The organism is Pseudomonas mucoides, assembly GCF_015461845.1.
Classification (GTDB): domain Bacteria; phylum Pseudomonadota; class Gammaproteobacteria; order Pseudomonadales; family Pseudomonadaceae; genus Aquipseudomonas; species Aquipseudomonas mucoides.
The window spans coordinates 1140860-1253760 of record NZ_JACOPW010000002.1 but is presented as its reverse complement, the minus strand read 5'-3'; the positions used below and the strand labels follow the sequence as shown (position 1 = coordinate 1253760).

General features: G+C 58.6%; 111 protein-coding genes and 3 pseudogenes (2 of these 114 running past the window's edge). 43 read left to right on the top strand and 71 right to left on the bottom strand.

Going from position 1 to position 112901, the window contains the following annotated elements; all coding sequences use genetic code 11:
• The 27 genes from H8F22_RS14480 to H8F22_RS14355 all read right to left on the bottom strand — a co-directional run.
• Window positions 1-709, bottom strand: the 5' portion of a protein-coding gene (locus H8F22_RS14480) for an alpha/beta fold hydrolase (RefSeq protein ID WP_194940351.1). The gene continues 170 nt to the left of window position 1, outside the view; 709 of the gene's 879 nt are visible here — the first part of the coding sequence; its start codon is at window positions 707-709; the stop codon falls past the left edge of the window.
• A complete protein-coding gene (locus H8F22_RS14475; protein ID WP_194940350.1) occupies window positions 709-1653 on the bottom strand; it encodes a class I SAM-dependent methyltransferase in 945 nt (314 codons plus the stop codon). The genes H8F22_RS14480 and H8F22_RS14475 overlap by 1 nt, the downstream gene beginning before the upstream one ends.
• On the bottom strand, window positions 1650-2885 hold the full coding sequence (locus H8F22_RS14470; RefSeq protein ID WP_194940349.1) for a YcaO-like family protein: 1236 nt from the start codon (window positions 2883-2885) through the stop codon (window positions 1650-1652). The genes H8F22_RS14475 and H8F22_RS14470 overlap by 4 nt, the downstream gene beginning before the upstream one ends.
• A gap of 44 nt (window positions 2886-2929) precedes the next feature.
• The gene (locus H8F22_RS32900; RefSeq protein ID WP_256218451.1) at window positions 2930-3058 is read right to left on the bottom strand and encodes a hypothetical protein; all 129 of its coding nucleotides are present in this window, start codon (window positions 3056-3058) and stop codon (window positions 2930-2932) included.
• 490 nt (window positions 3059-3548) lie between these two features.
• Window positions 3549-5012 carry an NADH-quinone oxidoreductase subunit NuoN gene (nuoN, locus tag H8F22_RS14465; protein ID WP_027925104.1) on the bottom strand — a complete coding sequence of 488 codons (1464 nt, stop codon included), beginning with the start codon at window positions 5010-5012 and terminating at the stop codon, window positions 3549-3551.
• A 7-nt stretch (window positions 5013-5019) separates the two neighbouring features.
• A complete protein-coding gene (nuoM, locus tag H8F22_RS14460) occupies window positions 5020-6552 on the bottom strand; it encodes an NADH-quinone oxidoreductase subunit M (RefSeq protein ID WP_027925105.1) in 1533 nt (510 codons plus the stop codon).
• 40 nt (window positions 6553-6592) lie between these two features.
• Window positions 6593-8446, bottom strand: coding sequence for an NADH-quinone oxidoreductase subunit L (gene nuoL, locus H8F22_RS14455; protein WP_027925106.1), 1854 nt, complete (start codon window positions 8444-8446; stop codon window positions 6593-6595).
• Window positions 8443-8751: an NADH-quinone oxidoreductase subunit NuoK gene (gene nuoK, locus H8F22_RS14450; RefSeq protein WP_007946416.1), complete on the bottom strand. Its 309-nt coding sequence runs from the start codon at window positions 8749-8751 to the stop codon at window positions 8443-8445. The genes nuoL and nuoK overlap by 4 nt, the downstream gene beginning before the upstream one ends.
• A gap of 2 nt (window positions 8752-8753) precedes the next feature.
• On the bottom strand, window positions 8754-9257 hold the full coding sequence (gene nuoJ / locus H8F22_RS14445) for an NADH-quinone oxidoreductase subunit J (RefSeq protein WP_027925107.1): 504 nt from the start codon (window positions 9255-9257) through the stop codon (window positions 8754-8756).
• A gap of 9 nt (window positions 9258-9266) precedes the next feature.
• Complete coding sequence (gene nuoI / locus H8F22_RS14440; RefSeq protein WP_007946418.1) at window positions 9267-9812, bottom strand: NADH-quinone oxidoreductase subunit NuoI; 546 nt, start codon at window positions 9810-9812, stop codon at window positions 9267-9269.
• A gap of 12 nt (window positions 9813-9824) precedes the next feature.
• Complete coding sequence (gene nuoH, locus H8F22_RS14435; protein ID WP_027925109.1) at window positions 9825-10832, bottom strand: NADH-quinone oxidoreductase subunit NuoH; 1008 nt, start codon at window positions 10830-10832, stop codon at window positions 9825-9827.
• A complete protein-coding gene (nuoG, locus tag H8F22_RS14430) occupies window positions 10829-13543 on the bottom strand; it encodes an NADH-quinone oxidoreductase subunit NuoG (protein ID WP_059182580.1) in 2715 nt (904 codons plus the stop codon). Before nuoG ends, nuoH begins: the two co-directional genes overlap by 4 nt.
• Before the next feature lie 138 nt (window positions 13544-13681).
• On the bottom strand, window positions 13682-15037 hold the full coding sequence (gene nuoF, locus H8F22_RS14425) for an NADH-quinone oxidoreductase subunit NuoF (RefSeq protein WP_059182581.1): 1356 nt from the start codon (window positions 15035-15037) through the stop codon (window positions 13682-13684).
• Entirely contained in the window at window positions 15034-15531 is a 498-nt protein-coding gene (gene nuoE, locus H8F22_RS14420; RefSeq protein ID WP_008020715.1) for an NADH-quinone oxidoreductase subunit NuoE, read from the bottom strand. The genes nuoF and nuoE overlap by 4 nt, the downstream gene beginning before the upstream one ends.
• A gap of 2 nt (window positions 15532-15533) precedes the next feature.
• Complete coding sequence (gene nuoC, locus H8F22_RS14415) at window positions 15534-17318, bottom strand: NADH-quinone oxidoreductase subunit C/D (protein ID WP_027925112.1); 1785 nt, start codon at window positions 17316-17318, stop codon at window positions 15534-15536.
• Between the two features lie 72 nt (window positions 17319-17390).
• Window positions 17391-18065 (bottom strand): NuoB/complex I 20 kDa subunit family protein, encoded by a 675-nt coding sequence (locus H8F22_RS14410; protein ID WP_007946424.1) that lies wholly within the window; start codon window positions 18063-18065, stop codon window positions 17391-17393.
• A gap of 10 nt (window positions 18066-18075) precedes the next feature.
• The gene (locus tag H8F22_RS14405) at window positions 18076-18489 is read right to left on the bottom strand and encodes an NADH-quinone oxidoreductase subunit A (protein WP_003223812.1); all 414 of its coding nucleotides are present in this window, start codon (window positions 18487-18489) and stop codon (window positions 18076-18078) included.
• A 577-nt stretch (window positions 18490-19066) separates the two neighbouring features.
• Window positions 19067-20392, bottom strand: coding sequence for an isocitrate lyase (gene aceA, locus H8F22_RS14400; protein WP_027925113.1), 1326 nt, complete (start codon window positions 20390-20392; stop codon window positions 19067-19069).
• Window positions 20393-20866: 474 nt separating this feature from the next.
• Window positions 20867-21628, bottom strand: coding sequence for a secretin N-terminal domain-containing protein (locus H8F22_RS14395; RefSeq protein WP_027925114.1), 762 nt, complete (start codon window positions 21626-21628; stop codon window positions 20867-20869).
• A gap of 166 nt (window positions 21629-21794) precedes the next feature.
• The gene (locus H8F22_RS14390; RefSeq protein ID WP_027925115.1) at window positions 21795-22220 is read right to left on the bottom strand and encodes a GNAT family N-acetyltransferase; all 426 of its coding nucleotides are present in this window, start codon (window positions 22218-22220) and stop codon (window positions 21795-21797) included.
• On the bottom strand, window positions 22213-23382 hold the full coding sequence (locus H8F22_RS14385; RefSeq protein ID WP_027925116.1) for a ribosomal protein uL16 3-hydroxylase: 1170 nt from the start codon (window positions 23380-23382) through the stop codon (window positions 22213-22215). The genes H8F22_RS14390 and H8F22_RS14385 overlap by 8 nt, the downstream gene beginning before the upstream one ends.
• Before the next feature lie 86 nt (window positions 23383-23468).
• Window positions 23469-24839: an adenylosuccinate lyase gene (gene purB, locus H8F22_RS14380; protein ID WP_027925117.1), complete on the bottom strand. Its 1371-nt coding sequence runs from the start codon at window positions 24837-24839 to the stop codon at window positions 23469-23471.
• A gap of 123 nt (window positions 24840-24962) precedes the next feature.
• A complete protein-coding gene (hflD, locus tag H8F22_RS14375) occupies window positions 24963-25586 on the bottom strand; it encodes a high frequency lysogenization protein HflD (RefSeq protein ID WP_027925118.1) in 624 nt (207 codons plus the stop codon).
• On the bottom strand, window positions 25583-26716 hold the full coding sequence (mnmA, locus tag H8F22_RS14370) for a tRNA 2-thiouridine(34) synthase MnmA (protein ID WP_027925119.1): 1134 nt from the start codon (window positions 26714-26716) through the stop codon (window positions 25583-25585). Before mnmA ends, hflD begins: the two co-directional genes overlap by 4 nt.
• A 59-nt stretch (window positions 26717-26775) precedes the next feature.
• A complete protein-coding gene (locus H8F22_RS14365) occupies window positions 26776-27222 on the bottom strand; it encodes an NUDIX hydrolase (protein WP_059182583.1) in 447 nt (148 codons plus the stop codon).
• A gap of 105 nt (window positions 27223-27327) precedes the next feature.
• Window positions 27328-29553, bottom strand: a complete 2226-nt coding sequence (locus H8F22_RS14360) for an NADP-dependent isocitrate dehydrogenase (protein WP_027925121.1) — start codon at window positions 29551-29553, stop codon at window positions 27328-27330.
• A 267-nt stretch (window positions 29554-29820) separates the two neighbouring features.
• A complete protein-coding gene (locus H8F22_RS14355) occupies window positions 29821-30048 on the bottom strand; it encodes a hypothetical protein (protein ID WP_032833628.1) in 228 nt (75 codons plus the stop codon).
• Here H8F22_RS14355 and icd point away from each other — a divergent pair.
• Complete coding sequence (gene icd, locus H8F22_RS14350; protein ID WP_027925122.1) at window positions 30047-31303, top strand: NADP-dependent isocitrate dehydrogenase; 1257 nt, start codon at window positions 30047-30049, stop codon at window positions 31301-31303. The genes H8F22_RS14355 and icd overlap by 2 nt on opposite strands.
• A 60-nt stretch (window positions 31304-31363) precedes the next feature.
• Here the strand turns inward: icd and H8F22_RS14345 are convergent, their stop codons facing one another.
• Window positions 31364-31645, bottom strand: coding sequence for a cold shock domain-containing protein (locus tag H8F22_RS14345; protein WP_194940348.1), 282 nt, complete (start codon window positions 31643-31645; stop codon window positions 31364-31366).
• A 225-nt stretch (window positions 31646-31870) separates the two neighbouring features.
• On the opposite strand from H8F22_RS14345, the gene clpS reads away from it, so the two are divergent.
• Together clpS and clpA are read left to right on the top strand one after the other, a co-directional pair.
• Complete coding sequence (gene clpS, locus H8F22_RS14340) at window positions 31871-32233, top strand: ATP-dependent Clp protease adapter ClpS (RefSeq protein WP_027925124.1); 363 nt, start codon at window positions 31871-31873, stop codon at window positions 32231-32233.
• A 30-nt stretch (window positions 32234-32263) separates the two neighbouring features.
• Entirely contained in the window at window positions 32264-34534 is a 2271-nt protein-coding gene (clpA, locus tag H8F22_RS14335) for an ATP-dependent Clp protease ATP-binding subunit ClpA (protein ID WP_027925125.1), read from the top strand.
• Between the two features lie 804 nt (window positions 34535-35338).
• On the opposite strand, the gene infA is transcribed toward clpA, so the two are convergent.
• From infA to trxB, 4 genes are all read right to left on the bottom strand, one after another.
• Entirely contained in the window at window positions 35339-35557 is a 219-nt protein-coding gene (gene infA / locus H8F22_RS14330) for a translation initiation factor IF-1 (RefSeq protein WP_002553999.1), read from the bottom strand.
• 100 nt (window positions 35558-35657) lie between these two features.
• Window positions 35658-36365: an arginyltransferase gene (locus tag H8F22_RS14325; protein ID WP_123432247.1), complete on the bottom strand. Its 708-nt coding sequence runs from the start codon at window positions 36363-36365 to the stop codon at window positions 35658-35660.
• A 57-nt stretch (window positions 36366-36422) separates the two neighbouring features.
• A complete protein-coding gene (aat, locus tag H8F22_RS14320) occupies window positions 36423-37103 on the bottom strand; it encodes a leucyl/phenylalanyl-tRNA--protein transferase (RefSeq protein ID WP_027925129.1) in 681 nt (226 codons plus the stop codon).
• A gap of 64 nt (window positions 37104-37167) precedes the next feature.
• A complete protein-coding gene (trxB, locus tag H8F22_RS14315; protein WP_027925130.1) occupies window positions 37168-38127 on the bottom strand; it encodes a thioredoxin-disulfide reductase in 960 nt (319 codons plus the stop codon).
• A gap of 308 nt (window positions 38128-38435) precedes the next feature.
• Between trxB and H8F22_RS14310 the strand changes: the two genes are divergently transcribed.
• The 6 genes from H8F22_RS14310 to cysG all read left to right on the top strand — a co-directional run bounded on the left by H8F22_RS14310 (window position 38436) and on the right by cysG (window position 45982).
• The gene (locus tag H8F22_RS14310; RefSeq protein ID WP_027925131.1) at window positions 38436-40841 is read left to right on the top strand and encodes a DNA translocase FtsK; all 2406 of its coding nucleotides are present in this window, start codon (window positions 38436-38438) and stop codon (window positions 40839-40841) included.
• A gap of 68 nt (window positions 40842-40909) precedes the next feature.
• On the top strand, window positions 40910-41533 hold the full coding sequence (lolA, locus tag H8F22_RS14305) for an outer membrane lipoprotein chaperone LolA (protein WP_027925132.1): 624 nt from the start codon (window positions 40910-40912) through the stop codon (window positions 41531-41533).
• 60 nt (window positions 41534-41593) lie between these two features.
• Window positions 41594-42916 (top strand): replication-associated recombination protein A, encoded by a 1323-nt coding sequence (locus tag H8F22_RS14300; RefSeq protein WP_027925133.1) that lies wholly within the window; start codon window positions 41594-41596, stop codon window positions 42914-42916.
• Window positions 42916-43290 (top strand): fluoride efflux transporter CrcB, encoded by a 375-nt coding sequence (crcB, locus tag H8F22_RS14295; protein WP_027925134.1) that lies wholly within the window; start codon window positions 42916-42918, stop codon window positions 43288-43290. The genes H8F22_RS14300 and crcB overlap by 1 nt, the downstream gene beginning before the upstream one ends.
• 16 nt (window positions 43291-43306) lie before the next feature.
• Window positions 43307-44587, top strand: a complete 1281-nt coding sequence (serS, locus tag H8F22_RS14290) for a serine--tRNA ligase (protein ID WP_059182587.1) — start codon at window positions 43307-43309, stop codon at window positions 44585-44587.
• The gene (gene cysG, locus H8F22_RS14285) at window positions 44588-45982 is read left to right on the top strand and encodes a siroheme synthase CysG (protein WP_027925136.1); all 1395 of its coding nucleotides are present in this window, start codon (window positions 44588-44590) and stop codon (window positions 45980-45982) included.
• Between the two features lie 106 nt (window positions 45983-46088).
• On the opposite strand, the gene H8F22_RS14280 is transcribed toward cysG, so the two are convergent.
• From H8F22_RS14280 to H8F22_RS14240, 9 genes are all read right to left on the bottom strand, one after another.
• Window positions 46089-47090: a glutathione S-transferase family protein gene (locus tag H8F22_RS14280; protein ID WP_194940347.1), complete on the bottom strand. Its 1002-nt coding sequence runs from the start codon at window positions 47088-47090 to the stop codon at window positions 46089-46091.
• A 92-nt stretch (window positions 47091-47182) separates the two neighbouring features.
• Window positions 47183-48184, bottom strand: a complete 1002-nt coding sequence (locus H8F22_RS14275) for a glycosyl transferase family protein (RefSeq protein WP_194940346.1) — start codon at window positions 48182-48184, stop codon at window positions 47183-47185.
• Window positions 48181-48516, bottom strand: coding sequence for a TusE/DsrC/DsvC family sulfur relay protein (locus H8F22_RS14270; RefSeq protein ID WP_027925139.1), 336 nt, complete (start codon window positions 48514-48516; stop codon window positions 48181-48183). The genes H8F22_RS14275 and H8F22_RS14270 overlap by 4 nt, the downstream gene beginning before the upstream one ends.
• On the bottom strand, window positions 48513-48806 hold the full coding sequence (gene tusB / locus H8F22_RS14265) for a sulfurtransferase complex subunit TusB (protein WP_027925140.1): 294 nt from the start codon (window positions 48804-48806) through the stop codon (window positions 48513-48515). The genes H8F22_RS14270 and tusB overlap by 4 nt, the downstream gene beginning before the upstream one ends.
• The gene (tusC, locus tag H8F22_RS14260; RefSeq protein WP_059182591.1) at window positions 48806-49168 is read right to left on the bottom strand and encodes a sulfurtransferase complex subunit TusC; all 363 of its coding nucleotides are present in this window, start codon (window positions 49166-49168) and stop codon (window positions 48806-48808) included. Before tusC ends, tusB begins: the two co-directional genes overlap by 1 nt.
• Before the next feature lies 1 nt (window position 49169).
• The gene (gene tusD, locus H8F22_RS14255; RefSeq protein ID WP_027925142.1) at window positions 49170-49562 is read right to left on the bottom strand and encodes a sulfurtransferase complex subunit TusD; all 393 of its coding nucleotides are present in this window, start codon (window positions 49560-49562) and stop codon (window positions 49170-49172) included.
• 197 nt (window positions 49563-49759) lie between these two features.
• Entirely contained in the window at window positions 49760-50464 is a 705-nt protein-coding gene (locus H8F22_RS14250; RefSeq protein WP_059182592.1) for a YoaK family protein, read from the bottom strand.
• A gap of 25 nt (window positions 50465-50489) precedes the next feature.
• Window positions 50490-50819 (bottom strand): DUF6388 family protein, encoded by a 330-nt coding sequence (locus H8F22_RS14245; RefSeq protein WP_059182593.1) that lies wholly within the window; start codon window positions 50817-50819, stop codon window positions 50490-50492.
• Window positions 50820-50839: 20 nt separating this feature from the next.
• Window positions 50840-51088, bottom strand: coding sequence for a hypothetical protein (locus tag H8F22_RS14240; protein ID WP_027925145.1), 249 nt, complete (start codon window positions 51086-51088; stop codon window positions 50840-50842).
• A 141-nt stretch (window positions 51089-51229) separates the two neighbouring features.
• On the opposite strand from H8F22_RS14240, the gene H8F22_RS14235 reads away from it, so the two are divergent.
• Window positions 51230-51580 (top strand): hypothetical protein, encoded by a 351-nt coding sequence (locus H8F22_RS14235; RefSeq protein ID WP_027925146.1) that lies wholly within the window; start codon window positions 51230-51232, stop codon window positions 51578-51580.
• Between the two features lie 44 nt (window positions 51581-51624).
• Here the strand turns inward: H8F22_RS14235 and H8F22_RS14230 are convergent, their stop codons facing one another.
• Window positions 51625-52050, bottom strand: a complete 426-nt coding sequence (locus H8F22_RS14230) for a GNAT family N-acetyltransferase (protein ID WP_194940345.1) — start codon at window positions 52048-52050, stop codon at window positions 51625-51627.
• Between the two features lie 126 nt (window positions 52051-52176).
• On the opposite strand from H8F22_RS14230, the gene H8F22_RS14225 reads away from it, so the two are divergent.
• Together H8F22_RS14225 and H8F22_RS14220 are read left to right on the top strand one after the other, a co-directional pair.
• Window positions 52177-52614: a hemerythrin domain-containing protein gene (locus H8F22_RS14225; protein WP_027925148.1), complete on the top strand. Its 438-nt coding sequence runs from the start codon at window positions 52177-52179 to the stop codon at window positions 52612-52614.
• Window positions 52615-52756: 142 nt separating this feature from the next.
• On the top strand, window positions 52757-53344 hold the full coding sequence (locus tag H8F22_RS14220) for an NUDIX domain-containing protein (protein ID WP_027925149.1): 588 nt from the start codon (window positions 52757-52759) through the stop codon (window positions 53342-53344).
• 176 nt (window positions 53345-53520) lie between these two features.
• On the opposite strand, the gene H8F22_RS14215 is transcribed toward H8F22_RS14220, so the two are convergent.
• The gene (locus H8F22_RS14215; RefSeq protein WP_059182595.1) at window positions 53521-54036 is read right to left on the bottom strand and encodes a methylated-DNA--[protein]-cysteine S-methyltransferase; all 516 of its coding nucleotides are present in this window, start codon (window positions 54034-54036) and stop codon (window positions 53521-53523) included.
• Window positions 54037-54185: 149 nt separating this feature from the next.
• On the opposite strand from H8F22_RS14215, the gene ggt reads away from it, so the two are divergent.
• The gene (gene ggt / locus H8F22_RS14210; RefSeq protein ID WP_194940344.1) at window positions 54186-55913 is read left to right on the top strand and encodes a gamma-glutamyltransferase; all 1728 of its coding nucleotides are present in this window, start codon (window positions 54186-54188) and stop codon (window positions 55911-55913) included.
• 68 nt (window positions 55914-55981) lie between these two features.
• Complete coding sequence (locus tag H8F22_RS14205; RefSeq protein WP_194940343.1) at window positions 55982-56515, top strand: cysteine hydrolase family protein; 534 nt, start codon at window positions 55982-55984, stop codon at window positions 56513-56515.
• Between the two features lie 39 nt (window positions 56516-56554).
• On the opposite strand, the gene H8F22_RS14200 is transcribed toward H8F22_RS14205, so the two are convergent.
• The gene (locus H8F22_RS14200; protein ID WP_027925153.1) at window positions 56555-57196 is read right to left on the bottom strand and encodes a TetR/AcrR family transcriptional regulator; all 642 of its coding nucleotides are present in this window, start codon (window positions 57194-57196) and stop codon (window positions 56555-56557) included.
• 265 nt (window positions 57197-57461) lie between these two features.
• Between H8F22_RS14200 and H8F22_RS14195 the strand changes: the two genes are divergently transcribed.
• Window positions 57462-57644 carry a hypothetical protein gene (locus tag H8F22_RS14195; RefSeq protein ID WP_027925154.1) on the top strand — a complete coding sequence of 61 codons (183 nt, stop codon included), beginning with the start codon at window positions 57462-57464 and terminating at the stop codon, window positions 57642-57644.
• Window positions 57645-57686: 42 nt separating this feature from the next.
• On the opposite strand, the gene H8F22_RS14190 is transcribed toward H8F22_RS14195, so the two are convergent.
• Window positions 57687-58589 carry a LysR family transcriptional regulator gene (locus H8F22_RS14190; protein WP_027925155.1) on the bottom strand — a complete coding sequence of 301 codons (903 nt, stop codon included), beginning with the start codon at window positions 58587-58589 and terminating at the stop codon, window positions 57687-57689.
• 147 nt (window positions 58590-58736) lie between these two features.
• On the opposite strand from H8F22_RS14190, the gene H8F22_RS14185 reads away from it, so the two are divergent.
• Both H8F22_RS14185 and H8F22_RS14180 read left to right on the top strand, forming a co-directional pair.
• Window positions 58737-60236, top strand: a complete 1500-nt coding sequence (locus tag H8F22_RS14185) for a purine-cytosine permease family protein (RefSeq protein ID WP_059182598.1) — start codon at window positions 58737-58739, stop codon at window positions 60234-60236.
• Window positions 60233-61072: a nitrilase family protein gene (locus H8F22_RS14180; protein ID WP_059182599.1), complete on the top strand. Its 840-nt coding sequence runs from the start codon at window positions 60233-60235 to the stop codon at window positions 61070-61072. The genes H8F22_RS14185 and H8F22_RS14180 overlap by 4 nt, the downstream gene beginning before the upstream one ends.
• A gap of 310 nt (window positions 61073-61382) precedes the next feature.
• Here H8F22_RS14180 and H8F22_RS14175 read toward each other — a convergent pair whose 3' ends face one another.
• Window positions 61383-62093, bottom strand: a complete 711-nt coding sequence (locus tag H8F22_RS14175) for a CerR family C-terminal domain-containing protein (RefSeq protein WP_059182600.1) — start codon at window positions 62091-62093, stop codon at window positions 61383-61385.
• A gap of 187 nt (window positions 62094-62280) precedes the next feature.
• On the opposite strand from H8F22_RS14175, the gene H8F22_RS14170 reads away from it, so the two are divergent.
• Both H8F22_RS14170 and H8F22_RS14165 read left to right on the top strand, forming a co-directional pair.
• On the top strand, window positions 62281-63045 hold the full coding sequence (locus tag H8F22_RS14170) for a pentapeptide repeat-containing protein (RefSeq protein ID WP_194940342.1): 765 nt from the start codon (window positions 62281-62283) through the stop codon (window positions 63043-63045).
• A 99-nt stretch (window positions 63046-63144) separates the two neighbouring features.
• Window positions 63145-63840 (top strand): pentapeptide repeat-containing protein, encoded by a 696-nt coding sequence (locus H8F22_RS14165; RefSeq protein ID WP_059183075.1) that lies wholly within the window; start codon window positions 63145-63147, stop codon window positions 63838-63840.
• Window positions 63841-64520: 680 nt separating this feature from the next.
• Here the strand turns inward: H8F22_RS14165 and H8F22_RS14160 are convergent.
• Window positions 64521-64881 (bottom strand): annotated as a pseudogene (locus H8F22_RS14160) (DUF6124 family protein).
• Window positions 64882-65517: 636 nt separating this feature from the next.
• Between H8F22_RS14160 and H8F22_RS14155 the strand changes: the two are divergent.
• Window positions 65518-66348: a type 1 glutamine amidotransferase domain-containing protein gene (locus H8F22_RS14155; RefSeq protein WP_059182603.1), complete on the top strand. Its 831-nt coding sequence runs from the start codon at window positions 65518-65520 to the stop codon at window positions 66346-66348.
• 123 nt (window positions 66349-66471) lie between these two features.
• Here the strand turns inward: H8F22_RS14155 and ahr are convergent, their stop codons facing one another.
• The 3 genes from ahr to H8F22_RS14140 form a co-directional block, all read right to left on the bottom strand.
• A complete protein-coding gene (gene ahr, locus H8F22_RS14150; protein ID WP_027925160.1) occupies window positions 66472-67503 on the bottom strand; it encodes an NADPH-dependent aldehyde reductase Ahr in 1032 nt (343 codons plus the stop codon).
• Window positions 67504-67651: 148 nt separating this feature from the next.
• The gene (locus H8F22_RS14145) at window positions 67652-68074 is read right to left on the bottom strand and encodes an organic hydroperoxide resistance protein (protein WP_081743994.1); all 423 of its coding nucleotides are present in this window, start codon (window positions 68072-68074) and stop codon (window positions 67652-67654) included.
• 34 nt (window positions 68075-68108) lie between these two features.
• On the bottom strand, window positions 68109-69059 hold the full coding sequence (locus H8F22_RS14140; protein WP_027925162.1) for an enoyl-CoA hydratase/isomerase family protein: 951 nt from the start codon (window positions 69057-69059) through the stop codon (window positions 68109-68111).
• 510 nt (window positions 69060-69569) lie between these two features.
• Here H8F22_RS14140 and H8F22_RS14135 point away from each other — a divergent pair.
• From H8F22_RS14135 to H8F22_RS14125, 3 genes are all read left to right on the top strand, one after another.
• Entirely contained in the window at window positions 69570-70478 is a 909-nt protein-coding gene (locus H8F22_RS14135; RefSeq protein WP_194940341.1) for a LysR family transcriptional regulator, read from the top strand.
• A gap of 106 nt (window positions 70479-70584) precedes the next feature.
• On the top strand, window positions 70585-71607 hold the full coding sequence (locus H8F22_RS14130) for an LLM class oxidoreductase (protein WP_194940340.1): 1023 nt from the start codon (window positions 70585-70587) through the stop codon (window positions 71605-71607).
• A 28-nt stretch (window positions 71608-71635) separates the two neighbouring features.
• Window positions 71636-72730, top strand: a complete 1095-nt coding sequence (locus H8F22_RS14125) for an alkene reductase (protein ID WP_027925165.1) — start codon at window positions 71636-71638, stop codon at window positions 72728-72730.
• 147 nt (window positions 72731-72877) lie between these two features.
• Here H8F22_RS14125 and H8F22_RS14120 read toward each other — a convergent pair whose 3' ends face one another.
• On the bottom strand, window positions 72878-73612 hold the full coding sequence (locus H8F22_RS14120; protein WP_027925166.1) for a FadR/GntR family transcriptional regulator: 735 nt from the start codon (window positions 73610-73612) through the stop codon (window positions 72878-72880).
• Between the two features lie 261 nt (window positions 73613-73873).
• Here H8F22_RS14120 and H8F22_RS14115 point away from each other — a divergent pair, with 261 nt between their 5' ends.
• The 3 genes from H8F22_RS14115 (at window position 73874) to H8F22_RS14105 (ending at window position 76818) form a co-directional block, all read left to right on the top strand.
• A complete protein-coding gene (locus H8F22_RS14115; protein WP_194940339.1) occupies window positions 73874-74980 on the top strand; it encodes a mandelate racemase/muconate lactonizing enzyme family protein in 1107 nt (368 codons plus the stop codon).
• A 117-nt stretch (window positions 74981-75097) separates the two neighbouring features.
• Window positions 75098-76039, top strand: coding sequence for an AEC family transporter (locus H8F22_RS14110; protein WP_027925168.1), 942 nt, complete (start codon window positions 75098-75100; stop codon window positions 76037-76039).
• 284 nt (window positions 76040-76323) lie between these two features.
• On the top strand, window positions 76324-76818 hold the full coding sequence (locus H8F22_RS14105) for a cupin domain-containing protein (protein ID WP_194940338.1): 495 nt from the start codon (window positions 76324-76326) through the stop codon (window positions 76816-76818).
• Between the two features lie 421 nt (window positions 76819-77239).
• On the opposite strand, the gene H8F22_RS14100 is transcribed toward H8F22_RS14105, so the two are convergent.
• The 7 genes from H8F22_RS14100 to H8F22_RS14070 all read right to left on the bottom strand — a co-directional run bounded on the left by H8F22_RS14100 (window position 77240) and on the right by H8F22_RS14070 (window position 83226).
• On the bottom strand, window positions 77240-77602 hold the full coding sequence (locus tag H8F22_RS14100) for a DUF6124 family protein (protein WP_194940337.1): 363 nt from the start codon (window positions 77600-77602) through the stop codon (window positions 77240-77242).
• A gap of 426 nt (window positions 77603-78028) precedes the next feature.
• A complete protein-coding gene (locus H8F22_RS14095) occupies window positions 78029-78937 on the bottom strand; it encodes a MurR/RpiR family transcriptional regulator (protein WP_059182606.1) in 909 nt (302 codons plus the stop codon).
• Between the two features lie 115 nt (window positions 78938-79052).
• Window positions 79053-79817, bottom strand: coding sequence for an ABC transporter ATP-binding protein (locus tag H8F22_RS14090; protein WP_027925171.1), 765 nt, complete (start codon window positions 79815-79817; stop codon window positions 79053-79055).
• Window positions 79818-79835: 18 nt separating this feature from the next.
• On the bottom strand, window positions 79836-80948 hold the full coding sequence (locus H8F22_RS14085) for a succinylglutamate desuccinylase/aspartoacylase family protein (protein ID WP_194940336.1): 1113 nt from the start codon (window positions 80946-80948) through the stop codon (window positions 79836-79838).
• 9 nt (window positions 80949-80957) lie between these two features.
• Window positions 80958-81656: an ABC transporter permease gene (locus H8F22_RS14080; RefSeq protein WP_027925173.1), complete on the bottom strand. Its 699-nt coding sequence runs from the start codon at window positions 81654-81656 to the stop codon at window positions 80958-80960.
• A 13-nt stretch (window positions 81657-81669) separates the two neighbouring features.
• Window positions 81670-82359 carry an ABC transporter permease gene (locus H8F22_RS14075; RefSeq protein WP_059182608.1) on the bottom strand — a complete coding sequence of 230 codons (690 nt, stop codon included), beginning with the start codon at window positions 82357-82359 and terminating at the stop codon, window positions 81670-81672.
• A 90-nt stretch (window positions 82360-82449) separates the two neighbouring features.
• Window positions 82450-83226 (bottom strand): ABC transporter substrate-binding protein, encoded by a 777-nt coding sequence (locus H8F22_RS14070; RefSeq protein ID WP_059182609.1) that lies wholly within the window; start codon window positions 83224-83226, stop codon window positions 82450-82452.
• Between the two features lie 197 nt (window positions 83227-83423).
• Here H8F22_RS14070 and H8F22_RS32655 point away from each other — a divergent pair.
• A pseudogene (locus tag H8F22_RS32655) lies at window positions 83424-83650 on the top strand (MFS transporter); the annotation flags it as partial.
• 42 nt (window positions 83651-83692) lie between these two features.
• Here H8F22_RS32655 and H8F22_RS14065 read toward each other — a convergent pair.
• The gene (locus H8F22_RS14065; protein WP_081743996.1) at window positions 83693-84103 is read right to left on the bottom strand and encodes a hypothetical protein; all 411 of its coding nucleotides are present in this window, start codon (window positions 84101-84103) and stop codon (window positions 83693-83695) included.
• 270 nt (window positions 84104-84373) lie between these two features.
• Between H8F22_RS14065 and H8F22_RS14060 the strand changes: the two genes are divergently transcribed.
• The 3 genes from H8F22_RS14060 to H8F22_RS14050 all read left to right on the top strand — a co-directional run bounded on the left by H8F22_RS14060 (window position 84374) and on the right by H8F22_RS14050 (window position 86750).
• Window positions 84374-85138 carry a tetratricopeptide repeat protein gene (locus tag H8F22_RS14060; protein WP_027925177.1) on the top strand — a complete coding sequence of 255 codons (765 nt, stop codon included), beginning with the start codon at window positions 84374-84376 and terminating at the stop codon, window positions 85136-85138.
• Window positions 85139-85654: 516 nt separating this feature from the next.
• A complete protein-coding gene (locus tag H8F22_RS14055) occupies window positions 85655-86206 on the top strand; it encodes a chalcone isomerase family protein (RefSeq protein WP_027925179.1) in 552 nt (183 codons plus the stop codon).
• A 19-nt stretch (window positions 86207-86225) separates the two neighbouring features.
• Window positions 86226-86750 carry a DUF3833 domain-containing protein gene (locus tag H8F22_RS14050; protein ID WP_027925180.1) on the top strand — a complete coding sequence of 175 codons (525 nt, stop codon included), beginning with the start codon at window positions 86226-86228 and terminating at the stop codon, window positions 86748-86750.
• Between the two features lie 114 nt (window positions 86751-86864).
• Here the strand turns inward: H8F22_RS14050 and H8F22_RS14045 are convergent, their stop codons facing one another.
• Together H8F22_RS14045 and H8F22_RS14040 are read right to left on the bottom strand one after the other, a co-directional pair.
• The gene (locus H8F22_RS14045) at window positions 86865-87326 is read right to left on the bottom strand and encodes an MAPEG family protein (RefSeq protein ID WP_050590225.1); all 462 of its coding nucleotides are present in this window, start codon (window positions 87324-87326) and stop codon (window positions 86865-86867) included.
• An 80-nt stretch (window positions 87327-87406) separates the two neighbouring features.
• Window positions 87407-88360: a diiron oxygenase gene (locus tag H8F22_RS14040; protein ID WP_194940335.1), complete on the bottom strand. Its 954-nt coding sequence runs from the start codon at window positions 88358-88360 to the stop codon at window positions 87407-87409.
• Window positions 88361-88540: 180 nt separating this feature from the next.
• Between H8F22_RS14040 and H8F22_RS14035 the strand changes: the two genes are divergently transcribed.
• Entirely contained in the window at window positions 88541-89497 is a 957-nt protein-coding gene (locus H8F22_RS14035) for an AraC family transcriptional regulator (protein WP_027925182.1), read from the top strand.
• A gap of 75 nt (window positions 89498-89572) precedes the next feature.
• On the opposite strand, the gene H8F22_RS14030 is transcribed toward H8F22_RS14035, so the two are convergent.
• The 3 genes from H8F22_RS14030 to H8F22_RS14020 all read right to left on the bottom strand — a co-directional run bounded on the left by H8F22_RS14030 (window position 89573) and on the right by H8F22_RS14020 (window position 93102).
• A complete protein-coding gene (locus tag H8F22_RS14030) occupies window positions 89573-91231 on the bottom strand; it encodes an arylsulfatase (RefSeq protein ID WP_027925183.1) in 1659 nt (552 codons plus the stop codon).
• A gap of 317 nt (window positions 91232-91548) precedes the next feature.
• On the bottom strand, window positions 91549-91998 hold the full coding sequence (locus H8F22_RS14025; RefSeq protein WP_027925184.1) for a hypothetical protein: 450 nt from the start codon (window positions 91996-91998) through the stop codon (window positions 91549-91551).
• A 126-nt stretch (window positions 91999-92124) separates the two neighbouring features.
• Entirely contained in the window at window positions 92125-93102 is a 978-nt protein-coding gene (locus H8F22_RS14020) for a LysR family transcriptional regulator (RefSeq protein ID WP_027925185.1), read from the bottom strand.
• Between the two features lie 167 nt (window positions 93103-93269).
• On the opposite strand from H8F22_RS14020, the gene H8F22_RS14015 reads away from it, so the two are divergent.
• The 4 genes from H8F22_RS14015 (at window position 93270) to H8F22_RS13995 (ending at window position 98931) form a co-directional block, all read left to right on the top strand.
• Entirely contained in the window at window positions 93270-95306 is a 2037-nt protein-coding gene (locus H8F22_RS14015; RefSeq protein WP_194940334.1) for an alkyl/aryl-sulfatase, read from the top strand.
• Window positions 95307-95644: 338 nt separating this feature from the next.
• Window positions 95645-96400: a transporter gene (locus tag H8F22_RS14010; protein ID WP_407692651.1), complete on the top strand. Its 756-nt coding sequence runs from the start codon at window positions 95645-95647 to the stop codon at window positions 96398-96400.
• A 43-nt stretch (window positions 96401-96443) separates the two neighbouring features.
• Complete coding sequence (locus tag H8F22_RS32650) at window positions 96444-97088, top strand: LysR family transcriptional regulator (protein WP_228758767.1); 645 nt, start codon at window positions 96444-96446, stop codon at window positions 97086-97088.
• A complete protein-coding gene (locus tag H8F22_RS13995) occupies window positions 97072-98931 on the top strand; it encodes an ABC transporter ATP-binding protein (protein ID WP_059182625.1) in 1860 nt (619 codons plus the stop codon). Before H8F22_RS32650 ends, H8F22_RS13995 begins: the two co-directional genes overlap by 17 nt.
• Window positions 98932-98996: 65 nt before the next feature.
• Here H8F22_RS13995 and H8F22_RS13990 read toward each other — a convergent pair whose 3' ends face one another.
• Window positions 98997-99881, bottom strand: coding sequence for a LysR family transcriptional regulator (locus H8F22_RS13990; RefSeq protein ID WP_407692650.1), 885 nt, complete (start codon window positions 99879-99881; stop codon window positions 98997-98999).
• A 135-nt stretch (window positions 99882-100016) separates the two neighbouring features.
• Here H8F22_RS13990 and H8F22_RS13985 point away from each other — a divergent pair, with 135 nt between their 5' ends.
• The 5 genes from H8F22_RS13985 (at window position 100017) to H8F22_RS13965 (ending at window position 104968) form a co-directional block, all read left to right on the top strand.
• The gene (locus H8F22_RS13985) at window positions 100017-100853 is read left to right on the top strand and encodes a HalD/BesD family halogenase (protein ID WP_027925191.1); all 837 of its coding nucleotides are present in this window, start codon (window positions 100017-100019) and stop codon (window positions 100851-100853) included.
• A gap of 154 nt (window positions 100854-101007) precedes the next feature.
• Window positions 101008-101976, top strand: a complete 969-nt coding sequence (locus H8F22_RS13980; RefSeq protein WP_059182626.1) for an ABC transporter substrate-binding protein — start codon at window positions 101008-101010, stop codon at window positions 101974-101976.
• 119 nt (window positions 101977-102095) lie between these two features.
• Window positions 102096-103214 carry an S-(hydroxymethyl)glutathione dehydrogenase/class III alcohol dehydrogenase gene (locus H8F22_RS13975; RefSeq protein WP_027925193.1) on the top strand — a complete coding sequence of 373 codons (1119 nt, stop codon included), beginning with the start codon at window positions 102096-102098 and terminating at the stop codon, window positions 103212-103214.
• A gap of 91 nt (window positions 103215-103305) precedes the next feature.
• Window positions 103306-103689 carry a VOC family protein gene (locus H8F22_RS13970; RefSeq protein WP_027925194.1) on the top strand — a complete coding sequence of 128 codons (384 nt, stop codon included), beginning with the start codon at window positions 103306-103308 and terminating at the stop codon, window positions 103687-103689.
• A 145-nt stretch (window positions 103690-103834) separates the two neighbouring features.
• Window positions 103835-104968, top strand: a complete 1134-nt coding sequence (locus H8F22_RS13965) for an aminotransferase class V-fold PLP-dependent enzyme (protein WP_027925195.1) — start codon at window positions 103835-103837, stop codon at window positions 104966-104968.
• A gap of 58 nt (window positions 104969-105026) precedes the next feature.
• Here H8F22_RS13965 and H8F22_RS13960 read toward each other — a convergent pair whose 3' ends face one another.
• The 4 genes from H8F22_RS13960 to H8F22_RS13945 all read right to left on the bottom strand — a co-directional run bounded on the left by H8F22_RS13960 (window position 105027) and on the right by H8F22_RS13945 (window position 108985).
• On the bottom strand, window positions 105027-106025 hold the full coding sequence (locus H8F22_RS13960; protein ID WP_059182628.1) for an NADP-dependent oxidoreductase: 999 nt from the start codon (window positions 106023-106025) through the stop codon (window positions 105027-105029).
• Between the two features lie 61 nt (window positions 106026-106086).
• On the bottom strand, window positions 106087-106956 hold the full coding sequence (locus H8F22_RS13955) for an alpha/beta fold hydrolase (protein WP_059182629.1): 870 nt from the start codon (window positions 106954-106956) through the stop codon (window positions 106087-106089).
• Window positions 106957-107040: 84 nt separating this feature from the next.
• Window positions 107041-107829 carry an SDR family NAD(P)-dependent oxidoreductase gene (locus H8F22_RS13950; protein ID WP_059182630.1) on the bottom strand — a complete coding sequence of 263 codons (789 nt, stop codon included), beginning with the start codon at window positions 107827-107829 and terminating at the stop codon, window positions 107041-107043.
• Between the two features lie 55 nt (window positions 107830-107884).
• On the bottom strand, window positions 107885-108985 hold the full coding sequence (locus tag H8F22_RS13945; RefSeq protein WP_194940332.1) for an alkene reductase: 1101 nt from the start codon (window positions 108983-108985) through the stop codon (window positions 107885-107887).
• A gap of 149 nt (window positions 108986-109134) precedes the next feature.
• Between H8F22_RS13945 and H8F22_RS13940 the strand changes: the two genes are divergently transcribed.
• Window positions 109135-109722, top strand: a complete 588-nt coding sequence (locus H8F22_RS13940; protein WP_027925200.1) for a TetR/AcrR family transcriptional regulator — start codon at window positions 109135-109137, stop codon at window positions 109720-109722.
• A gap of 84 nt (window positions 109723-109806) precedes the next feature.
• Here the strand turns inward: H8F22_RS13940 and H8F22_RS13935 are convergent.
• A pseudogene (locus tag H8F22_RS13935) lies at window positions 109807-110148 on the bottom strand (diguanylate cyclase domain-containing protein); the annotation flags it as partial.
• Between the two features lie 9 nt (window positions 110149-110157).
• A complete protein-coding gene (locus tag H8F22_RS13930) occupies window positions 110158-111051 on the bottom strand; it encodes a LysR family transcriptional regulator (RefSeq protein WP_027924822.1) in 894 nt (297 codons plus the stop codon).
• A 195-nt stretch (window positions 111052-111246) separates the two neighbouring features.
• On the opposite strand from H8F22_RS13930, the gene H8F22_RS13925 reads away from it, so the two are divergent.
• Together H8F22_RS13925 and H8F22_RS13920 are read left to right on the top strand one after the other, a co-directional pair.
• Window positions 111247-112371: an MFS transporter gene (locus H8F22_RS13925; protein WP_194940395.1), complete on the top strand. Its 1125-nt coding sequence runs from the start codon at window positions 111247-111249 to the stop codon at window positions 112369-112371.
• A gap of 118 nt (window positions 112372-112489) precedes the next feature.
• A protein-coding gene (locus H8F22_RS13920) for a DUF1254 domain-containing protein (RefSeq protein ID WP_027924821.1) crosses the window boundary here: on the top strand, window positions 112490-112901 show its start. Its footprint extends 1070 nt past the window's final position; the window shows 412 of its 1482 coding nt (coding positions 1-412); its start codon is at window positions 112490-112492; the stop codon falls past the right edge of the window.

Below are 112901 nucleotides of genomic sequence, written 5' to 3'. Positions count from 1 at the left end.
TCACCAGGGTGTCGGCGTTGAGCGAAAGGTTTTCGTCATCCACGCTGAAGAAGTACCGGTTAACGTGGTAGTGCAATTCCAGGCGGATGCCGCGCACGGCGTCGTCGTCAACGAAATCTTCGAGTGCGCCAGGGGGCATCGATTGTCCATTCAAATGCAATGCCGCCCCCAACCAGTGAAGCGCCGCATGACGCTGCTGTGTTGAACAGCCGTTAATCAGGGCTTGGTAGATCGCCTCCGCACTGGCGGCGCAGGTTCCATGAGGCATTGCCGACAAGCCGTCGCTCAAGGCTTTATCGTAGGCACCTACATTGGCCGCAAACGGCACGAACACAGAGACCAACGTGGTTTTCAGAACAGCCTCGGGATGGCGTTGTTGGTACTGGATGGCCAGCCAGCTTCCCCAGGAGACGCCGAGCAGGCTGATTTTTTCGAAGCCCAGGTGCTGGCGCAGGGCTTCGATGTCTTGGACACAAAGCCAGGTATTGTTGTGCTGGAGTTCGCCTTGGGGAAGGGAGCGTCCGCAGCCACGCTGGTCGAACAGAATGATGTCGAAACAACGCTCATCGAAAAACTCCAGGTGATGGCGGTTGCTGCGACCACCCGGTCCGCCATGCAGAAAAAATATCGGTTCGCCACCTGGCGTACCGTATCGCTCCCAATAGAGATGATGGCCGTCGTCTGTCGGGTAGTAGCCGTTTCTGACCATCAGAGGGGCATCCTCAGCCGGTAGAACTGAAACAGTTCCGTGTGGCCTGGACGGGCCGCAACGCAGGACATCAGCTCAAGCTTGAGCAACTGCGCCATGTAAGGCACGGCGATCAGCACCGGTGTATGGCCGAAAAGAAGAAGGGTGCCGCCCGGCTTAACGCATGCCGCCAAATCGTGGAACGCTTTCTGCGCGTCCTCGCGCGTCATCACTTCGGCATTGAGGAAACGCAGTATCAGCACATCGCATGTGATGCCGGCTGTTGCGACGTCGCCGGCGTCGGCACAGTAGAACCGGACGGGTGACGTGCCGTGACGCGTCTTGGCATGTTCAATCATCGACGCTGAGCGATCAGAGCCCAGACACTGACGGTCCGGGAGTTCGGTGGCCAGATGAGCGATGAATTCGCCCGTCGAACACGCCGGATCAAGGATCACTGCTCCCGGATCCGACAGGGTCTTGAGCAGGTTTGCGCAATGCTCGCGAAAATGTGTTTCGTCGGCATTCAACTGTGTGGCGAGTGACTCGTTGCACTGCCAATACTCGGGCGGGCATACCGATTCAACACCCCTGTCATCCATGGCCGGAAACGGGAAACGCACTTCGCCGTCAGGTTGCGCCACTGCGTTGGTGAACGCCGTTTCCTTCTCCTGCAAAGACACCGCACGGAAATAGATCACTGCGCCTTGATTGCCCCACTGCCATTCAGCCAACGGCCCGAGCAGCATCCAGGGCTTGAGCAGGCTGCTGATGTGCCAGCCGTCAGTGTCGCGGTGTTGCAGGACTTTGCGACCTACCCAATCGTTGCCGTTCACGCGCAAAACGAACAAATGATGCAGGCCCGGGCCGAAGGGTTCGATGTGGACATCGAGTTCGTCTGGCATTGCTTTGCGATGGGCGAAGGCATGAGTGAGGTGGCGCTCTCGACGAAAGGCAGGGGTCATGCTGCCACTTCCTGATGTTTTTGCAGGCGCCGTCCGCGTGCCTGCGGGATCACCACATTGCCACTGGATATCACGAAAAACCGTTCCAGCCCCGGAATGACCACATTCACCAGCGTGGTCCCCAGTTGGGTCTGATGCAGCTGGGTTACCCCGAGCGTGCGCCCATGCCGCTGCAGGTCGTTGGCCAGCAAGTTGATTTGCTCCGCCAACGGGCGCTCATTGACTGCGTCGGGTAATTGAACCGTGAGTTGCTCGCACAGACTCAGCAGTGGAGACAGATCGAATTGCAGGCAGCGAAGCAGGCGCGGAAATTTGCTCAGGTGCCGTTGCGCGTTACTCAGGAAATACTGCAGTTCTGGCTCCGAGGCGGTGTGATGCAGCTGGACGAGTTCGGTCAACGCCCGCCATGCGCCATGCCGGGGGCTGATTGAGCAACCGCTCCCAAACACGTTGGGGTGGGTGCCAGGTTTGGTAGAGAACGCCAGGAACGTGTGTGGCAGGAATTCGGTGCTGATGTCGACCAGGGCGATTTCTGCTCCGATCTCCGATTCGGCATCTCGCCATAATCGGCCCAGTTCTTCGTCATCCGCCACTCGAGCGACCCGGCGCAGCGCTGGCTGGTTTTCGTAGTAAAAATGCTCCAGCAGAAACAACGAGACCGCATCGCGTTCGATGCATTCATTGGCGGCATGCAAGACGGCTTCGTTGTAACTGGCGCCAATGGCTGTTCCACTGTTAGAGGCGTAACGTCGCAACACACCGTAGTGTGTTGTGTCTTGTTTCAGTGGGTTGGATGAATAGTCGGGAGTGCATAAAGCAACCGGGTAATAGAATGAAGTTTGTTTGAAAACATCCGAATAAGTTCTGCAGGCTGTCAATACGTTGTTTTGTTCGATCAGGGGGGAAAGGACGGTGTCATCGATAAATAATTCAGACTCGGCAAAATAACACGGGGCGATGCAATCAATATCGGACGTATTGAAGTGATCGCTTAAATAATGCTCCAGTGTTTCGTAAAGTGCTCCAACATGGGCGTGAGGCTGATAACCCTTGCCCGCCCCCCGGGCGATGCCGCGCGGGTTGCCGGAACTGGCACAGACCTGCACCGCGACGATTTGTTGGCCTAATACGCGGGGCTCGGCGCGAAGTCCCAGACTCGCCAGTTCGGCGTAAATCCGCTGTTCGGCCTGCGCAAGGGTGAGGTCTCGTTCTGCAGGTGTGAAACTGTCCATGGTTGACTCCCTTGAAAAACGGGGGGCATTACCCCCCCGTTTTTTTAAACGGCTTCCAGCTCGGCCTGTTCAGTCTCGGTCAGTTGCAGTTCTTCAATTTGCTCTGCAGTAGGGGCGTCCTGTTGTTCAAGGTCGATGACTTTGTTGGCGTTCCAGCTTACGAGATAACCCATGTTTAGACTCTCTTTGTTGTTGGTTGGTGAGTGTGCCAAATCAAGCACGAAGCAACTGTATGAGTTAGAAATTGATCGGTCAAAAATGACTGAAAGTTTCAGTGTTGTTATTGTCGCTGTAATGAAATAAGTGCACATCAATCGGCGATTGACGATTGTGATTCGTAAATAGGGGTAGAGCCCGGGTTGATGATGCATTCGCGTCCGCAATTGGGTCGAATGGCATGAGAGATAGTTCAGCTCGTTTAGTACGGTAAATCGCAATAATTAACGGATTAGCAATTTTTTCTGGAGGCGCGTAGAGACTTTTCCTATCGTGTTTGAAGTCTCTTCGGACAGCCGTAAAGGTGCTACCCATCAAGCTCAACTGGAAAGGTATTTGCTACCCGCACAAAAGCGTATTTGGGGGGCCGCCATACCACATCCCACAAACGCAAAAACGGCACCCGAAGGTGCCGTTTCTGTTTTCGACCGAGTGTCGCTTAAGCGATCAACCCGCCAAGCCGGCCTGTTGAACCAGGACCAGCAATGGTTGCGGGTAAACGCCGAGGAAGAACGCGACCAGCGCGATAGCCAGCAGCATCACGCCGCCTGCACGTTGTTCCCAGTGCAGTTGCGCATCGTGGCGACGCAGGTTCGGCTCGATCAGGTACAAAGTGACCATCACACGCAGGTAGTAGAACACGCCGATGGCGCTGCCCAGTACCAGGGAACCGACCAGCCACCATTGATGCGATTCGACACCGGTGGCGATGATGTAGAACTTGCCGATGAAGCCCGCGGTCAGCGGGATACCGGCCAGGGACAGCATCATCACGGTCAGTACGGCGGTCAGGTACGGACGGCGCCAGAACAGGCCGCGGTATTCGTACAGCGCGTCTGCGTCACGGCCGTTGTACGGCGAGGACATCAGGGTGATCACGCCGAACGCGCCGAGGCTGGTGATCACGTAGGTGACCAGGTACACGCCGATGGCTTCCACGGCCAGACCCTTGCTCGCGACCAGGGCGATCAGCAGGTAGCCGAAGTGGGCGATGGACGAGTAACCCAGCAGACGCTTGAGGTTGCTCTGGGTCAGTGCCAGCAGGTTACCGAACAGGATCGACGCGATGGCGATGATGGTCAGTACGTCGCTCAGCACACCGCTGCTTGCCGCTGGGGAGATCTGGAACAGACGCACCATTACCGCGAACACCGCGACTTTGGAAGCGGTTGCCAGGAACGCGGCCACCGGTGCCGGAGCACCTTCGTACACGTCCGGTGTCCAGAGGTGGAACGGTACCAGCGACAGCTTGAACGCCAGACCGATCAGCATCATGCCCAGGCCCAGTTGCGCCAGCGAGCTTGGCAGGCCAGTGGCGGCCAGCGCCTGGCCGATACCGACGAAGCTCAGGCTGCCCGAATCGGCGTACAGCAGTGCCATGCCGAACAACAGGAACGCAGAACCGGCGGCCGACAGCACCATGTACTTGATACCGGCTTCCAGCGAACGCTTGTTGAAGAAGGCGTAGGCCACCAGACCGTAGACCGGCACCGACAACAGTTCCAGACCGATGAACAACCCGGCCAGATGTTGCGCGCTGACCAGAACCAGGCCGCCGGCGGCGGACATCAGGATCAGCAGGTACAGTTCTTCGCGGTTGCCCGGGTAACCCGAACCGCCATCGCCGAGGTAGGCGTGGGCGAGGGTCACACAAGCGAGGGTGGCGACCAGGATCAGCGCCATGTACAAGCAGGCAAAGCTATCGATTTGCAGCAACGGGGTCACGGCCAATGGCGCGACTTTCAGGGCTGGCAGGATCGACAGCAACGCCAGGTTCAGGCCCGCCACGGAAATCAGGAAGGTCTGCGAGTGGTTGCGGCGCCAGGCAATCGCCAGCATCACCACGATGATCGTGGCGCTGGTGATCAACAACGGCGCTAGCGCGATAAAGTGTTGAGTCGTGAATTCCATAGCGCTCTTACCGGGCCGAAGCGAGTTGAGTGAAGGCGGAGCCGAGCCACTGCTGCACGCCATGCATCGTCGCGGCAGAGGTATCGAGGAACGGTTGCGGGTACACGCCGATGTAAATCAGCAGCGCCGCCAGACCGACCACCATGATCAGTTCGCGACCATCCATGCCATGCAACACCGCGTCCGACTTGGACGGGCCGAAGTAGGCACGGTGGATCATGATCAGCGAGTAGACCGAACCGAACACCAGGCCCGACGTTGCGATCGCGGTGATCCACGGCGCAGCGGCGAAGGTGCCGATCAGGATCAGGAACTCACCGACGAAGTTGCCGGTACCCGGCAAGCCCAGGGACGCCGCAGCGAAGAACAGGCTGATGGCCGGCAGGTAAGCAATCTTCGACCACAGGCCACCCATTTCACGCATGTCGCGGGTGTGGGTGCGCTCGTACAACTGACCGCTGAGGATAAAGAGTGCCGCCGCCGACAGACCGTGTGCCAGCATCTGCATCACCGCGCCCTGCAGCGCCAGTTGGCTGCCGGAATAGATGCCGATCAACACGAAGCCCATGTGGGAAACGGAGGAGTAGGCGATCAGACGCTTGATGTCGGTCTGGGCGAAGGCCAGGAACGCACCGTAGAAAATCCCGATCAGACCCAGGGTCATGGCAATCGGCGCGAACTCGGCCGAGGCATTCGGGAACAGCGGCAGGGCGAAACGCAACAGGCCGTAAGCCGCCGTCTTCAACAAGATACCGGCCAGGTCGACCGAACCTGCGGTTGGCGCCTGGGCGTGAGCGTCAGGCAACCACGAGTGGAACGGTACGACCGGCAGCTTCACCGCGAAGGCGATGAAGAAACCGAGCATCAGGATGTACTCGGTGGTCATCGACATCTTGGTCTTCAACAGGTCGGCGTAGTTGAAGGTAATCACGCCGGTGTTGTTGAAGTTGACCAGCACCAGACCCAGGATCGCCACCAACATGATCAGGCCGGACGCCTGAGTGAAGATGAAGAACTTGGTCGCCGCGTAGATCCGGGTTTTCTTGCCGTCCGAAGAACTGTGACCCCAGAGCGCGATGAGGAAGTACATCGGCACCAGCATCATTTCCCAGAAGAAGAAGAACATGAACAGGTCGAGGGCGAGGAACACGCCGACGACACCGCCCAGGATCCACATCAGGTTCAGGTGGAAGAAGCCAACGTGACGTTGAATCTCTTTCCACGAGCAAAGGACCGAGAGGATACCCAGCAGACCGGTCAGCAGGATCATCAGCAGCGACAGGCCGTCGAGGGCCAGGTGCACGCTGATGCCGAAACGCTGGATCCAGATGTGCTTGAACTCAAGCGCCCAGGTCGGATCGGCGCCAGGCGCCGGAGCAAATGAATAGTTACCGTGGGCCCACAGCCAGAGGCCGAGTGCGAGTTCCAGGGTCATGGTCAACAGCGCAATCCAGCGGGGGAGGGTGGCGCCGAAGCGCTCACCCATCCAGCACAGCAGGCCGCCGATGAAGGGGATCAGGATTAGCCAAGGCAGAATCATGACGGGCTCAATTCCTTTCGCAAGTTCGCAAGGTTCATATTCAGACCGCTACCAGCACGATGGCGCCGATGACCAGCACGGAGCCGGCTGCCATCGAGGCTGCGTACCAACGCAGTTGACCGGTTTCGGTACGGCTCAGGGCGGTGTGGCCGCCTTTGGCCATACGCGGGATCAGACCGATGGTCTGGTCGAGCGGGTCTCTGCGCAGTACGTGGCTGATCGCAAGGTATGGCTTGACGAACAGTTTGTCGTAGATCCAGTCGAAGCCCCAGGCAGCGAACCACCATGCCGAAAGGAAGCGGCCGATGCCGCTGTTGGCGATAGCAGTGACGAAACGACGCTTGCCGAGGAACAGCAGCGCGGCCAGCAGGATACCGGCCAGGGCGATAGCGCCCGAGGCGATTTCCAGGCTGTGCTTGGCTTCGCCGCCGGCATGGCCGACGCTTTCGGGCAGCACACCGTGCAGCGGCGGAACGATCATGGCGCCGACGAAGGTCGACAGCACAATCAGCACCGACAGTGGCAGCCAGTGAGCGATACCGTGACCCGCATGCGCTTCGGTCTTCGCTTCACCGTGGAACGCGATGAAGATCAGGCGGAAGGTGTACAGCGAGGTCATGAATGCGCCGACCAGACCTGCGTACAGCAGGCCGTGGTTGCCGCTGGCGAACGCTTCCCAGAGGATTTCATCCTTGGAGTAGAAACCGGCGGTGACCAGTGGCAGGGCAGACAGTGCCGCGCCGCCGACGATGAAGCTGGTGTAGGCCAGCGGCAGTTTCTTCCACAGGCCGCCCATCTTGAAGATGTTCTGCTCGTGGTGGCACGCAACGATCACCGCACCGGAGGCAAGGAACAGCAGCGCCTTGAAGAAGGCGTGGGTCATCAGGTGGAAGATCGCGCCTTCCCATGCGCCAACGCCCAGCGCCAGGAACATGTAGCCGATCTGGCTCATGGTCGAGTAGGCGAGGATACGTTTGATGTCGGTCTGCACCAGTGCCGCGAAACCGGCGAGCACCAGGGTCACGCCGCCGACGATGCCGACGAGGTGCAGGATGTCCGGCGCCAACGCAAACAGGCCGTGGGTACGGGCGATCAGGTAAACACCAGCGGTCACCATGGTTGCGGCGTGGATCAGTGCCGAAACCGGGGTAGGACCGGCCATCGCATCCGCCAGCCAGGTTTGCAGCGGCAGTTGCGCGGATTTACCGACAGCGCCGCCCAGCAGCATCAGGGTCGCCAGAACGATCCAGAAGTCGCCGACCTTGAAGTGCTCAGGTGCCTTGACCAGCAACTCCTGGATGTTCAGCGTGCCCAACTGTTGGAACAGGATGAACAGGCCGATGGCCATGAACACGTCGCCGATGCGGGTGACGATAAAGGCTTTGAGTGCCGCGTTACCGTTGTTGCGGTTGCTGTAGTAGAAACCGATCAACAGGTACGAGCACAGGCCCACGCCTTCCCAGCCGAAGTACAGGAACAACAGGTTATCGCCCAGGACCAGGAACAGCATGCTGGCGATAAACAGGTTGGTGTAGGCGAAGAAGCGCGAGTAACCGGCTTCACCGCGCATGTACCAGGACGCGAACAGGTGGATCAGGAAGCCGACGCCGACGACCACACCGAGCATGGTGACCGACAGGCCATCCAGGTACAGCGCGAAGTTCGGCGTAAAGCCTTCAACCGCCATCCACTGCCACAACACCTGGGTGTAGTGACCGCCCTCAGGCGGGGCGACGTTGAATTGCCAGATCACGTAAGCCGTGACGATGGCCGACAGACCGATGGAACCGACGCCGATCAGCGCCGACAGGTTTTCCGAGAAGCGGCCGCGTGAGAACGCCAGCAGCAGGAAACCTATGAGAGGGAATACGAAAGTCAGATAGAGAAGATTCATCCGCGCATCTCGCTGGCAGCGTCGATATCGAGAGTGTGGAAGCGGCGATACAGCTGCAACAGAATCGCCAGGCCAATACTGGCCTCGGCGGCTGCCAGGCTGATCACCAGGATGAACATGATCTGTCCATCCGGCTGCGCCCAGCGGCTACCGGCAACGATGAACGCCAGTGCGGAGGCATTCATCATGACCTCCAGGCTCATCAGCACGAAAAGGATGTTGCGGCGGACCATCAGGCCGACCAGACCGAGGCAGAACAGGATGCCGGCGACCGCCAGACCATGCTCCATAGGGATAGCAGGCATCGTCATTGCTCCTTGGCTTCGTTGCGGCCCAAGTGGAACGCCGTGACGGCTGCAGCGAGCAGCAGCATCGAGGCGAGTTCAACCACCAGCAGGTACGGACCGAACAGGCTGATGCCCACGGCCTTGGCGTCTACAGTGGTGTGGCCGATGGCCTGGCCGCTGGAATGGCTGAACAGTACGTACAGCAGTTCAACCAGCAGCAGGGTGCCGAGGGCGACCGGGCCGAGCCAGATACCGGGCTTGAGCCAGACGCGCTCTTGCTGAACCGAGGCCGGGCCAAGGTTCAGCATCATCACCACGAACACGAACAGCACCATGATGGCGCCAGCGTAGGCGATCACTTCCAGGACACCGGCAAACGGTGCGCCGAGGGCGAAGAACGTCATGGCCACGGCGATCAGCGAAATGATCAGGTAGAGCAGGGCGTGCACAGGGTTGGTGTTGGTGATCACGCGAAGCGTGGACACCACAGCGATACCCGATGCGAAATAGAAAGCGAATTCCATCTTTCTTCCTTAAGGCAGCAAGCTCTTCACGTTGATCGGCTGGGCTTCGTTCTGCGCGGAGCCTTTCGGCTTCCCGGCAATCGCCATGCCTGCAACACGATAGAAGTTGTAATCAGGGTTTTTGCCGGGGCCGGAGATCAGCAGATCTTCTTTCTCGTACACCAGGTCCTGACGTTTGAACTCGGCCATCTCGAAATCCGGTGTCAGCTGGATTGCGGTGGTCGGGCAGGCTTCCTCACAGAGGCCGCAAAAGATGCAGCGCGAGAAGTTGATGCGGAAGAAGTCCGGGTACCAGCGACCGTCTTCGGTTTCAGCTTTCTGCAGCGAGATGCAACCCACCGGGCACGCCACGGCACACAGGTTGCAGGCTACACAGCGCTCTTCGCCATCAGGGTCGCGGGTCAGGACGATGCGGCCACGGTAGCGCGGCGGCAGGTACACGGCTTCTTCCGGGTACTGCAGCGTGTCGCGCTTGCGGAAGGCGTGGCCGAAGATCATCACCAGGCTGCGAAGCTGGGTGAAGAAGCCATGCACGATGTCAAATATGTACTTCATGATTCTCTATCCTCACTGAGCCGCGACGGCGGGCGTGTTGAGCAACACGATCGCAGCGGTCACCAGCATGTTGACGAGGGTCAGCGGCAGGCAGAACTTCCAGCTGAAATCCATCACTTGGTCATACCGTGGGCGCGGAATCGAAGCGCGCAGCAGGATGAAGATCATGATGAAGAACGCGGTTTTCAGTGCAAACCAGATGAACGGGATCTGCGGCAGGATATCGAACGGACCGTGCCAGCCACCGAAGAACAAGGTCACCAGCAGCGCCGAAATCAACACGATGCCGATGTACTCACCGACGAAGAACATGCCCCATTTCATGCCGGCGTATTCAATGTGGTAACCGTCTGCCAGTTCCTGTTCCGCTTCCGGCTGGTCGAACGGGTGACGGTGAGTCACGGCGACGCCAGCGATGAAGAAGGTCAGGAAGCCGAAGATCTGCGGAATGATGAACCACAGGTGCTGGGCCTGGTAATCAACGATGTCGCGCATGTTGAACGAGCCGACCTGGATCACGATGCCCATCAGCGACAGGCCCATGAACACTTCGTACGACACGGTTTGTGCCGAAGCCCGCAAGCTGCCCAACAGGGCGAACTTGTTGTTACTCGACCAACCGGCGAACAACACCGCGTACACCGACAGACCGGCCATGGCGAAGAAGAACAGGATGCCGATGTTCAGGTCCGCCACACCCCAGGTCGGGGTGATCGGGATGATCGCGAAGGCAATCAGCAGGGCGCTCATGGCCACGACCGGTGCCAACGTGAAGATCATCTTGTCGGCGAACGGCGGGGTCCAGTCTTCCTTGAAGAACATCTTGATCATGTCGGCCGCGATCTGGAACGCGCCGAACGGGCCGACGCGGTTCGGACCGTAACGGTCCTGCCAGAGGGCGAGCAAACGACGCTCGACCCAGCTGAGCAGCGCGCCGCACACCACTACGGCGAGCAGAATCACGATGGCCTGAATGACTGCGATGATCACGTCGATCACTTCAGGAGTGAACCAAGTCATTGCGCTGCCTCCTGCAGACCGTCAACGGATTTGCCAAAGATCGCTGGCGGAATGCCGGCGATGCCCGCAGGCAATGCAACCAGACCGGCACCCAGTTCTTCGTTGATGCGCAGTGGCAGACGCAGGGTCTGGCCAGCCACGTTCAAGCTGAGCATGGCACCGTCATTGACACCCAGGCGATCGGCTTCGGACTTGGCCAAGGCAACGTAAGCGGCCGGGATGCGTTCCTGAACCGGCGCGGCTTTGGACGAGGTCTCTTCGCTGCCCAGCAGGTGGAAGAACGGCACAACCTGCCAGGTGCCCGGAGCCGGATTGAACGCACGCGGCACAGCGGCGAACCAGTTCAGCGAGTCACCGGTGCTTTCGATCAGGCGGGTGCCCGGGTCGCCAGCGCGGATGTGACCACCGACTTCGTCCTGGAACTTGTTCCAGGCTTGCGGCGAGTTCCAGCCCGGAGACCAGGCGAATGGCACTTGCTGACGCGGTTCGACCGAGCCCGAGTAACCTTCCATCGAGAAGTTGAACGCGGTGTCGATGTCTTGCGGGGTACGCGGTTCGTGCACGCTGATGTCAGCACGCATGGCGGTACGACCGGAATAACGCAGCGGTTCGCGGGCCAGTTTCATGCCCTTGATGCGGAACGCGGCCGACGGTGCGGCATCAACGATGCGCGCCAGTTGCGGCGTGCTCGAAGCGACGGCAGCGGTGACGTGGTCCAGCTGGGTCCAGTCGATCGGCTGGTTCAGCAGGGTCGCGCGCAGGGCATGCAGCCAGCGCCAGCCTTCGTGAACCAGGATGCTCGCGTCCATGTACTTCGGATCAAAGACCTGGAAGAAGCGCTGGGCGCGGCCTTCCTGGCTGACCAGGGTACCGTCGCCTTCAGCGAAGCTGGCGGCTGGCAGAACCAGGTGCGCGCGATCGCTGGTGGCGGTTTTTTGATGGTCGGCAACGATCACCACTTTCGCGGCGGTCAGGGCGGCATCAACCTTGGCTTTGTCGGTACGGGTGTACAGATCGTTTTCCAGCACGACGATGGCGTCGGCCTTGCCGTCGATGACTGCTTGCAGTGCGGCGTCGACCGAGTCGCCACCGAGCATGGCCAGGCCGAGGCTGTTGGCCTCTGGCACGATCAGGCTGATGGAACCGTTCTTCTCGCGCAGCTTCAAGGCCTTGGCGATGTTTGCCGCCGCTTCGATCAGCGCCTTGGAACCCAACGAGGTGCCGGCAATGATCAATGGGCGCTTGGCCGCGAGCAGGGCGTCGGCGATGCGCTTGGCCAGTTCGAGGGCTTCAGCGTCCAGGCCTTCAACGGCTGGAGCGCTCGCGTCGAGGGCGTGAGCCACGGCGAAACCGATGCGGGCCAGGTCGTCCGGTGCTGCGTGAACGCATTCTTCGGCGACGTCGTCGAGCTTGGTTTCAGCCAGGCTGGCGATGAACAGCGGGTTCAGCGCGTGCTGACCGATGTTCTTCACGGCGGCGTCGAGCCAAGGCTGAACGCGCATGGCATCGGCCATGTCTTCGGCTTTGCCTTTGACCGATTGACGCAGGGACAACGCCATACGCGCTGCAGTCTGGGTCAGGTCTTCGCCGAGGACGAAAATCGCGTCATGGTCTTCGATGTCGCGCATGTTCGGGATCGGCAGCGGGCTGTCTTTGAGCACCTGCATGACCAGACGAATGCGCTCCAGCTCGGCCGCTTCGATACCGGAGTAGAAGTGCTCGGCGCCGACCAGTTCGCGCAACGCGTAGTTGCTTTCAAGGCTGGCACGCGGCGAACCGATACCGACGATGTTGCGACCGCGCAGCAGGTCTGCGGCTTTGTCCAGCGCTTCGTCGAGGCTCAGCTTGGCGCCGTTGGCCAGCAGAGGCTGACGCGGACGGTCTTCGCGGTTGACGTAGCCATAGCCGAAACGGCCACGGTCGCACAGGAAGTACTGGTTGACCGAACCGTTGAAACGGTTTTCGATACGACGCAGTTCACCGTAGCGCTCGCCCGGGGAGATGTTGCAACCGCTGGAGCAGCCATGGCAGATGCTCGGCGAGAACTGCATGTCCCACTTGCGGTTGTAGCGCTCGGAGTGAGTCTTGTCGGTGAACACACCGGTCGGGCAGACCTCGGTGAGGTTGCCGGAGAACTCGCTTTCGAGGGTGCCGTCTTCAACGCGACCGAAGTACACGTTGTCGTGGGCGCCGAACACACCGAGGTCGGTGCCGCCGGCGTAATCCTTATAGAAGCGCACGCAGCGGTAGCAAGCGATGCAGCGGTTCATTTCGTGGGAAATGAACGGGCCCAGTTGCTGGTTCTGGTGGGTACGCTTGGTGAAGCGGTAACGGCGCTCGTTGTGGCCGGTCATTACCGTCATGTCTTGCAGGTGGCAGTGACCGCCTTCTTCACAGACCGGGCAGTCGTGAGGGTGGTTGGTCATCAGCCATTCAACGACGCTGGCGCGGAATACTTTCGCTTCTTCGTCGTCGATGGAGATCCAGCTGCCGTCGGTCGCCGGCGTCATGCAGGACATGACGATCCGACCACGCTTGTCGTTTTCGTCGGTGTACTGCTTGACCGCGCACTGGCGGCAAGCGCCAACGCTGCCAAGGGCTGGGTGCCAGCAGAAATAAGGGATATCGAGGCCTAGCGACAGACATGCCTGTAACAGGTTGTCTGCCCCATCGACTTCGAGCTCTTTGCCGTCTACGTGGATAGTGGCCATGGTTCAAAGTTCTTCGTTGGCCCGGTGTCAGCGGGCGTGGCTAATGGAATCTTGTTATTCGTTCGAATCCAAACAGCCCATAAAAGGCGTCATCGAACGAGAAGGCGAAGGGCACGGACCCTTCGCCTTTTTAAGCGTTTACGCGCCGACTACGATCGGCCTTGCCAGAGGCGGGACGACGGCGCTGACAGGCGCGATGCCGGCTTCGAACTCATGGCGGAAGTATTTGATTGCGCTGCCCAACGGCTCCACGGCGCCCGGTGCGTGAGCACAGAAGGTCTTGCCAGGGCCGAGGAAACCGACCAGACCCAGCAGGGTCTCGATATCGCCGGCTTGCCCTTCACCGTTCTCGATCGCACGCAGGAGCTTGACGCTCCACGGCAAGCCGTCACGGCACGGGGTGCAGAAACCGCACGACTCACGGGAGAAGAACTCTTCCATGTTGCGCAGCAGGGACACCATGTTGACGCTGTCGTCCACCGCCATGGCCAGGCCGGTACCCATACGGGTGCCCACCTTGGCGATGCCGCCGGCGTACATTTGTGCGTCCAGGTGTTCCGGCAACAGGAAACCGGTACCGGCGCCGCCAGGCTGCCAGCACTTGAGCTTGAAGCCGTCGCGCATGCCGCCGGCGTAGTCTTCGAACAACTCACGACCGGTGACGCCGAATGGCAGTTCCCACAGGCCCGGGTTCTTGACCTTGCCGGAGAAGCCCATGAGCTTGGTGCCCATGTCTTCACTGCCTTCACGGGACAACGATTTGTACCAGTCCACGCCGTCGGCAATGATCGCCGGCACGTTGCACAGGGTTTCAACGTTGTTCACGCAGGTCGGCTTGCCCCACACGCCAACGGCGGCAGGGAAGGGCGGCTTGGAGCGCGGGTTGGCGCGGCGGCCTTCGAGGGAGTTGATCAGTGCGGTTTCTTCACCGCAGATGTAACGCCCGGCGCCGGTGTGGACGAACAGTTCGAAATCGAAGCCGCTGCCGAGAATGTTCTTGCCCAAAAGGCCGGCTGCCTTGGCTTCTTCCACGGCACGGTTGAGGTGCTTGGCGGCAGTGGTGTACTCGCCACGCAGGAAGATGTAGCCACGGTAGGTTTTCAGCGCGCGGGCACTGATCAGCATGCCTTCGATCAGCAGATGGGGCAGTTGCTCCATCAGCATGCGGTCTTTCCAGGTGTTCGGCTCCATCTCGTCCGCGTTGCACAGCAGGTAGCGGATGTTGATGGATTCGTCTTTGGGCATCAGGCCCCACTTAACGCCCGTGGGGAAGCCTGCACCGCCGCGACCTTTCAAGCCGGAATCTTTCACGGTCTGGACGATATCGTCCTGAGCCATGTCGGCGAAGGCCTTGCGCGCAGCGGCGTAACCGTTCTTGGCCTGGTACTCGTCGAGCCACACGGCTTCGCCGTCGTCACGCAGACGCCAGGTCAGCGGGTGAGTCTCGGCCGAACGCTTGATGCGGTTGGCAGGACCGAAGGAAGTCAGGGTCATACGTAGCCCTCGAGCAATTTGGCAACGCCGGCAGGCTGCACATCACCGAAAGTGTCGTCGTCGATCATCAACGCCGGCGCCTTGTCGCAGTTGCCGAGGCAGCAGACCGGCAGCAGGGTGAAACGACCGTCGGCGGTGGTCTGACCCAGGCCGATGCCCAGCTTGCTCTGGATTTCGCTGACCACGGATTCGTGACCACCGATGTAGCAGACCATGCTGTCGCAAACGCGAATGATGTGACGGCCCACGGGCTGACGGAAGATCTGGCTATAGAAAGTAGCCACGCCTTCAACGTCGCTCGCCGGGATGCCGAGGATCTCGCCGATGGCGTACAGAGCGCCATCCGGCACCCAGCCACGTTCCTTCTGGACGATCTTCAAGGCTTCGATCGACGCCGCGCGCGGGTCTTCGTAGTGATGCAACTCGTGCTCGATGGCCGAGCGCTCGGTTTCACTCAAGGTGAAACGGTCTGTCTGGATAAGCGTGCTATTCATGCTTAGCGGTCCACGTCGGCCATAACGAAATCGATACTACCCAGGTACGCAATCAAGTCCGCGACCATGCTGCCTTTGATCACCGAAGGGATCTGCTGCAGGTGCGGGAAGCTTGGGGTACGAATCCGGGTGCGGTAGCTCATGGTGCCGCCATCGCTCGTCAGGTAATAACTGTTGATGCCCTTGGTCGCTTCGATCATCTGGAAGGATTCGTTGGCCGGCATGACCGGGCCCCACGAAACTTGCAGGAAGTGCGTGATCAGGGTCTCGATGTGCTGCAGCGTGCGCTCTTTCGGCGGCGGCGTGGTCAGCGGGTGATCCGCCTTGTACGGGCCTTCCGGCATGTTGCGCATGCACTGCTCGATGATCTTGATGCTCTGGCGCATTTCTTCGACGCGCACGATGCAACGATCGTAGGCATCGCCATTGGCGGCCAGCGGCACTTCGAATTCGAAGTTTTCGTAACCGGAGTATGGACGTGCCTTACGCAGGTCAAAGTCGCAACCGGTCGAACGCAGGCCGGCACCGGTGACGCCCCATTCCAGGGCCTCTTTGGTGTTATAGGCGGCGACGCCGATGGTCCGGCCACGCAGGATGCTGTTGTCCAGGGCGGCTTTCTGGTATTCGTCCAGACGCTTTGGCATCCACTCGACGAAGTCTTTCACCAGTTTTTCCCAGCCGCGCGGCAGGTCGTGGGCGACGCCACCGATGCGGTACCAGGCCGGGTGCAGACGGAAACCGGTAATGGCTTCGATCACCGTGTACGCCTTTTGACGGTCGGTGAACGTGAAGAACACCGGGGTCATGGCGCCGACGTCCTGGATGTAGGTCCCCAGGAACAGCAGGTGGCTGGTGATCCGGAAGAACTCGGCCATCATGATGCGGATGACGTCGACCTTCTCAGGCACTTTGATGCCGGCCAGCTTCTCGACCGAGAGCACGTACGGCAGGTTGTTCATCACGCCGCCGAGGTAGTCGATACGGTCGGTGTACGGGATGAAACTGTGCCAGGACTGACGTTCAGCCATCTTCTCGGCACCACGGTGGTGGTAGCCAACGTCTGGTACGCAGTCGACGATTTCTTCACCGTCCAGCTGCAGGATGATGCGGAACGCACCGTGCGCGGAAGGGTGGTTGGGGCCGAGGTTGAGGAACATGTAGTCCTCGTTCGCACCGGAACGCTTCATGCCCCAGTCTTCAGGCTTGAAGCGCGCGGCTTCTTCCTCAAGCTGTTGCTTGGCCAGGTTCAGGGTGAACGGATCGAACTCGGTGGCACGGGCCGGGAAGTCCTTGCGCAGCGGGTGACCTTCCCAGGTCGGCGGCATCATGATGCGGGTCAGGTGCGGGTGACCGGCAAAGTTGATGCCGTACATGTCCCACACTTCACGCTCGTACCAGTTGGCGTTCGGCCACAGACCGGTCACGGTCGGCACGTTGAGGTCGCTCTCGGACAAGGCGACCTTGATCATCACGTCACTATTACGTTCGATCGACATCAAGTGATAGAACACAGTGAAGTCGGCGCCGCTTGGCAGTCCTTGACGCTTGGTGCGCAGACGCTCGTCCACGCCGTGCAGGTCATAGAGCATGACGTACGGCTTGGGCAGGTTACGCAGGAAGGTCAGGACTTCGACGAGTTTGGCGCGCGCAACCCACAGCACCGGCATGCCGGTGCGGGTAGGCTGGGCGGTGAACGCGTCCGCGCCAAAACGGTTGTTCAGTTCGACGACCACATCCTGGTCGTCTGCCTTATAAGGCGGGATGTACAGAGCACTGCCTGTAGTCATGGTTATTTATCGCTTTCGGTCAACGTAAAGAATGAAGCCAGTGTCGCGTTCTATTAAAGAAGCAGATCTGGATCAGACTTCGTCGGGGCTGCGCAGGTTGGTGACTGCGATTCGCTGTTCGCGGCGCTTTTCCTTCTCGGAAGGCATCTCGGCGCGGTAGACGCCTTGATCCCCAACGACCCAGGAAAGCGGACGACGCTCCTGTCCAATCGACTCTTGCAAGAGCATCAAGCCTTGCAGGAACGCTTCAGGACGGGGCGGGCAGCCAGGCACGTAGACGTCCACGGGCAGGAACTTGTCCACCCCTTGAACGACAGAGTAGATGTCGTACATGCCACCGGAGTTGGCGCACGAACCCATGGAGATAACCCATTTAGGTTCGAGCATTTGCTCGTAGAGACGCTGAATGATCGGCGCCATCTTGATGAAGCAGGTACCGGCGATAACCATGAAATCCGCCTGGCGCGGCGATGCCCGGATAACCTCGGCGCCAAAGCGCGCGATGTCGTGGGGCGCCGTGAAGGCGGTGGTCATTTCCACGTAGCAGCACGAAAGACCGAAGTTATACGGCCACAGGGAGTTCTTGCGCCCCCAGTTGATCGTGCCGTTAAGCACGTCTTCGAGCTTGCCCATGAAGATGTTTTTGTGGACTTGATCTTCTAACGGATCGGAAACGGTTTCCCGTTCGCCAATCGGATACTGCTCGTTAGGAGCATCGGGGTCGATCCTGGTGAGATTGTATTGCATTGCCAAAGCCTCATTGTTTCAGCTTCGCTTGCCGCTTACGACGAGCTTCCGGAGCCCAGTCAAGGGCGCCCACTCGGAATAGGTAGACAAGGCCTGCCAACAGAATTGCTATGAAAACGAGAGCTTCGACGAATCCGGTCCAGCCGCTTTCGCGGACGGACACAGACCATGCAAAGAGAAAGAGGGCTTCGATATCGAAGATCACGAAGAGCATCGCGACCAGATAGAATTTGGCTGAGAGCCGCAGACGGGCGCCACCTGTAGGCAGCATGCCGGATTCGAACGGTTCGTTTTTGCTGCGGCCCCAGGCTTTTGACCCGAGGAGGCTGGAGACGCCGAGCATGAAGGCGCAGAGGCCGACAACGCCCAGAAGGAAAATGGCAAAGCCCCAGTTGTGGGCCATGAGTCCTGTCGCTTCGGGCATGCTGGTAATCCTTAACAGAGAGCAAAGGTCTCTGAGCTTGAAAAGAAACAAAGCAGTGACGATATGTCGCAGCAATCAATCCCGCTGATTTTATGGCACAACACTCAGCAAGTAAAATTCCTATAGCGAAATTATTTACAGGAATAAGGACATAGCGCACCTCCAAAGTCCCCCAGCCCATGCGTTGCGGGCATTAGCCGGGTTTTCATCAATATTGTTTTGTAGGGAATGTAACGAACATAGTTGCGCCTGAATGATAATCAATATTGTTTGCGGTGGTTTTTAATCTGGTTATCCGGGTTGGGGCCGGGAAGTTGCCTTTTATATGCGCTACAGCAAGTAGTGAAGGCGACCTTTTTAGCGGATTTTTCTGACGGCGATACCGCTCTGGATCAATGTTTTCTTCGGGCGCCACCATCCCTGTGAGAGCCGGGCAAGCCCGGCTCTCACAGGATTTGGCGGTGTTCATTAAATCGCGGGCAAAAAAACGCCCCGAACCAGTCGGGGCGTCAGATGTGCGGCGTTGCGGTTAGCTTTCTAGTCGGTCCGCAGCGGCCGATCGTTCAGGCGAAGCAGATCAGTGGAACTGTTCTTCTTCAGTCGAACCGGTCAGTGCGGTTACCGAAGACGTGCCACCTTGAATCACAGTGGTCATGTCGTCGAAGTAGCCGGTGCCCACTTCCTGCTGGTGAGCCACGAAGGTGTAACCCTTGGCGGCGTCAGCGAACTCTTGCTCTTGCAGTTTCACGTAGGCAGTCATGTCGTTGCGGGCGTAGTCGTGCGCCAGGTTGAACATGCTGTGCCACATGTTGTGAATGCCGGCCAGGGTGATGAACTGGTGCTTGTAACCCATGGCGGACAGTTCGCGCTGGAACTTGGCGATGGTCGCGTCGTCCAGGTTTTTCTTCCAGTTGAAGGAAGGCGAGCAGTTGTACGACAGCAGTTGGTCCGGGTATTCCTTTTTGATCGCTTCAGCGAAGCGACGAGCCTCGTCCAGATCCGGCTTGGCGGTTTCGCACCAGATCAGGTCGGCGTACGGCGCGTAAGCCAGGCCGCGAGCGATGGCCTGGTCCAGACCGGCGCGCACTTTGTAGAAGCCTTCCTGGGTACGTTCGCCAGTCACGAATGGCTGGTCGTACGGGTCGCAGTCGGAAGTCAGCAGGTCAGCAGCGTTAGCGTCGGTACGGGCCAGGATGATGGTCGGCGTACCGGCAACGTCAGCTGCCAGACGGGCAGCGGTCAGCTTCTGTACAGCTTCCTGGGTAGGAACCAGTACCTTGCCGCCCATGTGGCCGCATTTTTTCACGGAAGCCAGTTGGTCTTCGAAGTGAACGCCAGCGGCGCCTGCTTCGATCATGCTCTTCATCAGCTCGTAAGCGTTCAGTACGCCGCCGAAACCGGCTTCAGCGTCAGCCACGATTGGAGCGAAGTAGTCGATGTAGCCTTCGTCGCCCGGGCCTTTGCCGGCTTTCCACTGGATCTGGTCAGCACGACGGAACGAGTTGTTGATGCGCTTGACCACGGTTGGAACGGAATCCACCGGGTACAGCGACTGGTCCGGGTACATCGATTCGGCGGAGTTGTTGTCCGCAGCAACTTGCCAGCCCGACAGGTAGATCGCCTGGATACCGGCTTTAACTTGCTGTACAGCCTGGCCGCCAGTCAGGGCGCCCATGCAGTTGACGAAATCTTTCTCGGGACGGAAGGATGGCTTGGCGCCCTGGGTGACCAGGTTCCACAGCTTTTCGGCGCCCATTTTTGCAAAGGTGTGCTCAGGTTGAACCGAGCCACGCAGGCGGACGACGTCAGCAGCGGAGTAAGCGCGAGTCACGCCTTTCCAGCGTGGGTTTTCAGCCCAGTCTTTTTCGAGGGCTGCAATTTGCTGTTCGCGTGTCAGTGCCATGGAGATAAACCTCGTCGCGTCTTTTACGGAAAGTTGTTCTGCGGTGGAAAATTCATGCGCTCGCTGACCAGAAGCTAGGTGGTCAAGTCGGATTTGGCGGGGGTGTCGACAGGATGAACGATGGGCTCGAGGGGAAGTGAGCAGGTAAGGGCAAACTGGCGAACGCATTGGGGCATCGTGGGCCTTGGTGCAAACATCAGTGTGAAGCCGGGTTACCTAATTACGCTTCCGTCCCTCGGGACAACTTCGTTCCAGTCGGCAACCTCGTCAAACACACCTTGTGGGCGGTACAGACACGAAGCGGCTCGCGGGGTAGGTGCGAGCATCGCTTCGAAGGCCCTTGCCAGGGCCCCTGATTAGCGGGAGCGAGGCCATCATGCCTTTGCTTTTTTCGATCGTCAAACGTTTTGTAGTGCTTTTTTTCAGGCACTACATCTTTGGTCTAATACGACTAATCAGTCAGTTTTCGGTGGTTTAGTCCAAAGTATCGACTTTCACCCGCAGGGTCATGTCATCCCGGCCCTGAGTAGCGTAGTTGCGGCTCGTGCCCTGTTTGTCGGCTTGGGTCTGGCGATTGACGCCGGCCAGCAGGATCCATTCGCCGAGGCGGCCCGTGACAGTTGTGTCGGTACTTTGCACGTTCACTACATCGGGACGTTCCTGGCTCATGCGGTCACGGTTGGTACTGATCGCCAAGTGAACGATGTCGCCGGTGACGCTGGCGGTGACGTAGAAACCTTGAGTGACGTTGCGGTATTCGGTTTGGCTGCGCAGATCACCGTAGGAATCGGTCTGTGAGCTGGTGAGTGGCACGCTTTGGCCGACCTGAATCAGGGCGGGGGTGCCTTCGCTGGCCTGAATCTGCTGGATGCCACCGTCACGGCTGTCGGTGCTGTAATTGATGATTCGGGTCTGGCTTGGCTTGGCACCGTTGACCGAGGCGCCCTGATCGCCTTGAAAGTTGTTTTCATTGGTGTCGACGGTAATCAGCAAGCGCTTGGCGGCGACGTCGAGTTGGCTGATCAGGGCTTTAAGTTCGTCGATCTTGCGTTGATCTGCGTTGACGATCAGCTGATTGCCATAGGCGCTGACCTGGCCTTCCTTGCCAATGAAATCCTGCGCCATGGGCAGCATGTCGGCGCTGGTGCGAAACTTGAGGGGCACGATCTCGGTGGCAGCCATGGCTGAAAAACTGCAGGTCAGCAACAGGGTGGTGAGCAGGGTGCGTAGGGACATATCCGTTATCTCCGACTTCTAATGCCTTGATAGTGCCAGTTTGTCGGCCCGGCGTGGTGCAAGTTGAATCGTAGACAGCAAAACGCCCCGGCATCCGAAAATGGCGGGGCGTTTTGTGGTGTTCTTGCGGGCCTCATCGTGAGCTCGCGATGGGGGGGGCTCGGTATCAAGCCGAGTGACGCACCATGTCCACATGCGGAATCCCGGCTTCCAGGAACTCCTCGCTGAGGATGTGAAAACCCAGGCGCTCATAGAACGCCGTGGCCTGCACTTGCGCGCTGAGCTGTTGCTGCTTCAGCCCGCGTTTCTCCGCTTCACCAATCACTGCATGCATCAGTGCATCGCCGACCTTCAGGCCACGCCAGTCCTTGAGCACCGAAACCCGGCCGATGTGACCATCGGGCAGCAGGCGAGCGGTGCCAATCGGGAAGTCGCCTTCGAAGGCCAGGAAATGCACCGCGGTGGCGTCATCGGCATCCCATTCCAGCTCAGGTGGAACGGATTGCTCGGCGATGAATACCGTCTCACGAATGCGCCGGATCTCGGCGATGTCCTTCTGCCAGTCTGCGACACGTACGTGAATTTTATTCATCAGCAAACCCCAGGCTGCCTTGCTTGATCAATTCGCAGATCAGGCCACGACCGTCTTCGTCAATCAGCCATTCGCCGAGGTTGTCGATGTGCAGCGCGTCAGCGGCGCAAATCATTTTCAGCAGTTCGCGCAACTTGCCCGGCAGGTAACGGCTCTGGCCGCTGGCGAACAGCAGCAGGTCGTCATCGACTTCGGACCAGGCGAGGCGGGCGCTTGGGTTGCGGATCAGAACGGCGCCTTGCTCAAGGCTGGCGAGCAGGTCGTCTTCCTCGATCTCTTCCGGGCCAACCACCAGTTCCGGGTAGCGCGGTTCGGTCATGTACTGGCCAAACCAGGTCAGCAGCAGGCGCTCGTCGCTCATGTGCTCGGCCAGCAGGCTTTTCAGGCGATCAAGGGCGTCGTGCTGGATCTGGTGTGGATCGACCGCAGGCAGGGCGTCGGCGTCGGTGTAACGCTCTTCGTCCGTCAGGAACTGGCTGAGGAAGTCAGTGAAGTGGGTCAGCACTTCAGCGGCGCTCGGCGCACGGAAGCCCACCGAGTACGTCATGCAGTCATCGACCGCGACGCCGCAGTGAGCCAGGCGTGGTGGCAAGTACAGCATGTCGCCCGGTTCCAGAACCCACTCTTCGGTGGCTTCGAATTCAGCGAGGATGCGCAGGTCTGCGTGGGGCAGCAGCTTGCTCTCGGCATCGCACATCTGGCCGATTTTCCAGTTGCGCTTGCCGTGGCCTTGCAGCAGGAACACGTCGTAGTTGTCGAAGTGCGGGCCGACGCTGCCACCGGGGGCGGCGAAGCTGATCATCACATCGTCTACGCGCCAGCTCGGCAGAAAGCGGAAGTTTTCCAGCAGTTCGCTGACTTCCGGCACAAACTGATCGACCGCTTGAACCAGCAGGGTCCAGTCACGTTCCGGCAGTTTGCTGAATTCGTCTTCGGCGAACGGGCCGCGGCGCAATTCCCATGGGCGCTCGCCGTTCTCGATCACCAGACGCGATTCGACTTCTTCTTCCAGCGCCAGGCCGGCCAGTTCGTCGGCGTCGATCGGGCTTTCGAAATCAGGAATCGCCTGGCGGATCAGCAGCGGTTTTTTCTGCCAGTAGTCGCGCAGGAATTCGCGTGCCGTGATGCCGCCCAGAAGTTGAAGAGGAATGTCAGGATTCATGTGTAACCTATTGAAAAAAACTACTTTTTAGACAGGAATAAAAACGCCCGGCGCGGCCGGGCGTCTCAAGCAGGTCCAGCGGTCAATCAGATACGTTTGGCTTGCTCTACAGCGTTGCCGATGTAGTTCGCCGGGGTGAGCAATTTCAGCTCGGCCTTGGCGGCGGCTGGCATGTCCAGGCCGTCGATGAAAGTCTGCAGCGCTTCTGGGCTGATGCCTTTGCCGCGGGTCAGTTCTTTCAGCTTTTCGTACGGGTTTTCGATGTTGTAGCGGCGCATCACGGTCTGGATTGGCTCGGCCAGCACTTCCCAGCAAGCGTCCAGGTCAGCAGCGATCTTTTGAGCGTTCAGCTCAAGCTTGCTGATGCCTTTGAGGCTGGCTTCGTACGCGATCACACTGTGGGCGAAGCCGACACCGAGGTTGCGCAGCACGGTGGAGTCGGTCAGGTCACGCTGCCAGCGGGAGATTGGCAGTTTGCTCGCCAAATGCTGGAACAGTGCGTTGGCGATGCCCAGGTTGCCTTCGGAGTTTTCGAAGTCGATCGGGTTGACCTTGTGCGGCATGGTCGACGAACCGATTTCGCCAGCGATGGTGCGCTGTTTGAAATAACCCAGGGAGATGTAGCCCCAGATGTCACGGTCGAAGTCGATCAGAATGGTGTTGAAGCGCGCAATCGCGTCGAACAGCTCGGCGATGTAGTCGTGCGGTTCGATCTGGGTGGTGTACGGGTTGAAACCCAGGCCCAGCTCGTCTTCGATAAAGGCGCGGGCGTTTTCTTCCCAGTCGATCTCAGGGTAGGCCGACAGGTGAGCGTTGTAGTTGCCGACAGCGCCGTTGATCTTGCCCAGCAGCGGTACGGCAGCGACCTGAGCGATTTGACGCTCCAGACGGTAAACCACGTTCGCCAGCTCTTTGCCCAGGGTAGTCGGCGAAGCCGGTTGACCGTGGGTACGCGACAGCATGGGTACGTCGGCAAAACGGATGGCCAGTTCGCGGATGGCTTCGGCGGTTTGGCGCATCAGCGGCAACATCACGTCATCACGGCCTTCGCGCAGCATCAGGGCGTGGGACAGGTTGTTGATGTCCTCGCTGGTGCAGGCAAAGTGGATGAACTCGCTGACGGCTGCCAGTTCTGGCAGCTTGGCCGCTTGCTCTTTGAGCAGGTATTCGATGGCTTTGACGTCGTGGTTGGTGGTGCGCTCGATCTCTTTGACACGCTCGGCGTGCTCCAGAGCGAAGTTTTCCGCCAGGGTGTTCAGCACAGCGTTGGCTTCGGCGGAGAACGCCGGCACTTCGCTGATACCAGGGTGAGCGGCCAGGCGCTGGAGCCAGCGCACTTCAACCAGAACGCGAGCACGGATCAGGCCGTATTCACTGAAAATCGGGCGCAGGGCCTGGGTTTTGCCGGCGTAGCGGCCGTCAACAGGGGAAACCGCAGTGAGCGAAGAAAGCTGCATGGGGTGTTCTCGGACAGTCGGGCAACGAAATGGGGCGCGTATCATACATGAAAAAATCCGTCGGTCCGTTGCCAACTGACCGGCGTATTACGCGTAATGCGGAGTAAAACTTGTCTGCGCGACTTATTCGTTACGCATCAAGGGGTAAAGCTCTTTCAACAATTTGCGTCGGCTGATCACCAGCTGCCAGCGATGACCGCCCAACTGCCGCCACAGGCGCGCCGAGCGAATTCCGGCCAGCAACAGGGCGCGGATTTTCGAGGCATTGCTTGGCTGTTGCAGGTTGCGCATGTCGCCGTGGACCTGAATCCGTTGGCGCAGCGTGCTCAGGGTGTCCTGGTACAGTGCGCCACACGCGGCGATCACGTTTTCGTGGGCCGGGCCGAAGTGTTCGACCTGGGATTGAATCTGCGGCAAGCGCTTGCCGATCACGTCCAGCATGTCGCCACGCTTGGCCAGTTGACGCTCCAGGCCGAGCATCGCCAGGGCGTAACGCAAAGGTTCGCGTTGAAGGGCGCTCGGGTCGCGTTCAAGTGCGCCCACCAGCGCGCGATAACCTTCGCGCAGATTGAGGTCGTCACCGCCGTAGACTTCCAGCGTGTCCTTGGGGTCGCGAATCAGCAGGCTGCCGAGCATGCAGGTCAGGCCGGCTTCGGTGGTCTGGCCGGTCTTGGCAATCTTGTCGACGAGGACGGCAGCGAGAAACACGCCGCCCAGCGCCGTCAGTTGCTCCTGAGTCGGGCTCATTGTGGCTGGCCTTTGCTGGTCCACGGCTCGGCAATTTCGATAACGCCGCCACCCAGGCAGATTTCACCGTCGTAAAACACCACGGATTGCCCTGGGGTGACCGCGCGCTGCGGGTCATCGAAGGTCGCGCGGTAGCCGGTAGCGGTTTTCTCCAGCGTGCAGGGCTGGTCGCTTTGGCGATAGCGGACCTTGGCGGTCAGCTTGCGCGGCTCGGTCAGATCAATCGGGTTGACCCAATAGATGTCCGAAGCGAGCAGGGCACGGGAGAACAGGTACGGGTGGTCATTGCCCTGGCCAACGATCAGTTCGTTGTGTTCCAGGTCCTTGATCAGCACGTACCACGGCTCGTCACTGGCGTCTTTCAAACCGCCGATGCCCAGGCCCTGACGCTGACCGATGGTGTGGTACATCAAGCCGTGGTGACGGCCGATCACTTCGCCTTCGGTGGTCTTGATCTCGCCGGGCTGCGCTGGCAGGTATTGCTTGAGGAAGTCGCTGAAACGACGTTCGCCGATAAAGCAGATACCGGTGGAGTCCTTTTTCTTAGCGGTCGCCAGTTCGTATTTCTCGGCAATCGCACGGACTTCAGGCTTTTCCAGCTCGCCGACCGGGAACAGGGTCTTGGCGATCTGTTCGCCGCCGACGGCGTGCAGGAAGTAGCTCTGGTCCTTGTTCGCGTCCAGGCCCTTGAGCAGTTCGGTGCGACCGTCGATATCGCGGCGGCGCACGTAGTGGCCGGTGGCGATCAGGTCGGCGCCGAGCACCATGGCGTAGTCGAGGAACGCCTTGAACTTGATCTCGCGGTTGCACAGGATGTCCGGGTTCGGCGTGCGACCGGCCTTGTATTCGGCCAGGAAGTGCTCGAACACGTTGTCCCAGTACTCGGCGGCGAAGTTGGCGGTGTGCAGCTTGATACCGATTTTGTCGCACACAGCCTGCGCATCCGCCAGGTCGTCCATGGCGGTGCAGTATTCCGTTCCATCGTCTTCTTCCCAGTTCTTCATGAACAGGCCTTCCACCTCATAGCCCTGCTCGATCAACAGGAGAGCGGAAACGGAAGAGTCCACGCCGCCGGACATGCCGACAATGACGCGCTTCTTTTGTGTGTCAGAAGGGGCTGGATCACGCATAGGGATTCAATGAGTGTCTTGAAAAAGGACGCGATTCTAGCAGGCTGGAGCCCGCAAGGCTAAAGAGAAGGGCGGATCAGTTCGAGACCGAAGTGATTGCCGTCCAGATAATCATCGATACAGCGGATGATCAGCTCACTGCGCCAGTTTGCGCGCTGTTCCAGCAATTCGTCACGCGTCAGCCACTTGGCGCCGACGATGCCGTCATCCAGCTGATAATCCGGGTGGTGTTTGAGCGGTTTTGCCGTGAAGCAGACACGCTGGTAAGTCACGCCGTTGCTCGGGGCGGTGTACAGGTAAATGCCGACTACACCGGTGGCTTCAACGTCCCAGCCGGTTTCTTCGAGGGTTTCGCGTACCGCGGCTTCGATCAGCGTTTCATTCGGGTCGAGGTGGCCGGCGGGTTGATTGAGTACGATACGGTCGTGCTTGAGTTCTTCGATCATCAGGAAGCGGCCATTGTCCTCGACGATGGTGGCGACGGTGATGTGGGGTTTCCAGTCCATGAAGCTTCCTCGATTTCCAAGGTGTAAATGCAGTTAAGTGTAGGGGTGAGCCTGAAAACACAAACCCCGGCGCTTGGCCGGGGTTTGTGATGCATCCTTACAACCTTAAACCAGCGCAGCAACCGCTGCGTTGAAGGTTGGGCTAGGGCGCATGGCCTTGCTGATCAGCTCGGCATTGGCGTGGTAGTAACCGCCGATGTCCACTGGCTTGCCCTGAACGGCGTTGAGCTCGGCAACGATGGTTGCTTCGTTCTCGGTCAGGGTTTTGGCCAGGGTCGCGAACTGCGCTTGCAGTGCAGCGTCTTCAGTCTGGGCGGCCAGGGCCTGAGCCCAGTACAGCGCCAGGTAGAAGTGGCTGCCGCGGTTGTCGATGTTGCCGACTTTGCGCGATGGCGACTTGTTGTTGTCCAGGAACTGGCCGGTGGCCTGATCCAGGGTCTTGGCCAGAACCAGCGCCTTAGGGTTGTTGTACGTCACACCCAGGTGCTCAAGGGACGCGGCCAGGGCCAGGAACTCGCCCAGGGAATCCCAGCGCAGGAAGTTTTCTTCCAGCAGCTGTTGCACGTGCTTCGGCGCCGAACCGCCAGCGCCGGTTTCGAACAGGCCGCCACCATTCATCAGCGGAACGATCGACAGCATCTTGGCGCTGGTGCCCAGTTCCATGATCGGGAACAGGTCAGTCAGGTAGTCGCGCAATACGTTGCCGGTCACCGAGATGGTGTCCTTGCCTTCGCGAGTACGTTGCAGGGTGAACTTCATCGCGTCGACAGGCGCCATGATCTGGATGTCCAGGCCGGCCGTGTCGTGATCCTTCAGGTAAGCCTGAACTTTCTCGATCACTACGCCATCGTGGGCGCGCATCGGGTCCAGCCAGAAAATCGCCGGAGTGCTGCTGGCGCGAGCACGGTTGACGGCCAGTTTGACCCAGTCCTGGATCGGCGCGTCTTTGGTCTGGCACATGCGGAAGGTGTCGCCGGCTTCAACCGACTGTTCCAGCAGGGTGCGACCGGCGCTGTCGGAAACCCGAACCACACCGTTGGTCTTGATCTGGAAAGTCTTGTCGTGCGAACCGTACTCTTCGGCTTTCTTCGCCATCAGGCCAACGTTTGGCACGCTGCCCATGGTGGTTGGGTCGAAAGCACCGTTGACTTTGCAGTCTTCGATCACGGCCTGGTAGATGGTTGCGTAGCAGCGATCCGGGATCACCGCCTTGGTGTCGTGCAGCTGGCCGTCGGTGCCCCACATTTTGCCGGAGTCACGGATCATGGCTGGCATCGAGGCGTCGACGATGACGTCGCTCGGCACGTGCAGGTTGGTGATGCCTTTGTCGGAGTTGACCATGGCCAACGACGGACGAACGGCGTAGACCGCCTGGATGTCCGCTTCGATCTGCGCTTGCTGCTCAGCCGGCAGGGCTTTGATGCGAGCGTACAGGTCGCCGATGCCGTTGTTCAGGTTGAAGCCGATCTGCGCCAGCACGTCAGCGTGCTTGGCCAGTGCGTCTTTATAGAACTCGGCAACGATCTGGCCGAACATGATCGGGTCGGAGACCTTCATCATGGTGGCTTTGAGGTGAACCGACAGCAGCACGCCCTTGGCTTTGGCGTCTTCGATCTCGGCAGCGATGAAGCTGCGCAGAGCGTTTTTGCTCATGACCGCGCAATCGAGGATCTCACCGGCTTGTACGGTGGTTTTTTCTTTCAGGACGGTGGTGGTGCCGTCTTGAGCGATCAGTTCGATTTTGACGGCGTCAGCGGCTTCGATCAGGGCGGCTTTTTCGCTGCCGTAGAAATCGCCGGCGCTCATGTGCGCAACGTGAGACTTGGAGTCTTTAGCCCAAGCGCCCATTTTGTGCGGGTGTTTGCGAGCGTAATTCTTGACCGACAGCGGTGCGCGACGATCGGAGTTGCCTTCGCGCAGAACCGGGTTTACGGCGCTGCCCTTGATCTTGTCGTAGCGCGACTTGGCGAGCTTGTCGGCGTCGCTGGTCACGGTTTCCGGGTAGTCAGGAACGGCGAAGCCCTGGGCTTGCAGTTCTTTGATGGCGGCTTGCAGCTGCGGTACGGAAGCACTGATGTTCGGCAGCTTGATGATGTTGGCTTCAGGCGTAACAGCCAGGTCGCCCAGTTCGGCGAGGTGGTCGGCTACGGCTTTATCACCCAGTTGCTCGGGGAAGCTGGCCAGAATGCGTCCTGCAAGAGAGATATCGCGGGTTTCAACGGCGATATCGGCCGAGGCGGTGAAGGCCTCTACGATAGGCAACAGTGAATAGGTGGCGAGGGCTGGGGCTTCGTCGGTGAAGGTATAGATGATCTTCGAGCGGGTGGGCATATTCGGATTAACTCTCTCTTCTTTGCTAAAGCGTGCGCAGAAACTCGAGGGGCGCCGGGTAAGCGCGTTCGTTCAAAGTCATCCATGAGCCGAATATCGAGGTTTCGTTGCTGTGATGTTGGGTGCATCAGTAGGGCGTCAAGCATTCGGACTGCGGTAACAGACCGGCTTATAGGGCGGAAAGTCTCGTCATAGAGCCTCTCCACCGTCGTGACCCTTTAGTCAGCGGCGGCATTATACATAGGTAGCTGGCAATCTGCCGATGGTTCATGAGTAAGGAATATCGTCCATTGGTCTAAAGGTCGCAGGGGCGAGTGGGGCGTAGAGTCGTTCGTCGTGCTCGACTTTGGCGCTTTTCCCTTTGCTTTCAGGCTTGTAGCCCGCGAGGAATGCAGCTTTGCGGCAGATGGATGGAACATAGGGTTTGCGCGCCGATTTAACTGGGTTACGCTCGAACGAAGCCAGATGTTCAATCCAAACAATGGAGTTCAGCATGGGATACAAGAAGATTCAGGTTCCAGCAGTCGGCGACAAAATCACCGTCAACGCGGACCATTCTCTCAATGTTCCTAACAACCCGATCATCCCCTTCATCGAAGGCGATGGTATTGGTGTTGATATCAGCCCGGTCATGATCAAGGTTGTCGATGCTGCTGTTAAGAAGGCTTACGGCGGCGAGCGCAAAATTTCCTGGATGGAAGTCTACGCCGGGGAAAAAGCGACTCAGGTTTACGATCAGGACACCTGGCTACCCCAGGAAACCCTGGACGCAGTTAAAGATTACGTGGTTTCCATCAAGGGCCCTCTGACCACCCCGGTCGGTGGCGGCATCCGTTCCCTGAACGTGGCCCTGCGTCAGCAACTCGACCTTTATGTGTGCCTGCGCCCTGTGCGCTGGTTCGAAGGCGTGCCTAGCCCGGTGAAAAAGCCAGGCGACGTCGACATGACGATTTTCCGTGAGAACTCGGAAGACATCTACGCCGGTATCGAGTGGAAAGCCGGTTCGCCGGAAGCAACCAAAGTCATCAAGTTCCTTAAAGATGAAATGGGTGTCACCAAGATCCGTTTCGACGAAAACTGCGGTATCGGCATTAAGCCGGTTTCGCTGCAAGGCACCAAGCGCCTGGCGCGCAAGGCCCTGCAGTATGTGGTCGACAACGACCGCGACTCGCTGACCATCGTGCACAAAGGCAACATCATGAAGTTCACCGAAGGTGCCTTCAAGGAATGGGCCTACGAAGTGGCGGCTGAAGAGTTCGGCGCGACCCTGCTCGACGGCGGTCCGTGGATGCAGTTCAAGAACCCGAAAACCGGCAAGAACGTCATCGTCAAGGACGCCATCGCCGACGCCATGCTCCAGCAGATCCTGCTGCGCCCGGCCGAATACGATGTGATCGCGACCCTGAACCTGAACGGCGACTACCTCTCCGACGCCCTGGCGGCGGAAGTGGGCGGTATCGGTATCGCGCCGGGTGCCAACCTGTCCGACACCATTGCCATGTTCGAAGCGACCCACGGTACTGCGCCGAAGTACGCCGGCAAGGACCAGGTCAACCCGGGCTCGCTGATCCTGTCTGCTGAAATGATGCTGCGTCACATGGGCTGGACCGAAGCGGCCGACCTGATCATCAAGGGCACCAACGGCGCGATTTCCGCCAAGACCGTGACCTATGACTTCGAACGCCTGATGGACGGCGCGAAGCTGGTGTCGTCTTCCGGCTTTGGTGATGCGCTGATCTCGCATATGTAAGCGAGCCGGTACAAAAAAACCGCCCTCGGGCGGTTTTTTCATGTCTGAATGCCGGTTGCGTCAGTTCGATACCGTCTCCTGCTGGGTGGCGGGAGCGACTGGCTCGCTCACTGACGGGGCGGCCCCAATGTTTACGGCGTGCAGTCCCTTGGGGCCTTGAACGATCTCGAAGCTGACGATCTGTCCGGCCTTGAGGGTCTTGTAGCCCTCCATCTTGATGGCCGAATAGTGGGCAAAGAAATCGATTTCCTTGCCATCCTCGTCACGACCTTCTCTGGCGTCGGTGTTAATGAAACCGAATCCCTTGGCGTTGTTGAACCATTTCACCTTGCCGACTGCCATGCTCATATCCCTCTGCAACAGACTCCATCACTGGAGTATCATCCAGTACATCCGCAGTCTAATCTTGGAATTAAGATTGACTCCGCGGACCTTTTTTACCCACTGTGGGCTCTATTGGTTGTAACACCGTTTTCCCGATAGTCAAGGTGACCGGGCGGTCGGTGTTGAAATCGTCCCTGGGCGCCCCCACCACTGTATTAGCACAACTGACGAACCTTTCTTTCCATGCATGCAATCAGCCAGATTCGACTAACATTCAATCAGGATCATCCTGATTCACACGACGACGATTCAGCGGGTATTGCTGTTCAGGAGGCAAAGCCTGCGTTACAGGCGCCGCCGATGTACAAGGTGGTTTTGTTCAACGATGACTACACACCGATGGATTTCGTCGTCGAAGTGCTCGAGGTGTTTTTTAACCTGAATCGGGAGCTGGCGACCAAGGTCATGCTGGCCGTCCATACAGAAGGGCGGGCAGTATGTGGAGTGTTTACCCGCGACATCGCCGAGACAAAGGCCATGCAGGTCAACCAGTACGCCAGGGAAAGCCAGCATCCGCTACTCTGTGAAATCGAGAAGGACGGTTAATCGCCGACCACTTGGGTATGAGGTGAAGCTATGTTAAACCGCGAGCTCGAAGTCACCCTCAATCTAGCCTTCAAGGAGGCCCGTTCGAAGCGTCATGAGTTCATGACCGTCGAACATCTCCTGCTGGCCCTATTGGACAATGAGGCTGCCGCCACTGTTTTGCGTGCGTGCGGCGCAAACCTCGACAAACTCAAGCATGACCTGCAGGAGTTCATCGACTCCACCACGCCATTGATCCCTGTCCATGACGAGGATCGTGAAACCCAGCCAACCCTGGGCTTCCAGCGTGTACTGCAACGTGCTGTTTTTCACGTACAGAGCTCGGGCAAACGCGAAGTGACTGGCGCCAACGTGCTGGTCGCGATCTTCAGTGAGCAAGAGAGTCAGGCAGTGTTCCTGCTGAAACAGCAGAGCGTTGCGCGCATCGATGTCGTCAACTACATCGCCCATGGCATTTCCAAAGTGCCCGGGCATGGCGATCACTCTGAAGGTGAGCAAGATATGCAGGACGACGAGGGCGGTGAGTCTTCATCTTCAGGCAATCCTCTGGATGCTTATGCCAGCAACCTCAACGAACTCGCGCGCCAGGGTCGAATCGATCCATTGGTAGGCCGTGAGCTGGAAGTCGAACGCGTCGCACAGATTCTGGCGCGCCGTCGTAAAAACAATCCGCTGTTGGTGGGCGAGGCGGGCGTGGGTAAAACCGCGATTGCCGAAGGCCTGGCCAAACGCATTGTCGACAACCAGGTGCCGGATTTGCTGGCCAACAGCGTGGTGTATTCCCTCGACTTGGGCGCCTTGCTGGCCGGGACCAAATACCGTGGTGATTTCGAGAAGCGCTTCAAGGCGCTGCTCAATGAGCTGAAAAAACGTCCGCAGGCGATCCTGTTCATCGACGAAATCCACACCATCATCGGTGCGGGTGCTGCGTCCGGTGGCGTCATGGATGCCTCCAACCTGCTCAAGCCGCTGCTGTCCTCGGGTGATATCCGTTGCATCGGCTCGACCACGTTCCAGGAATTCCGCGGGATCTTCGAGAAGGACCGTGCCTTGGCACGACGCTTCCAGAAGGTCGATGTGTCGGAGCCTTCGGTGGAAGACACCATTGGCATCCTGCGCGGCCTGAAAGGGCGTTTCGAAGCGCACCACAACATCGAATACAGTGATGAGGCGCTACGTGCGGCGGCTGAACTGGCTTCGCGCTATATCAATGACCGGCACATGCCGGACAAGGCGATCGACGTTATCGACGAGGCGGGCGCCTATCAGCGTCTGCAGCCAATCGAGAAGCGTGTGAAGCGCATCGAGGTGCCTCAGGTCGAGGACATCGTGGCGAAAATCGCTCGGATTCCGCCTAAGCACGTCACCAGCTCCGACAAAGAGTTGCTGCGTAACCTTGAGCGTGACCTGAAGCTGACCGTATTTGGCCAGGATGCCGCCATCGACTCGTTGTCGACGGCGATCAAACTGTCCCGTGCGGGCCTCAAGTCGCCTGACAAGCCTGTCGGTTCGTTCCTGTTCGCAGGGCCGACCGGTGTCGGTAAAACCGAAGCGGCGCGTCAACTGGCCAAGGCGTTGGGCATCGAACTGGTTCGCTTCGACATGTCCGAGTACATGGAGCGCCACACCGTATCGCGTCTGATCGGTGCACCTCCAGGCTACGTCGGGTTCGATCAGGGCGGTCTGCTGACCGAAGCCATCACCAAGCAGCCTCACTGCGTGCTGTTGCTCGACGAGATCGAGAAGGCGCATCCGGAAGTCTTTAACCTGCTGCTGCAGGTCATGGACCACGGTACGCTGACCGATAACAACGGGCGCAAGGCGGATTTCCGTAACGTGATCGTCATCATGACGACCAACGCCGGTGCCGAAACAGCGGCGCGTGCTTCGATCGGTTTCACCCATCAGGACCACTCGTCCGATGCGATGGAAGTGATCAAGAAGAGCTTCACGCCAGAGTTCCGCAACCGTCTGGACACCATTATCCAGTTTGGTCGCCTCAGCCATGAGGTCATCAAAAGCGTGGTGGACAAGTTCCTTACCGAGCTTCAGGCGCAGTTGGAAGACAAGCGCGTGCAGCTGGAAGTGACGGACGCAGCGCGCGGCTGGCTGGCAGTGGGTGGCTACGACACGGCAATGGGTGCTCGTCCAATGGCGCGTTTGATCCAGGACAAGATCAAGCGTCCACTGGCCGAAGAGATCCTCTTTGGCGAGCTGGCCGACCATGGTGGTGTGGTGCATATCGATCTGAAGGATGGCGAGCTGACCTTCGAGTTCGAGACCACGGCTGAGATGGCCTGACGGCTGTTGATCTGTTGTAAAGCGAAAGGCGCCTTCGGGCGCCTTTTTGCTGTTTGGGGTTTGGGGGGGGTGGGTGTATATCCGTTGGTGCGGTAACGGCGGCTGGCGGTTTCGCCCTTACGGCGACTCACTTTTTTTACAAACGCCTAAAAAAAGTAAGCAAAAAAACGCTTGCTCCTACGTTCGGCCCACTCGCTGGGGCTCGGGGTTCCTTCGCTCCGGGATCCATCCGGGGGGCATCGCCTCCGGTTTGCTTCGCTGCACCTCCTCTCGATGTGTTCGACTTCGTCGAACGGTCGCTGCGCTCCCACCCCGGATGAATCCCTCCCCTCAGCCTTCCGATGTCGCCCGTGGATCAAGATCAAGAGCTGCAGCCGAGCTAACGCTCATCCTGTTGAGTGGTGAGAAGCACATGCACACCCATCCCCTGTAGGAGCTGTCGAGTGAAACGAGGCTGCGATCTTTTGATCTTTCGCCCCTTCGGCAGGCCGAGCGTAGGTGTCCATCAGGGGGTTAGGCGGCACACATCGAGAGGAGGTCGTCGCGAAGCAGGCCGGAGGCGATGCCCCCTGATGGACACCGTAGCGAGGGTACGCGGAGCCTCAGCGAGGCGCCGTACGCCGGGGCGAAGACTTTTTGGTTACTTTTGAGGCGTACCGCGTTTGTCAAAAGTGACTCGCTGTAAGAGCGAAACCGCCAGCCGCCGTGACCGCAGCAACGGATATACACACAACCCCCAAACCCCACCAAATCGCAGACAAACAAAAACGCCCGGCATAAACCGGGCGTTTTGTATTGACTTGATTAGCGAGCGCGGTAAGTGATGCGCCCTTTGCTCAAGTCATAGGGCGTCAGCTCGACGCGCACTTTGTCACCGGTAAGAATACGAATGTAGTTCTTGCGCATCTTGCCGGAGATATGCGCGGTTACGACGTGCCCATTTTCCAACTCCACACGAAACATGGTGTTGGGCAGGGTGTCGACGACAGTGCCTTCCATTTCGAAGCTGTCTTCTTTCGACATGCAGTAAAGCCCTCGGTGTCCAATGAATGGCCCGGTGCAACTGCGCCAGGCAAAAGCGGCGTGCATTGTGCCCGAAAAATGGGGTTTAAGCCAAGGGGTTCTAGTTCAGGATGACCCAGCGTTGATTAATCAGCAGTTCGATAGGCCGATATTGGGTCTTGTAGCTCATCTTTTTGCAGTTTTTGATCCAGTAGCCGAGATAGACGGCCTCCAGTCCAAGGCGCCGGGTCTCGCCGATCTGCCACAGGATCGCAAAACGCCCCAGGCTGCGACGTTCTTCGGACGGTTCGTAAAAGGTGTAAACCGCCGACAGACCGTTCGGCAGTAAGTCGGTGACGGCCACCGCCAGCAGCCGCCCTTCGAGACGAAATTCGTAGAAACGCGAGAACGGCAGATCCCTCACAAGGAACGTGGAGAATTGATCACGACTCGGCGGGTACATGTCGCCATCCGCGTGGCGCTGTTCGATGTAGCGCTGGTAGAGGTCGAAATACTCTTCGCTGAACTGCGCCCTGGCGGGGCGAACCTGCAGGTCGGCATTGCGTTTGAAAATGCGCTTCTGTTGGCGATTGGGGGTGAATTGCGCCACAGGGATGCGCGCCGGGACGCACGCGTTGCAGTTCTGGCAATGAGGCCGGTAGAGGTGGTCGCCGCTGCGCCGAAAACCCATTTCAGACAAATCTGCATAGACATGCACATCCATGGGCTGGCTAGGGTCGAGAAACAGGGTCGTGGCCTGTTCATCTGGCAGATAGCTGCAAGAGTGGGGCTGAGTGGCATAGAACTTCAAACGCGCCAACTCGGTCATGATCAACCCTCGGGAAAAAGCTTTGAATTAAGTGTAAGCCACCGGCGCGAAAGTCGCTCAGCAAACCCATGTGGCGCGGTTGGGTTGATCCAGGTGCTGCGCCAGGTAACCGGCGAATTCGCGGCGTGGGATCGCTCGTGCGCCGAGACTGTGCAGATGATCGGTCGGCATCTGGCAGTCAATCAGCACAAAACCCGAGTCTTTCAGATGTCGCACCAGTGTGGCAAAGCCAAATTTGGAGGCGTTGTCGGCGCGGCTGAACATGGACTCGCCGAAGAACAACTGCCCCATCGCCAGGCCGTACAGCCCGCCAACCAGCTCGCCCTGATCCCAGACTTCCACCGAATGCGCATGGCCGCGCCTGTGCAGTTCAATGTAGGCGTCCTGCATGGCCTGGGTGATCCAGGTGCCGTCGGCGTAATCACGCGGCGCGGCGCAGGCACGGATGACGGCGGCGAAATCCTGATCGAAGGTCACTTGATAGCGCTGTTGGCGCAGCAATTTACCCAGGCTGCGGGAAACATGCAGTTCGTCGGGAAACAACACGGTGCGCGGATCCGGCGACCACCAGAGAATCGGCTGGCCTTCAGAGAACCACGGAAAGCAGCCATGGCGATAGGCCTGAATCAGACGATCGGCAGACAGATCGCCCCCGGCAGCCAAGAGCCCGTTGGGGTCGCGCATGGCTTTTTCCAGCGGGGGGAAGGTCAGGGTATTGCGTTGTAACCAAGTCAGCATGGCATCCGGGCTTGCAGAAGGGGAGGGCGGTGGCGGGCTGGTGGGCCCGCCGTAAAGTGTGCCGTTAAACGGTGGGAATGTCGTCGAGGTATTTTTCGGCGTCCAGTGCGGCCATGCAACCGGCCCCGGCGGACGTGACGGCCTGGCGGTAAACGTGATCGGCGACATCGCCGGCGGCAAACACGCCGGGGATTGCGGTGGCGGTGGCGTCGCCTTCGTTGCCGCTTTTGACCCGCAGATAGCCGTCGCGCATCGGCAGTTGATCGATAAACAGATCGGTATTGGGTTTATGGCCGATGGCGATGAACACGCCGGCCAGCGCCAACTCACGGGTTTCGCCGGTCTGGCTGTCGCGCAGGCGGGCGCCGGTCACGCCGCTGGCATCGCCCAGCACTTCATCCAGATTCTGATTCCAGTGCAGGCGAATATTGCCGTTGGCGGCTTTCTCGAACAGTTTGTCCTGGAGGATTTTCTCCGAGCGCAGCTTATCGCGACGGTGAATCAGATGGACTTCCTTGGCGATGTTCGACAGATACAGGGCCTCTTCAACGGCGGTATTGCCGCCACCGATCACCGCCACCACCTGATTGCGGTAGAAAAAGCCGTCGCAGGTCGCGCAGGCGGAAACCCCTCGGCCGGCGAACGTCTCTTCCGAGGGCAGGCCCAGGTATTGCGCCGAAGCGCCGGTGGCGATGATCAGGGCGTCGCAGGTGTAGGTGCCGCCGTCGCCAATCAGTTCAAACGGGCGCTGTTGCAACTTGGCGGTGTGGATGTGGTCGTAAACGATCTCTGTGTCAAAGCGTTCGGCGTGTTTTTGCATGCGCTCCATCAGCACCGGGCCGGTGAGCCCTTCGACGTCGCCGGGCCAGTTGTCGACTTCGACAGTGGTGGTGAGCTGGCCACCTGCCTGTATGCCGGTAATGACAACGGGTTTGAGGTTGGCGCGGGCGGCATAAACGGCTGCGCTGTAACCGGCAGGGCCGGAACCCAGAATGATCAGGCGTGAATGCTTCGCTTCGCTCATAAAAACACCTCATAAGCCTTTGTCACGAAAGAGAATGCATGCTCAAATTGGCCGCATATACCGGCACTTTTTGGCTATGCTGTACCCAGTGCCTCACGCATGTTATCGGGCGAACAAACCCGTACAATGCCTGCGTGCAAAGGGGGTTGTAACAAAATAAGCAGTGCTCACCATGTTTATAAAAGACGGGGTGCAGTGTTAAAAGTAGTCCCGGTTGAGCCTGTTCACTTTTTTACCTGCCTGGATTGGGCAGTTTTTTATAGTCATTCAACAGATGGACGCGCCTCGGGCGCAGGAAAAGAAGCGTTTTGAAGAAATCCACCGCAGCACCCAAAACAGTCGTTCCGCTCTGGCGCCAGCATTTGCACTACCGGCTCAAGGAAGGTGCATTGATCGCCATTGGCGCCTTGTGCCTGTTCCTGATGATGGCCTTGCTGACTTACGGCAAGGACGATCCGGGCTGGAGTCACAACAGCAAGATTGATGACGTGCAGAACTTCGGCGGTCCCGCCGGTTCCTACAGCGCTGACATCCTGTTCATGGTGCTGGGTTACTTCGCCTATATCTTCCCGTTGCTGCTCGCGGTCAAGGTCTATCAGATCTTCCGTCAGCGCCACGAGCCGTGGCAGTGGAGCGGCTGGCTGTTCTCCTGGCGCCTGATCGGCCTGGTGTTTCTGGTGCTGTCTGGCGCCGCCCTGGCGCACATCCATTTCCATGCCGCCACCGGCCTTCCGGCGGGTGCTGGCGGCGCTTTAGGCGAAAGCCTTGGCGACCTGGCCAAGAACGCGCTGAACATCCAGGGCAGCACGCTGCTGTTCATCGCGCTGTTCCTGTTTGGCCTGACGGTGTTCACCGACCTGTCATGGTTCAAGGTGATGGACGTCACCGGCAAGATCACCCTCGACCTGTTCGAACTGTTCCAGGGCGCGGCCAATCGTTGGTGGGCAGCCCGTACCGAACGCAAGCAACTGGTGGCGCAACTGCGTGAAGTCGACGATCGCGTGCATGACGTGGTCGCACCGACCGTCACCGACAAGCGCGAGCAGGCCAAGGTCAAGGAACGGCTGATCGAACGCGAACAGGCCCTGAGCAAGCACATGTCCGAGCGCGAGAAGCAGGTACCGCCGGTCATTGCGCCAGCGCCGCCGAAACCCGCTGCACCGAGCAAGCGTGTGGAGAAAGAGAAGCAGGCACCGTTGTTCGTCGACAGCGCCGTGGAAGGCACCTTGCCGCCGATCTCGATCCTCGACCCTGCGGAAAAGAAACAACTCAATTACTCGCCCGAATCCCTGGCTGCGGTTGGCCATTTGCTGGAAATCAAGCTCAAGGAATTCGGCGTCGAAGTCTCGGTGGATTCGATCCACCCGGGCCCGGTGATTACCCGTTACGAAATTCAACCGGCGGCAGGCGTGAAAGTCAGCCGTATCGCCAACCTGGCGAAAGACCTGGCACGTTCCCTGGCCGTGACCAGTGTGCGTGTGGTTGAAGTGATTCCCGGCAAGACCACCGTCGGTATCGAGATCCCCAACGAGGACCGCCAGATCGTGCGGTTCTCCGAAGTGCTGTCGACTCCTGAGTACGACAACTTCAAGTCGCCGGTCACCCTGGCCCTCGGTCACGACATCGGCGGCAAGCCGGTCATCACTGACCTGGCGAAAATGCCGCACTTGCTGGTGGCCGGTACGACCGGTTCCGGTAAGTCGGTGGGCGTGAACGCGATGATCCTGTCGATCCTGTTCAAGTCCGGCCCTGAAGACGCCAAACTGATCATGATCGACCCGAAAATGCTTGAGCTGTCGATCTACGAAGGCATCCCGCACTTGCTGTGCCCGGTCGTGACCGACATGAAGGACGCGGCCAACGCCCTGCGCTGGAGCGTGGCGGAGATGGAGCGGCGCTATAAACTGATGGCGAAGATGGGCGTACGAAACCTGTCCGGCTTCAACGCCAAGGTCAAGGAAGCCCAGGACGCCGGCACGCCGCTGACCGACCCGTTGTACAAGCGCGAAAGCATTCACGACGAAGCGCCGCTGCTGACCAAGCTGCCGACCATCGTCGTGGTCGTCGACGAATTTGCCGACATGATGATGATCGTCGGCAAGAAGGTTGAAGAACTGATCGCCCGTATCGCCCAGAAGGCCCGTGCTGCCGGTATTCACTTGATCCTGGCGACCCAGCGTCCGTCGGTGGACGTGATCACCGGTCTGATCAAGGCCAACATCCCGACGCGTATGGCGTTCCAGGTGTCAAGCAAGATCGACTCCCGGACCATCATCGACCAGGGCGGTGCCGAACAATTGCTGGGTCACGGTGACATGCTCTACATGCCACCGGGCACCAGTCTGCCGATTCGTGTACACGGCGCGTTCGTGTCCGATGACGAGGTTCACCGCGTGGTGGAAGCCTGGAAACTGCGCGGCGCACCGGAATACAACGACGAAATTCTCGCCGGTGTCGAAGAAGCCGGCAGCGGCTTTGAGAATGGCGGCGGTGGTGGCGACGATGATGCTGAAACCGATGCGCTCTACGACGAAGCGGTGCAGTTCGTCCTGGAAAGCCGTCGCGCGTCCATCTCGGCCGTTCAGCGCAAACTGAAAATCGGCTACAACCGCGCCGCACGCATGATCGAAGCCATGGAAATGGCCGGGGTCGTGACGTCCATGAATACCAACGGTTCGCGTGAAGTCCTGGCGCCTGGCCCGGTACGCGACTGATTTGCTTTGAAGCAGGGTGGCGCAGTGACGCGCCACTCGCACCCCCCACGAATATCAAGAGGACTCCCATGCGTCTTATCCGCATGTTGTTGCTGCCGGTTCTAGCTTTGACCACGCTCTCGGCCCACGCCGATGACAAGGACGTGGCGCGCCTGACCCAATTGCTGGAAAAATCCCAGACATTGACCGCACGTTTCTCCCAGCTGACGCTTGATGGCAGCGGCACCCAGTTGCAGGAAACCGCTGGTGATATGTCGTTGCAGCGCCCGGGTCTGTTCTACTGGCACACCAATGCGCCGGCTGAACAAACCATGGTGTCCGACGGCAAGAAGGTCACCCTGTGGGACCCGGATCTGGAGCAGGTCACTATCAAGACCCTCGACATGCGTCTGACCCAGACCCCGGCGCTGCTGCTGTCTGGTGATGTGTCCAAGATCAGCCAGAGCTTCGACATCAGCGCCAAGGAAGCCGGCGGCGTGATCGACTTCACCCTGAAGCCGAAAACCAAAGACACCTTGTTCGACAGCCTGCGTCTGTCGTTCCGTAACGGTCTGGTCAACGACATGCAACTGATCGACAGCGTCGGTCAGCGCACCAATATCCTGTTCACCGGTGTGAAGGCCAACGAGCCGATCCCGGCGTCCAAGTTCAAGTTCGACATCCCTAAAGGGGCGGACGTGATCCAGGAATAAACCGCAATACCTGTAGGAGTGAGCCTGCAGTGTTCAAGTAGTGAGGTTTCGCAAGTCGTGATGGACCTGTTTCGCAGCGCCCCGATTGCTCAGCCCTTGGCCGCCCGCCTGCGTGCGGCCAATCTGGACGAGTACGTCGGTCAGGAACACCTGCTCGCTCGCGGCAAGCCTTTGCGTGAAGCGCTGGAGCAGGGCGCCCTGCATTCGATGATTTTCTGGGGCCCGCCGGGCGTGGGCAAAACCACCCTGGCGCGGTTGCTGGCGGAAGTCTCGGATGCGCACTTCGAAACGGTCTCGGCGGTGCTGGCCGGCGTGAAGGAAATCCGTCAGGCGGTGGAAATCGCCAAGCAACAGGCCGGGCAGTACGGCAAACGTACGATCTTGTTTGTCGATGAAGTTCACCGCTTCAACAAGTCCCAGCAGGACGCGTTCCTGCCGTACGTTGAAGACGGCACGCTGATTTTTATCGGCGCGACCACCGAAAACCCCTCGTTCGAACTCAACAACGCCTTGCTCTCGCGGGCCCGCGTCTATGTGCTCAAGAGCCTCGACGAAGCGGCACTGCGCAAACTGGTGCATCGCGCGCTGACCGAAGAGCGTGGGTTGGGTAAGCGCCAGCTGACACTCAGCGATGAAGGCTTCCAGATGCTGTTGTCCGCCGCCGATGGCGATGGCCGGCGGCTGCTCAATCTGCTGGAAAACGCCTCGGACCTGGCCGAAGACAACAGCGAGATCGGCGTCGATCTCCTGCAAAGTCTGCTCGGCGATACCCGTCGGCGTTTTGACAAGGGCGGCGAAGCGTTCTACGACCAGATTTCCGCGCTGCATAAATCGGTGCGCGGCTCCAACCCGGACGGCGCGTTGTATTGGTTCGCGCGGATGATCGACGGCGGTTGCGATCCGCTGTACCTGGCCCGGCGCGTGGTGCGCATGGCCAGCGAAGACATCGGCAATGCCGACCCGCGCGCCCTGAGCCTGTGCCTGGCGGCGTGGGAAGTGCAGGAGCGCCTCGGCAGCCCCGAAGGTGAATTGGCGGTGGCCCAGGCCATTACCTATCTGGCCTGCGCGCCGAAAAGCAACGCGGTGTACATGGGCTTCAAGGCCGCGATGCGCAGCGCCACCGAGCACGGTTCGCTGGAAGTGCCGCTGCACCTGCGCAATGCCCCGACCAAATTGATGAAGCAACTCGGCTACGGCGACGAATACCGTTACGCCCACGATGAGCCGGATGCCTACGCCGCGGGCGAAGACTACTTCCCGGAAGAACTCGAACCGCAGCCGTTCTACCAGCCAGTGCCGCGTGGCCTGGAATTGAAGATCGGCGAAAAGCTCAATCACCTCGCCCAACTTGACCGTCTAAGCCCTCGGCAGCGGAGAAAATAGTGATTCCATTGGTCATCGCGGTGTCCATCGGCGGTGTCGCCGGCACACTGTTACGTTTTGCTACCGGAAACTGGATCAACGCTAATTGGCCGCGGCACTTCTATACCGCGACGCTGGCCGTTAATATCGTGGGCTGTTTGCTGATCGGTGCTCTATACGGTCTTTTTTTGATTCGTCCGGAGGTGCCGCTTGAGGTGCGTGCCGGGTTGATCGTCGGCTTCCTCGGAGGGCTGACGACTTTTTCATCCTTTTCACTGGATACGGTGCGCCTGCTGGAAAGCGGGCAAGTGCCGCTGGCCCTGGGCTATGCGACGCTCAGCGTATTCGGCGGGCTGCTTGCCACCTGGGCCGGCCTGTCCTTGACCAAACTTTGATAAACGAGAAACCGACATGCTCGATTCCAAACTGTTACGTAGCAACCTTCAGGACGTAGCGGACCGCCTGGCATCCCGTGGCTACACGCTGGATGTTGCGCGCATCGAAGCGCTGGAAGAACAGCGCAAGACCGTCCAGACCCGCACCGAAGCACTGCAGGCTGAGCGTAATGCCCGTTCCAAATCCATCGGTCAGGCCAAGCAGCGCGGCGAAGACATCGCGCCACTGATGGCTGACGTCGAGCGCATGGCCAGCGAATTGAGCGCCGGTAAAGTCGAGCTGGACGCGATCCAGACCGATCTGGATTCGATCCTGCTGGGCATCCCCAACCTGCCGCACGAATCGGTGCCGATTGGCGAAGACGAAGACGGCAATGTCGAAGTCCGTCGCTGGGGCACCCCGACCGCGTTCGATTTCCCGGTTCAGGACCACGTGGCCCTGGGCGAGAAATTCGGCTGGCTGGACTTCGAAACCGCCGCCAAGCTGTCCGGCGCGCGTTTCGCCCTGCTGCGCGGCCCGATTGCCCGTCTGCACCGTGCGCTGGCGCAATTCATGATCAACCTGCACGTTACCGAGCACGGCTACGAAGAGGCCTACACGCCTTATCTGGTCCAGGCGCCGGCGCTGCAAGGCACCGGTCAACTGCCGAAGTTCGAAGAAGACCTGTTCAAGATCGCCCGCGAAGGCGAAGCCGATCTGTACCTGATCCCGACTGCCGAAGTGTCGCTGACCAACATCGTCGCTGGCGAAATCGTTGATTCGAAACTGCTGCCGATCAAGTTCGTGGCCCACACCCCGTGCTTCCGCAGCGAAGCCGGTGCGTCGGGTCGTGACACCCGCGGCATGATCCGTCAGCACCAGTTCGACAAAGTTGAAATGGTCCAGATCGTTGAGCCGTCGACCTCGATGGAAGCGCTGGAAAGCCTGACCGCCAACGCCGAGAAAGTCCTGCAACTGCTGGAGCTGCCTTACCGCACCCTGGCGCTGTGCACCGGCGACATGGGCTTCAGCGCGGTCAAGACGTACGACCTGGAAGTGTGGATTCCGAGCCAGGACAAGTACCGCGAGATTTCGTCGTGCTCCAACTGCGGCGATTTCCAGGCCCGTCGCATGCAAGCGCGTTTCCGCAACCCGGAAACCGGCAAGCCTGAACTGGTTCACACCCTGAACGGTTCCGGCCTGGCGGTCGGTCGTACCCTGGTGGCGGTGCTGGAGAACTATCAGCAGGCCGACGGTTCGATCCGCGTGCCTGACGTGCTGAAGCCGTACATGGGTGGCCTTGAGGTCATCGGCTAAATGAACTATCTGCCGCTGTTTCACAACCTGCGCGGCAGTCGTGTGTTGGTTGTCGGTGGGGGGGAGATTGCCTTGCGCAAATCCCGCCTGCTGGCCGATGCCGGTGCGCTGCTGCGGGTGGTTGCACCTGAAATCGAACCGCAACTGCGCGAACTGGTGGCCGGCAGCGGCGGCGAGTGCCTGTTACGGGGTTATGTCGAAACGGATCTGGACGGTTGCGGGCTGATCATTGCCGCCACCGACGACGAGCCATTGAACGCGCAAGTGTCCGCCGATGCCCATCGGCGGTGTGTGCCGGTCAACGTCGTTGACGCACCGGCCCTGTGCAGCGTGATCTTTCCGGCGATTGTCGATCGTTCCCCGCTGATTATTGCGGTGTCCAGCGGCGGCGATGCGCCGGTGCTGGCCCGGTTGATTCGCGCCAAGATTGAAACCTGGATTCCTTCTACCTACGGTCAACTGGCCGGTTTGGCGGCGCGTTTCCGCCATCAGGTCAAAGGTCTGTTTCCGGATGTGCAGCAGCGTCGCGGGTTCTGGGAAGACGTCTTCCAAGGCCCGATTGCTGACCGGCAACTGGCCGGGCAGGGCGCCGAAGCCGAACGTCTGTTGCAGGCGAAAATCGACGGCGAAGCGGATGTTACGACCGGCGAGGTATACCTGGTCGGGGCAGGGCCGGGTGATCCCGACCTGCTGACGTTCCGTGCCTTGCGGCTGATGCAGCAAGCTGACGTGGTGTTGTATGACCGCTTGGTGGCCCCGGCGATTCTGGAATTGTGCCGTCGTGATGCCGAGCGCGTTTACGTCGGCAAGCGCCGCGCCGATCACGCCGTGCCGCAGGATCAGATCAACCAGCAACTGGTCGATCTGGCCAAGGCTGGCAAGCGCGTGGTGCGGTTGAAGGGCGGTGATCCGTTTATCTTCGGTCGCGGCGGTGAAGAGATCGAAGAGCTGGCGGCCCATGGCATCCCGTTCCAGGTGGTGCCGGGTATCACGGCGGCCAGCGGTTGCGCGGCGTACGCCGGGATTCCGCTGACCCATCGCGATTACGCCCAGTCCGTACGGTTTGTCACCGGGCATTTGAAGGACGGTTCCACCGATCTGCCGTGGGCCGACCTCGTCGCGCCTGCGCAGACGCTGGTGTTCTACATGGGCCTGGTGGGCTTGCCGGTTATCTGCGAGCAGTTGATCAAGCACGGTCGCGGTGCGGATACCCCGGCGGCGTTGATTCAGCAGGGCACTACGGTCAATCAGCGGGTGTTTACCGGCACGTTGGCGGACCTGCCACGGTTGGTCGCGGAGCATGAAGTGCATGCACCGACGTTGGTGATTGTTGGGGAAGTGGTGCAACTGCGCGAGAAACTGGCGTGGTTCGAAGGGGCTCAGGCGCAAGTCTAGAGACCGAGTCGCCTCCATCGCGGGCAAGCCCGGCTCCTACAGTGATTTGTGTCGTTGTAGGAACCGAGCTTGCTCGCGATGGGGCCTTCAAATCCTGCACAAAACCTCAGGCCTTGCGCCAAACCCCTTTTCCGCTCAACCGCGCCCGATCATGCGCCACGGTAAAGTCCTGTGCCGGCCCTTTCGGCACAATCCCGGTCGGGTTGATGGTCTTGTGGCTGCCGTAGTAGTGATGCTTGATGTGCTCAAAACTCACCGTCTCGGCAATCCCCGGCCACTGGTAAATCTCACGCAACCAGTTCGACAGGTTCGGATAATCGGCAATCCGCCGCAGGTTGCACTTGAAGTGCCCGTGGTACACCGCGTCAAAACGAATCAGCGTGGTGAACAGCCGAATATCCGCTTCGGTCAGGTATTCGCCGGTCAGGTAACGATTGGCGCCTAGCAGCTGCTCCAGCCGATCCAGCTCTTCAAACAAACCATCAAACGCTTCTTCATAAGCGTGCTGCGAGGTCGCAAACCCGGCGCGGTACACGCCGTTGTTCACCGCCGGGTAAATCCGCTCATTCAACGCATCGATTTCACCGCGCAGTGGCTCAGGGTAGAAATCCAGGTCATTGCCGGTCAGGTCATCGAATGCGCTGTTGAACATGCGGATGATCTCCGCCGATTCATTGTTGACGATGCGGTTCTGTTGTTTGTCCCACAGCACCGGCACCGTGACGCGGCCGGTGTAGTTGGCGGTGTCGGCGGTGTAACGCTGGTGCATGAAGTCGAGATGATCGAGTTTGTCGCCGGTGGAGCCCAGGCGCTGGTCGAAGGTCCAGCCGTTTTCCAGCATCAGCCAGCTGACCACCGATACGTCAATCAGGTTTTCGAGGCCTTTGAGTTTGCGCAGGATCAGCGTGCGGTGAGCCCACGGACAGGCGAGGGACACGTAGAGGTGATAGCGGCCGGCTTCGGCGGCAAAGCCACCGACACCGGTCAGGCCCGGCTTGCCGTCGGTGGTGACCCAGTTGCGGCGTTGCGCCTGTTCGCGCTGGAACGCGCCGTCCTTGCCGCTTTCGTACCACTGGTCTTGCCAGCGGCCTTCGACTAATAAACCCATGATCAAGACTCCTCAAACCGATAAATCGTTGGAGAGGAGTCTATGCCCATCAGTTCGAACAAATAGCGCAAAGGTTGGGCAGTTATGATCGGTTAAATCGATCTGTCTCGAGCATCCCAATACTGCTGGGCCGTTTCGAACGCCTGATCACGGGATTGACCGAGTCCGCGCAACGCCAGGGCCATGGTCGAAATCAGGGCCATTTGCGGGTAGCTGTCGACCACATCGCCGCGCCATACGGCCTTCATATGTTCAGGGTCGAGGGCGGCGGGTTTGACGTGACGCTGGGCCGACAGTTGCGGCCACTCTTCGTCCCAGCTTTCACCGCCGGTGGTGCCATACAAGTGACTGTCGGCGTCCGGGTTGATCTCGATCTCGCCGCCGTCGCCCTTCACCACAATCGCTGTGTCGCCCAACAAGCCGCTGGCATCGCGGTGCACCGCCTGATAGCCGGGGTGGAAAATACTTTGCAGGCCGCAACGGGCGCCCAACGGATTGAGGATGCGTGTCAGGGAATGGATCGGCGAGCGCAGGCCCAAGGTGTTGCGCAGGTCGATCATGCGTTGCAGTTGCGGCGCCCAATCCACCAGCGGCATGAACGCCAGGCCACCGTTATCCAGTGCCGCACCCACCTGTTGCCAGTCGCGGCACAGCGCAATGCCGAGTCCTTCCAGCAGTTGTTCGCTGTACAGACGCCCGGCCGTGTGCGCGCCGGCGCCGTGCATGAAAATACGCACGCCGTTCTGCGCCAGGCACTTGGCCGCGAGCAGGTACCACGGCAGATGACGTTTCTTGCCGGCATAGGTCGGCCAGTCGAGATCAACAGTCAAGGCGGGCGCCTGCAAACGTTCGCGCAAGGCTTCGGTGAAACCGGCCATTTCCTCGGCGCTTTCTTCCTTGTGTCGCAGCAGCATCAGAAACGCGCCGAGCTGGGTGTCTTCGACCTTGTCGTCGAGCACCATGCCCATGGCTTCGCGGGCTTCTTCACGCGTCAGGTCGCGGGCGCCGCGTTTGCCTTTGCCGAGGATTCGCACGAACTGGGCGAACGGATGCTCGGCGGGTGTTTCGAGGGTCAACGCTGGGAAGTCGGTCATAAGCAATTCGTCGGTTTGGGCAGGCCCGCCAGCTTCGCGGCGAGTTTGGCAGGGGTGCCTTTGAACAGTCGGTTCAGGTGCAGGCTGTTGCCTTTTTCCGGGCCGAGCTTCAACGCGGTGTACTTGATCAACGGGCGGGTGGCCGGCGACAGCTGGAATTCGTCGTAGAAACGGCGCAGCAGTTCAAGGATTTCCCAATGCTCGGGGCTCAACTCAATGTCTTCGGCCGCAGCGAGGGCGCTGGCGACGTCAGCGGACCAGTCGCTCAGTTCGACCAGGAAACCGTCCTTGTCCAACTCGATGGCGCGAGCGCCGACTGTCAGGGAATTCATAGCCAACTGTTGACCTTGTCGTAGTGAATCGACAGATCGACGAAGGCCGGGTAATCGATGGCCTTGGCCCAGTCTGGCGTCTCAATGGACCGGGCTTGAACGTCTTCGGCCAGTACAAACAGTGTCAGGCCGCGAGTCTTCAGCGCGCTGAACGGGGCGGTGCCGGGTTGCAGGGCATACACCGCGTCGCCGCTCAGCAGCAGCGCATCGTTGGCGCCGATCACGCGCAGGCAACTGCTCAGGCGATCGTCGCCGAACGGGGAATGAGACAACACATGCAAAGTCGACATCAGAGGGTGATCACCTGGTCGTAACGGTCAATAAGGGCGGTGATGTCGTGGGCGGTCAGCGCCTGGGCTTCTTCCAGCGAGAAACCGGATGGGTCCAGCCCACGTTCTGCGGCACTGGCAGCGCAGACGAACAACTCCTCGACACCAAACATCGGCAAGGCTTGCAGGTTGGCGCTCAGGTCTTTTTGTTGCAGCGCCTTGGCGTCCTGTTTCGCGGCGAGCTGAAACACGCCGTCATCGAGAAACAGCAGGCCGATCGGCAGGTCGAAGGCGCCGCCAGCCAACACGATGTCCAGCGCTTCGCGCGCATTTGGCCCGGACCATGGCGCCTGACGGCTGATAATCAGCAAGGATTTAGGCATCTCACGCGCCTCCGAAACAGATCAAGCGGTCAGCGTCCTGCACCGCGTCGTGCAACTGGCCGAGGCCGGACAATTCCCACGGCGCGCCCACGGCAACCGCGTCGCGCTGATAACGCCCGGCTTCTTCCTCATTCAACACGCCACGGCGCAGGGCGGCGGCGATACACACCACGCCGTCCAGTTGATGCTCGTTGACAAACGCGCGCCATTGCTTGGGCAGGTCCAGCTCGTCTTGCGGGGTGACCACGCTGCCGGACGCGTTATAAACGCCGTCCTGATAGAAAAACAGCCGGACAATCTCATGCCCACCGGCCAGCGCAGCCTGGGCAAACAACAGGGCACGGCGCGAGGAGGGCGCATGGGCGGCGGAAAACAGCGCGATGGCGAATTTCATGACGGACTCGATCAGCGAAACTGCGGCCATGATAAAGCTTTATCGCTGAGGGGGCTAAATCGATGTTGTCTGGGCGGGCCTCATCGCGAGCAAGCTCGCTCCCACAGGGGGTTGTGTAATGTTCGAGATTGCAGCTTCACCACGTAACCTGTGGGAGCGAGCTTGCTCGCGATGAGGCCCGCACGGTCATACAAAACTCAGCGCGGCATATACCCCAACTGCCACCGCCGCGGAACTTTCAACGACACCACCCCCAGCACCCCCGCCAGCAATCCGCTGGCGAACAAGGCCTGAAGCCCCAGATGATGTTCCAGCACCGCCCCAAGAACAGCCCCGACGAACATCCCGGTCCAGGGGATCAATTGCACGCGCCAGCCATTGCGCCGTTCGCCGAGCATCCAGCGCCCCAATCCGCGTCCGAAGCGCGACAGGGCGCCGGTGACATAGGTCAGGCCGACCGGCAGGCCGTTCACTTCCTCAACGGCGGCATTGAGCATGCCCATGGCGATGATCGCCGCCAGCAGCGCGGGCAATTGTTCGTCGTAGGGCCAGGTAGCGGCCGCGCAGAGCAGCACGGCGACGGTCAGCATCAAGGGCAGCGCCCGTCGTCTGCCGAGGCGGCTGACGACAATGCCCAAGGCGTTGCCGACGATGAACGTGGCCACGAGCAGTAGCAAACGCCCGGTCAGCCCCAGATCACCGTCGCTGATGGCCACGGCGAGCCGCGTGGTGTTGCCGCTCATGAACGAGACGAAATCGCCACTGGCCATAAAGCCGATGGCATCGGTCATGCCGGCGAGGACCGAGAGCATGGCCACCAGCGTCATGCCGATGCGCCCGCGCCACTTTTGCGTGTGCAGGTGGCCGGGGCTGGCGTGGGTTGAGGAGGCGGAAGGCAGCATCGGAGCGGGCATCCTTGTGCAGGGGTTACGGTTCTATCCCGTATAACTCGCAATAGTCCAGCCAATTCATGCCGGCCATCTCTGCGACTTCCTTGTGCACTTCCCGGCGATGGGCTTCGTAGTCCTGTGGTGTGGCGGCCGTCAACAGCAGCGTCAGCTCCCAGGCGAACAGTCCCTGACGCTCGGCCTCGGCTTCGAAGGCTTCGTGCAATCGCTCGTCGCGGTACTGCGCCGCGGTCTCACCCTTGGCCTGGGCCAGCAGCGGGTTGAGGTTGTCGAGTTCGTGGCGCAGTTGCGGGCGCTCATCGAGAAACTTCTTCAGCGCCTGCTCGTGTTGCTGTTCGGTTGCCGCCATGGTCTCTCCTTGATAACGGGTTACGAAGATTGTTTCTTGCTGGCCTTGGCCGCAGCGGCCAGGCATTCGAGGGCGAACTGCTCGGTGTAGGTCATCTTGATCGGCGTGGTCTCGCCTTTGACGGTGCGTTCGCCGTCGAGGATGTAACGGATGCGCTTGTCGGTGACGCCAATGCGCTTGGCAATCCAGGACGGTGTCTGGCCAATCTGGCTGATCAGCTTGTCGGCGTATTCAGGGGTTGGTTTGTAGAATTCGGCGTTGGGTGTCATGGGGGTTCCAGAAAAAGGCGGTGTTTATGGCGCGACAGGGTGCGCGAATCGTTACGCGGTGTCGCGGTATAAATGCAGTAAAGCAGAACGAAACGCCGCGCCACGGTGATACAGTCCGCTTTTTATTGATGAGCGAACGTAATGCGAATTCTGATGGTGGCGCTGGCCGTAACGTTGCTGGCGGGATGCGCGGGCTCGGTGATGGACGATGCTCGCACCAAGGCCCCGTACAAAACCCTGAACTCGAACAAGCCGGAAATGGTCGTGGCCCAGTGCGTGCAGTTTTCCTGGCAGGACGAGGCGGTGTTCGGCGTGGACGCCGGCGCGTATTTGCAGCCGGGTAAAAAGGGCGGTTCGACGGTTTACACGCGGTCGGCGGAATCCTTTATCGACGTGACCACCGATGCGTCCGGCACCGTGATCAGTTACTACGCGCAGCATGACGATTTTGTTGCCAAGCGCCGTTTGGCGGCGTTGGCGACTTGTCTCTGAATCAGAGCTGACGCAGTACCCCCTGTAGGAGGTTTGTGTTTTGATCAGTTGATCAGGCGTTTCTGGAAGAAGTGGCGTTTGTGGCCCGGCGGGTAGTCGGCAATTTGGCCTAGCTCGCTGTAACCGAGCCGTTTGTAAAACTCCGGCGCCTGAAAGTCGAAGGTGTCCAGCCAGATCCCCACGCATTCCTTTTCCCGCGCCAGGTCTTCGGCCATCTGCATCAGTTTCGAGCCCAAACCCTGTCCCCGAGCCTGTTCAGGCACCGACAGCAACTCGATAAACAGCCACTGGTAAAAGAACCGGCCATACAACCCGCCGAGAATCTCGCCGTTGTCGTCGCGCACCAGCAACGCCAGCGGTTGCGGATTGCCGGGGCCAGCCTGCGCGGTGTTGTAGGCGCGCAGCGGTATGAGGATCGCCTCACGTTCTGCGTCCGTGGGGTTTTGCGACTGTTCGATTCGCAGGGTCATGAGCGACATCCTTTTGGCAATGATCCGCCAGCCTAGCGTGCTCGCGGTAATTGTGGAACCGTCGCCGTCGCGCGGAGGTCTAGCCTAAACAGCGTCACTTCAGAACGCGGCCAATGAGGACACCCCGTGAATATTTTCGAAGCCTTGCGTGAAAGCCACGAGCGCCAACGCGGTTATGCCGATGCGCTGATCAATACCAGTGGCGACACCCCTGAGCGGGTCGAGGCTTACAAACAACTCAAGTCCGAACTCCAGGCCCACGAAACCGCCGAGGAGCGGCATTTCTATATTCCGCTGATGGAGTTCGACAACGGCGTCGACCTGAGCCGCCACGCCATCGCCGAACACCACGAAATGGACGAAATGATGGAGGAACTGGACGCGACCGAGATGTCCAGCCCGGCCTGGCTGGCGACCGCGAAGAAGTTGGCCGAGAAGGTTCATCACCACCTGAAAGAGGAAGAGCAGAAGTTCTTCCAGATGGCCGGCAAACTGCTCGATGACAAACAGAAAGAAACCCTCGCCGGCCAGTACGAAAAAGAATACAAAGCGCAGCTGTCCTGAACCTGAGCCCCCCCCAACCCTGTAGCAGCTGGCGAAGCCTGCGTCCGGCTGCTACAAGGTCCCGTATTAGGTGTCAGGGAGATGCAGGGCTTTTGCGTTTTCGCCTACCATGGGCACTTCTCACGAAAAAGGATGCGGTGCCATGGCGAACACAGCCGAACGGGTCAACATTATCGAATCCCAGGTGTTGTCCCACGACTGGTACCTGCTGAAAAAAATTACCTTCGACTATCAGCGCAACAGCGGCGACTGGCAACGTCAGACCCGCGAGGTCTACGACCGGGGCAACGGCGCGGCGATTCTGTTGTTCAACCGCGAGAAGCGTACTGTCGTGCTGACGCGCCAGTTCCGCTTGCCGGTGTTCGTCAACGGCCATGACGGCTTGCTGATTGAAGTGGCCGCCGGGTTGCTCGAAGGTGCTGCGCCGGAAGAACGCATCCGCGCCGAAGCCGAGGAAGAAACCGGTTACCGCGTGCACCACGTACAAAAGATCTTCGAGTCGTACATGAGCCCCGGCTCGGTCACTGAAAAGCTGCACTTCTTTATTGCCGAGTACGACGCCACGTCGAAAGTCAGCGAGGGCGGTGGGCTGGAGGAAGAGACCGAAGAGCTGGAGGTGCTGGAGTGGGCCTTCGACGAGGCGCTTGAAGCGTTTTATCGCGGGGAAATCTGCGACGCCAAGACCATCATGCTGCTGCAATACGCGGCGATGAAGAACATTTTCACCTGAGCGACGCTTTCCCTGTAGCCGCTGACGAGCTCTGCGAGGCTGTGTCTGATGCGGGCCGCAGCCGTGGATGTGGGAAGCGCGGTGCATCAGCTAGATCGAGTGCGCTCGGATTACGACGGCTTCGCCGCCGAACGCAGCCTCGCAGGCTCGGCAGCTGCTAGAGGTGTTCCGGTCAGTCAGAACAGGTCGCCCGTTCTGCTGGCGCCTGACCACTCGCACCCTTCAAGCGTCAGCAACCGCTCTTTCGCCTCCAGCCCACCGGCAAATCCGGTGAGCTTGCCCGAGGCGCCGATCACCCGATGGCAGGGTGCAACAATCGAGATCGGGTTTTTGCCATTCGCCGCGCCCACCGCCCGAACCGCGCTCGGGTTGCCGATTTGCTCGGCGATCTGGCTGTAGCTGCGCGTCTCGCCGAACGGGATGGTCAGCAGGGCTTGCCACACCTTCTTCTGAAAATCCGTGCCGGCAAAATCCAGTTCCAGATCGAACGAGTTTCGGGTGCCGGCAAAGTATTCCTGCAACTGCTGAACGGCGCGCACCAGGATCGGGTTGTCCGGCGCTTCGTGCATCGGGCCCAGCCGCACCCGGTTCGGCTTGTCGTTTTCCCAGAGGATGGCCGCCAGTCTTGCCTCTTTCGCCACCAGCTTCAGTTCGCCGACCGGAGACGCCAGGGTGGTGAAGGTGTAGGTCATGCTGGCGGACTCCGCAGAAGGGCTGAACAGAGCCTCAGCATACTGCCTCGACGGGGAGGCGCAATGTGTAATCCGAGCCATACTGCCTTCTGCTCTTGAAACGTTTTCTCTGCTTTTTTCAGACCCTAAAAACAAAAAGAGACCGACTCATGAAGTACGAACCTTTTGCCAAATCGCTCATCGCGACCTCATTGGCGCTTAGCTGCCTGACTGCCCACGCCGCCTCTGTGGCCCCCGTCGCGGCCGAAAACGGCATGGTGGTCACGGCCCAGCACCTGGCCTCCCAGGTGGGCGTTGATGTGCTCAAGAACGGCGGCAATGCCGTGGATGCCGGCGTCGCGGTGGCGTATGCGCTGGCGGTGGTGTATCCCGCAGCGGGCAACCTCGGTGGCGGCGGTTTCATGACCATTCAGCTGGCGGACGGGCGCAAGACCTTCCTCGATTTCCGTGAAAAAGCCCCGCTGGCCGCCACCGCTAACATGTACCTCGACAAAGAAGGCAATGTCGTCCCCGACCTCAGTACCCGTGGCCACCTGGCTGTCGGTGTGCCGGGCACGGTGTCCGGTATGGAACTGGCCCTGAGCAAGTACGGCACCAAGCCGCGCAAGGAAGTGATCGCCCCGGCGATCAAACTGGCCGAAGACGGGTTTGCCCTGGAGCAGGGCGATGTCGATTTGCTTGACTACGCCACCGACGTGTTCAAGAAAGACATGAAGGACTCCGGCTCGATCTTCCTGAGCAACGGCGAGCCGATGCAAGTCGGGCAAAAACTGGTGCAGAAGGACCTGGCCAAAACCCTGCGGGAAATTTCCGAGAAGGGCGCCGACGGTTTCTATAAAGGCTGGGTCGCCGACGCCATCGTCACCTCCAGTCAGGCCAACAAAGGCATCATCACCCAGGCCGACCTCGACAAATATAAAACCCGCGAACTGGCGCCTATCGAGTGCGATTACCGTGGCTACCACGTGGTCTCGGCACCGCCACCAAGCTCCGGCGGGGTAGTGATTTGCGAGATCCTGAACATCCTCGACGGTTACCCGATGAAAGACCTGGGCTACCACTCGGCCCAAGGTATGCACTATCAGATCGAAGCGATGCGCCATGCGTATGTGGACCGCAACAGCTACCTCGGCGACCCGGATTTCGTGAAAAATCCAATCGCGCATTTGCTGGACAAAAACTACGCCACCAAACTGCGTGCCGCGATCCAGCCGCAGAAGGCCGGCGTGTCCCGCGAGATCAAACCCGGCGTAGCGCCGCATGAGGGCAGCAACACCACGCACTTCTCCATCGTCGACAAATGGGGCAACGCGGTGTCGATGACATACACCCTCAACGACTGGTTCGGTGCCGGCGTCATGGCCAGCAAAACCGGGGTCATCCTCAACGACGAAATGGACGACTTCACCTCGAAAATCGGCGTGCCGAACATGTACGGCCTGGTGCAAGGGGAGGCCAACGCCATCGCCCCCGGCAAGGCGCCGCTGTCGTCCATGAGCCCGACCATCGTCACCAAGGACGGCAAGGTCGTGATGGTCGTCGGCACCCCCGGCGGCAGCCGCATCATCACCGCCACCTTGCTGACCATGCTCAACGTGATCGACTACGGCATGAACATCCAGGAAGCGGTGGACGCCCCGCGTTTCCACCAGCAATGGCTGCCGGAAGAGACCAACCTCGAGACCTTCACCACCAGCCCGGACACGGTGAAGATCCTCGAAAGCTGGGGGCATAAGTTTGCCGGGCCACAGGATGCCAACCACGTCGCGGCGATCCTCGTCGGCGCACCTTCGCTGGAAGGTAAACAGGTCGGCAAAAACCGCTTCTACGGCGCCAACGACCCACGTCGCAACACCGGGTTGTCACTCGGCTACTAGCGGTTGTGTTTGAAAGGGGACGGATCTATTTTCGTCCCGTGATCCATTGATTGTTCAAGGAATGAATCATGGCCACTGCACTGCTAATCATCGACGTCCAGCAAGCGCTTTGCTTTGGCGAGGACGAGTGCTTTGAGATCAATCGCGTTATCGAGAACATCAACCACTTGAGCATTCGGGCCCGGATCGCCGGGGTGCCGGTCGTGTTGATCCAGCACGAAGACGAGAGCGGGCCGCTCGTGCATGACTCGGCCAGCTGGCAACTGGCCGAAGGACTTGTGACTGACCCCGAGGATAAGTTCGTACGCAAGACAACCCCGGACTCCTTCTACCAGACTCACCTGGGAAAGCTGCTGCCGAGAGAGGAGTTCGAGCGCCTGATCATCTGCGGTTTGCAAACCGACTACTGCATCAACGCGACCGTGCGTCAGGCACTGAAACTGGGCTACGACGTGGAGCTGGCAGCGGACGCGCACTCCACCTTCGACAACGGTAACCTGACTGCCGAAGACATCATCGCCGAGTACAACAAGGACCTGGCGCACCTGACCGGTTCGGTGGCGCGCATCGACGTCAAGCCTGCGGCTGAAATCCGCATCTGAATCTACTGACAGCCCTGAGGCCCGGACGCTTCAGGCTGCTCACGTCGCAAACATCAACGCCCTCGGCGACTGCCCGACCTCAGGCACCACACCGCCCAACACCAGCCGGGTAATGGTCGCCGCCGCCCTCGCGTAATCCTCATCCTGCGGCGTTTGCTGCCCGGTGATGTGCGCTATCTGCCAACCCAGATTGGTGTAGCTCCGGGTCGCCGACCAGATGAACAGCATCAAATGTTCCGGGTCCACCGGCGCCAACAGGCCCCGATCAATCCAGCTTCGCAGACACTCCACATTGCGTTGCGCCTCGGCATACAGCAGGTCCCGGCACTCCTCGGGCAATTGCCGTGCCCCCAGCAGCAACTCACTACTGAACACCTTGGCAATGTGCGGATGCTCGCGGGCGATACGGATTCGCGCGGCAATGTAGGCCTGTAATCCCGCCACCGGGTCATCGCTTTCGCGCAGCGCGGCCGAGGCGTGCAGCAGCGGCTCGACAAACCCGAGCAGCACGCGCGAGTAGAGGTTTTCCTTGCTCTGAAAGTAGTAATACAGATTCGCCTTCGGCATCCCCGCACGCGCAGCGATGTCCCGGGTCTGGGTGGCATCGAAACCTTTGGCTGCGAACTCTTCGCTGGCGGCGGCCAGGATGAGGTGCTGATTATGCTGGCGAATGCGGCTCATGGAGAGGGTCTAGGCGATTTGAGCTACGCAATATACAAAAATATATAGCGTGGAGGCCAGCGATGACGTCGCCGTCGGCTGTTGATGACTGATGTGGAACTGCCGGATCAACGGAAACAAATTGTCATGAAATGAGAAAGCGCTGTCGCCAATTGAAAAATTAATGACGCTTAGGTGTATTAAATTCTTCTCACGAACGGCGCTACAAGCCCCGCCGTTCGGCGGCTTGACCGCACAGACCTTCAGTCGCAGAGAGAATAATAAAATGAGCGTAGAACAACTGATTGGCGATCTTCTCGCCGAGCTAACAGGCGTGAGCCCCGACGAACCCTTCAACCAGAACGAGCGCCTGCCGCAGTACAAAGCGCTGTTCCAGCTCGATCAGGATGTCTTCCATCCGGATTACGTGGCCAACAACCTGCGCTTCGGTGTGCTTGAAGAGCGGTGAGAGCCTGGCCTGAAAAGGGGCGGATCGATGTTCGTCCCTTGATTACCCGTCTGCAAAAATCCCGATCAACTCCGCCAGAAAGGCACTCACCACCTCCCGTTGCCGCGCCGAATGTCGCACCGCCGCATGGAAACCCACCTCATAACGCAGCAGCTCAGGGTTGAGCGGATGCAACTGCCCCAACTCTTCATGTTTGGCCGCGTAATGCTGGGGCAGAAAACCCAAGTGCTGGCCCGACAGAATCAGCAGCGCCGCACCGTCCATGCTGTCGGTGAGCACCGTCAAACGTTCGATGGACGTGGGCGCGGGCATTTCCGGCAAGGGGTGGCTGGGCCAGACCCAGTCGTAATCGCGTACGTCTTCGCGGCTCAGATCACCGACGTGATCGAACAGCGGATGCGCTGGCGCGCAGTAGGCGATCTGGGTTTCCTGGAACAGCGGGAAGTAATCGATGTTGGGCAAGCGATGCCAGAAATAACCGATGGCCAGATCGATATGGCCGTTGATGATTTTCTCTTCCAGCAGCGACGACGACAGCTCGGTGAAGTGGAAATACAGCCCCTCATGGCGCGAGCGCAAACGGGCAATCGCCAGGGCGATGTTCTTGTTGGCGGACGGATCGATTTGACCGAGCAAGCCAATGTTGATGATGCCCGACACCTTGCGATTGATGTGCTGCACCTCAACCCGAAAGCCCTCGGCCGCCGCCAATAACCGACGAGCCGCTTCGACAAACTGGCCACCCTTGGGCGTCACCGAAAATCCGCCGCGCCCACGCTCGCACAGACGAAACCCGACCCGCGCTTCCAGCGTCGCCAATTGCGCGCTGATGGTCGGTTGCGTGGTGTTGAGTGCCGTCTGCGCGGCCGAGATTCCACCGGCCTCGACGACGGTCAGAAAGACCCGGATCAAACGCAGATCCAGTTCCGATACAGTGCCCAGCATGTGTTGCCTCCGATGTTCACCACATAGACGCCGGTCTATGTAAACAGTGCGCCTGCGATATTTTACCGCCCTGACCGACGCCCTACATTGCAATGAAACCGGCGCTTTGCCCATAAAAACAACAATCACCAGCATAGGAACATTCGTATGTCAGGGTCCCCACAAACTGCGCACGCCCTCGAAGCGAGCAGCGGGTTGGCCATCGAAGGCCACTCGATCGACTACATTCCGCAAAACGAACGTCACGCCAAACTCAGCAGCCAAGGACCTTTCTGGTTCCTGGGCAACTTCCACTTCTTCACCATCTCCATCGGTTTCGTCGGCCCAAGCCTCGGCTTGTCAGCGCTGTGGACCATGCTCGCCGGCGCGCTGGGCATCATGTTCGGCACCATCTTCATGGCCTTCCACGGCTCGCAAGGTCCGGAAATGGGCTTGCCGCAAATGATCCAGTCCCGCGCCCAGTTCGGTTATCGCGGCGTAATCCTGGCCCTGATGGCGACGATGTTTGTGTTCGTCGGCTTCAACGTGGTGAACATCTCGCTGATCATGAACGGCCTCGAACACGTGTTCGGCATCGACCCGACCATCGTCGCCGTGGCGGTGGTGCTGATCGGCGCGCTGCTGTCGATCTACGGCCACGACCTGATGCACAAAGCCTTCAAGTGGGCGTTGCTCGCCACCTTGCCGCTGTACGCACTGGTCACCATCGCCCTGATGTTCGGCGCCGGCCAGGAAGGCGTCACCCCGGCAACTGACCTCGGCTTCAACTGGGTCGCGTTCGCCACACTGTTCGCCATCGGCGCCAGCTACAACATTTCCTATGCGCCCTATGTCTCCGACTATTCCCGTTACCTGCCGAAAAACACCAGCCGCCCCAAACTGATCGCCGCCGTGTTCATCGGCGCCTCGCTGTCCGGCAGCTGGATGATCGGCCTCGGCGCGTGGCTGGCGCAGCAGTTGAAAGCGGTGGATGCACTGGTCGCATTGAACCAGGTTGGCTCTTCGATGATTCCGGGGCTGGGCAACGTGCTGGTGATCGTCTCGGTCGCGGGCTTCCTGCCGATCATCGCGCTCAACACCTACAGCGCCATGCTGACGCTGCTGACCGGCGCTGACTCGATCAAGAAAATCACCCCAACACCCCGCGCCCGCATCCTGTCCATCACCGCGATCAGCGTGATCCTGCTGACCTGCGTGCTGTCGATCAAAGGCGACGGCATCGCGCTGCTGAACACCTTCCTCGTGTTGCTCCTGTACTTCCTCGTGCCCTGGACCGCCGTCAACCTGGTCGACTACTTCTTCGTTCGCAAAGGCCGCTATGCCATCCCGCACTTCTTCACCCCGAACGGCATCTACGGCGCCTGGCAATTCCGTGGCATCGTCTCCTACCTGATCGGCTTCGCCGCGATGGTGCCGTTCTTCTACATCTTCGATGCCGCCGCCAACAAAGAAGTCTTCGTCGGCCCGCTGGCGCGGATGCTCGAAGGCGTGGACATCGCCTGGCTGGTGGGATTGGTGGTGTCGGGCCTGACGTACTTCATCCTCAGCCGCTCGCTGGACCTCGCGTCCGAACGCCGGGTGATCGATGCCATTACCGAGAGCGACATCCTCGCCATGACCCAACCTGCGATGGAGGCGGTGCGTTGAACACTGCAAAAAACACCGTGGTCGCCTGCTGCCAAGTGGCGCCGAAGATTGGCGACCTGGCGTTCAACCGGACGCTGACCGAACGGGCGATTCGTTCGGCGGCGCATCAAGGGGCGCAGGTTGTGGTGCTGCCTGAGTTGGTGCAGAGCGGGTATGTGTTCAATGACCGCCGTGAAGCGTTGTCGTTGTCGGAAACGGTCGATGGACCGACCTTGAGCCTGTGGGCGGCACTCGCCCGCGAGTTGGACATTGTCGTGGTCGGCGGATTTTGCGAGCGACTGGACGGTGACGAACTGGCCAACAGCGCGGCGATGATTGATGCCCAAGGGTTACGCGCTGTGTATCGCAAGGCGCACCTGTGGGATGCGGAGAGTGAAGTTTTCACCGCAGGTGATGCTGCGCCGCCGGTGGTTGAAACGGTGCATGGGCGGATTGGGATGTTGATTTGCTACGACCTGGAGTTTCCGGAGTGGGTGCGGCTGCCGGCACTGGCGGGGGCGGATTTACTGTGTGCGCCGGTTAACTGGCCGGATGGGCCTCGGCCGCTGACGGAGCGTCCGGCGGAAGTGGTGCGGGTGCAGGCGAATGCTTCGGTGAATCGGATGTTTATTGCGGCGTGCGATCGGCATGGGTTTGAGCGTGGGGTGGGGTGGGTGCAGGGTTCGGTGATTGTCGATGCGGATGGGTATCCGTTGGCGGGGCCGGCGGAGCAGGGGGGGGAGCGGATTTTGTTGGCGACGGTGAATCTTGGGGAGGCGCGGAATAAGCGGATTAGTGCGCGCAATGATTTGCATGGGGATCGGCGGGAGGGGTTGTATGGGGTGGTTGGGGGATAGGACGGTCGTCCGTCCTTTTTCGGTTACCAAATGCGGTGGTAGTGAAGGGGAGCCGCTACCTGTTTCGCAAGCCCGTTTCGGAGGCATATCCAGTTGCCCGCTTAGGGCGGCCAACCCAGGGCCAGAGTGCTTCTGGTCGATTGTTGATTGTAACGACGGATAGCTATCGGCCTGAGCTGCCTTCGTGGAAGGCAGCTCAGGGGGATTCATCTACACCGCAACCAGCGAAGCGGTTACACACCCTCAGGCTCGCAAAACGGTGGTCGCCATCGAAAATGTGCGCTGGTTGGACGCATTGGGTTATGTCGAATTAACTCTCAGCGATAATGGCGTGCAGTACAGCGCGGGTGTGCTTAATAACCACACACTTTATTAATTCAAGCCGCTGCGCATCAACCTCGCCCCAGTTCAATGAAGTGAGTGCAGTACGGCGCATCATTTGAAAGACGGCCAGTTGGCCATTAAGTGCCATCGAACGGATCCGCGCTTCATCATCGTTGGGTGCGCAACTCATCAAACGCTCAACAATTGCGGTAGTCACGGAATAAACCGGCTTGTTGAGGCGATTATTGATGATGTCAAAACCAGCCACAGGCCCTTGGCCGCCTTGCCCGTGGGCAATGAACAGCTGCCATTCCGAGGCCTGTTCCGACTCGAACATGCAGTCCACGACACGCCCCTGTATGGCACAGAAAGCATCGATTAGGGCTTCGTGACTCTCATTTTCCATAAGCGCGTGTTCAGCATGTGCGACCACCTGCGCCATGTACCCCCACACGTGCGAAGCGATGTGCTCAGCGCATGCCAGGTAAACACCCTCCTTGTTGTCGAAGTAGTACCTCAACGCAGGGGCATTTACGCCAGCGGCGGCTGCAATATCGCGGGTTGATGCAGCCTCGAAGCCCCGCTCGCCGAATAGCTTCAGCGCTGCATCCACAATTCGAGCACGAGTCTCTTCGCCACGTGCATACCCCGTCCCCTCTGGATGCCGATGCAGGGTACCTCTGATTATCGAGCTCATTTTTTCACTCAAAAAAGAAATTTATAGCAGTTGACTCCAATTTTGTCCATGTGGGATAGTTATTCCAGTTGGAACATATTCGGGGTCGCGGCGGCCAGGCAAGGTTCGCCATCTGCATCCAGGCGAACGCATGACAATTACTCGGGTACACATTTTTTCTTTCTTTACACGTTGAGCAATGACACCTATGGAATCTGACAATGAAGCAATTTTCTTGGATCCCGCCATTACCAGCACCAGTGACCAAACCTTCACAAATCTCGATTTCCAGGGCCGAACAAAAAAGGACCTGACATTTACAAACTGCACACTACTAAACTGTAACTTCGGCGGAAGCGACCTGGGCGGGCTGCATCTAAAAAACTGCAAAGTATTTAATTGCAATTTCGGAAGCGCCAACCTGCAAGATTCTTGGTTCTCGAGCTGTACATTTTACGATAAAGAACAACTCAGTGGCTGCCAGTTTAAATTAGCCGATCTCAGACGAGCTGAGTTTTATGAGTGCGATATTTCTTCAAGTACGTTTAATCGCGCACAAGTATTTCAATTGACACTCGATCATTGTCGTGCGGTGGAGGCGGATTTTAATATGGCCAATTTTCACATCGCAATTAGCCGAAAAATGGTAATCAGCGCCGCGCAGCTTACCAATACAGACTTCAGATACGCCGACTTCAGTTCGACCAATCTTTCCAAATGCAACCTTTCACACAGCAAGCTACTGTCCGTCATCTTGACGATGACCAACCTGGATGAAGCCGACTTAACCAATACCGAATTTTCACCACTTCATCACACCGGACTTTCTGTAACCAACACCGACTTTCGTAACGCAGATATAAACGGAGTAGATTTTCGAAAAATAGACGCTACAGGTATTAAGATTCTTGAATGGCAACAATCTGCTCTTTTGGAAAACTTCGGATTTGTCGTCTACCCAGATTACAGCTAATGCGCGCACATGACAGGTAGGTTTACAGTTCAAACGAGAAAACCCAAGCTCCGGTTGGTCCGGGCGGATTACGAACAGCAGATGCCACAGGAGTTTTTGATGATTGAGAAAGCTGATCACCTTATTATTGAATCCGCCAAGCTAGATCGACCAGACGTCGAGGACTTAATTAACTCCCGCAAAAAGCCCTTATGGTTCTCTAATGCTGACTTATCAGGCGCCGACCTTAGTCGCCTAAATTTATCCGACTCATACTTTGAACGCTGCAACCTGGCAGGAACAGATTTTACTGCCGCAAAGCTTGAGGCTACTTCCTGGAAAGGATGCAAAGGGGCGGAAGTAAAATTCAAATCCGCCATACTCAATGAAGCAAAGTTCGAGAATTCAGACCTAAATAATAGCGACTGGCAGAACTGCCGGCTAGGTATGGCTTCTTTCGCAAGTTGCAAATTAACAGGATCAAATTTCAGCGGAGCCAACTCACTAGGAGTCACCTTTAAGGAGACGCTGCTGATAGGGACATTTCTCCTTGGTTTTTCCTTCTATAAGTGTGAGCTTGACAATCTGGACTTCTCTGACGCTGACTTAAGGGATGTTGACTTCCGCAACACTGTATTTAAAGGCGGAAGCTTAAGCCATGCTCGAGTCAATGGCGCCCGCTTCAACAATGCTGATCTTCGTGAGGTCAGTTTGCACGGCCTAAAGCTTATGGAGGCCAAACAGTTTAAAGGAGCAATTATCTCGAAAAATCAGGCAGCAATGCTATTGTCAAGTCTTGGTCTTACCGTTGCATAATACCGGGTATGTTCGCTGCTGCGTATTTTTGAAGCCGCAACCGGATTTTACCCGGTGCCAGTTACTTGTATTAAATGAGTGGAAAGACGGACGGCGAAATTTACAGAAGTGGCTAACAGCCCTGTGAGATTTATACCTCCAGTTGCGGCTACGTTCACTACGTTATGTGGCGCAATCAGCAGCAAGGACACGTATGTAAGTCAGCGGAATGACTTCCTGAGTGTCCGTTCCGGGTCGTTTTCTGCCTTTGGCGACCGGTTGAAAACGACCGAAGCAGACGTCACGTGCCAGAATTTATGCCGTTTAAAAATCGATTTCGCACTGTGCTTCTTCGGAAGGCACCCAAGTTCCAGTCCGTCGAGTAAAGATAAGTACAGCCGACCTATCCACGATGTCGTAATTGATGGTGCTGGCGTGGTAGACGTTATGCAGGTCGTACGCACGGTGTTGGATCTCAACCTCGATATGCCCGAATACGAAACCATGGGATTGCATGGGTTAGCCTGATGATCTACCGGTAGGCGTGTATCGTACTGCATCGTCGCAATGGCTGCTTTTGGCCGATAGCATTCTGTACAGATCCGACTTTTCCCGAAAGCTGAAAAGTTATGCATGGACATTGGGCCTACTAATTTTCCCTCTGTGGCGAGAACCCAGCTTCCCGCCACAGAGGCAAGCCCTTACTCCTTCAACTCAACCTTATCCAACGCCTGATTCACCGCCAACTCCCCCAACATCACCACCTGCGTAATCCCCAGCAGCGTCTTGCGGTGTGAATTCTCCAACAACGCCGCCAAATTACTCAGCATCGTGGTCGCCGAGCCCAGTGATTCGCTGGCGTTGACCAGCAGGGATTCGGTGCCACTTGGGATTGGCGAGGAACATCGGTTCGGGTTCGTGGTTGCTGGCCATGATCTGGGCAGCCGGGTTGAGGTAATGGTCGAGGGCGCGTTCGGCGGCTTCGTGGAGTTTTTTCGAATCGAGCGATTCGTAGGGCGATGCCGGATCGGTGTCCGGTGGGTTGGGTGTTGGTTTGATCATAGATGATGCTCCACTTAGAAAATTAAGGAGCCATCACCCTTGCTACCAAACGAGGGTGGTGGCCATACGCGGGTTGGTAGACCGGTCTAAGTGGGAAACCCGGCGCTCACGAAGGAGCCCCACGCATGACCACCATATAAAACAGAGCCCGAAAAAAGGCTGCATATGGTGTTGTCATGCGACCACTTAAAAGCGGGCTACCAAACCCGATCACTGTTTTGCAGTGACCGGAAAACGATATAGCCCACCCCGTAGCCGCACAAGCCGGCGGATTCTGTCTTACCCGTAGGCGATGGCGCAAGGCGTTGTAGCCGTTAGGACGTTTCACCGAGTGTCTTTAAACACGAGGCGCGGAAGGCAGCTAACGGCAGTGGATTCAACCCCGTCGATGCAACAGATTGGCTAAATCGTTCAGCGGGTGTTTCGTAGCTCAGTGTTTTTCGAGGACGGCCTGTGTCAGCTATTCCCCGGAGTTTGCACCGAGAAAATTCTAGCGGCTGACCAAGCACGTAGGCGACAGTAAGCCCCCAACAATTGATTACTCAATGTAATAAGTGAAATTCAATTCAGGGGCTCTATTGCCGTCTGCTCTAGTAATAAGATGGCTCCGTCAAACCATTCCTACTGGAGAAACGTGTGAAAAAAATCATTATTGCCGCCCTGCTAGCCGCTGCCGCTAACTATGCCAATGCCGGCACGGTATTGGTTGTACTGTCGGATCAGGATCAACTGGACCTGAAAGACGGGAAGGTCATGCAAACAGGTTTCTTCCTGAACGAATTAATGCAACCGGTGCAGACCTTCATCGCGGCGGGTCAAACCGTCGTATTTGCCACCCCTAGCGGCAAGGCGCCAACCGCGGACCAGAAGTCCAATGATGTGAGCTTCTGGGGCGGCGATGAAAAGTCCCGTCAGGAAAGTCTTGCGCTGCTGGACACGCTGAAGCTGACCTCGAAGAGCGGCTCGCCGACGATCAGCTTCGCGCAGGTTCAGAAAATCGGCTACGACAAGTTCGATGCTGTGTTCGTGCCTGGCGGCCATATCCCGATGCAGGATCTGCTGAAGGACAAACAACTGGGCCTGCTGCTGACCCACTTCCATGAAAAAGGCAAGATCACCGGCTTCACTTGCCATGGCACCATAGCCATGTTGTCGGCGATCCCGGACGCGCACGGTTTTGTCTCCGCGCTGGAATCGGGCAAACAGCCGGCAGCGCCAGCCAATTGGATTTACAAGGGCTACAAAGTCACCGCCTTCACCGACGCGGAAGAGGAGCAGGCCAAAGGCTTCCTCGGCGGCGGCCATATGAAACTGTTCCCGCAGGATGGCCTGACGGCAGCCGGCGCTAACTTCTCCGAAGCCAAGCCATGGAGCGAGAACGTGATCGAAGACCGCGAAGTTATTTCCGGCCAGAACCCACAATCGGCCAAGGCAGTCGCCGTGGCCATGCTGGCGAAACTCAAGTAATACTGGGCGGCCGTTCCGGGCAAACCAGGCCGTGGGTGCTGCGGGTCGATCTGGATCTGGAGCGGGGGAAGTAGAAGCACAGGTAGTGACGGCGCGTGGGGCTTTACCCTACGCGCCGATTTGTTACTTGCTGGCGTCCAGCACTACGCGATAGCGAGCTTTGCCGCTGCGTAGATGTTCGATGGCGTTGTTGACTTGGCTCATGGGAAACATTTCTACCTGCGGCAGGATCTGATGACGTGCACAGAATTCCAACATGGTCGCCGTGTTACCGGGCGAGCCAATTGGCGAGCCGGACAAGCTTTTTTGTTGTGGAATCAGGTTGAAGACGTGCACAGGGATAGCGCTGGGCGCGATGCCGACAAAGTGCAGGCGACCTTTGCCGCGCAGCGTTCCAAGCATGGCCGGCCAGTCGAGGTCTGCACTGGCGCTAATCAGCAGAAAATCCAGGGTGCCGGCAATGGCATTCAGCGCAGTACTGTCGGTCGAGGCAACTACGTTGTGTGCTCCCAATCGCTTGGCTTCGTCTTGCTTGGCCAGTGTCGATGTAAAAGCGGTGACTTCGCACCCCCAAGCGTTGAGGAAGCGTAGAGCAAGATGACCGAGCCCTCCGATGCCGACAACACCCACTCGATCAGTAGGTTTGACGTTGAACTGCAAGAGCGGATTGAACACCGTCGACCCTGCGCAGAACAACGGTCCGGCCATGGCCGGGTCGAGTTCTTTCGGTAGCGGCACTGCCCAAGCCCAGTGAGAGCGCAGGCGATCGGCGAAGCCACCGTTGCTGCCGATGATGGTAGGTTTGACTGTGCCGCACAGGTGATGCGAGCCGCCCATACACGATGAACAATGCATGCAACTGCCCTTGTACCAACCAATCCCCACTCGTTGCCCTAATTCGAGACTGCGTACTTGCGAGCCCATCCGTACGATACTGCCGACCGCCTCATGACCGGGGATAAAAGGGTATTGGCTCAAGCCCCATTCATTATCGATCATCGACTGGTCGGAGTGACACACTCCACAATATTCAACTGAGACTTCCACCTCGTCATCCCCCAATGGGCCGGGGTCGTAGCTATAGCTCTCTAGTGGAGCGCCTGGCGCTGTTGCGGCCCAGCCAGTGAAGGATGTTATTTCGGTACTGTTACTCATTGGAGACCTCCAAATCAGGAGACAGGGTTTTTGCTCCGATGCCCAGAGCGAATCCTGCTGCCGAAACGCAAAGCCATGACTTTTCGGGGCTTTGCATTTCCAGCCGTTTGCATAGTCAGCAGCTACATCGCCAAGGCGCAGTTTTGACTTAAACCAGCTTGACCTGTACCTCCACATCCCCCCGCGTCATTCGTGAATACGGGCAAATCTGATGCGCGGCATCAACCAGTTGCTGCTTCACATCTTGATCTAGTCCCGGCACGCTGACGTTAAGCCTCACGGCTAACTGAAAATCGGCGCCTCCGTTGGTTTTACCCAAATCCACCTCAGCCTCTACCGAGGTGTCTTCCGGTAATTTGACCTTCAGCTTGCCGGCAGCCACCTGTATTGCGCCAATGAAACAGGCTGAATAACCGAGGGCGAATAGTTGTTCAGGATTGGTGCCCGGCTTGCCTGAACCAGGGGAGCTGAAGTTGACTTCAAGCTCACCGTCGCTCGACCTCCCACTGCCTGTACGACCGCCACTGGTGTGGGTTTTTGCTGTGTACAGAACGTTTTCCAGAGTACTCATGATGGTGACTCCTTTAGAAAAATGAGAGGCAGGATCATTTTGACTCCTCACCCAAGGTGCCGGTGTAGTGAGCCAGGCGTTTCTCCACGTCGGCTTTCTTCTGCAATCCAAGCTCCATCAGTTGTTTGATGCGGGCCTGCGCTGCTGGGCGTTTGACCGAGCCGATGAAACCATCCCATTCGGCAGCGATGGCGTCGTTCGGCGGCAGGCTGGCAGCATCGACCAGTCGTTTGATATCAGCAATCGACTGCTTGTCGAACCGCGCGATGCGCCGGGCCATGGTGTCGACGAACTTGTCGAGTTCTGCATCGGGCAGCGCGCGGTTGACGTAGCCGTAACGCTCGGCGAGCTCGCCATTGATATCGTTGCCGGTCAGCAGCACTTCCAGTGCCCTCCCGCGCCCCATCAGCCTTGGCAGTCGAGCCATGGGGCCACCTCCCGGCACGAGTGCGGCGCCAATCTCCCATTGCGACAGAATGGCCTTCTCGCGACTGGCGAAGCGCATGTCACTGGCCAGTGCCAGCTCACTGCCGACGCCCGTGGCACGACCGCGAATCGACACAATCGAGACCACCGGAGCCTTGCTCAATCGCACTAGCATGTCCGGCAGGGGCGGCAGACCGGTCGGGCCGTTAGGAAGGCTGGTGGTGTCAGTCAGCGGGGGGACGAAGTCATAGTGGGTGAGGAAGAAATCCGGAACATCACTGTCGAACACCACGACCACCAGCTTCGGATCGGACTCGATGGCAGTGACCACCTCGTTCAGCTGCGGCATGGTTTCGGGACCATAGATGTTGTAAGGCGGGTTGTGGAACGTGACCCGCCAATACTCGGGTGTGACCCGTGTGAGTTTTATTTCCTGTTTGACCGCGCTGGTGGGCGATGCTTTATCGGTGGTTGAGGGGGAAGTCTCGCCAGCGAGGGCCGCGCCTGTCGTCGCCATACTGGCGAAAATCAGTGCGGCCGAAAGCAACTGAAGTCTCATAGGAGTGTCTCCAGAGAAATGCCTAAGGGCATGTGAATTCCCGATTGAGCCGTCGCTATGGCATTCAATTGATGAGCGCGTGAAAAGTCACGCTCGTTGCTCCGTTCCTTCGCGGGTCAACACATGTGCATGGGGTTCGTGCGCATGACCGTTAGGTGATCTGGCACGGTCGGCAGTACCGGTAGAAGAGGGCAAGTCTCGATAGATCCATAAACACCGGATCTGAGTGGGCGAAGCATGTCGCCTTGTGCCAGGAGGGCCGAACATAAAAGCGTAGCAGCGTGAGATTGACTCGCAAGTCACTTGATCAGATGAGACCCCCGACAGCAAAAAACCGCCGTTCACCGGGCCAGCCAGCAGGTGATAAAACTTGATTCGACACTGCTTTTGACTCTGTGACACTACCTCTTGGGTAGGGTAATAATCTGTGATTTCGGGTTAACAGAAAAACCAGTCTTTGGGACTTCATGGCCCACTACAACGTCCGTATTCACTGGAGTAAAGCTACCAATGGAAGCCAATCGATTCGGTGACATCGCGGCGTTTGTCAGCGCAGTGAAGGCTGGAAGCTTTACCTGCGCCGCAGCTTCACTCGGTCTGACCCGATCTGCTGTAGGTAAAAGCATTGTTCGTCTTGAAGGCCGGATGGGAGCACGGCTGCTCAATCGCACGACGCGCAAACTGAGCCTGACTGACGAGGGGCAGGTTGCCTATGAACGCTGGAAGCAGATTCTCGATGATCTTGATGAGGTGGATGCAACCATGGCCTTGCGTCGTGGGCGGCCGACCGGCACTTTTAAACTCACAGGCCCCCTGTCCTTCGGCCAGCGTCATATCCTGCCGATTCTGGATGCTTATCTGAAACAGTGGCCTGAACTTCGCGCGGACGTCTGGTTTACCGATCGCTTTGTCGACCTCGTCGAAGAGGGGGTCGACATAGCCATCCGTATTGGCACGCCAAAAGATGATTCACAACTATTAACCCGCACCGTGGGGTGGCAGCAGTTCGCAACGTGTGCCTCGCCGTCTTATCTGGCCCGTTACGGTGTACCGCAAACGCCTGCTGATCTCGTCGGGTATGACACCATCGCTTTCATCAGTGGCCAGGCTAGTGTCTGGCGTTACCAGACACCCACCGGACTTTATTTACATGAACAACCAGGGCGGCTGAACATTGACAGTTCTGAAGCCATGCGCGAAGCGGCGCTGACGGGCATTGGCCTGATTCATTTGCCGACCTATATCACCGGTAACGACTTGCGCGACGGAACATTGGTGGAAGTGCTCAAACCTTACCGTGCATCGCCCGACCCCATCCGGATTGTCTACCCGAGCAAGCGTCAGTTGTCCCCGCGTGTTCGCGCCTTTATTGATCTGCTAATCGAGCGTTGGGAGTCAGGAGTACCTTGGGAGATCTGAGATTATTGGGGACTCACTGGACCGTGTGATGGTCTATAGCTGCTGTTTATCCGAACCCGGGATTCAATAACCATGTCAGTCATCGTCACTCACCGAGACTGTCATCATGTCTATCGCTGCCCAACACTCGCCACACGTGCAACCTGCCGCCTTACCGACTGCCCATCCGGCGCTTGAGCGTCATCCTGGGTTTCAACGCCTGTTCCAGCCACAGGCGCTGACGGTGGGTCTGATTTTGCCCCTCGAGACCCACGCCGGCCGAGCGGCACCGACCATGCGTGGCCATCTGGAAATGGCTCAACGCGCCGAGGCGCTTGGTTTTGGCGCGCTGTGGATGCGTGATATTCCTTTCTATGATCCGGAGTACAACGATGTGGCGCACATCTTTGAGCCTCTGGTTTACATCGGCTTCCTGGCCGCAGCCACACGCAGCATCGTCCTGGGAACCACCGGTATCGTGTTGCCTACCCATGAGCCCATGTATTTGGCCAAGCAGGCAACGTCCCTGGATCAGTTAAGCGAAGGGCGCCTGGTGTTGGGGCTGTCTTCGGGCGATCGATACAGCGACTACCCGATGCTGGGTATCGATTTTGAAACCCGTGGTGACCGCTACCGTGATGCCTTTTCGGTGTTTCGCACACTGATTGAGCAGGACTTCCCGCGCTTTCGCTCCGAGCGATTCGGCGGCTCATCTGGCAATCTCGACCTGGTGCCGAAAGCGCCGTATGGACGCGTCCCTTCAATCGCTGTCGGCCAGGCGCAGCAGAGCATCGACTGGTTGGCTGAACACCTTGATGGCTACCTGGCTGGCGTGCAAAGCCCCGAGCGGTTGGCGTTGTTGGGCGAGACCTGGCACGCCAAAGTGCGTGAAATCGAAGGGCGAAACGCTTTCAAACCGTTAGGGCTCGGTGGCTACTTCGACCTCAGCGACAATCCGGACCAGCCATTCCAGCGCATCCAGGGTGGCTTCCGGGCCGGGCGCAACGGCCTGCGTAACTACCTGGAGCAAGCGCAAGCAGCCGGTGTTTCGCATATCGCGCTCAACCCCAAGGTCAGTCGCCAGCCCTATGGTGAGATTCTTGACGAACTGGGCGAGCACATCTTGCCGCATTTTCCGTCGCATGTTTGAGGCCCAGCCACTGTCGGAGGATAAGCACATGTCATCTCTTTTCGAGTCTTACGATCTGGCGGGTCAGCAATTGTCCAATCGCATCGTCATGGCGCCGATGACCCGCGCCCGCGTCAAGGACACCGTGCCGTCTGCGGATATGGCGATCTACTATGCCCAGCGCGCGGGAGCAGGTCTGATCATCACCGAAAGCACTCAGGTGTCTGACCAGGGGCGTGGCTACCTTTACACGCCGGGGATTCACACCCCGGCGCAGATTGAAGGCTGGAAACGCGTGACGAATGCGGTGCATCAGGCCGGGGGGCGCATTTTCATTCAACTCTGGCATGTAGGGCGGGTCTCGCACTCGTCCTTGCTGGAGGGCCGGGCACCGGTCGCACCTGTGGCCGTGCCTGCCGCGCAAACGTTGGTACATGCTTACGATAGTGATGGCCAGCCGGCGCAAGTGCCCGTCAGCGCGCCCGTTGCTTTGGATGCCAAGGGTATTCGGCAGGTCATCTCAGACTTTTGCCTGGCCGCGAAGAATGCCATGGCAGCCGGTTTTGACGGTGTCGAAATTCATGCTGGCAACGGCTATCTGTTTGAGCAATTCATTAATGGCGGCTTCAACACCCGTGAAGACGGTTACGGTGGCGCATCGATTGCCAATCGCCTGCGTTTTTTGCTTGAGACGGTCGACGCGGTGAGCGCCGAGATCGGCCGTTCGAAGGTGGCTGTGCGTGTTTCGCCTTTTGCGCGACTGGCTGATCTGCACGCATTCGATGAAGAAGAGGCGACGTGGCTTGCACTGGCCGGAGCGCTGTCCCAACGCGAGATTGCTTATCTACACGCCAGCCACTTGGGCACGCCAGACTTTCAAAAAGCCATCCGGGCGGCTTACTGCGGCACCTTGATCCTGTCGGGCGGGTTCACCCTTGAAACAGCACAGCAGGCCATCGATGAGGGCGTGGCAGACCTGGCGGTTTTTGGCCGACCGTTCATAGCCAACCCCGATCTGGTCGATCGCTTGCGGCATGGCTGGCCGCTGGCCGAAGCGGGGCGTGAAGCGTTTTATGGCGGTGGCGCTCAAGGCTACATTGATTATCCTGCCTACTCGGTGCAAGACGCGCAGAGGGCACAGTAGCAATACTGCTGTACTCCCCGAGAGGGTGGGAAAGTACATGAGGGACGAGACCGGAGTAGCCGTACCTCGCATCCCATCGTGTCGAAGGCCACATCCTGTGTCTTTCTTGTAGGACAAGAAAACAACTGCCATTGGGCAGTCGGTGCGCTAGAAGAATTTAATGTCGTAGCCGAATCGTGATGCTGCGCTAACGATATGCTGCCCCATAATCTGGCGCGCCGCCGTTGCATTGCGGTCGATGAACGCCTGTACGAGCTCTTCATGCTCCCCGCGTGCGGCATGCGGAATATTGCTGAACACAGGGCCTCGCCGTGCAAAGTTCATGGTGATCAGTGCCCGCATTGGCTCAAGCACCGTGCGAATCATCGTCTCGAGATAGTCGTTGCCTGACGCTGCGGCCACGGCCCGATGAAAGTCGAGGTCAGCGTTGACAGTGTCCAGCGTCGGTTCTCCTTCGTATTGCATCCGCAGCACCGCCGCCTGAATCGTCTTCAACTTGCGGGGCGTCATAGTCGACGCCGTAAGCGCGGCGGCCTGGCTTTCCAGTACGGCCCGCACCTCGAACATGTTGCGGATCGTGTCGTCACCGTCCAGAAAAGGCGCACTCTCATGCGCTACTAAAGGCTCCGGCGATTGGGGTGCGGCCGAGACGAATACGCCTACACCCTGGCGTGACTGGATCAGCCCTTGCGCTCGTAGGGTCGCGATTCCTTCCCGTACCACGTTTCTGCTGACGCCGAAGTTTTGCGAGAGAAACTGTTCGGTCGGCAAGCGGTCCCCCGGTCGTAGCCTGCCGGAGGCAATCTCATCGCTCAACGAGCGGGCAATGTGCTCGGCAAGATGAGGTCGCCGCTCCACGGGTTGTACGTTCATTTCGCTCATGCTCGTTCATCCTTCTCACTTGTCTTCTTAATCTACATCAGAAGACTTGTTCCAGTAAGTAACAACTGAAATTCCCCATTAGCATTAATTTAAAAGTAAATAAAAACAATGGCTTAAGACTGGCGTGACTCAAAGGCTGAAAAACATCAAGTTGTTCAGTTGAAGGACATCAGGACGTTATGTACGTTGTCCCCAACCCCTGACGTGAACGACATTGAAAATCGCCACGCCAGCTTTGCAACCTGCTTGAGGCGCAGTCTTATGAAAATTGCCAGCATTGAAACCATTCCGCTTCGGATTCCCTTTACCACGGGTGGCAAGTCGGCAGGGGGCGTCTGGGGGCCGAAAGACCTGCAGATGGTCGATTCCCTCGTGGTCAAAATCACCACGGATGACGGCATCGTCGGCTGGGGCGAAACCTTCGGCTTCACCGCGATACCTGCAGTAAAAGTCGTGATCGACACGATCCTGGCGCCAGAACTGATCGGCAGCGATGCCACCCGGCGCGAGAAACTGCAGGGCGACTTACAGAAGAAATTTCACGTCTTCGGTCGCAGCGGTTCGTTCATATATGGCTTGTCGGCAATTGATATCGCGCTGTGGGACATCGCTGGCAAAGCGGCCGGCAAACCGGTCTACCAGTTGCTTGGCGGCAGTGAGGCCACTTCGCTGGCGGCGTATGCCAGCCTGATCCGCTACGCCGATCCCGAACTCATTCGCATCAATGTGCGGCGCGCGGTCAACAGCGGCTTTAAGCATCTCAAGCTGCATGAGGTCGATCCCGATGTCATCCGTGCCGCGTGCGAAGCCGCAGGTCCCGGCGTGGAAATCACCCTCGACGTCAACGCCCCCTGGAGCGTGCGCGAAGCACTGGATATGACCGAGAAGCTTCGCCCGCTAAATCTGCGCTGGATCGAAGAGCCGGTGTGGCCGCCAGAAGACTATTCGGGGCTGGCGCGGGTGCGCAAACACGGCGGCATTCCTGTCGCTGCCGGTGAGAACGCGTCGACGCTCATGGACTTCCAGCACCTGCTTGAAGCCGGCGCGGTGGATTTTGTTCAGCCCAGCCCGGCAAAAATGGGCGGCATTACCGAACTGCAAAAAGTCTATGCGTTGGCCAACGCCCATGGCGTCACCGTGATGGTCCATGCCTTCTATGACGGTCCCGGCCTGCTGGCCGCTGTGCATGGCAGCGCGGCCTTGGGTGGCGCGAAGTCACTGGTCGAGTGGCGTTACTTTGATCTCGAAGCACAACTCTACGGCGACGCCATCATTCCGCGTAACGGCCGGATCGACGTGCCGCAAGGGCCGGGACTCGGCATCGAGCCGGACGAAGATGTCATTCGCGACTACCGCTTCCAACCCTGACCGCAAAGGCCACATGGTCATTACCGCGTTTGATCGACGCCGATGCGACAGTCACGGCGTCGGCCTTCAACAGCCACGACGACATTCTTGATAAAAATAAATACGAGGATTGAAGACATGTTAGACAGAATCGTAGGGCCAATTTTACCCGTCGCCTTTGTGATCGCGCTTGGCTATATCGCCGGCAAGCGCGGACGGCTTACCCATTCAGACAGCCTGCTGATCAGCCGACTGGTGCTCGGCTGGATATTCCCGGCGCTGCTTTTTGTCGGGATGGCAAGCACGCCTCGTGAGCAACTGTTCGACTTCAAGTTCGTCGTGGCCACGTTCATCGGCATCATGGGTATGTACACGATAGCGCTGGTGATCGGCTGGTACAGCACTCGCGATCTCAAGGTTGCAACGCTCAAGGGCTTCGTCAATGGTTATCCTGATGCTGCCTTCATGGGCATCCCTATACTCGCCGCGATGTACGGCGCGGGCAGTATCTATTCGGTGCTGGTGCTGAACCTGATCGCGAGCCTGGTGATGATCCCGCTGACCACCATGTTGCTCACCATTGCCGATGGAAAGGGCAGTGGCGCCCAGGCGTTCGTGTCGAGCTTGTCCGGCGCGGTGCGCCGCCCGCTGATGTGGGCTCCGGCGCTGGGCATCATTATTTCTCTGCTTCAGTTCAAGCTGCCTCCCATTGCGGCGGAGTCACTCAATCTCCTTGGCAAGGCGACGCCCGGCGTATCGCTGCTTTGCCTTGGATTGATCATGTCGTCGGAGAAACTGAAAATGTCGGGTGAAGTATGGACCAATCTTGGGCTTAAGCTGTTCATTCACCCTGTATTGATGTTCGCGGCCACTGTTTTGCTGGGCACCCATGGGCTTTACGCACAACAGATGATTCTACTGTGCGCACTTCCGTCGGCGACGATCCCGGCGATGTTTGCGAACCAGACCGGTGCCTATCAGAGTGAAGCTGCGACAAGCATTCTGGTCAGTACCGTGCTGTCGATCGTGACGTTTTCTGCCGCGATCTACCTGATTGATGGCGGGCTCGCTGCAGCCTGATTATTTGTCCCTGCAATGAACTGTCGGTGTGAAATGAGGCGCTCGTTTCGAAATATCACGTTTGGTTTTGCTCCGCAGTCAAATCAGTCTAGAGCACACTTTTGCAACTTGAATTGATTACATTGCGTATCAACTGAAGATCGCGTCAGCGATATCATCACAAGAGTGATCTATCAATAAGCTGGGCATGATGTTTCTGTTTTCAGCGGTAACTCGCCACGACTTGCTTATTAGGCTAAAAGTGTCGATGCCGATTTTATTAATGCATGGCTAAGGTGGTTTTTATGATTGAGATTATTATGAAGGCTACTTGCCTGACAACCCTGCTTGTCGTGGGTGCCGCAATGTCGCACGTTCAAGCGCAACCATTACCGCTCGGTAAAACCGGTGCGTTGTATAATGAAGACGTGGAGTGGCATAGCTTTCCTGCATTCCCGAAAGAAGTAAAGCTGGCTGTTCTGGTCGGTGATCCAGGTAAGCCAGCGCCATACGTTGTGCGTGTTAAAGTTCCGAGCGGCACTAAACTAATGCCCCATACACATCCGGAAGACCGCATATACACTGTGATATCTGGTGTGTTTTATATTGGTTTTGGCGCTGTATTTGACTCGAGCAAGTTAGTTGCTTATGGGCCCGGTAGCGTGGTGGTACTTCCGGCGAATACTCCGCACTTTCATTGGGCTAAGTCTGGAGAATATATATCTCAAGTTTATGGAGTGGGTCCGCTAGGTCTTGAATATATTGATAGTCATGACGATCCTCGTAATTCGTCAAAATAAAGAGGCGCTATTCGCCGGGCCAATGAAATCAATGAAGCTTGAATTGTGCTGCCGCTGCGGATTTATAATTTTATAAGCCCATCAATCCAACGTGGCGAGATGCTTTGGGCTATCCAGGTTTTGTCGAAGGATCTGGCTCACTGATTTGAGCTCTGTATAGTCCTCGATAAAGGCACTGCCAAGTTCTCGTCTGATCCCCGAGGGTGTGCTTCCGCCGAATGGCGCCGCCGGATCAAGAAAGACCAAGAAAACACTCCTCGAGTGTCCGCTATTGGCTGTGGATTCAACCGGTTGAATCCACAGTCGTTAGCAGTCAGTAAAGATTCGATTTTGCCCGAAAGCCGATCAATCATGCATGCACATGCCTAGTCACATCCCCCTCTGTGGCGAGAACCCATTTTCCCGCCACAGAGGCAAGCCCTTATTCCTTCAACTCAACCTTATCCAACGCCTGATTCACCGCCAACTCCCCCAACATCACCACCTGCGTAATCCCCAGCAGCGTCTTGCGGTGTGAATTCTCCAACAACGCCGCCAAATTACTCAGCATCGTGGTCGCCGAGCCCAGTGATTCGCTGGCGTTGACCAGCAGGGATTCGGTGTTGCACTTGGGATTGGCGAGGAACATCGGTTCGGGTTCGTGGTTGCTGGCCATGATCTGGGCAGCCGGGTTGAGGTAATGGTCGAGGGCGCGTTCGGCGGCTTCGTGGAGTTTTTTCGAATCGAGCGATTCGTAAGGCGATGCCGGATCGGTTTCCGGTGGGTTGGGTGTTGGTTTTTTCATAGTGAAACTCCTACGGCAGATTGAAGGAGCCATCACCCTTGCTACCAAACGAGGGTGGTGGCCATACGCGGGTTGGTAGACCGGCTGCAAGTAGGAAAACCCGGCGCTCACAAAGGAGCCCCACGCATGACCACCATATAACGCCGAGCCTCAAAAAAGAGACTGCATACGGTGTCGCCATACGACTATTTGCAGACGGGCTACCAAACCCGATCACTGTTTTGCAGTGACCGGAAAACGATATAGCCCACCCCGTAGCCGCACAAGCCGGCGGATTCTGTCTTACCCGTAGGCGATGGCGCAAGGCGTTGTAGCCGTTAGGACGTTACACCGAGTGTCTTTAAACGTACGACCGGAAGCCTGTTTAAACGCATCAAATGTCGAACAGAGTTCCTGCGCCGATCGATCAGGCAAAAACGAACGCAATCACTTTTTCGCAGGCTTTCCGCTGTTAGGGAAATGCAGGTACGACATCACGCTTTCAGTCAATTCTGTCGCCAGCTTCACCGCCTCTTTATTGCGCGCCATCACGCCGGCGACCAAGCCTTCGATCAAGGCCAGCACGGCGATGTTGGAACTGGTCAGTACTGGGTGGTCGCACGGCGCAAATAGCGTGTGCTCGGCGATGCCGGTGAGGGGGGAGGCGGGTGAGTCGGTAATGGCCAGCACCGATGCGCCACGTTCGTTGGCGAAGCGGGCCAGTTGCAGGGTGTCGAGGGAGTAGCGCGGCAGGGAGATCGCCAGCAAAACGTCCTGGTCGGTGATCGCGGCCAGTCGGTACGCGGCATTTTCGTTGCCGCCCTCCATGCTGATGGCCGCGGCGTCGGCACAAAAGGGCATCAGGGTCGAGGCGGCGAGGCCGGCGAAGTAAACACTGTTACCGAACCCCAGAATGTAGATTTTGCGTGCCGTGGTCAGGCGGGTGACGAACGCTTCAAAGGTGTCGGCGTGGTTGTTGGTCACCGCCGTTGCCAGGTTGCTGCTGGCACTCTGGAGTTGTTCATGCAGCCCAAATGCGCCGCCCGGGCGATGGGCCAGTTCGTTGCGCAATTTGTCGACCGGCGACACCATCTGCTGCAACGTTGCGACCAGTTCGGCCTTCATGCCGCTGTAACCACCGAGGTCCAGCGCTTTAGCCAGACGGTTGACGGCGGCGGGTGAGGTCAATGTTTCGTGAGCCATTTCCTCGATGGTCAGGGTCGCGGCTTTGAGCGGGTGACGCAGGATGAAGTCCGCCACCTTGCGCAGTGATGGAGGCAGTTCGGCAACGATTTCCGTCAGTTTTTGCATGACCGGCGCGGCGTAGACTGTGGTGTCTTTCGAAGGGGTGGGCATATCCGGCTCAACTATTCCTGAAGGTATGAGAAGGGCTGTGCCTGATGCCCTGACAAGGTTGGCTGGAGTGTATCCGAAGCCAACCCTGTCAGGGCACCGCCGAGCCGTAGCGGTGTTACTTCAAACTCCCGGCCAGAAACTGCTGAAGGCGTTCGGATTGCGGATTGACCAGCACCTCACGCGGGTCGCCGCGCTCTTCGACAACGCCTTTGTGCAGGAACACCAGTTGGTTTGAGACCTCGCGGGCAAAGCCCATTTCGTGAGTCACCACCACCATGGTCCGGCCTTCCTGCGCCAGATCCTGCATGACTTTAAGCACTTCGCCGACCAGCTCGGGGTCGAGCGCCGATGTCGGCTCATCAAACAGCATCACTTGCGGTTCCATCGCCAGTGCGCGGGCAATGGCCACGCGCTGTTGCTCGCCACCGGACATATGCGCCGGCCAGGCGTTCATGCGGTGTGCCACACCGACTTTGGCCAAGTAGTGCTCGGCCTTCTCCCGTGCCTCTTTCTTGCCCAGACCCTGCACATGCACCGGGGCTTCCATGACGTTTTCCAGGGCGCTCATGTGGGACCAAAGGTTGAAGTGTTGGAACACCATCGACAGCTGCGAACGCATGCGTTGCAACTGCTTGGGTTCGGCCGCTTTGAGCCCGCCGAGTGTGTTGGTCACCAGTTTGAGCGGTTCGCCATTGAGCACGATGTTGCCCGCATTGGGTTGCTCCAGCAGGTTGATGCAGCGCAGGAACGTACTTTTGCCAGAGCCGCTGGAACCGATGATGCTGATCACGTCACCGGCCTGAGCTTGCAAGGACACGCCCTTGAGCACCTGATGCGCACCGTAACTTTTATGCAGGTCCTGAACTTCAAGTTTGTACATGGTTTGAACTCTCTGGAGTCAGTCGCTAAGCAAGCGACCCTGGCGAATGGGGGTAGAGCCGGCAACCTTGGCCAGCCACAATCCAGGCTGGGCAAAGCGCAGCCGTTCGCGGGCATAAAGAATGCCGTCGGTGCTGGCGCGCACCACGCTATGGCGGTCGGTCAGCGGGTCGATGACTTCGAACAGCGGATCGCCGACCTTGACCTGCGCACCCAGCGGTTGCAGAAAACTCACCACGCCGGGATGCGGCGCACAGGCGTACTGCGCGCCAGCGAAGGGCACGGCCTGGCAATGGCTCGGCGGTGCCGCAGGCCAGTCACCGCTGATCAGGCCTTGATCGGCGAGGTACCCGAGAATGGCGTGTGCGCTGTCGACACATTGCTCGCGTTCGGTGTCTGCCATGCCACGCAATTCGATGGTGGTCGCCGCGCACGCCAGCGGAATATTGGCTTCAGGAAAGCGCTCAGCCAGGCGTAACCAGGCAATGGCGCAGGCTTCGTCGAACGCGCTGCCGCCCGCACCTTCGGCCAGCAGCGTGACCCCGGCGCCGAGGCGTGCGGCCAGTGATTGCAGGCGTGGCCAGTGTTGCGGCATCGCATACAACAACATGATCGATTCGAAATCGCAGTGCAGGTCCAGCACCACATCGGCGTCGCAGGCCTGCTGCAGCAACAGGCGACGCAGGCCGTCGAGTTCCGAGCTCGCTGCCGGCATGGCGCCGAGGGCATCTACCATGGCACGGCGGATGAGGGCGATGTTGGCGGCGGCGTCGTCTCCCAATTGGCCCTCCAGCCGCGGTGCAACAACATCAACCAACTCCGGGAAGTCGCGATTGAAGTTTTTGCCGCTGGAGAACTCGAAGCGCCCCTGATGGGTGGCCTGGAACATCTGGGCGATACCGATCGGATTGGCCAGGGGCACCAACTCGATCACCCCGCTCAGACGGCCTTGTGCTTCCAGTTCCAGAAGACGGCGCTTGAGCTCGACAGCGACGCGCATCCCCGGCAGTTCATCGGCATGCAATGAAGCCTGGATGTACGCTTTGCGTGTGCCACTGCCAAAACGAAACAGCGTCAGCGTGCGTTCGGTGCCCGATGCACTCCACGGCAAGCGGTATTGAATGTGCTCCATAGCAGCTCCTTAGTGCTTGCGCGGTGCCAGATACGCCAGCCAGCGGCGCTCGGCCAACTTGAACAGACGCACCAGAATGAAAGTCAGGACGAGGTAGATGAGGCCGGCGGTGATAAACGCCTCGAACGGTAAATAGAACCGTGAGCTGACAGTCCGCGCGGCTCCGGTGATGTCGACGAGGGTGACGATGGACGCGAGGCTGGTGGTTTGCAGCATCATCAGCACTTCGTTGCTGTACTGCGGCAATGCCCGGCGCAAGGCCGATGGCAGGAGAATGCGGCGGTACAGGGTCTGGCGGGACATGCCCACGGCTCTGGCGGCCTCGATCTCGCCGGGGGGCGTGGATTTCAAACTGCCGGCCAGCAGTTCCGCGCTATAGGCACTGGTGTTGATCGCGAAGGCCAGACACGCGCAAAAGGTGGCGCTGGAGAGGTAAGGCCAGAGCACGCTTTGGCGAACGGTTTCGAACTGCGCCAGGCCGTAATAGATCAGGAACAATTGCACCAGCATTGGTGTGCCGCGAATCACGTAGGTGTAGAGCCAGGCCGGCAAGTTGATCAGTGGCGATCGTGAAACCCGCATCAGTGCCAGGGGTATCGCTAATACCAAACCCAGGGCCAGGGAAATGAGCAAGACTTTGAGGGTTAACAAGGCGCCATTGAAGTACAGCGGCAGGTTTTCCCAGATCAGGTTGTAGTCGAGAATCATGGGCGGTTCCCCCTCACAATTCGGCGGCTTTGATGCCGACCGAGTAGTGTTTTTCCAGATAGCGCAGCACCAGCAAGGACAGGCTGGTGAGCATCAAGTACAGCGCCGCCACTGCGAGGAAAAACGTGAACGGCTCGTGTGTGGCATCCGCAGCGTTTTTGGCTTTGAACATCATGTCCTGCAAGCCGATCACCGAAATCAGCGCGGTGGATTTGGTCAGTACCAACCAATTGTTGGTGAACCCGGGAATGGCGAAACGAATCATCTGCGGCACCAGAATTCGCCAGAACACCTGCGCACCGCCCATTCCATAAGCCACACCAGCCTCGGCTTGACCTTTGGGTATTGCCATGAAAGCGCCGCGAAAGGTTTCCGAGAGGTAGGCGCCAAAAATGAAGCCCATGGTGCAGACGCCCGCGACAAAGGGGTTGATGTCGATATAGCGGGTGTAACCGAGCGCCAGGGCCATGCGGTTCACCAGATCCTGGCCGCCATAGAAGATCAGCAGGATCAGCACCAGGTCTGGAATGCCGCGAATCAGGGTGGTGTAGCTTTCCCCGAGCAGGGCCAGCCATTTGAGCGGTGACAGCCGCAATGCCGCGCCAATCAGGCCCAGGGCAATCGCCAGGGACATGGAGGTCAGGGCCAGGTTGATGGTCAGCCAGGCGCCATCGAGAATGCTCGATCCGTAGCCGTGGAGCATGATGAAGTTCCTCAAGCGAGCGCCGCGAGGCGCGCAAGACAAGCCCCGGAAGACGCCCGCAACGGGCCATCCCCGGGGCTGGGGTAGGGCTTACTCGCCGTAGATATCGAACGCGAAGTACTTGGCCATCACTTGCTGGTACTTGCCATTGGTGCGAATGGCGTCAATCGCGGCACTCAGGCGCGCAACGTTGGCAGTGTCGCCCTTGCGCACGGCGATCCCGGCGCCCCGGCCGAAGTATTTCGGGTCGTTGATGTCCGGCCCGACCAGCGCGAAGCCCTGGCCTGCCGGTGTCTTGATAAAGCTCTCGTCGGTGGCGACGATGTCGGCGAGGGTGGCGTCCAGGCGGCCCGAGGCCAGGTCGAGGAAAGCCTCATTCTGTGAGCCGTAACGCACCACGACGACGCCGGCTTTTTCCAGTTGCTCGGTGGCAAAACGATCGTAAGTCGAGGAGCGTTGCACGCCGACTTTCTTGCCCTTCAAGTCCACCAGCGGGTCATTGATCACATTGCCGGCCTTCATCGCGAACTTGCCCGGTGTGTGGTAGTACTTTTTGCTGAAGTCCACAGACTTCATCCGGTCTTCGGTGATTGACATCGACGACAGCACGGCATCGATCTTGCGCACTTTGAGCGACGGGATCATGCCGTCGAACTCCTGAATGACCCACTCGCACTTGACCTTCATTTCTTCGCACAAGGCGTTGCCGATGTCGTAGTCGAACCCGCTGATGTTGCCCTCCGGTGTCTTGAAGGAGAAGGGTGGGTAGGCGGCTTCGATACCGATTCGCAGGCTGTCGTCATCGGCATGTGCCAGGAAGCTGAAAGCACATAGCGCCAGGGCACCTAGAAGTTCTGTCTTGTTCATTTTGTTGACTCCTTGGAGGGCATTTGAGGGATCGGGTGCCCGCCATCCGGGTTGGCGCGGTGGATCAATCCTGTGATCGGCGAAGGTATAAATGACACAATAAAATTCCATATGCAACATTACTGAAAATAAACGTATCAGTCTGGGGCGTGATAATACGCATCAAAACCCGGTCGGGGGCGCTGCTGTTGGGGCGCTTGTTTTATGCGTTTGGCACCGGGCTAGGCGGCGGCATCGGGCCGACGTTGTTTGGCCAGTTGATTCAGACCCAGCAGCGCAGCAGTTTGTTGATCGGGTATCTGATTCTTGCTGCGCTGATGGGTGTGGCGGCGGGGGTGCAAGCGGTTTGGGGGGGGCGGCGGAGCGCCAGGCGTTGGAACAGGTGGCCAGGCCGTTGTCGCAGGCTGGGGATCGAAAGGGATGACTATCCCCAGCCCTGTATTTCAGCGACCGCTACGCTTGTTGTTTAGCGACGATAGTAACGGTGCTCGTCCTCGTAACGATGCTGCATGGCGCGATCCTGGCGGCGCTCCCAATCACGACGGTCCGCTTCTCGGCGGGCTTGCTCTCTGCGCCAATTATCTCTGCGCCAGTCGTCCCGGCGCCAATCGTCTCGGCGCCAGTCGTCTCTACGATCGTGCCAACGGCCGTCACGCCAATATCGGTCGTCATGGGCAAGTAACGGTCCCGTCTGCTGGCCGGCCATGCTGGCCAGGCTCGGCCAAGGGTTCTCCGCAGACTGGGCAGGCACCTGAACGGCGGTGACTTCAGTGGCGAAAACAGGGGTTGAGGTTTTCATCGGTGTGGCTGATGCCGAGCTCACTGCCGCAAACGCGAACAGGCCGAAAAGCACCATCCGTGGGACATTGAATTTCATGAGCGAAGACAACCTCTGATTGAACATTGGGCATGTGGCCAATTGGCCGAGGCAAGCCTGCGGGGGCAGGGCTGACCGAGCGAATGAGCCTATCCAGATAGACCGATAAATAGGGAAAAGTTCTAAAGGGCCGTGGTTTAAATAGCCCCCGTCGCAGCAGGAACTTCAGGGTGTTGGCCCGGTCAATAGCCGCCCTGTATCGCAAACGCCGAGCAGCGCTGTGGCCTGTTTAACGGCAGTGCCTTCCGAGTTCTGCCGAGTCCGCCCCTGATGCCAACCACGTGTTTTCTGCCCGGCCTCATCCTGGTGTTCTGCGCTGTCGCGTCGTTTTGTTCGGTTGCTGCCGAGCGAAGTGCGACCGCGCAAAGCAACAGCGCATCCACCGCCCTGATCGAAACAGCCTCGCAGCAGTATGGAAATGGCCAACTGGACCAAGCCGCCGCCACGCTGGAGCGTGCCCTGCATATCCAGCCGAACAATCCCGCGACGCTGCATTACCTCGGTGTGTTGCGTCTTCAGCAGGGGCAATACCAGCAGGCTGAAACTTTGGCGGCGCGCTCGAACCTGCGGGTCGGGCGCAACGTCGAGTTGCGCAACCGCAACTTCCAACTGATTCAGGCGGCGCAACAGGCTCAATCTTCGGGTATTCCACCCACTGCCAAAGACGATCAGGTCGCAGTGCGGCAAGCGCTGGAAGCGGAGACCCAACGGCGCCGCGAAGCGCAGAGGGCGGCGGTTGAGCAATCGGTTGCAGACACTGGGCGTGACGCGGGCAACTTCGCCCGCGCACAGGCAGATGTGGCATCGGATTCACCGACGGCAGGCAGATTTCAGCCCGTAGGAGCGGGGCAAATGACTTCCGTCGAGCCAGAGCCCGCCTACGATGAACTTGAGATTCCACGCGGCCACATGCCGCCACCGGGTAAATGCCGAATCTGGTTTCCTGGTCGCCCGCCGGGGCATCAGCCCCCACCCGGCAAATGCAAGAAACTGCGGGATCGGGTTCCTTCAGGGGCTTATTTGGTGCGCGGTTGAGTTCGCTTGCGATTAAGGACTTATCCTCCCTTTGCGCATTCAAACGCCATTACATTGATGCCAGGTTGCCTATGGCTGTCGATCTTCATGAGTGGCTGGAAAGCGTGAAGGACGCGCAATCCTTCATTGGAAACTCCCCTCTGCTTTTTATTGTACGTACTGGATAAGTTTGTAGATGTTTTGTGCAAGGCAGGCCTAAAAAGCCAACTGACAATGGCCGCTTCAGCACCTGTTGCTGACCTCCAGATCGCCAGAAGACGCTGCCGGCATCATTAATGCGTGCCAAAGCCAACCCCTGGTACCCCTCATGGGTGGACTCTTTTCGTGACATTGTGCCTGTCGCTCACCTCTTTTTTAGGCGCAGATCGCGTTCGAATGCGTGTCAATCAAGTCATTTGGCCGAGGGCGGTGGTGGCCGTTCTTGTGGGTGCCGTCGAGTTTGAGACGATAGCTGTACAAAATAATTATTTGGTATAACTTTTAAGGGCGCCTATTGAGTCATTTCGAGGGCTTTGCATGACCAGGCAGACGGGCCGCTTAATCCACCACGCTATCTGTTTTGTTCTGATGCTCCAAAGCGCAGAACTCTTTGCTGATTGGCGCGAGGCTGTTCCCAATGCTCGTCGGCTGGGTTACGGCGAGATGCGCGTATTCGGGTTTTCCATTTACAGCGCGCAGTTCTGGAGCTCACGCCTCATTGCCGGTGAAACGCTGGATGCGGATGCGCCTTTTGCGCTGGAGCTGACCTACAGTCGCGCCATTAGTCGCGATGATCTGGTGGAGGCCAGCATCAAGGAAATCCGTCGCCTGTCGCCCAACACTGTGAATTCAAAGCTCATGGCCCGCTGGGAGTCGGAGATGTTTCAAGCGTTTGTCGATGTGCGTGCCGGTGACCGCATCACCGGCGTTTATATGCCTGGAGAAGGCGCACGTTTTTACGTCGGTGAGCACCTTCGGCATGTGGTGAGAGATGTCGCGTTCGCCAAAGCTTTTTTTTCGATATGGCTTGACCCCCGAACACGTAACCCGGAGCTGCGCGCCCAATTGCTGGGTGCAGCTAAACCCTGAGACCGTTGAGGAAATGCGCATGTTGAAGATAGGGATACTGCTGCTGTGTATTGGCCTTGCCAGTTGCAGCCGGGTGGATGTGCAAACCTACAGCCAGGAGACGCCCAAGCTTGAGTTGAGAGAATTCTTCGAGGGGCGGGTTGAAGCCTGGGGCATGTTTCAAAAGCGTTCTGGCATGGTCGCCAAGCGCTTCCACGTGGAGATCATTGGCCACTCCGAAGGTAGCAGGCTGATACTCGACGAATCATTTACGTACAGCGACGGTACGAAGCAAAAACGAGTGTGGACGTTAACCCCGGTTGGCTCCAGTCAGTGGCGCGGAACCGCTGGCGACGTGGTGGGCGAGGCGCTTGGTGAGGTGGCAGGCAATACACTGCGCTGGAATTACGTGCTGAGGCTACCGGTGGATGGCAAGGAGTATGAGGTTCAGTTAGACGACTGGATGTACCTTATGGACAAGAACACCCTGATCAATCGCTCGTTCATGACCAAGTTCGGGGTGGAGGTAGGCCAGATCACCTTGTTCTTCCGCAAGCAACCTTGATTCAAAAACAGCGGCGCCACGCTGCTTTTTGGCTGGCGCTACGCCTCGGATAAAATTCGTTCAGTGTTCATCGCCACTACAAAGCGTGCGGGTCAATTCCGATGCAAACGGTGGTCAGGACGAATGCAAATAATGGGTCAAGTCGAGCGCCATTTCGCCGCCATGAACGGCGGCGATGACAATGAGCGCAAGAAAGCAGAGCAACTGAACGCTAAAGAAAGTAAACCGAACGGCCACGAAGGCATCGGTTTGCACATGGCAGACGTGCACCAGCGATTGGCACACGCGAGCGATCAGCACGCACAGGCTCAAGTAGTTCACCGCAGGCCCGTTGATGTCGAGGGCTGAAATCATCCAGACGATGACGGCAAAGACCGGCAGGTTTTCCACGCAGTTGGCGTGTGCCCTGGTTCCGCGCCGATACCAGTCCTCGCCTTCGAGTTGATCGCTGCGGAAAGAGGCGATCGGCACATTCGAGAACAGGATGGCGCCCCAGCGATACACGCCGACGGTGGCCATCAACAGCAGCAACGTCCAGGTCGCAAATCCCAGCAGCATCCACATCGGTATCGTCATGGCCGCCATCCTCCACAGATCGCTGTCAGCACGTTATCGCGCAGCGCGCGGCCGATGGGCAGTCGGTCGCGCGCGGTCACTCAGTGGCTCATGATCGGTGCCAGTGCGGCCTGAATCCTGGCCATCTGTGCGGGCGTGGTCATGCTTGTCAGCAGCCGGCCAAAGTGGGGATGCTGCACGCCCGAAATAATGTATTGCCAGCGGTAGGCGCCCAGCACGCCGGCCTTGATGTGCGCGGTCTCGTCGGCACTGAGCGATCTGGGCACATTGCCAATGAAGTACTCGGCATCGGCGGCCGATTGTGCCTGCAGGATGGCGTCGACGGCGCCTACCAGCGCAATCAGGTCATTCACCGCCTGGTCGCAATCGTCCGGCGTGAGTTTCGCGTGCTCGGCCTTCCACTCCAGTTCATCGAGTACGACGTGCCGGCTTTCATCCTTCCAGTGAAATTTGAAGACGTCCTTGAACAGCGGGCACAACTCCTCGCGCGGGGCGATGCTTTTCGTGTAGTGCGTTTGTACAAACAGCTCGATATGGCAGGTCAGCGCCAGCACCGACCAGGTGCTGGCCGCCAGTACCGCACGCGCCACATCGTTGGCATCGGCCACTTGGCGATAGCCTGCGGGAAAGCGCGAGTCCAGCATTGTTTCCATGCGCCGGAACAGCTCCTGGTGCTTGATCTCGTCGTTGGAAAAACGCACCAGCGCTTCGAGGGCGAGCTGATCATCAAAGACATGGGCGCGCCCCTGATCGAGCATCTTGGCACTGATAAAACGCTCGACCAGGCCAAAGAGGTACGCGTAGGTCCGGCCCTGAATCTGACTGAGCAGGCGCGCCTCGTCCGCGGCGAGAAAGGTCAGGCGGTCGATCTGCGACAGCCCGTCGGGCAGGAATTTGCGCGAGAAGTCGAAACGACGGTCCCGGAGCAAATCGCGATCGATCTGCCATTCCGATTTTTTCGATGATCTGACCATTTGCGCATAACGGGCGGCATTGCCTGAATCCGGGCCGGGTATGGTCGTGAGGGTATTCATATCGATCTCCTGCTGTGGGGCCGCTACGGTTGACGTCGGAACCCTTCGCCATGGGTGAGCCTCTGGGCTCGTCTCGGTCGCCGGGTCCGCGTTGGTGCTAATCTAGGTGTCGCCTTTGCGGCCGTGAATGCCCCGTACGCCTGATTACCTGCTCCGGGCTCCGGAAGGGAGGGTTGGCACATGCTGGATGCGCTTTCTGATGTTTTGCGAGTGATTCGGCTGTCTGGAGGGGTGTTCCTCGAGGCGGAGCTCACCGCGCCCTGGTGCATTAACGGCAGGCTCTCGGCGGATGACTGCAGCCCGTTCCTGGCGGCGCCCCGACACGTCATGTCATCGCATTTTGTCGCGGCGGGGCACATGCAAATAAGCATCGACGGTGGTGCCGCCATCGACGTGGGGGCCGGCGAACTCGTGCTGCTTCCGCGCAATGACGCTCATTCGTTTGGCAGCGACCTGAGCGTTGAGCCCATGCTGGTGAAGGACGTTATCCAGCCGCCGGAAGTCGGCGCGATTTCACGGATCAACTGCGGCGGGGGCGGCGAGGCCACACAGTTATTGTGCGGATTCCTCGGCTCTGAAACGCCCTTCAGTCCGTTGCTGTCGTCGCTGCCATCCTTGTTGAAACTGGACTTGCGCGCGACGGCTTCGGGCGCCTGGATCGAAAGCTCCTTCCGTTTCGCGGTCAGTGAGATAGCGGCGGGGCGCGTCGGCTCGACAACGGTCATCGCCAAGCTCTCGGAATTGTTGTTTGTCGAGGCCGTCAGCCAGTATGTCGCCAGCCTCCCCGCGGAGCGGCGCGGCTGGCTGGCAGGGTTGCGAGACCCGCACATTGGGCGCGCACTGGCGCTGCTCCATGCCCGGCCAACCGACAGCTGGACGGCAGAAGCCCTGGCTCAGGAGGTGGGCATGTCGCGCTCGGTGTTTGCGGAGCGATTCACGGCATTGGTCGGACAGCCACCGATGCAATACCTGACCCTCTGGCGTATGCACGTGGCGGCTCAACAGCTGCGCGAGGGTCGCGGTAATGTGGCGCAGATCGGCTTTGCCGTCGGCTACGAATCCGAAGCCGCGTTCAGTCGCGCCTTCAAGCGCCAGTTCGGCACATCCCCTGGCACTTGGCGCAGACAATCGGCATGAGCCGTGACGGCTCGCTAGGGTCAAACAGGGCGAAGTGGCGGCCTCTGATGAAGCCGCCCTGTTTCGCCTGTTTGATCAGTTGCCGTTTGGCATCGACAAGTTGATGCCTTCTTTTTTCAGCGCATCACGTACGTATTGGAATTTCTGGTACTGCGACAGTTCGATCGGCCCGTCATAACCCATGCTTTGCAGTTTGCGTGGCGGGTAATCGACGTAGGTTTTCATCAGCTTCATGATCGCTGCCGTGATCGGCACCATCGTCCAGGTGCGCTCGGTGAAGTTGTTCATGAACAGGTCATAACGCTCTTGCGGGTCTTGCCACAAATCGAAGACTTGCGGCACGGTGGCGACATATTTTTCGGCGCCTTTCCACCCCAGGTTGGAGTCCACCGCCAGACCACCGGTTACTGCGCCATCGTCGCCGCGCAGGTTGAACACGGCCTTGTAGTTCCCGACACGGGCCGCCCCCGGCGACAATTCGTTCTCGGTAAAGTAGAACCACTCCTTGCGTGGAGAAGGGCCACTGGCAGTGAGTACGGGGGTCATGTCGTAGCTGTCGAAGATGATCGGCTGACCTTCACGATCTTTCTCGGGCAACTTCACGCCAGCAACCGAGGCGAAGGTGGCCATCAAATCCAGGCCCCCGAGTAACTCGTGGTTTTTGGTGTCTGGCTTGATCTTGTCTGGCCAGACGGCAATGGCGGGCACGCGGTTACCGCCTTCACGCACCGTGCCCTTGGTTCCGCGGAACGGGGTGTAACCGGCATCCGGATACACATCCTGCCAGGCACCATTGTCCGTGGTGTAAACCACCAACGTGTTCTTATCCAGGCCGAGCGCCTTGAGCTTGTCCATGATCCGACCGATGTGAGTGTCGAGTTCGACGATCGAGTCGGCGTACTTGGACTTGGACATGGACTTATGAATGAACTCCGGTGCCGGCATGTTGGGCTGGTGCACTTTCATGAAGTTGATGTTGATGAAAAAGGGCTTGTCCGATTTGGCCGCGGTGTCGAGAAACTCCAGCGCGGCTTTTTCGACGTAGTTGTCAAAGAACGGAATGCCGACCACGCCGGGCTTGCCGTCAACCACAGGCGTGTCGACGTACTGGCCGTTGATCTTGAATTCCTCGACCGGTTTTTCACCCGCCTTGCCGGACAACGCGCCCTTGGTCACCCGTTGAAACATGGCGCGGGTTTCCGGGTCCATGTCGGGGAACCAGGTCGGGTCAGCGTAGGTGTAGGCATTGAGGTGGTACAGGCCGACGTATTTCATCACGTCATAACCCTGCGCGTTGGGTAGCGCATAGTCGGCTTCGCCCAAATGCCATTTGCCGGTGAAATAGGTGTCATAGCCACCGGTTTTCAACACCGATGCCAACGTCCACTCGGCGGCGGGCAGACCACCGCCCTGGCCCTGGAAGGCCACGGTCGTCATGCCGCTACGGTTGGGGATTCGCCCGGTTTGCATGGCCGCGCGACCGGGTGTGCAGCTGGGCTGGGCATAAAACGAGTAAAAAGTGACACCTTCTGCCGCCAACTGATCGATGCTCGGCGTGGGCATGCCTCGACCGACGCCACCGCCGTAGGGGCCCAGGTCGCCATAGCCGGTATCGTCGGAGACGATAAACAGAATGTTGGTCTTTTCCGTTTGGGCCGCGTGGGCCAGTCCGTTGAATGACAAAAGCGCAGCAAACACTATAGATAGCCTGAAACGATCCGATAGCTGTTTCATACCAGGATTCCTCGTTGTTTCATGGTGCTGGCAACCGGGCGATGAGTGCACAACAACATTGACCCTTGGTGCATTGACCACCGAGCAATTAGCCTAGGTTCTGCGTACAGAATCATTTTCCCCTTGTGATATGACCCTCCGCAGATACAGGCGCAGGAAAAGTCTAGTGCGTTTTTTTCAAGTAGACGGGGCGATTGCGATGTTGGGGTGGTGTATGTAACGCCAGGATTACAACCCGAATAAATCCCAACCAAGAATACAATCGCCACATACAGCCCGACTCGACTCGACTCGACTCAACAGTGACTAGAGGTGCTTTATCGAGTCGCGTGCGCCACATCGCCACAGAAAATATCGGCGCTGCCATCCTCGGGTGAAGTACGCACGACAATGGAGTACTTGCCAGATAACAGGTCTGGCATTTTTATCGGCGCGCTTCTGTAAAAGGTCCATCCGCCGGTCCCCGCATTGGGTTCGGTATTGACCTTATCGTTCATGGCGAACGCGGCAGGCCCGGGTTGCTGGCAACTACCTTTGTTGATGAAGGTGTAGAGGCGCGGGGGCAGGATGGTTCCGTTTGGAACGCCGGTTATGTAGAAGTCAAAGTTGGTTTGATTGCCTTCGCCAGTCAAAGTGGTCGTGGCGGTATGACCGGGGTTCCTCTGGGTCGCTGTCAAAGGAAGATTCATTGACGGGTTTGATGAGTGGGTGCAGCCGAAGAGACTTGCTGTGATCAATAGTGCTGACAGGGGGGGACAGAGTTTCATTGCCAACCTCCAATAGTGGAAGAAGTGCGGTGGGGGGACTCTTGGGTATAGCTCATGCACGCGGCGTTGCGTTCTTGAATATCCCGCGCTGTCGCCAAAGTGCATGATATTTCGGCAGGCGAACCACTAACCTTGATCTTTTTTCACTGCGCTTGTCATTTGGGCCAGAACGGTTTCACGCTGACAAATTTCCTCTTCGACACCCCTCACTTCGTTCATGTAAACCTCGACGGCGGGCGGCAGTGAGCGCTCTTTCAGGTAGATAAAACCATAGCGGGTGCGCAGGGCGAGGTCATGGAGGATTAATGGTACGACCTCGCCGGCGAGGAACTCTCGCTCAAAAGTCGATAAATTCCCTACCGCGAGGGCGTTACTGTTCTCGACGAATTTAACGATTTGCATGGGCACGTCTATTTCAATTGCCGGTACAAAATCACCATTCACTGCATCGTATGCACCGGCACAGCCCAACGTTGCCGGGAGTAAGTGGCTGGACAGTCGCAGCGGAATACGCGAAGCCACCCAGGGATAATCGAGTGTTTGCGCCAACGTCAATGCCCGCTTTTGCGAAAGCAGAGGATGGCCAGGCCGACAAAACAAGCGTCCCTGGTGCTCACCCAACAACTCACAGGTGAATTCGTCCCGCCCCTCCAGGGTGCTGATTTCGGCAATCCCCAAATCCACTACGCCGGTCGCGACCTGATGAGCCACGTCACGCCATCCGGCAACATGGGCCGTGACTTTGATGTGCGGATGCCGGGCGTGCAGCCGCGCGATGCTGGTGTATCCGCTGGTCATACTTGGATAGGGACCCAAGGCCACTTTCAGCGCTCCGATATCACCTCCCGCCAGCAAGGCAATGTCACGCCGCAAATCTTCCTCGGCCACTAACAAGCGTCGACTTTTTTCACGAAGCAAATGACCGAACGCCGTCAGCGCAATGCCTTCAGGGCGTCGGTCGAACAGCGTGACGCCCAGTTCATTCTCCAGCAACTGGATGCTTTTGCTCAGTGCCGGCTGGGAAACCCCTAACGCTTTGGCCGCTCGACCAAAGTGCGCATGTTCAATCAATGCCAAAAACTGACGTAAGCGACGGGGTGTCATCTCATAACCTTTATGTTATCGAAACTCACTGAAACGGAATTTTTCGTAATGAGATGAATATGCTATTCATGGCCTGGCGGGTCAAGTTGACGCGTACCCCAACAATAAAATCGAGCGCAATTGTCCGCATTGACGCTCTTGGCAGCCCTTGGTACAGGAACCCCCTCATGCACAACAAGACCCTTCATCTGGCACTGGCAATGACGCTGGGCTGTGGCGTTAGCCCTGGCATTTTTGCTGCCGATGCAAACGGCGCAAGTTCTGATCTTTCCACAACAAAAAGTGCGCACTTCGATACCAAAGGCAAACCGCCTTCGGCCTACACGATCGAACTGCAAAACGGTGTACGCAAGACACTTCCGTTCGCTGATAAACGAGATTTTGAAGAGGCCAGGAAAGGTTTTATTGCGGCACCGACCTACAACAAGATCATGGCCGAAGCCGGAAATGTCGCCTGGAACATGGGCAGCTATGACTTCCTGCTCGACGGCAAGGACTACGACAGCATCAACCCGTCGTTGCAGCGTCAGGCGATACTCAATATGGCCTTCGGTCTGTACGAGGTGGTTCCGGACAAGATTTACCAGGTGCGCGGGTTTGACCTGGCGAACATCACGTTCATCAAGGGCGATACGGGCTGGATTGTGTTCGACACGCTGATGTCGAAGGAAACCGCCAAGGCAGCGCTGGACTTTATCAATGAAAAAATCGGCAAGCGCCCGGTCGTAGCGGTGGTGATCTCTCACTCCCATGCCGACCACTTCGGTGGCGTGCGCGGGTTGGTCGACGAGGCCGATGTGCGCAGCGGCAAAATTCCGCTGATAGCACCCACCGGTTTCATGGAACATGCCGTGGCTGAAAACGTCTACGCCGGTAACGCAATGACCCGGCGGGCATTTTTCCAATATGGCGTGTTGTTGCCGCACAGTCCGTATGGCCACGTCGACATGGCCATCGGAAAAAATGCGTCCATCGGCAACATGGGCCTTATCGAACCCAATCGCTATATCTCGAAAGATTTCGAGACCCTGACGATCGACGGCGTGGAAATGGAATTTCAAAGTACGCCGGGCACCGAAGCGCCAGCGGAGATGAATACCTGGTTCCCGCAGTTCAAGGCATTCTGGGCCGCGGAAAACATCGTCGGCACCATCCATAACATTTACACCCTGCGCGGTGCTCTGGTCCGTGATCCGCTGGTCTGGTCGAAGAACATCAACAACGCTTTGTATCGCTACGGACAGCAGGCGGACGTCATGTTCGCCGCGCACAGTTGGCCACGTTGGGGCAATGAGCGGATTCAGGACATCATGCGCGCGCAACGCGACGCCTACGCCAACCTGAATAACGCCGTGCTGCACGCGGCCAACCAGGGCGTCACCATCAACGAGATTCACAACGTCTATAAATTGCCAGACAGCCTGAAAAACAACTGGGCGACCCACAGCTACCACGGCTCCGAAGAGCACAATAGCCGCGCCGTGATCAACCGCTACCTCGGTTACTGGGATGCCAACCCGGCGACGCTGATGCCGCTGTCACCAAAGGATTCGGCACCGCTGTACGTGGAAATGATGGGGGGCTCAGAGAAGATCATGACCAAGGGCAAATCCTTGTTCGATCAGGGCAAATACCGCGAAGCCTATGAAATTCTCAATAAGCTGGTGTATGCCGAACCCCAGAACACCGAGGCCAAGGACTTGCTTGCGGACGTCTATGAGCAGGTCGGTTATCAGAAGGAAAGTGCAGGGGTGCGCAACAGCTTCCTTGCGGCGGCGTATGAGTTGCGCAACGGCATGCCAAAGGGTGTACCGCCCAAAACCACCGGGCCTGACATGATTCGCGCCATGAGTACCGAGTTGTGGCTGGAGTACCTGGGCATCGCGCTGGATGGCAGCAAAGTGGCGGATCAACACTTCGTCTTGAATCTCAAGACGCCCGACAACGGTGAGCAGTTTGTGGTTGAGTTGAGCAATTCAACTCTGACCAATATCAAGGGGCAGCAAGCGAAAAATGCCGACCTTACGATCACCCTTGATCGTGCTGATCTTGAAGGCGTAATGGCGAGGAAAACCAGCTTCGCTCAACTCGTTGGGGCCGGCAAAGCCACGTTCGTGGGCAATCACAAACCTTTCGAACAGTTGATGGCCGCCATTACCCCGTTTACCCCCACCTTTGAACTGCTGCCCGGCACGCAGCAGTAACCATCAGGGCCGCGTTTTTTCTGTTGAGGCTGAAGCTACCTCGCGCACCTGCTGACACCAGGTGCGCGAGGTGCGCAAAACCGACATGACGTTGGTGGCCTGGCGGGTGAGGGTGCCCTCAATGCCGGGTGCCTGATTCAAGTACTGGAAGGCTGGGCGCCCTGGTTTGGCGGTTTCTACTACCCGAGTCGACGTGCGAGATTCGGGAAAATTGCACATTGATCACTGTTGCCTACGCTTATCTCTTGCTTTGTCGATTCAGGTGATGAGCAATGGATTTAATACAGCGATGGAGTTACACCTCTACGGCACTGTTCGCTTCATTGTGCTTCGTGCCCATGGCCCAGGCTGAGGACTCGGCAGAATTGGCCAAACAAGCCCTCAACCCGGTGGCAGCCATGTACAGCCTGCCGGTGCAGTACAACTGGGACCAGAAAATGGGGCCGACCGGAGAGGGCATGCACAGCGTGACCAATATTCAGCCGGTCCTGCCATTTACCCTCAATGACGACTGGAACCTGATTTCACGCACGATCCTGCCGGTCATTGATCAACATGGTTTGGCACCTGACGGCGCGGCGGACAAGTCCGGTGTTGGCGATATCACCCAGAGCTTTTTCTTCTCGCCGAAAAAGCCCACGGACAGTGGCTGGATACTCGGCGTCGGCCCGGCAATATTGATTCCTACCGGCAGTGATGAATTGCTCAGTAGCGAGCAGTGGGGCATCGGCCCGACCGCGGTTGCGCTGAAACAGGCCAATGGCTGGACGCACGGGATACTCGCCAACCACATCTGGGGGCTGGACGGCAGCCCGCCGGACAACAAGGAAAAGGTCAACCAGACCTTCCTGCAACCGTTCCTTTCCTATACAACCAGCACCCTCACGACCTACGGGGTGAACACTGAGTCCACCTATAACTGGCAGTCACGCGAATGGTCCGTGCCGGTCAATCTGACGGTCACACAACTGTTGAAAATCAGCGGGCAACCCCTGACGGTGCAAGCCGGGCCACGGTACTGGCTCGACAGCCCGGATGACGGGCCACAGGGGTGGGGGTTTCGATTCGCGGTGACGTTGTTGTTTCCACGCTGAAACGGAGGCGACTGCTAGAGCTGAATCATGGACCCTCGCCGGGTTGACCGGAGGGTGTGCCCAGGGCGATCACGATGAATTCATCACCGCCGGTTCGGCCGATGATGTCACTGGCGCTGAGGCCATGCTGCAATTGGGTGGCCACACTGCGCCTGCCCCTATGAACATGCTCGATAACCTCAGCACCCTGAAAATCTTCGCCCGTGCCGCGCAGACCTTGGGCTTCACCGAGGCCGGCAATCAACTGGGGCTTTCGTCATCGGCCATCGGCAAGACGGTGGCGCGGCTTGAGCAGCGCTTGGGTGTGCGTTTGTTTCATCGCAGTACGCACGGCATTCAACTGACCGACGAAGGGCAGCAGGTGCTCAACGCCTGCCAGCGAAAATTCAATGAGCTGGAAACCATGGAGGCGGAGCTTGCCCAATCCCGCGTGGTGCCCCGTGGCCGGCCAGCCCCTTTCACTCGCCGAAGCTGCGGGTGTTTGTCGACTTCATGGCCCAGCATCGGCTGGCGGCGTCCGCTGAGGCAACACCTTCGGCGTCGCTCAACGTTTCGCCGATGCGGCGCACGGCCTGAAATCTTGCCAACAGCGTCTACCTCAACGTCGCAAAACCCTCAAAGCAACCGTTCAATGGCAGAATCCCCTCAACTTGACCGTTTTGGAGAACACCATGCTTCGTGCGTTTGAACGAAGGCTCGACCCTTTTCCTCCTGATGAGGTGCCACCACCGCCCGCCGGCCTGGCTCGCTTCCTGTGGGCCTGCACGCGGGGCGCCCGCGGTTACATTCTTGCGCTGGCGCTGCTCAGTGCCGCTGTGTCGATTTACGAAGCCTGGCTGTTTTCCTTCCTCGGCCAGGTCGTGGACCTGCTCTCGACCTGGCAGGCCGGCGGTGAAGCGGCTGCGCAGGAAAGTCGCGTGTTGTGGGGCATCGGCATCGTCATGGTGACCAGTGTCGGGCTGGTGGCGTTGCGCACCATGGTGCAGCACCAGATCTTGGCGATTAACTTGCCGTTGCGGCTGCGCTGGGACTTCCATCGCCTGATGCTGCGGCAAAGCCTTTCGTTTTTTTCCGATGAGTTTTCCGGCCGCGTCACGACCAAGGTGATGCAGACGGCGCTGGCCGTGCGCGACGTGCTGTTCACCCTGATCGAGATCGCACCCGGGATCGGGGTGTATTTCATCGCGATCATCGCCCTGGCCGGCGGCTTCGCCCTGAAACTGATGCTGCCGTTCATTGCCTGGGTCGCGTTGTTCGGGCTGGCCATGCTGTACTTCGTGCCTCGCCTGGGGAAAGTCGGGCAGGAACAGGCCAATGCGCGGTCGATGATGACCGGGCGTATCTCGGACGCCTACACCAACATCACGACGGTGAAACTGTTCTCCCACTCCAATCGTGAAGCGCATTTCGCGCGTGCCGCGATGGAGGATTTCAAGCAAACCGGCTTTCGTCAGATGCGCCTGGTCAGCCAGTTCGAGATCGTCAACCAGGCGTTGGTGGTGGGTTTGATCATGGCAGCCGGTGGCTATGCACTGTGGCTCTGGCACCAGGGTGAGGTCGGCGCAGGTGCCGTGGCGGCCATCACCGCCATGGCGTTGCGTATCAATGGCATGTCGCACTGGATCATGTGGCAAATGACCTCGCTGTTCGAGAGCATCGGCACCGTGCAGGATGGCATGGCCACCTTTACCCGCGGTCCCAAGGTGAAGGATGCCCCGGACGCGGGCGTGCTGGTGACCTCCGGTGGCGCGGTCACCTTCGATAACGTGAGCTTCAACTACAACGGCGAACGCCAGGTGCTCGATGGCCTGAGCCTGAGCATCCGCGCGGGCGAAAAAATCGGCCTGGTGGGCCGCTCCGGCGCCGGCAAATCCACGCTGATCAACCTGCTGCTGCGCTTCTATGACGTCGACAGCGGGGAGATTCGCATTGACGGTCAGAACATCGCACACGTGACGCAAGACAGCCTGCGCGGCGCCATCGGCATGGTCACGCAGGACACCTCGCTGCTGCACCGTTCCATTCGCGACAACATCGCCTACGGCCGTCCCGATGCGACCGACGCACAAATCCGCACCGCCGCGGCCAATGCCCAGGCCCACGAGTTCATCAGCCAACTGAGCGACCGGCAAGGCCATACCGGCTACGACACCCTCGTGGGTGAGCGCGGCATCAAGCTGTCGGGCGGCCAGCGCCAACGCGTCGCGATTGCCCGGGTGATGCTCAAGAACGCCCCGATCCTGCTGCTGGACGAGGCCACCAGCGCGCTGGATTCGGAGGTCGAAGTCGCGATTCAGGAAAGCCTCGATGAAATGATGCAGGGCAAGACCGTGATCGCGATTGCTCATCGGCTGTCCACGATTGCGGCCATGGACCGGCTCATCGTCATGGATGACGGACGCATCATCGAGCAGGGCACCCACACCGAACTGCTGGGGAAGAACGGCCTCTATGCGCGGCTGTGGGAGCATCAAAGCGGCGGGTTTTTGGGTGAGGATATGGGGCTGGTCGAGGCGATGGATCAGGTGTGAGCGTGGAGGGGCTTTCCAGGCGGTGTCGAGTCGACGGGAAGGAAAGCCCGCAGGCCAGACAGCGATTAGCCGTGCTCAGGTTTTCCTGCATTTTTAATCCAGCTATCCAGCTCTGTAACCATTTTATTGACCTCACTGTCTTCCCGTTCCGAGGGGCGAATGATCGCGTTCCAGGCGATATCCAGACCGTCATTCAGGGACGCCCACGCAAGCTCCCCGCGCTCAAGGCTGGGGGCTACCAAATCGCGTTGCAAGATGCTGATTCCGTAGCCTGAGCGCACCAGTTCGACGATGGCTTCGATCAACTCCACCGTGATCATGCGGCGCGGCAAAATGCTGGCGGGGGCGAAGAAACGGTCATATTCCCAGCCGCTGGCGCGATCGGTCGAATACGTCACCAGGTTGTAGGTCTTGAAGTCTTGCGCGTAGATGTTTTTCCTTCCGGCAAGGGGATGATCGGTTGCCATGATCGCAATCAAGTCGTCCCGAAAAAGCGGCAACCTGGCGACACCGCTAGGCACCATGCCGTCATCGATGATGGACACATCGAGTCTTCCTTGCATCAGGCTCGCATAAACGTCATTACGGGGCACGGTCACCAGCGTGATTTCGATGTCTGGCCGCAGACTTGAGTAGTGCTTGATGAATTTCGGAATCCAGCGAAACGGGCCGTAGGAGGTGACACCCATGCGTACAAACGCCGTGACGCCACCGGCCATGGACCTGGCCTCAGACTCGGCTTCATTGAGTATCGCAATGATGTCTTTGGCTGCTCGTTCCAGGCGTGCGCCAGCAGGGCTGAGCCTGAGCTTTCCTCCTGATCGTTCCGTCAGGCTGACACCCAGCCGCCGCTCGGCTTCGCGTAGGCGGTGACTGACTGCCGAGGGCGTCAGCCATAGGCGCTCGGCAACGGCGGTTACCGAGTCCACCTCCGATAGGGTTTGCAGCATCACAAGGTGATCCAGTGTGAGTCTCATGGCAGGCGACCTGAAAATAATTCACAAAATTGCGTAAAATTATGAGCGTGACTTGTTTTTTGTGACGATGCAATCTGAATCCAGCAGAGCCACTGGAGACCAACAAAAATGACTACCTTACCTTTCACACCTGCACTGACCCTGGGCGATATCATCGACCTTGAGCGTTATCCCATTACTGACCGCACCAGTCCCGCCTACCTCGCACTGGTTGCTCAAAGCCAGTCATTGCTGGGGGAGGAGGGTGTTGCAATCTTCCCGGGTTTTGTTCGCGATCCATCGGTTGTCGAGATGGCAGATCAGACACTAGCCCTGCATTCGCGCATGTTTCATTTTCGGGAAAACCACACGGTTTACTTCAAGCCTCAAGATGAAAGCGTTGATCCGCAACATCCGCTAAGACGATTGATGAACACGGCAAAAGACACCGTTGCCTACGCCGATATTCCGGCCGAGCATTTGATCAGGCAGATCTATCAGTCGGACGACGTCCTTGCTTTCATCAAAGATGTATTGGCGCTGGACGCGCTCTATCGCCATGCCGATCCATTAGCTGCCCTTAACTTGCAGGGCTTCACGGAAGGGCAGGAATTGGGCTGGCATTTTGACCGTTCCGACTTCAGCGTCACGCTGTCTCTTCAGGCGGCGAATGCCGGTGGGGATTTCGAGTATGTGCGCATGCTGCGCAATGAAAACGACGATTGTTATGACGCGGTCAGGCAATTCCTCGATGACCCGAAAACACAGCAGGTAGAGGTTTTGCCTCAAGTTCCCGGCACCCTGACATTGTTTCGCGGCCGCTATTCATTGCACCGGGTGACGCCGGTGGAAGGGGACCGGCTGAGGCTCAATGCGGTGTTCGCGTACGTGGACCAGCCCAATGTTGAGTTCAGTGCCTATGCCCGCCAGTTGTTCTACGGACGCACCTCCGTAGACCCGGTTTAAGTTTCGCCAATCACAATAAAAGCAATTGATTCACGCCTTGGCTTCACGTGTATGCGCACAGACTCGTCCATGCTGAATCTGATGGACTCGTTTGTTCCTGTGTTGCACACAACAGTTCGCTGCCCCCAATAATAATCATTCGGAGCGTCTGATCATGAAAAACAGGAAGAGTTTGCTGGCCTCGTTGCTCACCCTTGGCCTGCTCGTTGGTAGTGCTTCAAGCCAGGCTTCAGGATGGTGTGAGTCGGGCAAGCCGGTGAAATTTGCCGGCCTGAATTGGGAGAGCGGGATGCTCCTGACCGACATCATGATGATTGTGCTCAAGGACGGTTATGGCTGTGCAACGGATCAGTTGGTGGGTAATACCATCATTCTTGAGACCGCTCTGGCCGGCAACGACATTCAGGTGTTTGGCGAAGAATGGATGGAACGCAGCGAGGTCTGGAAAAAGGCTGCGGCAGCCGGAAAAGTCGTCGGGGTTGGCGCGCCTATTATTGGTGCGACACAGGGCTGGTATGTACCGCGCTATGTTGTTGAAGGGGACGTTAAACGTAACAGGCCAGCGCAAGCTCCTGACCTCAAGACAGTCGCTGACTTGAGCAAGTACGCGAGCGTCTTTCACGACGCTGAGGAACCTTCAAAAGGCCGCTTCTACAACTGTCCCGCGGGTTGGATTTGTGAGCAGGACAATACCGAGATGTTGAAAGAGTACGGTCTCGAAAACACCTTCACGAATTTCCGTCCAGGCACCGGTGCCGCATTGGATGCGGCGGTCCTGTCCAGCTATAAACGCGGTGAACCGGTACTGTTCTATTACTGGTCACCGACACCGCTGATGGGGCAGATCGATGCGATAAGACTGGAAGAAAAGACGGGCGCCAACAAAGACGTTATCACCATGGTCGGACTCTCCAAGGCTTTTCATGAACAAGCTCCCGAACTGGTCGCGGTTCTGGAGAAGGTCAACATTCCCATCGACCTGTTGAATCAGAACCTGGCGAGGATGACCCGGGAACGCATCGAATCTCCGAAGCTGGCCAGGATGTTCCTCAAGGAACACCCGGAAGTCTGGCACGCCTGGGTAGATGAAGCGGCGGCAAAAAAGATCGAGGCATCGCTCTAACCGATCTTGAGGGCAAGGATGCCCGCCCTTTGTAACGTCCCTCTTAACACACGCTTACTACTGATTTTTACTGCTTCTACACAGAGGCGGCTCTACTTCGCGTCCGAGAAATTACGAACATGATCAAATCACGAGCGGCCGTCGCCTTCGCGGCGAACCAGCCATTGCACATTGTGGAAATCGATGTAGCACCGCCGCAGGCCGGTGAGGTGCTGGTACGTATTGTTGCGACAGGTGTTTGTCACACTGATGCGTTTACCTTGTCCGGTGCCGATCCCGAAGGGATCTTCCCCGTCATTCTTGGCCACGAAGGCGGTGGTATCGTCGAGGCGGTCGGTGAGGGGGTGACGTCCCTGGCGGTGGGCGATCATGTGATCCCGCTGTACACCCCCGAATGTGGCGAGTGCAAATTTTGCACATCCGGCAAAACCAACCTGTGCCAGAAGATCCGTGCGACTCAGGGCAAGGGCCTGATGCCCGATGGTACCAGCCGCTTTTCCTACAAGGGCCAGCCCATATTCCACTACATGGGCACCTCGACGTTCTCCGAGTACACCGTGCTGCCGGAAATTTCCCTGGCCAAAATTCCGAAGGATGCCCCTCTCGACAAGGTCTGCCTGCTCGGTTGCGGTGTGACGACCGGCATTGGCGCGGTGCTCAACACGGCCAAGGTGGAGGAGGGCGCCAGCGTGGCGATCTTCGGTCTCGGGGGCATCGGCCTGGCCGCCATTATCGGCGCGACCATGGCCAAGGCCGGGCGGATCATCGCAATCGACATCAACCCGGCCAAGTTCGACATCGCCAGGCAACTGGGCGCTACCGATTTCATCAACCCGAAGGATCACGACACGCCCATTCAGGACGTGATTGTCGAGATGACTGAGGGCGGCGTGGATTACTCCTTTGAATGCATCGGCAACGTCAATCTCATGCGCGCGGCCCTGGAGTGCTGCCATAAAGGGTGGGGCGAGTCGGTGATTATCGGTGTCGCCGGCGCCGGTCAGGAAATCAGTACCCGTCCGTTCCAGCTCGTCACCGGTCGTGTCTGGCGCGGTTCCGCTTTCGGCGGTGTAAAAGGCCGCAGCGAATTGCCCACGTATGTCGAAAAGGCCCAGACCGGCGAAATCCCGCTCAACACCTTCATCACCCACACGATGGGACTTGAAGACATTAACAAGGCCTTCGAATTGATGCATGAAGGCAAGAGTATTCGCACCGTTATCCACTTCGATCGCTGATTGAATCGCCCTGGCGTCGAGCGTCAGACGTCTCGCGCACGGGCAAACCGCAATGCCCACCCACCTGGTTTTTAAAAAAGAGAGCATCAAAATGAGCATCTTCACTCACGTCACCGTCGGTACCAACGATCTGCAAAAGGCTCGCCGTTTTTACGACAACGTACTCGGCGCACTCGGCCAGAAACGCATCGCTGACCTGGAAGACAATGGATCTATCTGGGGTGAGAATGCCCCGTCCTTTTTCGTGCTGAAACCGGCAAACGGCGCTCCCGCCAGCGTCGGCAACGGTGTCACTGTCAGCTTTGAAGCACCGAATCGCGCCGCCATCGACGCCTTCCACGCGGCAGCGCTGGCCTGTGGCGGCACCGACGAAGGCGCTCCGGGGCCGCGGGGCTGGGCACCCGATGCTTATGCCGCCTATGCCCGGGACCTCGACGGTAACAAACTGGCCGCGTACTGTTTCAAGCCTGCCTAAGCTTTATTCGAGCGGCGGCGGCTGCCCTTCGTAACAGGACGTTATCGACCGCAGAAGTCGCCATTCAATCCCGAGCGATCTTGTCATTTGCCAAGGCTTAGGGCAGGGTCGATACCACTGACATCTCTGCCAAAGGAGTCACTCCATGTCAAAGCTCTATCCCAGTATCGATCCCGAGGGGCTGGTCGAGTACTCAGTGGTCTACACCGACCGCTCGCTCAACCACATGTCGCAGTCATTTCAAGGCGTAATGAAGAACATTTCCAGGACCCTGAAACAGGTTTACAACGCCCAGGCTGTTGCGGTGGTCCCGGGCAGCGGCACATTCGGTATGGAAGCGGTGGCGCGACAGTTTGCCACCGACCAGCAGTGTCTGGTGATACGCAACGGCTGGTTCAGTTATCGCTGGAGCCAGATCCTCGAGATGGGCAACATCCCGGCGGCCACTACGGTGCTCAAAGCCCGACCGGTCGAGACGGGGCGCCAGGCTGCCTACGCCCCACCCCCTCTTGACGAAGTGCTGGCCGCCATTGCGGCGCAGAAGCCGCAGATTGTCTTCGCCCCCCACGTTGAAACTTCATCAGGGATTATCCTGCCCGACGACTACCTGCGGGCCGTCGGCGACGCCGTGCATGCGGTGGGTGGCCTGTTCGTGCTGGACTGCATCGCCTCAGGCGCGCTGTGGGTTGATATGCACAAATGCGCAGTCGACCTGTTGATCAGCGCACCGCAGAAAGGCTGGAGCGCTTCCCCTTGCTGCGCCCTGGTGATGTTCAGTGCTTTGGCCCTCGAGCGCATCGAACAGACGCAAAGCAGCAGCTTCGCCTGCGACCTGAAAAAGTGGCTTCAGATCATGCAGGCTTACGAGCAGGGCGGCCATGCCTACCATGCGACCATGCCCAGCGATTCCCTCGCGCGATTTAACGACGTGATGAACGAGACGCAAGCCTACGGTTTCGACAAGGTCCGCGGCGAACAACAGGCTCTGGGCGATCGGGTGCGCGCCATGTTGACCGGCAAAGGCATCAAAAGCGTGGCCGCAGCCGGCTTTCAGGCCCCAGGCGTAGTGGTGAGCTACACCGATGATGCCGACATCAAGAGCGGCAAGAAATTTGCCGACCATGGCCTGCAGATCGCCGCCGGAGTGCCGTTGCAATGCGACGAGCCGGCTGATTTCCAGACCTTCCGCATCGGTCTGTTCGGACTCGAAAAGCTGCACAACATCGAGCGCACGGTCAGCACCCTCGAGCAGGCACTGGACGAGGTGATGGCTAACTGATCGAAACCATACATCGATTCAGCGGCCTCTGTGGTCGACTCATCGACAGGCAGCGTAGTCATTTGATCGTAACAACGACCTTGCCCTTGGCTCGTCCCTGCTCGACGTACGTCAATGCCTCTGCCGTTGATTCAAAGGTGAAGGAGCGGTCAATCACAGGTTTGATGATTCCGGCCTCAATGAGCGCGGTGATGTGTTGCAGTTGCGCGCCATTGGCCCGCATGAACACGAACGCGTAGCTGACGTCCCGCTTGCGTGCCTTGCGCCGAATACCAAGGCTCAGCAGGCGCATGACTTGCTTCAATGGCCAGGACAATCCTTGCTCCTGCGCGAACTGCGCAGTGGGTGGTCCCGAGATGGAAATGAGTTGGCCACCGGGCTTGAGGACCTTGAGTGACTTCTCCAGCACGTCCGCGCCGAGGCTGTTCAACACCACGTCGTAGTCGTGCAAGACACTTTCGAAGTTCTGCCGTGTGTAATCGATCACCCGATCGGCCCCCAGCGCCTTTACCCATTCGACATTCGCGGTGCTGGTGGTGGTCGCGACAAAGGCGCCAAGGTGTTTGGCGAGCTGGATGGCCAGGGAGCCGACACCGCCGGAGCCGGCGTGGATCAGCACTTTCTGGCCCTTTTTCAACTGGGCGGTTTCGACCAGCGCTTGCCAGGCGGTCAGTGCGACCAAAGGGATCGACGCGGCTTGAGCCATGTCGGTATTGGCAGGCTTCAGGGCGATTGCGTTTTCGTTCACGGCGATCAATTGGGCGAACGTCCCGATCCGCGTTTCTGGCGGGCGAGCGTAGACTTCGTCTCCTGGTTTGAAACGCTTCACCTGCGAGCCAACTTCAACCACGACGCCCGCCAGGTCATTGCCCAGTACCAGTGGAAATGAGTAGGGCAGGATCAGTTTGAATTCGCCTTTGCGGATCTTCGAATCCAGCACGTTGACGCTGCTGGCATGTACCTCAATCAAGACGTCGTGGACACCCACCGCGGGGGCGGGGACTTCGCCAATGCGCCCGGTGTTCTTGCCGTAGCGATCAATTAAAAATGCCTTCATCGTTGTGCGGCTCTTGTCGGTTGGAATGGGGGTGGGCGGTGCTTTTACGGCGTCGCGTTGATCAGGCATCAAGGAACGTCAGTGCCTTGTCCACAAAGTCAGCGTAGTGCTGGAAAATGCCGCCGTGGCCGGCATCCTCATAAATCACAAGTTGTGCATTGGGGATGCGGTTGGCCAGCCCAATCGAGTTAATGCTGGGCACCATGATGTCGCTATCGCCGTTGACGATCAGCGTCGGCGTGCGCAAGCGCCCGAGGTCTTGAGGGACCTGTTTGCCCCACGCGGTGATGGCTTTCAACTGCCGGAGAAAAGCGCTGGGCGTCGGGCCTTTATCGCGATTTTTTTGGCGTGCTTTCAGGCGTCGCAAATACTGTGAGGCGGATCGGCGGCCGTTGGGCGTTGAAGTAAAGAACAGGTAGAACTTGGGGTCGCGAAAGGTCAGCAAGCCTTTGAGCATCAATGGCCACGTCACCGAACCGACCTTGTCGATACCGGGGCCGCCGGCCGGTCCGGTGCCGGCGAGAATCAAGCGGCGCACCCATTCGGGCGCCTTCAGGGCGAGGTCTTGAGCGACAAAACCGCCGAGTGAAAAACCGAGCACATCAACTGTCTCGAAACCCAGCGCGCGTATCAGTTGAATGGCATCGTCTGCCATTTCGCCGACCGTCAGTGGCGCGGTTCCTCCAGAGCCGCCGATCCCACGATAGTCGGTGGCAATGATGCGCCTTGTTTGTGCCAGGCCATCGATGATCCCGGGGTCGAAGTTGTCCAGCACCGCGCCCCAATGGTTGAACAGTACGAGGGGCACACCGGTTGTGGGGCCGATGTCGCGATAGGCGAAGGGAATGCCGTTGACCGTGATCGACTGGTTCGCCGCATTGACGAACGATGTCGGCGAGCCAGCGGGGTTATTTGTATTCGTGGGAGTCATGTCTACTCCGAACAGCGGGCCGCTTTCGATGCAGTGCCTTGGGCGCCTGCATCGAATCCTGGCTGGGTGTTCGCTACAAAAAGATCACTGTGGGATTTGGTAACGCTGGGCAACCGCAGACTGGCGGATCTGCCCCAGCAGGCCCTGACGTACAGTCTGCAGGTCATCCCAGCGTTCAGCTTCGTGCAGCGGCGGGATCGTCACTGGCTCACGCCGATCAAAACCGACCAGTGCGGCATCCACCAGATCGCCCACTTCCATGATTTCGTTCAGGGTGTTGATGTCGATGCCGGAGCGATCCCAGATCTCCGTGCGGGTAGCGGCCGGCAGCACGGCCTGCACGTAAACGCCCAAGGGCGAAAGTTCCAGGCTCAGGCCTTGGGAAAGGAACAGCACAAACGCCTTGGTCGCACCGTAGACCGACATGCCGAACTCGGGCGCCAGGCCCACCACCGAACCGATGTTGATGATCGCGCCTTCGCCTGCTTTGGCCAGGCGTGGGGCGACGGCGCTGGCGAGCCGCACCAGCGCCGTGGTGTTGAGGGCGACCAATTGCGCAACACTGTCGGTGCTTTGGTCGATGAAGTTGCCGGACAGCGCGGCGCCAGCGTTATTGACGAGGATGCCGATACGGGCGTCGTCGCGCAGGCGTGCTTCAACGGTTGTCAGATCGCTGAGTTGGGTCAGATCCGCCGGAATCACTTCGACGGCGACGCCGTGTTCGCTGCGCAAGCGCGCTGCAAGTGCGTCCAGGCGTGCCTGGTCTCGGGCAACCAATACAAGATCGTGGCCGCGTTGCGCGAAGCGTTCGGCGTAGACGGCGCCGATGCCAGTGGAGGCGCCAGTGATGAGGACGGTAGGACGAATGCTCATGGGGTCATCTCTCTTTCAGGATGTGTGAAAACAAAAAAGCGCGGTCATTGATTGCTCAGCTTGCGATGGCGCCCGATTCAGCCAGCGTCGGGTAGTCGATGTAGCCTGCCGCGCCGCCGCCATAGAGGGTGGCGGGGTTGAAGGCGGACAACGGCGCGCCGCTCTTGAGGCGCTCAACCAGATCCGGGTTGCCAATGAACGGACGACCGAACGCAATCAGATCGGCCTGGTCTTCGGCGAGCCGCGAAGTCGCCAGGTCCAGGTCGTAGCCGTTGTTGGCGATGTAGGTGTTTTTGAAGCGCTGGCGCAGGGCGCCGAAATCGAATGGCGCCACGTCGCGGGGGCCACCGGTTGCACCTTCGACTGCGTGCAGATAAACGACGTCGAGGGCGTTGAGTTGATCGACGACGTAATCGAATTGCGCCCGCGGATCACTGCTGGAAACGCCATTGGCCGGCGACACAGGCGATAGGCGCACACCGGTGCGATCCGCGCCGATTTCATTGACGACGGCTGCCGTCACTTCAAGCAGCAGACGCGCACGATTTTCAATCGAGCCGCCGTAAGCATCGGTGCGCACGTTGGCGCTGTCCTTGAGGAATTGATCCAGCAAATAGCCGTTTGCACCGTGAATCTCCACGCCGTCGAACCCGGCGACGACAGCGTTTGCCGCGGCCTGGCGGAAATCGGTGACGATTCCCGGCAGTTCGCTGATCTCCAGTGCGCGCGGCTCGGAGACGTCTTCAAAGCGGTTGTTGACGAACACTTTGGTGGCGGCGCGCAACGCAGAAGGGGCCACGGGAGCGGCGCCGTTTTCTTGCAGATCAACGTGCGACACCCGACCGACATGCCACAGTTGCAGGAAAATTTTTCCGCCCTTGGCGTGGACGGCATCGGTCACTGTGCGCCAGCCATCTATCTGCGCCTGCGTGTAGATCCCGGGAGTGTCCTGATAACCCTGGCCCTGTCGGGAAATCTGCGTGGCTTCGCTGATCAGCAAGCCTGCGCTGGCCCGTTGGCTGTAATAGGTGGCCGCGAACTCACTTGGCACAAAGCCCTGGCCTGCGCGGTTGCGCGTCAGCGGCGCGAGGACGACACGGTTCGACAGCGTGAGGGCGCCAAGCGTGTAAGGGGTGAACAGATTCTGGTCGGTCATCGGGTATGTCTTCCGTGCCTGTTGATGGAGGTCGGTGGTGCGTGCAATTAGGATGATGATCGAAATCTAAACTGTCAACGGTTTTGATTGTGATCAACATCTATGTATCATTGGGCCCATGATTTCCCAGTGGACATGAGGTATTGCACGTGAGAGTGACCAAGGCCCAGGCGCAGGCCAATCGGGAGCACATCGTTGAGACGGCCTCTGAGCTGTTCCGTGAGCGTGGCTTCGACGGCGTCGGTATATCGGATCTCATGGCGGCTGCCGGTTTCACCCACGGAGGTTTCTACAAGCATTTCGGCTCGAAGGCCGACCTGATGGCCGAAGCCTCGGCCAGCAGCCTTTCCAAATCGCTGGAAGGTGCTGAATCGCTCGATGTTCCGGGCTTCATCGACGTCTATGTGACGAGGGAACATCGGGACGGACGCGGCAACGGTTGCACCATGGCCGCGTTGTGTGGCGACGCGGCGCGTCAATCGGATGATGTGAAAGCGACGTTTGCCGAAGGGATCGAGCACACCTTGCAAACGCTCGGGGACAAATATCCGACGAAGCCGGATGCCGCTTCGGGTGAGGGGAGAAAGAAAATGATCGACCTGCTGTCTCGTGCTGTCGGTGCAATTATTTTGTCACGTGCCTGCCCGGATGATTCCGCATTGGCGGATGAGATCCTTGAGGTGTGCCGCGCTGAAATGTTTGCTTCGTTGCCGGTCAATGACGTGGACGCGGTGTAGACCGGCAGTCACTCGACTTTGGTGCCCAAGAACATCTCAAGTGCCTCGTATGGCATCGGTTTGGCAAAGTAATAGCCCTGAATAATGTCGCAGCGACTGCCCTTCGCGTTGATTGAGATCGCTGCTGTACCACTGGAAGTTGTTGCGCCCTTGCTGCTTGGCTTTGTACATGGCCATGTCAGCTTGCTGGATCAGCTGCATCGGCTGCTCGATGTCACCATCACTCAGGGTGATGCCGATACTTGCACTCACGTGCAGGTCAATGCCCTGGAGGCAGTAGGGTCTGGCAATGCTGGCCATCAATCGCTCGGCCACCGGTACAACGTCCTCATCCCGAAGCAGATCTGGCAGCAAGACGATAAATTCGTCACCGCCCATGCGCACGATGGTATCCCCGGGACGAACCTGTTGGGTCATGCGCTGCGCCCAGAACACTCAGCTTCTATATTTCAGCGCCTCCACCAATGCAGAAAAGGCGGGAGAGGTCTGGCGTCTGTTGGGGTAATACAAGTGGTAACCCTGAAACTCGGGGCACCAGTCGGCCAGGACTTCTTTGAGGCGGCCGTCGGCCAGATACGGTGCGACCAATTCCTCGGGTACATAGGCCAGACCAATGCCATCAACGGCGGCATTGAGAACATGCATGATGCTGTTGAAAACCAGTGGCCCATCTGCCTTGACCGTAAACGCCCGGCCATCTCGTTCAAACTCCCAGGCGTAAATCGCCCCTGATGGCCTGTGTCGGATATTCACGCAGTCATGCCCGGTCAGTTCATAGGGGGTTGTGGGTGCCGGGTTGTGTTCGAAATAGGCTGGAGAGCCCACCACCGCCAACCGCCAATCCGGTCCTATGCGAACGGCGATCATGTCCTTGCTGATCGATTCGCCCAGGCGAATGCCGGCATCGAAGCGTTCCTCGACCACGTTGGTGAATCCATAGTCGACGTAGAACTCCAGGGTGATATCCGGGTAATTCTTCAAGAAGCCTGCAAGCATCGGCCGAATGCACAACTCAATCTGATCGTCGGTGCAGGAAATACGAATCGTGCCACTGGGCTTGTCCCGTAATTCGCTCAAGGCTTCAATCTCGACCGCGATCTGATCAAAAAGCGGGGCGATCGAGCGCATCAATCGTTCGCCTGCCTCTGTCGGCGACACATTGCGTGTCGTGCGGGCGAGCAGACGTATTCCCAGTCTTTGTTCAAGTGCCCGGATCGTATGACTCAGTGCAGAAGGCGTAATGCCCAGTTTGGCTGCGGCTTTGGTGAAGCTTTGATCGCGTGCCACTGCCAGAAAAGCTTGGAGATCGTTGACTTTGGTATGGGCCATTGCTGAGTTTTTCTCAAAAGCACATGAAGATTACACCTACTAATCAAGGTATCTCGAATCCGTCAAGCTCTGTCACCTATCTGGAACGGAGTACTAAGGATGAGCGAGACACCTGTATTCGACACCCCGACAGGTGATGCCCTCGGCACGCCGGGAACTGGGGAACGGCCGGCTTACTGGAGTGGCATCTTTGCGATGACACTGTGCGTATTCGCGCTGATCGCCTCCGAGTTCATGCCTGTCAGTTTACTCACGCCGATTGCGTCGGATCTGCACATCAGTGAAGGACTGGCCGGGTATGGGATTGCCATCTCCGGCGCTTTCGCGGTGCTGACAAGCCTTTCGATTTCCAGGCTTGCGGGCGCCATGGACCGCAAGACGCTGTTGCTGCTACTGACCGGGATTATGTGCGTGTCGGGGCTGGTGGTCGGTCTGGCGCCAAACTATACGGTGTACATGATGGGGCGTGCGCTGATCGGCGTGGTGATCGGCGGGTTCTGGTCGATGTCGGCGGCAATGGCCATGCGCCTGGTACCGTCCCATAGCGTGCCCAAGGCGCTGGCAGTCTTCAACGGCGGCAATGCGCTGGCAACCGTAGTGGCCGCCCCACTGGGAAGCTATCTGGGGAGTGTCATCGGTTGGCGGGGTGCTTTTCTCTGCCTGATTCCGGTAGCGATCATCGCATTGATCTGGCAGTGGATCAGCCTGCCAGCCATGACGGCGACGCCGCGTAAAGCGGGCACGGGCAATGTCTTTCGATTGTTGAAGAGCCGATTGGTCCGTTTCGGCATGTTGAGCGTGGGCATTTTCTTCATGGGGCAGTTTGTATTGTTCACCTATCTGCGCCCGTTTCTGGAGACCGTCACGGGTGTAGAGGTCTCCCTGTTGTCGATGATCCTGCTGGTCATCGGCGTGGCGGGTTTTGTCGGGACCCTTCTGATCGGCAGTTTCCTGAAAACCGGCCTGTACCGCGTCCTGGTCAGCATTCCACTCTTAATGGCCGCCATTGCACTGTCCTTGATTGTCCTTGGCGGTGGCGTCGTGGCTGCTTTTGTATTACTGGGGCTGTGGGGCCTGATCGCGACGGCGGCACCTGTGGGGTGGTGGTCGTGGTTGGCCAAGGCGTTGCCCAAGGATGCTGAAGCCGGTGGCGGCCTGATGGTGGCGGTCATTCAGCTATCCATTGCCCTGGGCTCTACCCTCGGCGGGCTGTTGTTCGACGGGAGCGGCTATCGCATGACCTTTCTCGCCAGCGCTATCTTGCTGGTGCTCGCGGCAGTGATGGCCTTGTTCACATCGCGAAGCACCGTCAATCAGTGATGAACTCAAAATTGTCCTTGTCCGTTTGACGAGCCGGAACCCTGTGCCTAGGGTTCTTGCAGGCATTCAGTCGTCAGACTGGCGTGGTGCCAACTTGCTCAGAACAAACGAGGTGGACATGAACAGGACGTTTAACCGGGGCTGGACATTAGTTGCGGCACTTGTCGTGGTGGGTTCAACGCTTTTCACGGGATGTGCGAGCAAGAACGATCCGATCACACAGGCAGACAAGGCTGATGTGGCCAAGGGCGTACCCGCGCCGAGCCTCGAACAGACGAAGGCTATCGCCGAGGAAGGCTTTATCTACGGCCTGCCGCTGGTGATGAACTACGCCGTGATGAACGAGTTCGCGGTGGACCCCAAGTCCAGCCAGTTCAAGGCGCCCTTCAACCGACTGTATAACGAACATCGGGTCGCGACGCCCGCTGACACTGCCGTCATTACGCCAAACAGCGACACTCCATACTCGATACTTTGGACCGACCTGCGTGCCGAGCCTCTGGTGATCACCGTGCCGGCAGTCTCCAAAA

Coding starts and splice junctions, on each gene's coding strand:
- H8F22_RS14475 (WP_194940350.1), bottom strand. CDS start 1,653: ATGACCCCTGCCTTTCGTCGAGAGCGCCACCTCACTCATGCCTTCGCC.
- H8F22_RS14470 (WP_194940349.1), bottom strand. CDS start 2,885: ATGGACAGTTTCACACCTGCAGAACGAGACCTCACCCTTGCGCAGGCC.
- H8F22_RS32900 (WP_256218451.1), bottom strand. CDS start 3,058: ATGGGTTATCTCGTAAGCTGGAACGCCAACAAAGTCATCGACCTTGAA.
- nuoN (WP_027925104.1), bottom strand. CDS start 5,012: ATGGAATTCACGACTCAACACTTTATCGCGCTAGCGCCGTTGTTGATC.
- nuoM (WP_027925105.1), bottom strand. CDS start 6,552: ATGATTCTGCCTTGGCTAATCCTGATCCCCTTCATCGGCGGCCTGCTG.
- nuoL (WP_027925106.1), bottom strand. CDS start 8,446: ATGAATCTTCTCTATCTGACTTTCGTATTCCCTCTCATAGGTTTCCTG.
- nuoK (WP_007946416.1), bottom strand. CDS start 8,751: ATGCCTGCTATCCCTATGGAGCATGGTCTGGCGGTCGCCGGCATCCTG.
- nuoJ (WP_027925107.1), bottom strand. CDS start 9,257: ATGGAATTCGCTTTCTATTTCGCATCGGGTATCGCTGTGGTGTCCACG.
- nuoI (WP_007946418.1), bottom strand. CDS start 9,812: ATGAAGTACATATTTGACATCGTGCATGGCTTCTTCACCCAGCTTCGC.
- nuoH (WP_027925109.1), bottom strand. CDS start 10,832: ATGACTTGGTTCACTCCTGAAGTGATCGACGTGATCATCGCAGTCATT.
- nuoG (WP_059182580.1), bottom strand. CDS start 13,543: ATGGCCACTATCCACGTAGACGGCAAAGAGCTCGAAGTCGATGGGGCA.
- nuoF (WP_059182581.1), bottom strand. CDS start 15,037: ATGACCCTGACTTCCTTCGGTCCTGCCAACCGCATCAAGCGTTCGGCC.
- nuoE (WP_008020715.1), bottom strand. CDS start 15,531: ATGAATAGCACGCTTATCCAGACAGACCGTTTCACCTTGAGTGAAACC.
- nuoC (WP_027925112.1), bottom strand. CDS start 17,318: ATGACTACAGGCAGTGCTCTGTACATCCCGCCTTATAAGGCAGACGAC.
- H8F22_RS14410 (WP_007946424.1), bottom strand. CDS start 18,065: ATGCAATACAATCTCACCAGGATCGACCCCGATGCTCCTAACGAGCAG.
- H8F22_RS14405 (WP_003223812.1), bottom strand. CDS start 18,489: ATGCCCGAAGCGACAGGACTCATGGCCCACAACTGGGGCTTTGCCATT.
- aceA (WP_027925113.1), bottom strand. CDS start 20,392: ATGGCACTGACACGCGAACAGCAAATTGCAGCCCTCGAAAAAGACTGG.
- H8F22_RS14395 (WP_027925114.1), bottom strand. CDS start 21,628: ATGTCCCTACGCACCCTGCTCACCACCCTGTTGCTGACCTGCAGTTTT.
- H8F22_RS14390 (WP_027925115.1), bottom strand. CDS start 22,220: ATGAATAAAATTCACGTACGTGTCGCAGACTGGCAGAAGGACATCGCC.
- H8F22_RS14385 (WP_027925116.1), bottom strand. CDS start 23,382: ATGAATCCTGACATTCCTCTTCAACTTCTGGGCGGCATCACGGCACGC.
- purB (WP_027925117.1), bottom strand. CDS start 24,839: ATGCAGCTTTCTTCGCTCACTGCGGTTTCCCCTGTTGACGGCCGCTAC.
- hflD (WP_027925118.1), bottom strand. CDS start 25,586: ATGAGCCCGACTCAGGAGCAACTGACGGCGCTGGGCGGCGTGTTTCTC.
- mnmA (WP_027925119.1), bottom strand. CDS start 26,716: ATGCGTGATCCAGCCCCTTCTGACACACAAAAGAAGCGCGTCATTGTC.
- H8F22_RS14365 (WP_059182583.1), bottom strand. CDS start 27,222: ATGGACTGGAAACCCCACATCACCGTCGCCACCATCGTCGAGGACAAT.
- H8F22_RS14360 (WP_027925121.1), bottom strand. CDS start 29,553: ATGCCCACCCGCTCGAAGATCATCTATACCTTCACCGACGAAGCCCCA.
- icd (WP_027925122.1), top strand. CDS start 30,047: ATGGGATACAAGAAGATTCAGGTTCCAGCAGTCGGCGACAAAATCACC.
- H8F22_RS14355 (WP_032833628.1), bottom strand. CDS start 30,048: ATGCTGAACTCCATTGTTTGGATTGAACATCTGGCTTCGTTCGAGCGT.
- H8F22_RS14345 (WP_194940348.1), bottom strand. CDS start 31,645: ATGGCAGTCGGCAAGGTGAAATGGTTCAACAACGCCAAGGGATTCGGT.
- clpS (WP_027925124.1), top strand. CDS start 31,871: ATGCATGCAATCAGCCAGATTCGACTAACATTCAATCAGGATCATCCT.
- clpA (WP_027925125.1), top strand. CDS start 32,264: ATGTTAAACCGCGAGCTCGAAGTCACCCTCAATCTAGCCTTCAAGGAG.
- infA (WP_002553999.1), bottom strand. CDS start 35,557: ATGTCGAAAGAAGACAGCTTCGAAATGGAAGGCACTGTCGTCGACACC.
- H8F22_RS14325 (WP_123432247.1), bottom strand. CDS start 36,365: ATGACCGAGTTGGCGCGTTTGAAGTTCTATGCCACTCAGCCCCACTCT.
- aat (WP_027925129.1), bottom strand. CDS start 37,103: ATGCTGACTTGGTTACAACGCAATACCCTGACCTTCCCCCCGCTGGAA.
- trxB (WP_027925130.1), bottom strand. CDS start 38,127: ATGAGCGAAGCGAAGCATTCACGCCTGATCATTCTGGGTTCCGGCCCT.
- lolA (WP_027925132.1), top strand. CDS start 40,910: ATGCGTCTTATCCGCATGTTGTTGCTGCCGGTTCTAGCTTTGACCACG.
- H8F22_RS14300 (WP_027925133.1), top strand. CDS start 41,594: ATGGACCTGTTTCGCAGCGCCCCGATTGCTCAGCCCTTGGCCGCCCGC.
- serS (WP_059182587.1), top strand. CDS start 43,307: ATGCTCGATTCCAAACTGTTACGTAGCAACCTTCAGGACGTAGCGGAC.
- cysG (WP_027925136.1), top strand. CDS start 44,588: ATGAACTATCTGCCGCTGTTTCACAACCTGCGCGGCAGTCGTGTGTTG.
- H8F22_RS14280 (WP_194940347.1), bottom strand. CDS start 47,090: ATGGGTTTATTAGTCGAAGGCCGCTGGCAAGACCAGTGGTACGAAAGC.
- H8F22_RS14275 (WP_194940346.1), bottom strand. CDS start 48,184: ATGACCGACTTCCCAGCGTTGACCCTCGAAACACCCGCCGAGCATCCG.
- H8F22_RS14270 (WP_027925139.1), bottom strand. CDS start 48,516: ATGAATTCCCTGACAGTCGGCGCTCGCGCCATCGAGTTGGACAAGGAC.
- tusB (WP_027925140.1), bottom strand. CDS start 48,806: ATGTCGACTTTGCATGTGTTGTCTCATTCCCCGTTCGGCGACGATCGC.
- tusC (WP_059182591.1), bottom strand. CDS start 49,168: ATGCCTAAATCCTTGCTGATTATCAGCCGTCAGGCGCCATGGTCCGGG.
- tusD (WP_027925142.1), bottom strand. CDS start 49,562: ATGAAATTCGCCATCGCGCTGTTTTCCGCCGCCCATGCGCCCTCCTCG.
- H8F22_RS14250 (WP_059182592.1), bottom strand. CDS start 50,464: ATGCTGCCTTCCGCCTCCTCAACCCACGCCAGCCCCGGCCACCTGCAC.
- H8F22_RS14245 (WP_059182593.1), bottom strand. CDS start 50,819: ATGGCGGCAACCGAACAGCAACACGAGCAGGCGCTGAAGAAGTTTCTC.
- H8F22_RS14240 (WP_027925145.1), bottom strand. CDS start 51,088: ATGACACCCAACGCCGAATTCTACAAACCAACCCCTGAATACGCCGAC.
- H8F22_RS14235 (WP_027925146.1), top strand. CDS start 51,230: ATGCGAATTCTGATGGTGGCGCTGGCCGTAACGTTGCTGGCGGGATGC.
- H8F22_RS14230 (WP_194940345.1), bottom strand. CDS start 52,050: ATGACCCTGCGAATCGAACAGTCGCAAAACCCCACGGACGCAGAACGT.
- H8F22_RS14220 (WP_027925149.1), top strand. CDS start 52,757: ATGGCGAACACAGCCGAACGGGTCAACATTATCGAATCCCAGGTGTTG.
- H8F22_RS14215 (WP_059182595.1), bottom strand. CDS start 54,036: ATGACCTACACCTTCACCACCCTGGCGTCTCCGGTCGGCGAACTGAAG.
- ggt (WP_194940344.1), top strand. CDS start 54,186: ATGAAGTACGAACCTTTTGCCAAATCGCTCATCGCGACCTCATTGGCG.
- H8F22_RS14205 (WP_194940343.1), top strand. CDS start 55,982: ATGGCCACTGCACTGCTAATCATCGACGTCCAGCAAGCGCTTTGCTTT.
- H8F22_RS14200 (WP_027925153.1), bottom strand. CDS start 57,196: ATGAGCCGCATTCGCCAGCATAATCAGCACCTCATCCTGGCCGCCGCC.
- H8F22_RS14195 (WP_027925154.1), top strand. CDS start 57,462: ATGAGCGTAGAACAACTGATTGGCGATCTTCTCGCCGAGCTAACAGGC.
- H8F22_RS14190 (WP_027925155.1), bottom strand. CDS start 58,589: ATGCTGGGCACTGTATCGGAACTGGATCTGCGTTTGATCCGGGTCTTT.
- H8F22_RS14185 (WP_059182598.1), top strand. CDS start 58,737: ATGTCAGGGTCCCCACAAACTGCGCACGCCCTCGAAGCGAGCAGCGGG.
- H8F22_RS14175 (WP_059182600.1), bottom strand. CDS start 62,093: ATGAGCTCGATAATCAGAGGTACCCTGCATCGGCATCCAGAGGGGACG.
- H8F22_RS14170 (WP_194940342.1), top strand. CDS start 62,281: ATGGAATCTGACAATGAAGCAATTTTCTTGGATCCCGCCATTACCAGC.
- H8F22_RS14165 (WP_059183075.1), top strand. CDS start 63,145: ATGATTGAGAAAGCTGATCACCTTATTATTGAATCCGCCAAGCTAGAT.
- ahr (WP_027925160.1), bottom strand. CDS start 67,503: ATGAGTAACAGTACCGAAATAACATCCTTCACTGGCTGGGCCGCAACA.
- H8F22_RS14145 (WP_081743994.1), bottom strand. CDS start 68,074: ATGAGTACTCTGGAAAACGTTCTGTACACAGCAAAAACCCACACCAGT.
- H8F22_RS14140 (WP_027925162.1), bottom strand. CDS start 69,059: ATGAGACTTCAGTTGCTTTCGGCCGCACTGATTTTCGCCAGTATGGCG.
- H8F22_RS14135 (WP_194940341.1), top strand. CDS start 69,570: ATGGAAGCCAATCGATTCGGTGACATCGCGGCGTTTGTCAGCGCAGTG.
- H8F22_RS14130 (WP_194940340.1), top strand. CDS start 70,585: ATGTCTATCGCTGCCCAACACTCGCCACACGTGCAACCTGCCGCCTTA.
- H8F22_RS14125 (WP_027925165.1), top strand. CDS start 71,636: ATGTCATCTCTTTTCGAGTCTTACGATCTGGCGGGTCAGCAATTGTCC.
- H8F22_RS14120 (WP_027925166.1), bottom strand. CDS start 73,612: ATGAGCGAAATGAACGTACAACCCGTGGAGCGGCGACCTCATCTTGCC.
- H8F22_RS14115 (WP_194940339.1), top strand. CDS start 73,874: ATGAAAATTGCCAGCATTGAAACCATTCCGCTTCGGATTCCCTTTACC.
- H8F22_RS14110 (WP_027925168.1), top strand. CDS start 75,098: ATGTTAGACAGAATCGTAGGGCCAATTTTACCCGTCGCCTTTGTGATC.
- H8F22_RS14105 (WP_194940338.1), top strand. CDS start 76,324: ATGATTGAGATTATTATGAAGGCTACTTGCCTGACAACCCTGCTTGTC.
- H8F22_RS14100 (WP_194940337.1), bottom strand. CDS start 77,602: ATGAAAAAACCAACACCCAACCCACCGGAAACCGATCCGGCATCGCCT.
- H8F22_RS14095 (WP_059182606.1), bottom strand. CDS start 78,937: ATGCCCACCCCTTCGAAAGACACCACAGTCTACGCCGCGCCGGTCATG.
- H8F22_RS14090 (WP_027925171.1), bottom strand. CDS start 79,817: ATGTACAAACTTGAAGTTCAGGACCTGCATAAAAGTTACGGTGCGCAT.
- H8F22_RS14085 (WP_194940336.1), bottom strand. CDS start 80,948: ATGGAGCACATTCAATACCGCTTGCCGTGGAGTGCATCGGGCACCGAA.
- H8F22_RS14080 (WP_027925173.1), bottom strand. CDS start 81,656: ATGATTCTCGACTACAACCTGATCTGGGAAAACCTGCCGCTGTACTTC.
- H8F22_RS14075 (WP_059182608.1), bottom strand. CDS start 82,359: ATGCTCCACGGCTACGGATCGAGCATTCTCGATGGCGCCTGGCTGACC.
- H8F22_RS14070 (WP_059182609.1), bottom strand. CDS start 83,226: ATGAACAAGACAGAACTTCTAGGTGCCCTGGCGCTATGTGCTTTCAGC.
- H8F22_RS14065 (WP_081743996.1), bottom strand. CDS start 84,103: ATGAAATTCAATGTCCCACGGATGGTGCTTTTCGGCCTGTTCGCGTTT.
- H8F22_RS14060 (WP_027925177.1), top strand. CDS start 84,374: ATGCCAACCACGTGTTTTCTGCCCGGCCTCATCCTGGTGTTCTGCGCT.
- H8F22_RS14055 (WP_027925179.1), top strand. CDS start 85,655: ATGACCAGGCAGACGGGCCGCTTAATCCACCACGCTATCTGTTTTGTT.
- H8F22_RS14050 (WP_027925180.1), top strand. CDS start 86,226: ATGTTGAAGATAGGGATACTGCTGCTGTGTATTGGCCTTGCCAGTTGC.
- H8F22_RS14045 (WP_050590225.1), bottom strand. CDS start 87,326: ATGACGATACCGATGTGGATGCTGCTGGGATTTGCGACCTGGACGTTG.
- H8F22_RS14040 (WP_194940335.1), bottom strand. CDS start 88,360: ATGAATACCCTCACGACCATACCCGGCCCGGATTCAGGCAATGCCGCC.
- H8F22_RS14035 (WP_027925182.1), top strand. CDS start 88,541: ATGCTGGATGCGCTTTCTGATGTTTTGCGAGTGATTCGGCTGTCTGGA.
- H8F22_RS14030 (WP_027925183.1), bottom strand. CDS start 91,231: ATGAAACAGCTATCGGATCGTTTCAGGCTATCTATAGTGTTTGCTGCG.
- H8F22_RS14025 (WP_027925184.1), bottom strand. CDS start 91,998: ATGAAACTCTGTCCCCCCCTGTCAGCACTATTGATCACAGCAAGTCTC.
- H8F22_RS14020 (WP_027925185.1), bottom strand. CDS start 93,102: ATGACACCCCGTCGCTTACGTCAGTTTTTGGCATTGATTGAACATGCG.
- H8F22_RS14015 (WP_194940334.1), top strand. CDS start 93,270: ATGCACAACAAGACCCTTCATCTGGCACTGGCAATGACGCTGGGCTGT.
- H8F22_RS14010 (WP_407692651.1), top strand. CDS start 95,645: ATGGCCCAGGCTGAGGACTCGGCAGAATTGGCCAAACAAGCCCTCAAC.
- H8F22_RS13995 (WP_059182625.1), top strand. CDS start 97,072: ATGCTTCGTGCGTTTGAACGAAGGCTCGACCCTTTTCCTCCTGATGAG.
- H8F22_RS13990 (WP_407692650.1), bottom strand. CDS start 99,881: ATGCTGCAAACCCTATCGGAGGTGGACTCGGTAACCGCCGTTGCCGAG.
- H8F22_RS13985 (WP_027925191.1), top strand. CDS start 100,017: ATGACTACCTTACCTTTCACACCTGCACTGACCCTGGGCGATATCATC.
- H8F22_RS13980 (WP_059182626.1), top strand. CDS start 101,008: ATGAAAAACAGGAAGAGTTTGCTGGCCTCGTTGCTCACCCTTGGCCTG.
- H8F22_RS13975 (WP_027925193.1), top strand. CDS start 102,096: ATGATCAAATCACGAGCGGCCGTCGCCTTCGCGGCGAACCAGCCATTG.
- H8F22_RS13970 (WP_027925194.1), top strand. CDS start 103,306: ATGAGCATCTTCACTCACGTCACCGTCGGTACCAACGATCTGCAAAAG.
- H8F22_RS13965 (WP_027925195.1), top strand. CDS start 103,835: ATGTCAAAGCTCTATCCCAGTATCGATCCCGAGGGGCTGGTCGAGTAC.
- H8F22_RS13960 (WP_059182628.1), bottom strand. CDS start 106,025: ATGAAGGCATTTTTAATTGATCGCTACGGCAAGAACACCGGGCGCATT.
- H8F22_RS13955 (WP_059182629.1), bottom strand. CDS start 106,956: ATGACTCCCACGAATACAAATAACCCCGCTGGCTCGCCGACATCGTTC.
- H8F22_RS13950 (WP_059182630.1), bottom strand. CDS start 107,829: ATGAGCATTCGTCCTACCGTCCTCATCACTGGCGCCTCCACTGGCATC.
- H8F22_RS13945 (WP_194940332.1), bottom strand. CDS start 108,985: ATGACCGACCAGAATCTGTTCACCCCTTACACGCTTGGCGCCCTCACG.
- H8F22_RS13930 (WP_027924822.1), bottom strand. CDS start 111,051: ATGGCCCATACCAAAGTCAACGATCTCCAAGCTTTTCTGGCAGTGGCA.
- H8F22_RS13925 (WP_194940395.1), top strand. CDS start 111,247: ATGACACTGTGCGTATTCGCGCTGATCGCCTCCGAGTTCATGCCTGTC.